This window comes from Nocardiopsis sp. NPDC055551, from assembly GCF_053619415.1.
Map to the genome: position 1 here is coordinate 498,284 of NZ_JBSHJJ010000001.1, position 115,343 is coordinate 613,626.

The 115,343-nt window shown below is 70.1% G+C and carries 91 protein-coding genes (2 of these 91 running past the window's edge); 60 read left to right on the plus strand and 31 right to left on the minus strand.

The window, feature by feature from the left end; all coding sequences use genetic code 11:
* On the plus strand, window positions 1-896 hold the 3' portion of the coding sequence (locus ACWGSK_RS02020; protein WP_452455008.1) for a fatty acyl-CoA synthetase. The gene continues 625 nt to the left of window position 1, outside the view; the window shows 896 of its 1,521 coding nt (coding positions 626-1,521); the start codon falls outside the window, past its left edge; its stop codon occupies window positions 894-896.
* Window positions 897-901: 5 nt separating this feature from the next.
* Here the strand turns inward: ACWGSK_RS02020 and ACWGSK_RS02025 are convergent, their stop codons facing one another.
* Window positions 902-2,761: a CPBP family glutamic-type intramembrane protease gene (locus tag ACWGSK_RS02025; RefSeq protein WP_452455009.1), complete on the minus strand. Its 1,860-nt coding sequence runs from the start codon at window positions 2,759-2,761 to the stop codon at window positions 902-904.
* Between the two features lie 77 nt (window positions 2,762-2,838).
* On the opposite strand from ACWGSK_RS02025, the gene ACWGSK_RS02030 reads away from it, so the two are divergent.
* The 5 genes from ACWGSK_RS02030 (at window position 2,839) to ACWGSK_RS02050 (ending at window position 7,939) form a co-directional block, all read left to right on the plus strand.
* The gene (locus ACWGSK_RS02030; RefSeq protein WP_358509693.1) at window positions 2,839-3,597 is read left to right on the plus strand and encodes a TetR/AcrR family transcriptional regulator; all 759 of its coding nucleotides are present in this window, start codon (window positions 2,839-2,841) and stop codon (window positions 3,595-3,597) included.
* Window positions 3,598-3,670: 73 nt separating this feature from the next.
* Entirely contained in the window at window positions 3,671-4,360 is a 690-nt protein-coding gene (locus ACWGSK_RS02035) for a FadR/GntR family transcriptional regulator (protein WP_358509696.1), read from the plus strand.
* Window positions 4,357-5,145, plus strand: coding sequence for a creatininase family protein (locus tag ACWGSK_RS02040; protein WP_452455010.1), 789 nt, complete (start codon window positions 4,357-4,359; stop codon window positions 5,143-5,145). The genes ACWGSK_RS02035 and ACWGSK_RS02040 overlap by 4 nt, the downstream gene beginning before the upstream one ends.
* 196 nt (window positions 5,146-5,341) lie before the next feature.
* Entirely contained in the window at window positions 5,342-6,319 is a 978-nt protein-coding gene (locus ACWGSK_RS02045; RefSeq protein ID WP_452455011.1) for an alpha/beta hydrolase family esterase, read from the plus strand.
* Between the two features lie 33 nt (window positions 6,320-6,352).
* Complete coding sequence (locus ACWGSK_RS02050) at window positions 6,353-7,939, plus strand: AbgT family transporter (RefSeq protein ID WP_452455012.1); 1,587 nt, start codon at window positions 6,353-6,355, stop codon at window positions 7,937-7,939.
* Window positions 7,940-7,998: 59 nt separating this feature from the next.
* Here the strand turns inward: ACWGSK_RS02050 and ACWGSK_RS02055 are convergent, their stop codons facing one another.
* Both ACWGSK_RS02055 and ACWGSK_RS02060 read right to left on the minus strand, forming a co-directional pair.
* Window positions 7,999-10,443 (minus strand): GH92 family glycosyl hydrolase, encoded by a 2,445-nt coding sequence (locus tag ACWGSK_RS02055; protein WP_452455013.1) that lies wholly within the window; start codon window positions 10,441-10,443, stop codon window positions 7,999-8,001.
* A 142-nt stretch (window positions 10,444-10,585) separates the two neighbouring features.
* Complete coding sequence (locus ACWGSK_RS02060; RefSeq protein ID WP_452455014.1) at window positions 10,586-11,233, minus strand: NAD(P)-dependent oxidoreductase; 648 nt, start codon at window positions 11,231-11,233, stop codon at window positions 10,586-10,588.
* Between the two features lie 253 nt (window positions 11,234-11,486).
* Here ACWGSK_RS02060 and ACWGSK_RS02065 point away from each other — a divergent pair, with 253 nt between their 5' ends.
* Window positions 11,487-12,056 carry a TetR/AcrR family transcriptional regulator gene (locus ACWGSK_RS02065; protein ID WP_358509711.1) on the plus strand — a complete coding sequence of 190 codons (570 nt, stop codon included), beginning with the start codon at window positions 11,487-11,489 and terminating at the stop codon, window positions 12,054-12,056.
* Window positions 12,057-13,227: 1,171 nt separating this feature from the next.
* Window positions 13,228-14,592 (plus strand): DUF222 domain-containing protein, encoded by a 1,365-nt coding sequence (locus tag ACWGSK_RS02070; RefSeq protein WP_452455015.1) that lies wholly within the window; start codon window positions 13,228-13,230, stop codon window positions 14,590-14,592.
* Window positions 14,593-15,593: 1,001 nt separating this feature from the next.
* Here ACWGSK_RS02070 and ACWGSK_RS02075 read toward each other — a convergent pair.
* Window positions 15,594-16,049, minus strand: a complete 456-nt coding sequence (locus ACWGSK_RS02075; protein ID WP_452455016.1) for a hypothetical protein — start codon at window positions 16,047-16,049, stop codon at window positions 15,594-15,596.
* 85 nt (window positions 16,050-16,134) lie between these two features.
* On the minus strand, window positions 16,135-16,875 hold the full coding sequence (locus tag ACWGSK_RS02080) for a GntR family transcriptional regulator (protein WP_452455017.1): 741 nt from the start codon (window positions 16,873-16,875) through the stop codon (window positions 16,135-16,137).
* Window positions 16,876-17,012: 137 nt separating this feature from the next.
* On the opposite strand from ACWGSK_RS02080, the gene ACWGSK_RS02085 reads away from it, so the two are divergent.
* The 24 genes from ACWGSK_RS02085 (at window position 17,013) to ACWGSK_RS02200 (ending at window position 42,234) form a co-directional block, all read left to right on the plus strand.
* Window positions 17,013-18,014 carry a Gfo/Idh/MocA family protein gene (locus ACWGSK_RS02085; protein WP_452455018.1) on the plus strand — a complete coding sequence of 334 codons (1,002 nt, stop codon included), beginning with the start codon at window positions 17,013-17,015 and terminating at the stop codon, window positions 18,012-18,014.
* Between the two features lie 41 nt (window positions 18,015-18,055).
* Window positions 18,056-18,997 carry a 5-dehydro-2-deoxygluconokinase gene (gene iolC / locus ACWGSK_RS02090; protein WP_452455183.1) on the plus strand — a complete coding sequence of 314 codons (942 nt, stop codon included), beginning with the start codon at window positions 18,056-18,058 and terminating at the stop codon, window positions 18,995-18,997.
* Window positions 18,987-19,907: a Cgl0159 family (beta/alpha)8-fold protein gene (locus tag ACWGSK_RS02095; RefSeq protein ID WP_452455019.1), complete on the plus strand. Its 921-nt coding sequence runs from the start codon at window positions 18,987-18,989 to the stop codon at window positions 19,905-19,907. Before iolC ends, ACWGSK_RS02095 begins: the two co-directional genes overlap by 11 nt.
* Window positions 19,904-20,791 carry a 5-deoxy-glucuronate isomerase gene (gene iolB / locus ACWGSK_RS02100; protein WP_452455020.1) on the plus strand — a complete coding sequence of 296 codons (888 nt, stop codon included), beginning with the start codon at window positions 19,904-19,906 and terminating at the stop codon, window positions 20,789-20,791. The genes ACWGSK_RS02095 and iolB overlap by 4 nt, the downstream gene beginning before the upstream one ends.
* Window positions 20,788-22,695: a 3D-(3,5/4)-trihydroxycyclohexane-1,2-dione acylhydrolase (decyclizing) gene (iolD, locus tag ACWGSK_RS02105; RefSeq protein ID WP_452455021.1), complete on the plus strand. Its 1,908-nt coding sequence runs from the start codon at window positions 20,788-20,790 to the stop codon at window positions 22,693-22,695. The genes iolB and iolD overlap by 4 nt, the downstream gene beginning before the upstream one ends.
* Before the next feature lie 19 nt (window positions 22,696-22,714).
* Window positions 22,715-23,665 (plus strand): TIM barrel protein, encoded by a 951-nt coding sequence (locus ACWGSK_RS02110; protein WP_452455022.1) that lies wholly within the window; start codon window positions 22,715-22,717, stop codon window positions 23,663-23,665.
* A 43-nt stretch (window positions 23,666-23,708) separates the two neighbouring features.
* Window positions 23,709-24,686: a substrate-binding domain-containing protein gene (locus ACWGSK_RS02115; RefSeq protein ID WP_452455023.1), complete on the plus strand. Its 978-nt coding sequence runs from the start codon at window positions 23,709-23,711 to the stop codon at window positions 24,684-24,686.
* A 2-nt stretch (window positions 24,687-24,688) separates the two neighbouring features.
* A complete protein-coding gene (locus ACWGSK_RS02120; protein WP_452455024.1) occupies window positions 24,689-25,753 on the plus strand; it encodes an ABC transporter permease in 1,065 nt (354 codons plus the stop codon).
* A 2-nt stretch (window positions 25,754-25,755) separates the two neighbouring features.
* On the plus strand, window positions 25,756-26,586 hold the full coding sequence (locus ACWGSK_RS02125) for an ATP-binding cassette domain-containing protein (protein WP_358509120.1): 831 nt from the start codon (window positions 25,756-25,758) through the stop codon (window positions 26,584-26,586).
* Window positions 26,587-26,652: 66 nt separating this feature from the next.
* Window positions 26,653-27,705, plus strand: a complete 1,053-nt coding sequence (locus ACWGSK_RS02130; RefSeq protein ID WP_452455025.1) for a LacI family DNA-binding transcriptional regulator — start codon at window positions 26,653-26,655, stop codon at window positions 27,703-27,705.
* A gap of 175 nt (window positions 27,706-27,880) precedes the next feature.
* Window positions 27,881-29,197 (plus strand): extracellular solute-binding protein, encoded by a 1,317-nt coding sequence (locus ACWGSK_RS02135; protein WP_358509114.1) that lies wholly within the window; start codon window positions 27,881-27,883, stop codon window positions 29,195-29,197.
* Between the two features lie 25 nt (window positions 29,198-29,222).
* On the plus strand, window positions 29,223-30,188 hold the full coding sequence (locus ACWGSK_RS02140) for a carbohydrate ABC transporter permease (RefSeq protein WP_358509111.1): 966 nt from the start codon (window positions 29,223-29,225) through the stop codon (window positions 30,186-30,188).
* A gap of 34 nt (window positions 30,189-30,222) precedes the next feature.
* Window positions 30,223-31,020, plus strand: coding sequence for a carbohydrate ABC transporter permease (locus ACWGSK_RS02145; RefSeq protein WP_358509108.1), 798 nt, complete (start codon window positions 30,223-30,225; stop codon window positions 31,018-31,020).
* Window positions 31,021-31,222: 202 nt separating this feature from the next.
* Window positions 31,223-32,221, plus strand: coding sequence for a substrate-binding domain-containing protein (locus tag ACWGSK_RS02150; RefSeq protein ID WP_358509105.1), 999 nt, complete (start codon window positions 31,223-31,225; stop codon window positions 32,219-32,221).
* Window positions 32,222-32,272: 51 nt separating this feature from the next.
* The gene (locus tag ACWGSK_RS02155; protein WP_358509102.1) at window positions 32,273-33,793 is read left to right on the plus strand and encodes a sugar ABC transporter ATP-binding protein; all 1,521 of its coding nucleotides are present in this window, start codon (window positions 32,273-32,275) and stop codon (window positions 33,791-33,793) included.
* A 14-nt stretch (window positions 33,794-33,807) separates the two neighbouring features.
* Entirely contained in the window at window positions 33,808-34,818 is a 1,011-nt protein-coding gene (locus ACWGSK_RS02160; protein WP_358509099.1) for an ABC transporter permease, read from the plus strand.
* A 21-nt stretch (window positions 34,819-34,839) separates the two neighbouring features.
* Window positions 34,840-35,928, plus strand: coding sequence for a zinc-dependent alcohol dehydrogenase family protein (locus tag ACWGSK_RS02165; protein ID WP_452455027.1), 1,089 nt, complete (start codon window positions 34,840-34,842; stop codon window positions 35,926-35,928).
* Window positions 35,925-37,127 (plus strand): hypothetical protein, encoded by a 1,203-nt coding sequence (locus tag ACWGSK_RS02170; protein ID WP_452455028.1) that lies wholly within the window; start codon window positions 35,925-35,927, stop codon window positions 37,125-37,127. Before ACWGSK_RS02165 ends, ACWGSK_RS02170 begins: the two co-directional genes overlap by 4 nt.
* A gap of 9 nt (window positions 37,128-37,136) precedes the next feature.
* On the plus strand, window positions 37,137-37,892 hold the full coding sequence (locus ACWGSK_RS02175; RefSeq protein ID WP_358509091.1) for an SDR family NAD(P)-dependent oxidoreductase: 756 nt from the start codon (window positions 37,137-37,139) through the stop codon (window positions 37,890-37,892).
* A gap of 25 nt (window positions 37,893-37,917) precedes the next feature.
* A complete protein-coding gene (locus tag ACWGSK_RS02180; RefSeq protein ID WP_358509089.1) occupies window positions 37,918-38,649 on the plus strand; it encodes a FadR/GntR family transcriptional regulator in 732 nt (243 codons plus the stop codon).
* The gene (dgoD, locus tag ACWGSK_RS02185; RefSeq protein ID WP_452455029.1) at window positions 38,646-39,791 is read left to right on the plus strand and encodes a galactonate dehydratase; all 1,146 of its coding nucleotides are present in this window, start codon (window positions 38,646-38,648) and stop codon (window positions 39,789-39,791) included. The genes ACWGSK_RS02180 and dgoD overlap by 4 nt, the downstream gene beginning before the upstream one ends.
* Before the next feature lie 16 nt (window positions 39,792-39,807).
* On the plus strand, window positions 39,808-40,668 hold the full coding sequence (locus ACWGSK_RS02190; RefSeq protein ID WP_452455030.1) for an SMP-30/gluconolactonase/LRE family protein: 861 nt from the start codon (window positions 39,808-39,810) through the stop codon (window positions 40,666-40,668).
* On the plus strand, window positions 40,665-41,645 hold the full coding sequence (locus ACWGSK_RS02195) for a sugar kinase (RefSeq protein WP_358509080.1): 981 nt from the start codon (window positions 40,665-40,667) through the stop codon (window positions 41,643-41,645). Before ACWGSK_RS02190 ends, ACWGSK_RS02195 begins: the two co-directional genes overlap by 4 nt.
* Window positions 41,638-42,234 carry a bifunctional 4-hydroxy-2-oxoglutarate aldolase/2-dehydro-3-deoxy-phosphogluconate aldolase gene (locus ACWGSK_RS02200; RefSeq protein WP_358509077.1) on the plus strand — a complete coding sequence of 199 codons (597 nt, stop codon included), beginning with the start codon at window positions 41,638-41,640 and terminating at the stop codon, window positions 42,232-42,234. The genes ACWGSK_RS02195 and ACWGSK_RS02200 overlap by 8 nt, the downstream gene beginning before the upstream one ends.
* Window positions 42,235-42,251: 17 nt before the next feature.
* Here ACWGSK_RS02200 and ACWGSK_RS02205 read toward each other — a convergent pair whose 3' ends face one another.
* The 5 genes from ACWGSK_RS02205 to ACWGSK_RS02225 all read right to left on the minus strand — a co-directional run bounded on the left by ACWGSK_RS02205 (window position 42,252) and on the right by ACWGSK_RS02225 (window position 46,246).
* The gene (locus ACWGSK_RS02205) at window positions 42,252-43,349 is read right to left on the minus strand and encodes a M20 family metallopeptidase (protein WP_358509074.1); all 1,098 of its coding nucleotides are present in this window, start codon (window positions 43,347-43,349) and stop codon (window positions 42,252-42,254) included.
* A 42-nt stretch (window positions 43,350-43,391) separates the two neighbouring features.
* Window positions 43,392-44,642 (minus strand): AI-2E family transporter, encoded by a 1,251-nt coding sequence (locus ACWGSK_RS02210; protein WP_452455031.1) that lies wholly within the window; start codon window positions 44,640-44,642, stop codon window positions 43,392-43,394.
* A 292-nt stretch (window positions 44,643-44,934) separates the two neighbouring features.
* Window positions 44,935-45,327, minus strand: a complete 393-nt coding sequence (locus ACWGSK_RS02215) for a VOC family protein (protein ID WP_067604217.1) — start codon at window positions 45,325-45,327, stop codon at window positions 44,935-44,937.
* Window positions 45,328-45,415: 88 nt separating this feature from the next.
* Window positions 45,416-45,625 (minus strand): hypothetical protein, encoded by a 210-nt coding sequence (locus ACWGSK_RS02220; protein WP_358509069.1) that lies wholly within the window; start codon window positions 45,623-45,625, stop codon window positions 45,416-45,418.
* A gap of 105 nt (window positions 45,626-45,730) precedes the next feature.
* Entirely contained in the window at window positions 45,731-46,246 is a 516-nt protein-coding gene (locus tag ACWGSK_RS02225) for a pyridoxamine 5'-phosphate oxidase family protein (protein ID WP_358509067.1), read from the minus strand.
* A 131-nt stretch (window positions 46,247-46,377) separates the two neighbouring features.
* Between ACWGSK_RS02225 and ACWGSK_RS02230 the strand changes: the two genes are divergently transcribed.
* The 5 genes from ACWGSK_RS02230 (at window position 46,378) to ACWGSK_RS02250 (ending at window position 53,580) form a co-directional block, all read left to right on the plus strand.
* Window positions 46,378-48,933: a M14 family zinc carboxypeptidase gene (locus ACWGSK_RS02230; RefSeq protein ID WP_452455032.1), complete on the plus strand. Its 2,556-nt coding sequence runs from the start codon at window positions 46,378-46,380 to the stop codon at window positions 48,931-48,933.
* Window positions 48,934-49,042: 109 nt separating this feature from the next.
* On the plus strand, window positions 49,043-49,504 hold the full coding sequence (locus ACWGSK_RS02235; protein ID WP_358509064.1) for a GNAT family N-acetyltransferase: 462 nt from the start codon (window positions 49,043-49,045) through the stop codon (window positions 49,502-49,504).
* A 369-nt stretch (window positions 49,505-49,873) separates the two neighbouring features.
* Window positions 49,874-50,596, plus strand: a complete 723-nt coding sequence (locus ACWGSK_RS02240; protein WP_358509062.1) for a DUF4352 domain-containing protein — start codon at window positions 49,874-49,876, stop codon at window positions 50,594-50,596.
* A 346-nt stretch (window positions 50,597-50,942) separates the two neighbouring features.
* Window positions 50,943-53,087: a fibronectin type III domain-containing protein gene (locus ACWGSK_RS02245; RefSeq protein ID WP_452455033.1), complete on the plus strand. Its 2,145-nt coding sequence runs from the start codon at window positions 50,943-50,945 to the stop codon at window positions 53,085-53,087.
* A 37-nt stretch (window positions 53,088-53,124) separates the two neighbouring features.
* On the plus strand, window positions 53,125-53,580 hold the full coding sequence (locus ACWGSK_RS02250; protein ID WP_452455034.1) for a hypothetical protein: 456 nt from the start codon (window positions 53,125-53,127) through the stop codon (window positions 53,578-53,580).
* Between the two features lie 51 nt (window positions 53,581-53,631).
* Here ACWGSK_RS02250 and eccCa read toward each other — a convergent pair whose 3' ends face one another.
* Window positions 53,632-57,528, minus strand: a complete 3,897-nt coding sequence (eccCa, locus tag ACWGSK_RS02255; RefSeq protein WP_452455184.1) for a type VII secretion protein EccCa — start codon at window positions 57,526-57,528, stop codon at window positions 53,632-53,634.
* Window positions 57,529-57,877: 349 nt separating this feature from the next.
* Between eccCa and eccD the strand changes: the two genes are divergently transcribed.
* A complete protein-coding gene (gene eccD, locus ACWGSK_RS02260) occupies window positions 57,878-59,224 on the plus strand; it encodes a type VII secretion integral membrane protein EccD (RefSeq protein WP_452455035.1) in 1,347 nt (448 codons plus the stop codon).
* An 81-nt stretch (window positions 59,225-59,305) separates the two neighbouring features.
* Here the strand turns inward: eccD and ACWGSK_RS02265 are convergent, their stop codons facing one another.
* Window positions 59,306-61,954: a TPR repeat region-containing protein gene (locus ACWGSK_RS02265; RefSeq protein WP_452455037.1), complete on the minus strand. Its 2,649-nt coding sequence runs from the start codon at window positions 61,952-61,954 to the stop codon at window positions 59,306-59,308.
* A 66-nt stretch (window positions 61,955-62,020) separates the two neighbouring features.
* The gene (locus tag ACWGSK_RS02270; RefSeq protein WP_358509052.1) at window positions 62,021-62,449 is read right to left on the minus strand and encodes a hypothetical protein; all 429 of its coding nucleotides are present in this window, start codon (window positions 62,447-62,449) and stop codon (window positions 62,021-62,023) included.
* A gap of 393 nt (window positions 62,450-62,842) precedes the next feature.
* On the opposite strand from ACWGSK_RS02270, the gene ACWGSK_RS02275 reads away from it, so the two are divergent.
* From ACWGSK_RS02275 to ACWGSK_RS02305, 7 genes are all read left to right on the plus strand, one after another.
* Window positions 62,843-63,175 (plus strand): hypothetical protein, encoded by a 333-nt coding sequence (locus ACWGSK_RS02275; protein WP_358509050.1) that lies wholly within the window; start codon window positions 62,843-62,845, stop codon window positions 63,173-63,175.
* Between the two features lie 67 nt (window positions 63,176-63,242).
* Window positions 63,243-63,539 (plus strand): WXG100 family type VII secretion target, encoded by a 297-nt coding sequence (locus tag ACWGSK_RS02280; RefSeq protein ID WP_358509048.1) that lies wholly within the window; start codon window positions 63,243-63,245, stop codon window positions 63,537-63,539.
* Window positions 63,540-63,562: 23 nt separating this feature from the next.
* Window positions 63,563-63,943, plus strand: a complete 381-nt coding sequence (locus tag ACWGSK_RS02285) for an ABC transporter permease (protein WP_452455038.1) — start codon at window positions 63,563-63,565, stop codon at window positions 63,941-63,943.
* A gap of 102 nt (window positions 63,944-64,045) precedes the next feature.
* Window positions 64,046-64,978 (plus strand): AAA family ATPase, encoded by a 933-nt coding sequence (locus ACWGSK_RS02290; protein ID WP_452455185.1) that lies wholly within the window; start codon window positions 64,046-64,048, stop codon window positions 64,976-64,978.
* A complete protein-coding gene (locus tag ACWGSK_RS02295) occupies window positions 64,978-66,108 on the plus strand; it encodes a DUF58 domain-containing protein (RefSeq protein WP_358509042.1) in 1,131 nt (376 codons plus the stop codon). The genes ACWGSK_RS02290 and ACWGSK_RS02295 overlap by 1 nt, the downstream gene beginning before the upstream one ends.
* On the plus strand, window positions 66,096-68,375 hold the full coding sequence (locus ACWGSK_RS02300) for a transglutaminase family protein (RefSeq protein WP_452455039.1): 2,280 nt from the start codon (window positions 66,096-66,098) through the stop codon (window positions 68,373-68,375). The genes ACWGSK_RS02295 and ACWGSK_RS02300 overlap by 13 nt, the downstream gene beginning before the upstream one ends.
* Window positions 68,372-69,925, plus strand: coding sequence for a serine/threonine protein kinase (locus ACWGSK_RS02305; protein WP_452455040.1), 1,554 nt, complete (start codon window positions 68,372-68,374; stop codon window positions 69,923-69,925). The genes ACWGSK_RS02300 and ACWGSK_RS02305 overlap by 4 nt, the downstream gene beginning before the upstream one ends.
* A gap of 87 nt (window positions 69,926-70,012) precedes the next feature.
* On the opposite strand, the gene ACWGSK_RS02310 is transcribed toward ACWGSK_RS02305, so the two are convergent.
* The 5 genes from ACWGSK_RS02310 to ACWGSK_RS02330 all read right to left on the minus strand — a co-directional run bounded on the left by ACWGSK_RS02310 (window position 70,013) and on the right by ACWGSK_RS02330 (window position 74,247).
* Window positions 70,013-70,645 carry an MBL fold metallo-hydrolase gene (locus ACWGSK_RS02310; protein WP_358509037.1) on the minus strand — a complete coding sequence of 211 codons (633 nt, stop codon included), beginning with the start codon at window positions 70,643-70,645 and terminating at the stop codon, window positions 70,013-70,015.
* The gene (locus ACWGSK_RS02315) at window positions 70,642-71,727 is read right to left on the minus strand and encodes an S-(hydroxymethyl)mycothiol dehydrogenase (protein ID WP_358509035.1); all 1,086 of its coding nucleotides are present in this window, start codon (window positions 71,725-71,727) and stop codon (window positions 70,642-70,644) included. Before ACWGSK_RS02315 ends, ACWGSK_RS02310 begins: the two co-directional genes overlap by 4 nt.
* A 110-nt stretch (window positions 71,728-71,837) precedes the next feature.
* Window positions 71,838-72,659, minus strand: coding sequence for an alpha/beta fold hydrolase (locus tag ACWGSK_RS02320; protein WP_358509033.1), 822 nt, complete (start codon window positions 72,657-72,659; stop codon window positions 71,838-71,840).
* A 159-nt stretch (window positions 72,660-72,818) separates the two neighbouring features.
* A complete protein-coding gene (locus ACWGSK_RS02325; protein WP_452455041.1) occupies window positions 72,819-73,622 on the minus strand; it encodes a peptidoglycan recognition protein family protein in 804 nt (267 codons plus the stop codon).
* 277 nt (window positions 73,623-73,899) lie between these two features.
* A complete protein-coding gene (locus ACWGSK_RS02330) occupies window positions 73,900-74,247 on the minus strand; it encodes a DUF3817 domain-containing protein (RefSeq protein WP_452455042.1) in 348 nt (115 codons plus the stop codon).
* Window positions 74,248-74,531: 284 nt separating this feature from the next.
* On the opposite strand from ACWGSK_RS02330, the gene ACWGSK_RS02335 reads away from it, so the two are divergent.
* Window positions 74,532-75,335 carry a siderophore-interacting protein gene (locus tag ACWGSK_RS02335; protein WP_358509027.1) on the plus strand — a complete coding sequence of 268 codons (804 nt, stop codon included), beginning with the start codon at window positions 74,532-74,534 and terminating at the stop codon, window positions 75,333-75,335.
* Window positions 75,336-75,341: 6 nt separating this feature from the next.
* Here the strand turns inward: ACWGSK_RS02335 and ACWGSK_RS02340 are convergent, their stop codons facing one another.
* Together ACWGSK_RS02340 and ACWGSK_RS02345 are read right to left on the minus strand one after the other, a co-directional pair.
* Window positions 75,342-76,046, minus strand: coding sequence for a VOC family protein (locus tag ACWGSK_RS02340; protein WP_452455043.1), 705 nt, complete (start codon window positions 76,044-76,046; stop codon window positions 75,342-75,344).
* Between the two features lie 295 nt (window positions 76,047-76,341).
* Window positions 76,342-81,810, minus strand: a complete 5,469-nt coding sequence (locus ACWGSK_RS02345; protein WP_452455044.1) for an ATP-binding protein — start codon at window positions 81,808-81,810, stop codon at window positions 76,342-76,344.
* 435 nt (window positions 81,811-82,245) lie between these two features.
* On the opposite strand from ACWGSK_RS02345, the gene ACWGSK_RS02350 reads away from it, so the two are divergent.
* The 5 genes from ACWGSK_RS02350 to ACWGSK_RS02370 all read left to right on the plus strand — a co-directional run bounded on the left by ACWGSK_RS02350 (window position 82,246) and on the right by ACWGSK_RS02370 (window position 88,008).
* A complete protein-coding gene (locus tag ACWGSK_RS02350) occupies window positions 82,246-83,076 on the plus strand; it encodes a siderophore-interacting protein (RefSeq protein ID WP_358509021.1) in 831 nt (276 codons plus the stop codon).
* 145 nt (window positions 83,077-83,221) lie between these two features.
* Window positions 83,222-83,692 carry a hypothetical protein gene (locus ACWGSK_RS02355; RefSeq protein ID WP_358509019.1) on the plus strand — a complete coding sequence of 157 codons (471 nt, stop codon included), beginning with the start codon at window positions 83,222-83,224 and terminating at the stop codon, window positions 83,690-83,692.
* 57 nt (window positions 83,693-83,749) lie between these two features.
* Entirely contained in the window at window positions 83,750-84,445 is a 696-nt protein-coding gene (locus ACWGSK_RS02360) for a TetR/AcrR family transcriptional regulator (protein WP_358509018.1), read from the plus strand.
* A 41-nt stretch (window positions 84,446-84,486) separates the two neighbouring features.
* Window positions 84,487-87,015: an MMPL family transporter gene (locus ACWGSK_RS02365; RefSeq protein WP_452455045.1), complete on the plus strand. Its 2,529-nt coding sequence runs from the start codon at window positions 84,487-84,489 to the stop codon at window positions 87,013-87,015.
* A gap of 96 nt (window positions 87,016-87,111) precedes the next feature.
* On the plus strand, window positions 87,112-88,008 hold the full coding sequence (locus ACWGSK_RS02370; protein ID WP_358509014.1) for a GAF domain-containing protein: 897 nt from the start codon (window positions 87,112-87,114) through the stop codon (window positions 88,006-88,008).
* Window positions 88,009-88,103: 95 nt separating this feature from the next.
* On the opposite strand, the gene ACWGSK_RS02375 is transcribed toward ACWGSK_RS02370, so the two are convergent.
* Complete coding sequence (locus ACWGSK_RS02375) at window positions 88,104-89,351, minus strand: metal-dependent hydrolase family protein (RefSeq protein ID WP_358509013.1); 1,248 nt, start codon at window positions 89,349-89,351, stop codon at window positions 88,104-88,106.
* Between the two features lie 164 nt (window positions 89,352-89,515).
* Between ACWGSK_RS02375 and ACWGSK_RS02380 the strand changes: the two genes are divergently transcribed.
* The 4 genes from ACWGSK_RS02380 (at window position 89,516) to ACWGSK_RS02395 (ending at window position 94,151) form a co-directional block, all read left to right on the plus strand.
* Window positions 89,516-90,349, plus strand: coding sequence for a MurR/RpiR family transcriptional regulator (locus tag ACWGSK_RS02380; RefSeq protein ID WP_358509011.1), 834 nt, complete (start codon window positions 89,516-89,518; stop codon window positions 90,347-90,349).
* 104 nt (window positions 90,350-90,453) lie between these two features.
* Window positions 90,454-91,863, plus strand: a complete 1,410-nt coding sequence (locus tag ACWGSK_RS02385; protein WP_358509009.1) for a sodium:solute symporter family protein — start codon at window positions 90,454-90,456, stop codon at window positions 91,861-91,863.
* A gap of 123 nt (window positions 91,864-91,986) precedes the next feature.
* Window positions 91,987-92,736, plus strand: coding sequence for a hypothetical protein (locus ACWGSK_RS02390; protein WP_452455046.1), 750 nt, complete (start codon window positions 91,987-91,989; stop codon window positions 92,734-92,736).
* 2 nt (window positions 92,737-92,738) lie between these two features.
* A complete protein-coding gene (locus tag ACWGSK_RS02395; RefSeq protein WP_452455047.1) occupies window positions 92,739-94,151 on the plus strand; it encodes a hypothetical protein in 1,413 nt (470 codons plus the stop codon).
* Here ACWGSK_RS02395 and ACWGSK_RS02400 read toward each other — a convergent pair.
* The 4 genes from ACWGSK_RS02400 to ACWGSK_RS02415 form a co-directional block, all read right to left on the minus strand.
* Window positions 94,142-95,836, minus strand: coding sequence for a translation initiation factor IF-2 (locus ACWGSK_RS02400; RefSeq protein ID WP_452455048.1), 1,695 nt, complete (start codon window positions 95,834-95,836; stop codon window positions 94,142-94,144). The two genes, ACWGSK_RS02395 and ACWGSK_RS02400, sit on opposite strands and share 10 nt — an antisense overlap.
* A 239-nt stretch (window positions 95,837-96,075) precedes the next feature.
* Window positions 96,076-98,004 (minus strand): calcineurin-like phosphoesterase C-terminal domain-containing protein, encoded by a 1,929-nt coding sequence (locus tag ACWGSK_RS02405; RefSeq protein WP_452455049.1) that lies wholly within the window; start codon window positions 98,002-98,004, stop codon window positions 96,076-96,078.
* Between the two features lie 1,044 nt (window positions 98,005-99,048).
* Window positions 99,049-100,416 (minus strand): DUF222 domain-containing protein, encoded by a 1,368-nt coding sequence (locus ACWGSK_RS02410; RefSeq protein ID WP_452455050.1) that lies wholly within the window; start codon window positions 100,414-100,416, stop codon window positions 99,049-99,051.
* Window positions 100,417-101,228: 812 nt separating this feature from the next.
* Window positions 101,229-101,942: a response regulator transcription factor gene (locus tag ACWGSK_RS02415; protein WP_358509346.1), complete on the minus strand. Its 714-nt coding sequence runs from the start codon at window positions 101,940-101,942 to the stop codon at window positions 101,229-101,231.
* 447 nt (window positions 101,943-102,389) lie between these two features.
* On the opposite strand from ACWGSK_RS02415, the gene helR reads away from it, so the two are divergent.
* Together helR and ACWGSK_RS02425 are read left to right on the plus strand one after the other, a co-directional pair.
* The gene (gene helR, locus ACWGSK_RS02420) at window positions 102,390-104,537 is read left to right on the plus strand and encodes an RNA polymerase recycling motor ATPase HelR (protein ID WP_358509357.1); all 2,148 of its coding nucleotides are present in this window, start codon (window positions 102,390-102,392) and stop codon (window positions 104,535-104,537) included.
* 245 nt (window positions 104,538-104,782) lie between these two features.
* Window positions 104,783-106,381 (plus strand): ATP-binding cassette domain-containing protein, encoded by a 1,599-nt coding sequence (locus ACWGSK_RS02425; RefSeq protein ID WP_358509343.1) that lies wholly within the window; start codon window positions 104,783-104,785, stop codon window positions 106,379-106,381.
* Window positions 106,382-106,445: 64 nt separating this feature from the next.
* Here ACWGSK_RS02425 and ACWGSK_RS02430 read toward each other — a convergent pair whose 3' ends face one another.
* The 3 genes from ACWGSK_RS02430 to ACWGSK_RS02440 all read right to left on the minus strand — a co-directional run bounded on the left by ACWGSK_RS02430 (window position 106,446) and on the right by ACWGSK_RS02440 (window position 109,814).
* The gene (locus tag ACWGSK_RS02430) at window positions 106,446-107,888 is read right to left on the minus strand and encodes an MDR family MFS transporter (RefSeq protein WP_358509340.1); all 1,443 of its coding nucleotides are present in this window, start codon (window positions 107,886-107,888) and stop codon (window positions 106,446-106,448) included.
* A gap of 212 nt (window positions 107,889-108,100) precedes the next feature.
* A complete protein-coding gene (locus ACWGSK_RS02435) occupies window positions 108,101-108,892 on the minus strand; it encodes an ABC transporter (protein WP_358509337.1) in 792 nt (263 codons plus the stop codon).
* A complete protein-coding gene (locus tag ACWGSK_RS02440) occupies window positions 108,885-109,814 on the minus strand; it encodes an ABC transporter ATP-binding protein (protein WP_452455051.1) in 930 nt (309 codons plus the stop codon). The genes ACWGSK_RS02435 and ACWGSK_RS02440 overlap by 8 nt, the downstream gene beginning before the upstream one ends.
* Before the next feature lie 107 nt (window positions 109,815-109,921).
* On the opposite strand from ACWGSK_RS02440, the gene ACWGSK_RS02445 reads away from it, so the two are divergent.
* Window positions 109,922-111,016: a sensor histidine kinase gene (locus tag ACWGSK_RS02445; RefSeq protein WP_358509332.1), complete on the plus strand. Its 1,095-nt coding sequence runs from the start codon at window positions 109,922-109,924 to the stop codon at window positions 111,014-111,016.
* On the plus strand, window positions 111,013-111,618 hold the full coding sequence (locus ACWGSK_RS02450; protein ID WP_358509329.1) for a response regulator transcription factor: 606 nt from the start codon (window positions 111,013-111,015) through the stop codon (window positions 111,616-111,618). The genes ACWGSK_RS02445 and ACWGSK_RS02450 overlap by 4 nt, the downstream gene beginning before the upstream one ends.
* A gap of 10 nt (window positions 111,619-111,628) precedes the next feature.
* On the opposite strand, the gene ACWGSK_RS02455 is transcribed toward ACWGSK_RS02450, so the two are convergent.
* Entirely contained in the window at window positions 111,629-112,849 is a 1,221-nt protein-coding gene (locus ACWGSK_RS02455) for a cytochrome P450 (RefSeq protein ID WP_452455052.1), read from the minus strand.
* Between the two features lie 122 nt (window positions 112,850-112,971).
* Between ACWGSK_RS02455 and ACWGSK_RS02460 the strand changes: the two genes are divergently transcribed.
* Window positions 112,972-113,685 carry a creatininase family protein gene (locus ACWGSK_RS02460; RefSeq protein WP_452455053.1) on the plus strand — a complete coding sequence of 238 codons (714 nt, stop codon included), beginning with the start codon at window positions 112,972-112,974 and terminating at the stop codon, window positions 113,683-113,685.
* Here ACWGSK_RS02460 and ACWGSK_RS02465 read toward each other — a convergent pair.
* Both ACWGSK_RS02465 and ACWGSK_RS02470 read right to left on the minus strand, forming a co-directional pair.
* A complete protein-coding gene (locus ACWGSK_RS02465) occupies window positions 113,590-114,588 on the minus strand; it encodes a lysylphosphatidylglycerol synthase transmembrane domain-containing protein (protein WP_452455054.1) in 999 nt (332 codons plus the stop codon). The genes ACWGSK_RS02460 and ACWGSK_RS02465 overlap by 96 nt on opposite strands.
* A 7-nt stretch (window positions 114,589-114,595) precedes the next feature.
* Window positions 114,596-115,343, minus strand: the 3' portion of a protein-coding gene (locus tag ACWGSK_RS02470) for an SAM-dependent methyltransferase (RefSeq protein ID WP_452455055.1). It continues 104 nt past the right edge of the window; 748 of the gene's 852 nt are visible here — the last part of the coding sequence; the start codon falls outside the window, past its right edge; it ends in the stop codon at window positions 114,596-114,598.

Below are 115,343 nucleotides of genomic sequence, written 5' to 3' on the forward strand. Positions count from 1 at the left end.
CGCTCTACCACAGCGCCCAGATGCACGTCTTCCTCATGCCCTGGCTGGCGGTGGGCGCCACCAACACCCTGGTGGAGGCACCCGACCCCACCGACCTGCTGTGTCGGATCGAGACCGACCGCCACGGCGCGTTCTTCGCCGCGCCCACCCTGTGGGTCGCCCTGGCCGGCCATCCCGAGTTCGCCGACCGCGACCTGTCCAGCCTGCGCAAGGCCTACTACGGGGCCTCGATCATGCCCGGACCGGTCCTGGAGAAACTCCGGACGACCCTTCCCGAACTCGGGTTCTACAACTGTTTCGGGCAGAGCGAGATCGGACCGCTGGCCACCGTGCTGCGCCCCGAGGAGCACGTCGACCGCCCCGCCTCCGCCGGACGATCCGTCCTGTTCGTGGAACTTCGGGTGGTCGACGAGCAGGACCGCGACGTCGCCCCGGGAGAGTTGGGCGAGCTGGTCTTCCGATCCCCACAGCTGTGCCAGGGGTACTGGGACAAGCCGGAGGAGACCGCCGAGGCGTTCCGAGGCGGCTGGTTCCACTCCGGTGACCTGGTGCGCGCCGACGCCGAGGGCTACATCGAGATCGTGGACCGGATCAAGGACGTCATCAACACCGGCGGCGTGATGGTGGCCTCCAGGGAGATCGAGGACGTGCTCTTCGCCCACGAGCAGGTGGCCGAGGCCGCGGTGGTGGGCGTGCCCGACGAGAAGTGGATCGAGGCGGTGACCGCCTTCGTGGTGCCCGCGCCCGGAGCCGACACCGACGGGCTTCCCGCCGCTCTCGTCGAACACGTTCGGGAGCGGCTGGCCCCGTTCAAGGTGCCCAAGGCGGTGCGGGTGGTGACGGAACTGCCCCGCAACGCCTCGGGCAAGATCCTCAAGCGCGAACTGCGCGACTGAAGGCCTCAGCCCCGGTCCGCCGTGGAAGGGACGTCGGCTCCGTAACGGCGGGCCAGGGCGTGGAAGCCCTCCTTGGGTTCCCAGTGTCCGTCGTCGGGGGACAGACCCGACTCCAGGGAGGGCGGGCGCACGATCCCGAAGCTCGCCATGTCGCAGTCACGGGTGGGGTCGGGGGAGTAGCGGCAGTCGCCCTCGACGAACATGCACAGGAACGCGCCGTGCACGTCCTCGGTCTCGTACACGTCGATGAGCCGCTCGATCATGTCGGCCTGGACGCCTTCGTCACGGACCGGGTTCCCCCGTACCTTCCGATCGTCCAGGTCGCGCCAGTCCAGGATGTCGGCGCCCGAGCCGCCCAGGGTCTCGGCGCCCCGGTAGGAGCAGCAGCCGAACTCGGTGACCACCACCGGTTTGCCCAGCCGGTTCAGGGCGTGCAGCCCCTGCCGGTAGGAGTCGCGGGTGAGCTCGTCGAGGTAGTAGTCCACTCCGATGATGTCGAAGGGCGTCCAGTCCACGGTCTCCCAGGTGCCCGAACCGTAGGTGAGCGGCCCTGGGAACTCCTCGCGGGCGGCGGCGACCAACCGGCGCAAGACCCTGTTCAGCCGGTGGTTGTAGTAGGAGGGCAGCATCCCGAACACGTACAGGGCCATCGTCCGGCGTCTCATGTCGCGGCCGGGGATGATGTCACGGTTGAGGATGGTGAGTTCGCAGCCCACGTTGAGCACCACCCGGGCGGGGTACTCCTCGATGAGCCGCCCGGCGAGTTCGGCGGCCCGGCCCACGTGTTCGACGAGTTCGTCGTGGCGGGCGTCCAGGGAACGGGGTTGCAGCCACACGTCCAGCCCCTGGGCCAGGGCGAAGCGGGCGGCCTGCTCCAGGCGGTCCAGGTCCTGACCGAACAGGGACACGGTGGTGCAGTGCAGGTCCTCGTGGATGACGCGCATCTCCTCGCGGACCACCTCGGGGTTCCAGCGCTCGCGTGAGTTCTGTCCGGGCACGTAGCCGGAACCGACGTCGTACATGACGCCGCGCACGGGGATCCGTCGACGTGGCAGGGCGTCCTGCTCCACCGGTACCCGAGTGAGTTCGGGGCGGGCCGCGAACAGGAACCGGATCGCCAGGTAGGCGGCGAAGGCGCCGCCCATGTTCACCCCCAGGTTCCAGGCCCCGGAGCCGGCGCCGAAGGAGAGATCGACGCCGTGCAGCACGATGGCGGTGGCGGTCAGGGCCAGACGCACACCCACCCCGGCCCAGACCCCGCCGGTGGTCATGCGCAACAGGCCGGTGAGGACACCGAGCAGGACGAGGTCGAGGAGTGCGTCGGCGGATCCCATGGCCAAGGACACCGCGCCCGCGAACAGCACGGTCTGGACGAGGATCACGGCTACCTGGGAAAGGTGGAACCCGAGCATGTGCTGGACGTAGCCGCGAAAGACCAGTTCCTCGGGCAGGATCTGCGCGAGCGTCATCAGCGGGGCGAGCAACAGGGCCCAGAGGAGGGCCGGGAGCAGGGCCGCGGCGTCGAGGGTGGCGTTGTCGGTGATCAGCGCGGCGCCCACGACGAGGGCGGACACGGACCAGGCGCTCAGGGCGGCGGTCACCAGTGGTGGCCAGGCCCGTCCCGGGGTGCTCAGGCCGATCGAGGACAGGGTGCGCCCGGCGGTGCGGCACAGCGCCCACACCATCGGCAGGATCACCAGGACGAACGCGGTCGAGCGGACCGCCGTCCCCAGGGGTGCGTCGGGCGTGGTGGAGAACAGGTCGATGAGCGCGTACGCGGCCACGCCGGTCAGGGCGAACACCACGACCAGTGACCCGATCCGGATCAGGTCCTCGCGTAGACGGGGGGTTCCCGGTGGGGACATGAGTGCTCCAATGAACTCCGTACACTGTTCGATTAATGTAGAACAGTGTACGGAGTTTTGGCAAAGGGGGATGTCGGGTGAGTACCGCACGAAAGAGCGTCGAGGCCACGCTGGACCTGTTGTGGACCGGTCTCGGTCGGCCCAAACGCGGGCCCCGCCACCGGCTCACCGTCCAGCGCGTGGTGGAGGCGGCCATGGTCGTCGCCGAGTCCGAGGGCGTCGAGGCGCTGTCGATGCGCAAGGTCGCCGCCCACTTGGACGTCGGCGCCGCCACCCTGTACACCTACGTGCCCGACAAGGCCGCCCTGTTGGCCCTGATGGTCGACGAGATGACCGGTCAGGCGCCGCTCCCGCACACCCGCCCGGGCACCTGGCGGGAGAAGGTCCAGGCCTGGGCCCGTGAGGACCTGGCCTCCTTCCGCGCGCACCCTTGGCTGGTCGAGATCACCTCCGGCCCGTTCATCGGCCCCCACGCCTTCGCGTGGACCGACTCGGCCATCCGCGTCTTCGACGGCACCGGGCTCGACGCCGAGGAGGCCCTCGCCGTGGTGGAGGCCGTCGACGGTCTCGTCCAGGGGCACGTCGCCAAGGTGATCGAGGCCGACCGCGCCCGAGGCTGGGTCGATCCCGAAGGGCGCTCCTTCGCCACGATCCAGGAGGGCTACCTGACCACGCATCGGATCGAGGCCGGCCGTTTCGAGGCCATCGAACGTCTCCGGGACCCCTACGAGCCCGTGCGGGTCTTCGAACGGGCCCTGGCATGGCTGTTGGACGGGGTCGAACGGCGCGTCGCCGAACGCGCCGCGCAGGGCCGAGCGGAGGACGGCACCCTCTGACGTGCGGATCGTTCCGGGGAAGGGGCACGGGTGTGACTTGACGCACCAACAGACTAAGTGATTTAGTCACTATATGAACAAGAACGCGCCCTCCCTGTCCGAGCGGCTCGCGGACGACATCGTGGAGATCATCCGCCAGGAGAGCCTGGCGCCCGGAGACCTCATGGCCTCCTCCCGCGAACTCGCCCAGCGATTCGACGTCACCACCCCGACCGTGCGCGAGGCGCTGCGCCGGCTGGAGGCCACCGGCGTCGTGGAGTTCAGGCACGGGTCGGGCACCTACGTGGGCGCCGGATTCAGTCGGACCCTCCTGGTCAACCCGCACCTGCCCAGGGAGAGCGGGGACTCGGTCCTGGAACTGGCCGAGGCCCGTCTGGTCCTGGAACCGCCGATCGCCGCCACGGCCGCCCGTGTGCGCGACGACGAGCAACTGGCCCAGATCGAACGCTCCACCGTCAACGCCCTGCACCCGCCCCGCTTCGACGCCGAGGCACCCGTGCACTTCCACGTCGCGCTCGCCGCCGCCACCGGCAACACCCTGCTGCGGGAGACCGTCGAGGCGCTGCTCTTCGTGCGTTCACGCGAACAGGTAGAGATCAGGCACCGATACCACGACCGCGAACGCGACCACGCCGAGCACCTGGAGATCCACACCGCGGTCAAGGACCGGGACGCCGAGGCCGCCGAACGCCTCACCCGAGAACACCTGACCGCGATCAGGGACGCCGTGGCGGCCGCTTCGCGTGAGGCGGCGAACCGATGAGCACTTCCAGACCCCACACGCCGCGCCCCCATCACCTCGCCGACATGACCACCGAGCAGGCGGCCGAGGCCGTCACCGAGAGCCCGGTCGTCATCCTGCCCGCCGGGGCCTTCGAGCAGCACGGTCCCGCCATGCCCTTGGCCACCGACCTGGTCAGGGCCGAGGCGGTGACCGATCGAGTGGCCGCACGCCTCTCCGGGCGGGCCGTGATCGGCCCGAGCCTGCCGGTGGGAGTCTCCCCCCACCACATCGCCTTCGCCGGCACCCTCACCTTGTCCGTCGCCACCTTCCGCACCGTGCTGCGCGAGTACCTGGACGGGCTGTACGCGCACGGATGGCGCAAGGTCCTGGTCGTCACCGGACACGGCGGCAACAACGCTGCCCTGACCACCCTGGCCCAGGACCTGCTGGCGGAGCTGCCCGACCTCGAATTCGCGTGGTCGCCCCTGACCTCCATCGCCGCCGACGTCGTGGCCCGCATGCCCAAGAGCGAGGTCCACGGCCACTGCGGTGAGGCCGAGACCTCGCAGATGCTCCACCTGGCACCCGACCTGGTCCACACCGACCGCTTCGCCCCCGGCACCAGGAACCTGTCCGAACTCGACGCGCTGTCCCGACTCGCCCGCCGTCCCGGGCACCCCACCCTCCAGGTGCGCTACGACCGACTCAGCGCCAACGGTGTCCTGGGCGACCCGGCCCGGGCCACCGCCGAGGACGGCGCGGCCATCGTCGACCGCGTCGTCGCCGAGATCACCGAGTTCGTCGAGGAATGGCTCAAGGCCTGACCCGGCCCTGAGCGGGTCGATCCGCCGCACCAAGGCGGACCGACCCCCTCGCCCAAGCCCACCGGGCCCGCCACCGCCGCGGGCCCGGTAACGACCGAATCCACAGGCCCCCGGTCGCGTTCGCGATGGCCGAGGGTCCGTCAGCCGTACCCGAAAACGCTCCCGATGCGTCCGCACACCGACGGAAGAGGACACCATGAGTCGCCCGCACCGACGACCCCTCGCCCGCCTGACGATCACACTCGCCCTAGCCGCCCTGCTCCTGTCGAGCACGTCCACGGCCGCGACCGCCGTCGCCCCGGCCCACGACACCACCGCCCCGCACCGCTCCCAAGGCTGCGCGAGCCCGCCGCCCCAAGAACCCGGGCAGAGCGTCCAACATCGCCTGAACAGCGCGGACATGGAACGCTCCTACAGGCTCCACCTGCCCGACGACTACGACGAGCACCGCGCCTGGCCCGTCGTCCTCGCCTTCCACGGACGGGGCAACACCGGTGCCGGAACCGAGGAGTTCTCCGGACTCTCCGAACTGCCCGCCGTCGTCGTCTACCCCGAAGGGGTGATCGGCCAGGGCGACGGCGACCGACAGGCCTGGCAGGGCGCCCCCTACTCCGCGCCCGGTGTGGACGACGTCGCCTTCACCCACGACCTCCTGGACACCGTCGAGTCCGATCTGTGCGTGGACCGCGCACGCGTCTACGCCACCGGAAAGTCCAACGGCGGCGGCTTCACCGCGCTCCTGGCCTGCGCCGCCGCCGAACGCGTCACCGCGATCGCCCCGGTCGCTCCGGCGCTCTACCCCCACGACCTGGACTGCGAGCCCGAGCGTCCGGTCCCCACGCTGTCCTTCCACGGCACCGAGGACGCCACGATCCCCTACACCGGAGACCCCGAGCGCGGCCTGCCCGACCTTTGGACCTGGAACGCCGAACGGGCCGAGGCCGGCGACTGCCGACCCGACCCGCGCACGCGCGGGGTCGACCCCGACGTCATCGAGTACCGCTGGACCGGCTGCGCGCCGGGAGCGGCGGTAGGACACGTCGCCATCGAGGGCGGCGGACACACCTGGCCCGGCGCCGACTCCTACAGCGGCGGCGGTCACACCACCCGGACCATCGAGGCCCATGAGGAGATGTGGCGGTTCATGAGCCGCTTCCGCCTGCCCCTCGTCTGACCCGCACCGCACAGCTCAGCTCAGGAGTACCCCATGTCCCGATCCACCTCCGGTGGCCCTGACGCCACCGGTTCCGACCACGCCGGCGACCCGACCACGGACAACGACGTCCCACTGCCGCGCATCATCCGTGCCATGGCGGTGATCGAGCGGGTCGGCAACGCGCTCCCGCACCCGTTCTGGCTGTTCTGGATCCTCGCCGCGATCCTGGGAGTGGCCAGCGCCATCATGGCGGGGCTCGACGTCTCCGTGGTCTCCCCGAGCGACGGGGAGACCGTGGTGGTCCGCAACCTGCTCAGCGGCGAGGGCATGGCGATGGCCCTGTCGACGATGATCGACAACTTCGCCGCGTTCCCGCCCATGGCGACCATCGTCGCGGTCATCATGGGCGTGGCGGTCGCCGAACGCAGCGGGTTCCTGTCCTCGCTCATGCGGGTCAGCGTCTCCCGTGTCCCCACCGGCTGGGTGGTGTTCGCGGTCGCCTTCGCCGGAACGATGTCGCACGTGGCCTCGGCCGCCGCCTACATCATCCTCGTCCCCCTCGGCGGGCTGGCCTTCCGCGCCGTCGGACGTTCACCGATCCTCGGTGTGGTCGTCGCCTACACCGCCATCGCCTCCGGCTACGACGCCAGCCCGATCCCCACCCCCAACGACGCCATCTTCGCGGGCATCACCACGGCCGCAGCCCAGGTCGTGGACCCGGGGGCCTTCGTCTCGCCGCTGAGCAACTGGTACTTCAACATCGCCTCCTCGGTGGTGCTGGCCACGGTCATCACCGTGATCACCAAGTTCGTCCTGGCCAAGCGGCCCGACCTGGACCCCGACCCGGACGCGGACCTGGAGAACATCGGTTCGCTGCACCTGAGCGACGCCGAGCGCTCCGGGCTGCGCCGCGCCCTGGTCGCGCTGATGCTCGCCCTGATCGTCCTGATCGCCATCGTCGTCCCGCAAGGCTCCCCGCTGCGCGGCGAGGACGGCGGCCTGGCCGAGTCGCCGCTGCTCACCGGGGTCGGCGCGCTGGTGGCGCTGCTGTTCGGTCTGGTCGGCATCGTCTACGGTCACCGCGTCGGCACCATCGAGAAGCCCGGCGACGTGCCCGCGCTGATGGTCCAGGGCATCAAGCAGATGGCGCCCGTCCTGGTCCTGTTCTTCGCGATCGCCCAGTTCCTGGCGTACTTCGACTGGACCCACATCGGTGACGTGATCGCGGTCCGCGCGGCCGAGGCCCTGCAGACCAGCGGCATCCCGGTGGTCGTGCTGTTCCTGTTCATCCTGGTGCTGCTGAGCCTGATCAACATCATCATCACCAGCGGTTCGGCCATGTGGGCGATCTGCGCACCCGTCCTGGTACCGATGCTCATGCTCATCGACGTGCCCGCCGAGACCACCCAGGCGCTGTTCCGGATCGCCGACTCCGGCTCGACCGCCATCACCCCGATGAGCCCCTACTTCGTGATGGCGCTCGGATTCCTGCAGCAGTACCGCAAGAGCGCCGGAATCGGCACCCTGGCCTCCTACACGTTGCCGTTGGCGATCGGCATGACGGCGGTCTGGACCCTGCTGTTCCTGGCCTGGTGGGCCCTGGGCATCCCGCTCGGCCCCGGCGCCCCGGTGCGCTGACCCAGGACACGCTCCGGCCCCGACGGTGGCACGAGGCCATCGGGGCCGGAGCCTGGCGTTCAATGGTCCACGGGCGGTTCCCCGGGCGCCGTCGCCCACGTGGTGTCGGCCTCGGTGCCCAGGTCGAACTCCAGGTGTCCGCCCTCCTCCAAGAACGACTCCGGCAGCCACGAGGCGCCGTGCTCGTCCCCGTCCAGACGTACCCCGTGCACGTACACCGAGTCCGGGCCGGCCCCGGGGGCGCTGATGGTGATCGGGCCGCGCCCCGGCGGGGTCAGGCGGACGTGGGTGAAGACCGGGCTCGACAGCAGCATCTCACCGCGCCCGGGCGCCTGCGGGAACAACCCCAACGACGCGAACACGTACCAGGCCGACATGGTCCCCAGGTCGTCGTTGCCCGGCAGGCCCGCCGGCCCCGTCCCGTACTGGGACGCGATGATCTCCCGCACCGTCTCCTGGGTCTTCCACGGCTGCGCCAACCCGTTGTACAGCCACGGCGCGTGCAACCCCGGCTGGTTGGTCGGATCGTAACGAAGCGGGTCACCGCCGCCCACCGACCACTCGCCGTCGGGGGTGCGGAAGAACCCGTCCAATCGCTCGGCGGCCACCTCGCGCCCGCCCATCGCCTCGGCCAGACCACCGACGTCGTGCGGTGCCATCCACGTGTACGTCGCCGCCGTGCCCTGCGCGAACCCGGTCCCCGACGCCGGATCGAAGGGCCCCACCCAGGAACCATCGCCGTTGCGAGCCCGCATGTACCCCGCGTCCTCGGTGGCCCGCGGGTCGAAGACGTTGCGCCAGTACCCGCCCCGATCGGCGAACATCTCGGCGTCCTCCGCAAGGCCCAGACGCCGCGCCCACTGACCCAGGGAATGATCGGCCACGGCGCCCTCCAAGGTCTCGGCCGCCCCGCCCCAACAATGGCAGTCGTCGTGCGGGGCGTACTCCAACTCCAGGTAGCGCTCCAGGTTCGGGCGCTGCCCCTCGCACTGACCCGGGCAACCCGCGTCGGACAACCCGTCCGGATGCGGTTCGGTGGCCTGGGCCCGCAACGACGCGTAGGCGGCCTCGGCGTCGAAGCCGTCCACCCCCATCGCGGCGAACGTGGCCAGGGTGATCGCGGACGGGTCGCCGGTCATCACGTGCGTGGGGCCGTTGACGTGCACCCACCGGTCCCACACGTGGCCGTTCTGCTCGGAGAAGTTCAGCAGCGACTGCGCGAAGTCCCCGGTCACCTCCGGCTCCAACAGCGCCGACAGTTGGATCTGGGCGCGGTACTGATCCCAGCCGGAGAAATTGGAGTACTGGGCGCCCTGACCGTCGACGATCCGCTGAGGTTCGCCGTCCATACCGGGGTAGCGTCCGTCCACGTCACTGACCAGGTTGGGCTGGAGCAGCGAGTGGTACAGGGACGTATAGAACTCGGTGTGGAGGTCCTCGTTCCCGCCGCCGACCGCGACCGCGCCCAACCGTTCGTTCCAGGCCTCGCTCGCCCGCTCGGCCACGGTGTCGACGGCGGCGTCGTCCTCGACCTCCGCCTCCAGATTCGCCCGGGCGCCCTCGGCGCTCACATAGGAGACCCCCACGCGCATCCGCACGTCCGACCCCTCGGGGAAGGACACGTAGCCGCCCGAACCAGTTCCCCGGCGGGCGTCGCGGTCGTACCCCTCGCCACCGGAGGCGGTGGTGGCCCCGGGCATGAGTTCGTCGTCCTCCCAGGTGCCCACCTCGCTGAAGTCGGTGTCGAAGCTCGCGGTGAAGTGCAACCGGTAGTAGGAACGGCGGTTGTTCTCTCCGCCGTTGGCGCGTTGGCCACAGAAGGAGCCGGTGAGCACCGACCCGGAGACCGTCCTGGTCTCCTCGTCGATGCCGACCTCGGCCTCCTCGCTGCCGTTGAGCGAGTTGGAGGCGCGCAGCAACAGGGTGGCCGGGTCCCCCTCGGGGAAGGAGAACTCGCCCACCCCGGCCCGATCGGTCACGGTCAGGTCGGTGTGCACCCCATTGGCCAGGGTCACCGTGTAGCGGCCGGGCTCGGCGGACTCGTCCTCGTGGTCGAAGTCGCTCGCGTAGATCTCGTCGGTGGTGTCGGCGCTGGGGGAGGAGTCCACCGGAACGGTCACCGGCATGATCGGCAGGTCCCCGGCCGCGCCCGGGTGGCAACCGGCCCCGTTGACGTGTGTGAGGGCGAAGCCGCGCACCCGGGTGGTGTCGTAGTGGTAGCCGTTGGCGGCGCCGGTGTCGGTCTGGTCGCCGGGGGTCGTCGTGGGGCTCCAGGAGACCATCCCGAACGGGCGTACCGCTCCGGGGTAGGTGTTGCCGCCCCCGGCGGTGCCGATGAACGGGTCCACGTACCCGACCGGGTCGGTGACCAGGTCGGGCTCGGATTCGGAGTTCGCGGTGGGGGAGGACGCGGTGGGGGAGGAGGGCGCGATCAGGCTGAGGGCGAGGAGCGGCGTGCACAGCGCGGCGAGCAGGGCACGGGGCGTACGGGAGGAAGGGGGCATCGGAATCCTCTGCGGGGTGGCGGGTCAGGGAAGTGTCCCCCATCCCGTGGCCCGCGCCCAGACCCCCGGACGCGACGGAACGGGATTTCCCCGAGGCTTCCCCCCTCGGTCACCCTCCCGTGGGAGTTCGCCACCGGACCGCTCAGGCGGCGACGGTGAACATCCGCCTCGGGTGGGCGCCGGCCTCCACCTCATCCACCATCGCGACCGCGTAGTCGGCCTTGCTGATCCGACTGCGGCCCTGCTCGTCGGTGAGAAGGACGTCGCCGCCGGCCCGGTAGTGGCCGGTGCGTTCACCGTCGCCGACCAGCTCGATCGGCGGCGCCAGGTAGGTCCAGAGCACGTCGCGGTTGATCTTGTAGAGGAAGAAGACCCGCTCCATGGTGCGGCCGGCCTTACGTCGGGGGCCGCGGGCAACGCTCTGCTGCCAGTGAATGGAGGTGCGAGAGGCGTCAGCGAACAGGGGGCCGGGATCGCCGACGGTGATGAGGCGGATCGGGGAACGGGCCAGTAACAGCAGCAGGTGGCGGTTGACCGAGAGGTGGTCGCGTTCGCGGCCGGTGGGCACCTGGTAAGCGTTGATCAGGACGTCGAACTCCGCGAGGTCGGGGCGGGTGAGGTCCCGGGGGTCGCGTCGGACGGCGGTAACGGGCGCGGACCATCGTTCGGGATCGTCCACGAACGCGGTCACTTCGTGGCCGCGCGCGGCGGCCTCGGTCGCTATGTGTTCGGCGAGCCCACCGGCGACGCCGATGATGCCGATCGTGCTGGTCACGGAAGTTTCGTGCATGGGAGCCCCCTGCGAATAGATGTGCGCTCCAGTCGTGTCATTCGGGGCCGGTACGGGTGGGGGTCGAGGCCGACCTCGTGGCGGAGATGTCTCCGCCACGTATTACAACTTATCCGGAGAACCCTCCGCCAAACAAGACCTCCTCGGTGTGACGAGGATTCCCACCCACCGAAAACCCCGCTCTGAACAGGGGACACATCGGATACGCTGAGGCGGAGAAGTCTCCGTGGCACCGGCCGTAGGAAGGTCCTACATGTCGACGAAGCGTGTCGAACAACTCCACGCACAGGGGCTTCGAACGCGTGCCAGCCTGCTGGAGGTCGCGCGCGAGGCCTTCGAGGAGTCCAGGGACGTCTCCCTGAACTCCATCGCCAAGAGGGCCGGGGTGGGCATCGGCACCCTGTACCGGCACTTCCCCACCCGCGAGGACCTGGTCTTCGAGCTCTACCGCGACCAGGTGCAACGGCTCACCCGGGCCTCCGGTGAACTCCTCGACGAGCACTCGCCGCAGGAGGCGTTCCGGTTGTGGCTGGAACGCTTCGCCCGCTACGCCATGACCAAGGCCGGGCTCCTGGAGGTGCTGCGCACCGCCACCGCCCACGGCCGATTCGCCCAGGTCGGGCGGGGGCCCGTGGCCGACGCCGTCGAACACCTGCTCGTCGCCAATCAACAGGCCGGCACCCTGCGCGCCGATCTGACCGCCGACGACGTCCTGCTGGCCGTGGCAGGCCTCTATCAGCTCGACCCCTCCGCCGAGGACTGGGAACGACGCGCTCACCGCCTCCTCGACCTGGCCCTGTGCGGTCTACGCCCCCGCGACTGAGCCCGGGGCGGAATGCCGCCCCCACATGGTCGGTGGTCGGTTCGTGAGGGAATGGGCCTTCCGAGAATGGGCCTTCCGGAATGGGTCTTCCGAGAACGGCCCTTCCGGGGGCTGATCTTCTGGGAATGAGCCTTCCGGGAGCTAGTCACGCACGGGATGCGTGGGGCCACCCCGGGGACTGGTCCAGTACGCCAGGCCACAGTATGTCGGGCCCCAGTACGCCGGGCCGGCGCGCCCAAGCCCGTTCGGGACGGGCGGCTGCTGCCTGTGGTGGGTTATCCACAGGTGGGAGATTTTGGGCTGGCGAACTGTTCCGCCTACATGATCCCATCGATCTTGGGGGAGCCGCTGGTTTCGCCGGTTTCGTGCTGCCCGGGGGGTGGGTGTGGTGGGGCGTGGGGTGTGGGGCGTGGGGTGCCTCAGGTTTTTGGTTCTTGGGGTTGTTGGGGGTTGCTCGGGTGGTTGGTGGGGCGCCTCGGGTCGGGAACCCACCGGTTTACGGGGCGTCACTCAGGTGTGTGGGTGGGGCGCCTGAGGTCTCTGCTCTTGGGGTGGTTGGGCGGGGTGGGGGTGGGTTCTCCCTCCTTCCCCGCCGCGTGATTGTTGCCGCCCGCACCGCACGCGTCAAGGCAATGTTGAGTGCTGTGACGCTGTGGTGGGTGGCCTTGACCCGTACGGTGCGGGCGGCGGTTTGGCGGCTATCGGGGAAGGGGGGAGAATGGTTGAGGTCCCTACGGCCCTGTGGGCCTGCGGCCCACTCCGGCCGCAAGCGGCCGGATCCCTTCCCTTCCCTCTGGTGTCCTCGTTGAGCGCGTCGCCACTACGTGACGGGTCCGGTCACGAAGTACCCGCTACAGGTGGGGCACGGGGTGGGGCGCGTCCCTGCGGTAGCCGGCACCGGTGAGGCTCTTTCCCCGATGATCTTGCTCGTAGCGCCCAGTTGGGCGCCCAACATGGCGCTACGGACAAGATCGTTTCCATTCAGAGCCCCTCCAACGAAGTCGCTAGGAGCATATCCGTGATAGGTGGATCCGGTCATAGGGGAAGGGGTTGTGGATAACCCAGAATGGCCACCCCATCTATGGTAGGCACATTCACCGACATGGAAATAGGTAGAATATACCCGCCGGTAAGCCTGCCATTTCCTGGGGTGTTCGCATATAATCAGAGTATGAGCCTTCCTCCCCACGCACCGCGCCCGACCGGGAACACCCCGGTCGATAAGGCGATAGCGGGTGCGCGGGAGATGGCGGTGGAATTCTCCGGACGGGATATCCCGTTCGGGTGTGAAGCCGATGTGCTCGCCCAGTTCGGCCGGCTCAACCAGGAAACAGACCGGGTCCGCTATGGGATGTTGCCCGCCCTGGCCCGGATGGAGGCCACCGGCGCCTTGTTGGAAGAGGGTGGCCAGCGCAGTATCCAGGCGTGGATCACTCATCAGTGGGGGACCTCTCCGGCCGAGGCCAAGAGCCTTGCCACCCTCGCCCGCGCCCTACACCGGCAGCAGCTGCCTTTGGTGGAAGAAGCCTTCCAGGCCAGCGCCCTGTCGTTGGGTGAGGCGTGCGCCATCGCGACCTCCACCGAAAAAGCCACTGCCGAGTGGGCGAAGGTCCTGGAAACGGCGGATGAGGAATTCCGTGCCCAGCGTCCTTCGGTGGAGGGGTTTCGGGCCCGGTTGGAATTCGGGTTGATCGGTTTCAAGGCCGAGTGCCCGCAGGCTTCGGTGCGCCAGTTGCGAGACGCGGCGAAATGGTTCGTCGCCCGCCTGGACCCGGATAAGGCCGACCGGGACTACGATGAAACGTTCGAGAACCGGGGCGCCCAGTTCTCGCCCACGTTCGAGGGTGGGTTCCTGCTGCGGATGTGGGGTCCGGGGGCCGATAACGAACTCATCCACGCCGCTCTGCAGGCTTACACCGAGCCGTACGGGCCGGATAACGCGGCGACGCCGAAACATCAGCGCACTTATGACGCGATGATGCGCATCTTCGAGACCGCTCTGAGCCACCGGGGTTGCTCCAGCCTGAGCCGCCAACCTCTGGCGACCCTCAACATCACCGTCCCCCTGAAGCGCTTCCTCGGAGACGGCACCGCAGAGCCCGCCACCACCGAGGATGGTGTGGTCATCCCCGACCAGATGGTGGCCCGTCTGACCCCCCACAGTTGGTTGCGCCGGTTCCTCACCGACGAACAAGGCCGCACCCTGCTGGACGTGGGGCGCAAGCAGCGGTGCGCCCCGGACCCGGTGCGCCAGGCGGCCGGGTTCAAGAAGCCCTACTGCGAGTGGCACGAAGGCTGCGACATGCCGCGTAGCTGGTCGCAGTACGACCACATCGTCCCCTTCTCCCACGGCGGAGCCACCAGCGCCGACAACATGCAGGTGCTCTGCTCGACCCATAACCGGCTCAAACACCGGTTGCAGGCCAAGGTGAACCGGCAGATCTGGGAACACCACCACGCCCAGAACCGACAGGACACCGAGACCAGCGGGGACAGGGACGGGGAAGGCGAGCCAGCCCCAGCCACCGCCCCCTAACCACCACCATCCGCTTCCACGACCATGCGTTCCCGCCAGGTGGAACACCACCACCCCGCGACCACCCCCGAGTGGGTGTCAGACCCCAAGGGCCCGTGCCCTGTGGGGATATCAGCATGCCCAGGGGCAGAAACTCCGCGAACCCCCCGCCCGGAGTCATATCCCGGGCACGGAGTGGCTCCCATCGGGGGTGTCGGCGCCACTGCCACCACAGGTACCGGCCCACCGACATCATCAACCCCGTGCAACCCTGTGCTGTCTCTCCACCATGATGATCTTGTCCGTAGCGCCATGTTGGGCGCCCAACATGGCGCTACGAGCAAGATCATCGCTGTGAAGACCAGAGCCGGCCACCGCGGGGACGCGGCTCGCCACCCGTCCCACCTGTAGCGGGCCCTTCGTGACCGGACCCGTCACGTAGTGGCGACGCGGCCAACGAGGACACCAGAGGGAGGGGAAGGGATCCGGCCGCCTGCGGCCGGAGTGGGCCGAAGGCCCACAGGGCCGTTGGGACCCCAACCACTCTCCCCCCTTCCCCGATAGCCGCCAAACCGCCGCCCGCGCCGTACGGGTCAAGGCCACCAGCACCGCTGCCACAGGACACAACATTGCCTTGACGCGTGCGGTGCGGGCGGCAACAATCACGCGGCGGGGAAGGAGGGAGAACCCACCCCCACCCCGCCCAACAACCCCAAGGAACTCGACCCCAGGCGCCCCACCAACCACCCGAGCAACGCCCAACAACCTCAAGGGCCCCGGCCTAAGGCGCCCTACGCACCCACCCGAGCAACGCCCAACAACCCCAAGGCATGAGATCTGAGGCGCCCCGCACCCCTGATACGCCCCCGCCTATGCAACCCCCTTGACACCCCCCTTGTGCACCCACCCCCTTGCGCACCCCCGTGCCCCGCACCCCCGCACCCCCGCACCCCGCACCCCGCACCCCGTACGCCCGGAGTGCCCGTACATCCATCGAGCCACGCGGTTTCCCCGGCCTGGCCTCAGAACCCGGCTTTGTCGAGGGCGGTGGTGACGACCGCGACGTCGATGGGGACCACCGCCATCTCCCAGGGGTGGCCGCCGGCGAGGAAGTCGATGATGCGCGTGTCCCCGAGTCGGCGTTCCCGCCAGGACGACGGTTCACGCACGCCGAGTACCTCGGTCGGGGTGGGGAGCAACAAGGGCTGTGCGTAGGTCCGGAAGGGTCTCCACTGGCGCCACTTCAGCCGTTCCCGTTCGGGGGCGGCGAAGTGCATGACGAGTAGGCCTTGGTAGAAGGCGTGCCCGTGGCGGAGGTGGGCGACCGAGTGCAGCGGAAGGCCCTGCCGGAGGTCGTCCAGGTCCTGCGCGGCGGCCCGGGGGTCCCCGCCCTGGATCCCCCACCACCACTGGCGGGGATCACGGAGGACATCCGAGAGCGATCTGGTGCCCGCGGTGTTACGAGGAGAGAGAGCCATGGGGTACGTCCTTGCGCTATGGGGGATCGCAGGAGCCTATCCGGGCATGAGGAAGCGCTGCGAGGCCTGTCCGGTTCAGGGCGTCTCAGCCGGTGAGGGTGAGCTCGAAGGAGTAGCGCGAGGCGCGGTAGACGTGGGATCCCACCTCCACCACTCGCCCGGTGTCGTCGTAGACCACCCGCTCCATGGTGAGCAACGGCGCGCCCGGTGGCTCGTCCAGGGCCTCGGCCTCGGCGGGGGTGGCGTTGCGGGCGCCGATGCTCTGTGAGGCCATCTTCAACGTGACGCCGGCGGCGCGCAGCAGCTGGTAGAGCCCCTGTTCGCGAAGTTCGCCCTCACGCAGTTCCACCAGGCTCACGGGCAGGTGGTTGCGCATCAGGGCCAGGGGTTCGCCCCTGGCCAGGCGCAGCCGTTCGAGCACGTACGCCTCGGTCCCGGGCGGCAGCTCCATCTGTGCCGCGATCGGGTCGGGCGGCACCTCCACGGCCAGGCGCAGCACCCGGGTGCCGGGTTCCTCGCCCACACGGGCCAGGTCGTCGTAGAGGCTGGACAGCTCCACTGGACGACGCACGCGCGGGCGGATCACCTGCGTTCCCACGCCGCGTTTGCGCACCAGCATGCCGCGGTCCACCAGGTACTCGATGGCCTGACGCAGGGTCGGCCGGGACAGACCCAGCCGTTCGGCCAGCATGAGTTCGTTCTCCAAACGGGTGCCCGCGGGCATCTCGCCCGCCATGATCCGCCGTTCCAGTTCCTGGGCGACCTGGAAGTAGAGCGGCACGGGGCTGCTGCGATCCAGGTCGATGGACAAAGGACTGTGGGTCACCGGTGCTACCTCGTGTACGGGAGAACGGAACACGAGGTTACTACATCAGTATGTCCGGACAAAGTATTGACAGCGGGAAGAGCGGCGGGTGAGCATGAGGCCCCGGATGTGATACGCGCTACACCCCAGGGAGTCACATGCGCATAGGCCTGGTCGGAACCGGACGCATCGGACGATCACACGCCGCCGCCCTTCGGGCTCGCCCCGAGGTGGCCGAACTCCTGCTCGCCGACGTCGACACCGACAGCGCCCACGCCGTGGCCGACCGGATCGGCGCCCGACCGGTCGAGGTCGACGCGCTCCTCGGTCCCGGCGCCGTCGACGCGTTGGTCATCGCCGCCGCCACCCCCGCCCACCCCGAGTTGATCCGGGCGGGGATCGCCGCCAAGGTCCCCGTCTTCTGCGAGAAACCGGTCGCCCCCACGGTCGCCGAGACCGTCCGGTTGCTGGAGGAGGTGCGGCGCGCCGAGGCCGCCGTGCACATCGGGTTCATGCGCCGCTTCGACCCCGGATACCTGCGCGCCCACAGCGCCGTCCGCGCGGGCGAACTCGGCGACCTGCACCGCGTCCACGCCCTGACCTGTGACATGGCGCCGCCGCCCGCCGGCTACGTCGCGGCCTCCGGTGGGCTCTTCCGGGACTGCCACGTGCACGACTTCGACATCCTGCGCTGGGTCACCGGACGCGAGGTCGAGGAGGTCTTCGCCTACGGCGCCAACCGGGGCGATTCCTACTTCACCGACCATGGCGACGTCGACACCTCCGCCGCGGTGCTGCGCCTGGACGACGGCACCCTGGCCACGCTCCAAGGGTCGCGGTACAACGGGGCCGGGTACGACGTCCGCATGGAACTCGCCGGCTCCCGTTCCACCCTGGTCGTCGGACTGGACGACCGGGTGCCGCTGCGCTCGGCCGAACCCGGGATCGACTTCCCCTCGGGCGAGCCCTGGGAGGTGTTCTGGCCTCGCTTCACCGCCGCCTACGAGGCCGAGATCGGCGCGTTCGTCGCCATGGTCGTCGACGGCGCCCCCAGCCCCTGCACGGTCGCCGACGCGTTGGAGGCGGTGCTGATCGCCGAGGCCGCGGACCTGTCGCGCAGGGAACACCGTCCGGTCCGGATCACGGAGGTGCGGCCGTGAGCGAACCGGACCCGTCGACCACCCCGCCCGAGGTGATCACCATGGGCAGGGTCGGTGTCGACATCTACCCGCACCAGGTGGGGGTCGGCCTGGACGAGGTGGAGTCCTTCGGCAAGTTCCTCGGCGGCAGCCCCACCAACGTCGCGGTGGCCGCGGCCCGCCACGGGCGCGCCGCCGCCGTCATCACCCGCGTCGGCGACGACCCCTTGGGCCGGTTCGTGCACCGGGCCCTGCGCGGCTACGGGGTGGACGACCGCTTCGTCGACGCCGTGCCGGGCACCGCCACTCCCGTCACCCTGTGCGAACTCTTCCCACCGGACGACTTCCCGCTGTACTTCTACGGCCGAGACCCCGCGCCGGACCTGCTCATCGAGGCCGACGAACTCGACACCGGGGCCATCGCCCGAGCCGATCTGTTCTGGGCCACCGGCACCGGGCTGTGCCGCGAACCCGGCCGCACCGCCACCCTGACCGCGCTGCGCGCACGCGAGCGCCGCCACCCCACCGTCCTGGACCTGGACCACCGCCCCATGTTCTGGGACTCCCGGGAACAGGCCCGGCGTCACGTCGCCGAGGCGTTACCCCTGGCCACCGTGGCCTGTGGAAACCTCGACGAGTGGGAGGCGGCCGTCGGCACCCGCGACCCCGTCGAGGCCGCCCGCCGTGGCCGCGCACTGGGCCTGACCCTGGCCGTGGTCAAACAGGGGCCGGAGGGAGTGTCGGCCGTCGACGACACCGGTCCGCACAGCGCGCCTCCGGTACCGGTGGAGGTGGTCAACGGGCTCGGCGCCGGGGACGCCTTCGGAGGTGCCCTCTGCCACGGCCTGCTCTCTCGATGGCCCACCGAACGCATCCTGCGCTTCGCCAACGTCGCCGGCGCCATCGTCGCCTCCCGGTTGGCGTGCTCGGACGCCATGCCCACGACCGCCGAGGTGCGGGCCGCCCTGGAGACCGGTGGAGCGGGGGCACCCCATGCCCGATGACGCGGTCCACCGAACCGCTACCGCCATCACCCGCGAACAGGTCCGGGAACTCACCCGCGCCCGTCTGTTCCATCCCGCCGTCATCACCGACGCCGCCGCTCGACGAAGACGCCCCACCACCCCCGTGGGCCCCTCGGGGCGGGCGCTCATCATCGCCGCCGACCATCCCGCCCGCGGCGCCCTGCGCGCCGGGGCGCACCCCCTGGCCATGGCGGACCGCACCGACCTGCTCTCCCGCCTGTGCGCCGCCCTGGCCCGCCCCGGGGTGACCGGGGTCCTGGGCACCGCCGACGTCCTGGAGGACCTGCTCCTGTTGGGCGCCCTGGACGGCAAGGCGGTGTTCGGTTCGATGAACCGGGGAGGTCTGGCCGGCGCCGACTGGGAGGTCGACGACCGGTTCACCGGCTACACAGCGCACGGCCTGGCACGCTCCGGCTTCGAGGGCGGCAAGATGCTGCTGCGCCTGGACTACGCCGACGACCGCACCGCCCGCACCCTGGAACACTGCGCCCGGGCCGTGGCCGACCTGGCCGAGACCGGACTGGTCGCGATGGTCGAACCCTTCGTGTCCCGCCGGCCGGACGGACCCGGCCAGGGGCTGCGCAACGACCTGTCCATCGAGTCCGTCACCCGCGCCGCCACGATCGCCGCCGGTCTCGGCTCCTCCTCGGCGCGCACCTGGCTCAAACTCCCCGCGGTCGAGGACATGGAGCGTGTCGCCGCCGCCACGACACTGCCCACGGTCATCCTTGGCGGTGAGGTCGCCGCCGACCCCGAGGCCGCCTACGCCCGCTGGGCCAAGGCGCTGGAGCCACCGACCGTCATCGGGCTGGCCGTCGGCCGGTCCCTGCTGTATCCGGCCGACGACGACGTCGAGGCCGCCGTCGACACCGCTGTGGGGTTGCTGTGAACACCGAACACCACCTGTCCGCGCTGAGCACCGCCCAACCGCCGTTCCGCACCGTGGTCACCCCCGACACCGCGGGGTGGGGCTATTCGGGCCTGCGGGTTTTGGAACTGGCACCCGGGCATTCGGCTCGGATCACCACCGGGGACTCCGAGGCCCTCGTCCTACCGCTGGAGGGCGGCTGCACCGTCGCCCTGGACTCGATGGTCTTCGAGGTCGAGGGCCGCGACGACGTGTTCTCACGGGTGAGCGACTTCGTGTACCTGCCACGAGACGCCCGCGCCACCATCACCAGCCGGGACGGAGGCCGGTTCGCCCTGCCCGCCTCGCGCTGCGACCGGGCCCTGCCCGCCCGCTACGGACCCGCCGAGGACGTCCCCGTCGAACTGCGCGGGGCCGGACAGAGCAGCCGCCAGGTCAACAACCTGTGCCTGCCGGGCACCTTCGCCGCCGACCGTCTCCTGGTGTGCGAGGTCCTGACCCCCTCGGCGAACTGGTCGTCCTACCCGCCGCACAAACACGACGAGGTCACCGCCACCGAGTCCGAGCTGGAGGAGATCTACTACTTCGAGATCTCCGATGGGCCGCACGGACACGGGGTGGGCTACCACCGGGTGCACGGCACGGAGAGACGACCCATCGAGGTCATGGCCGAGGTGCGCAGCGAGGACGTGGTCCTGGTCCCGCACGGCTGGCACGGGCCGTCCATGGCCGCGCCCGGCTACGACATGTACTACCTCAACGTCATGGCCGGCCCCGGGACCGAACGCGCCTGGCGGATCAGCGACCACCCCTCCCACGCCTGGGTCCGGGACACCTGGGCCCGACAGCCGATGGATTCCCGGCTGCCGTTCAGCTCGCACCGAGGCAGAGGAGGTCGGACGTGAACCGGCCCGGGTCGACCGATTCCACCGATACCGTCCGGCTCACCACGGCCCAGGCCCTGGTGCGCTTCCTGGCCGCCCAGTACACCGAACGCGACGGCGAACGCCACCGTCTCATCGCCGGCGTGTGGGGCATATTCGGCCACGGCAACGTCGCCGGAATCGGCCAGGCCCTGCTCCAGGCCGCGGTCACCGCGCAGGTGGACCTGCCCTACCGTCTGGCCCGCAACGAACAGGCCATGGTGCACACCGCCGCCGCGTACGCCAAGGCCACCGACCGGCTCTCCACCTACGCCTGCACCGCCTCCACCGGCCCCGGTTCCACCAACATGGTCACCGGCGCCGCCCTGGCCACCACCAACCGGGTCCCCGTCCTACTGCTGCCCTCGGACATGTTCGCGAGCCGCGCCGTCGATCCGGCCCTGCAACAGTTGGAGGATCCGCGCGCCGGCGACGTCTCCGTCAACGACACCCTGCGCCCCGTCTCCCGCTACTGGGACCGCCTCAGCCGACCCGAACAGCTCCTCGCCGCCGCACCGGCCGCGATGCGGGTGCTCACCGACCCGGTGGAGACCGGCGCCGTCACCCTGTGCCTGCCCCAGGACGTCCAGGCACAGGCGCACGACTGGCCCCTGGAGTTCTTCCGCGAACGTCTTTGGCACGTGGGCCGCCCCGTACCCGAACCCGCCGCCCTGGCCCGTGCCGTGGCGGCGATCCGCGCCTCCCGCCGTCCCCTGCTGGTGGCCGGGGGAGGGGTGGTGTACTCGCGCGCCACCGCCGAACTGCGCGCCTTCGTCGAGGCCACAGGTATCCCCGTCGCCGACACCCACGCCGGCAAGGGCGCCCTGCCCTGGGACCACCCGCGGGCCGTGGGCGGACTCGGTTCCACCGGCGCGCGTTCGGCCAACGAACTCGCCCGTGAGGCCGACCTGGTGATCGGCGTCGGTACCCGCTACGGCGACTTCACCACCGCCAGCCGCACGCTCTTCCAGCACCCGCACGTGCGCCTGGTCAACGTCAACGTCGCCCGCTTCGACGCCGCCAAACTCGCCGCGACCGAGGTCGTCGCCGACGCCCGCACCACCCTCACCGCGTTGCGCGAGGCGCTGGCCGGTTGGCGGGTGGATTCCGACCACGAACACCGCTCCCGCGCGCTGGCCGACGACTGGGTCGCCGAGAGCGATCACCTCCGTCGCGCCGGACCCCACGGCGGCTTGCCCGCGCAGAGCGCCGTCATCGGCACCCTCAACGACGTCCTCGACGACCGTGACGTGGTCGTCAACGCCGCCGGGAGCATGCCTGGCGACCTGCAAAAACTCTGGCGGGCCCGGGATCCCAAGGGCTACCACGTCGAGTACGCCTACTCGTGCATGGGCTACGAGATCGCCGCCGGACTCGGCGTGAAACTGGCCGCCCCCGACCGGGCCGTGTTCGTACTGGTGGGCGACGGCTCCTACCTCATGCTCGCCCAGGAGATCGCCACCCTGGTCGCCGAACGCGTCGCCATCGTCATCGTCGTGGTCGACAACCAGGGATTCGCCTCCATCGGCGCCCTGTCCGAGAGCGTGGGATCCCAACGCTTCGGCACCGGCTACCGCTACCGCGACCCCATCACCGGACTACTGGACGGGGCCCCGCTGCCCGTGGACCTGGCCGCGAACGCGGCCAGTCTCGGCGCGCACGTCATTCGGGTCGAGGAGCCGGGCGACCTGGCCGGCGCCCTGCGCGAGGCCCGCGCCGCCCGCACGACCACCGTCGTCCACCTGCGCACCGACCCCCATGCGCCCGGGCCGCCCACCACCGCCTGGTGGGACGTGCCCGTGGCCGAGGTGTCCACCCTCGACACCACCAGGAACGCCCACGACGAATACCGGCGGCACCGGCGCACCCGTCGCCACCACCTGTGAGCCCCCGCGAGGAGCAGCCATGACCGACACAGCGGCACCCACCGGACCCCGGACCCTCCACGACCACCTCGTCCTGGGCTCGGCCCCCGACTCCTGGGGCGTGTGGTTCCCCGACGACACCCTCCAGATCCCCTGGCCCCGGTTCCTCGACGAACTCGCCGACTCCGGCTACGGGTGGCTCGAACTGGGCCCCTACGGCTACCTGCCCACCGACCCCGCCCGGCTCGCCGACGAGGTCGGCCGCCGGGGCCTGCGCGTCAGCGGCGGCACCGTCTTCGGAGACCTGCACAACGCGCACAACCGCGAGGAGACCTTCGCCACCGCGCGCACGGTCGCCGCGCTCACCGCGGCCGTGGGCGCCCACCACCTGGTGTTCATCCCGCCCATGTACCGAGACCAGCGCACCGGCGAGTACACCGAGTCGCCCACCCTGGACGCCGACCAGTGGCGGCACCTGACCCGCACCGCCGACGAACTCGGCCGGATCCTCATCGACGAGTACGACGTGCGCCTATGCCTGCACTCGCACGCCGACACCCACGTGCGCACCCAGGACGAGATCGAACGGTTCCTGGACGCCACCGATCCCGACCTGGTGTCCCTGTGCCTGGACACCGGCCACGTCGCCTACGGGGGCGGTGACGCCGTCGACCTCATCCGGCGTTACCGGGAGCGGGTGGGCTACGTCCACATCAAGCAGATGGACCCCGAGGTCCTGCGGCAGGTGGATACTGAGGGACTGAGTTTCGGCGAGGCGGTCCGACGTGGGGTGTGCGTGGAACCCCCGGCCGGGGTGCCCTCGCCCGCATCGGTGGTCGACGCCCTCGCCGAGGTGGACGCCCGGGTGTTCGTCATCGTCGAGCAGGACCTGTACCCCTGCGGTTTCGACGTGCCCAGGCCGATCGCCGAACGCACTCGCCGCTACCTGAACGGGTGCGGTCTGGGCGCACGCCACCAACGGCTGCCCTGAACCACCCCCACATCCATTCGACATGATCCCCCGGAGGCCAACGATGCGACGTACACCCACCACTCGGGCCATGGCCCTGGGAGCCGCGGGCGCGCTCCTGTTCGCCACCGCCTGTAGTTCCGAGGGCGGTAGGGAACAGTCCGCGCAGGACACCGAGAACGTCGACCTGACCATCGCCATGATCACCCACCAGGTGCAGGGCGACACCTTCTGGGACATCGTGCGCAACGGCGCCGAGGCCTCCGCCGAGAAGAGCGGCGTCGAACTGGAGTACGCCTCCGACCCCGAGGCCGGTGAACAGGCGAGCCTGGTGCAGAACGCCGTCGACCGCGGCGTCGACGGTATCGCCGTCACCCTGCCCAGCCCCGAGGCGATGGAGGGGGCGCTGGCCGCCGCGGAGGCCGCCGACATCCCGGTCGTGGCCCTCAATTCCGGTATCGAACAATGGCAGGACCTGGGCGTGCAGCAGTACTTCGGCACCGACGAGTATCTGGCCGGTGAGGCGTTCGGCGAACGCCTCGACGAGGAGGGCCTGGAGAACGTCGTCTGCGTCATCCACGAACAGGGCAACGTGGGCCTGGAGTCGCGCTGTGAGGGTCTGACCGAGGAGTTCGACGGCGACTCCGAGACGCTCTACGTCGACAGCGCCAACATGCCCGAGGCGCGTTCGGCCATCTCCGCCCGTCTGGAGGAGTCCACCGACATCGACCTGGTCGCCGCCCTGGGCGCCCCGATCGCCATCACCGCGCTGGACGCCGTCGACGACGCCGGCAGCGAGGCGGCCATCGCCACCTTCGACACCAACGCCGAACTCGTCGCCGCCCTGCAGGACGGCGACGTGCTGTGGGCAGTGGACCAACAGCCCTACCTACAGGGATACATGGCGGTGGAGTCGCTATGGCTGTACCGCACCAACGGCAACACCCTGGGCGGCGGAGAACCCGTCCTGACCGGACCGGCGTTCATCGACGAGACCAACATCGACGAGGTCGCCGAGTACGCGGAGAGAGGAACGCGCTGACCATGGGCAGCACAGTGGTACCTAAGGTGCCGCCCGCCGCCGAGGGCGGGGAGAAGACACTGCGCGTGGGACGACGGGGTCCGTTGCGCCGCTTCCTGACCCGCCCCGAGGTCGGGTCGCTGCTGGGCGCCGTCGTCGTGTTCGCGGTGTTCTTCGCCATCGCGGAACCCTTCCGCACCGGTTCGGCCATGGCCACCGTGCTCTACGCGGGCTCCACCATCGGCATCATGGCGGTGGGCGTGGCCCTGCTGATGATCGGCGGCGAGTTCGACCTGTCCGCGGGGGTCGCCGTCATCACCTCCGCGCTGAGCGCGTCCATGTTCGCCTGGTGGTTCTCGCTGAACGTGTGGGTCGGCGCCCTGTTCGCGCTCGCGGTGGCCCTGGCGGTGGGGTTCCTCAACGGTTGGATCCTCACCCGCACCAAACTGCCCAGCTTCCTGGTGACCCTGTCGATGTTCCTCATGCTGCAGGGCGTCAACATCGCGGTCACCCGCCTGGTCACCGGGGGAGTGTCCACCCGCGACATCTCCGACATGGACGGCTTCGAGTCGGCCCGGACGGTGTTCGCCTCCACCATCTCCGTGGGCGGGGTGTCGGTGCGGATCACCGTCCTGTGGTGGCTGCTGTTCGTGGCCCTGGCCACCTGGGTACTGGTGCGCACCCGCGTGGGCAACTGGATCTACGCGGTGGGCGGCGACGCCGAAAGCGCACGCGCCGTCGGTGTTCCCGTCGCCGGGGTCAAGATCGGCCTGTTCATGACGGTGGGCTTCTTCGCCTGGTTCTCCGGCATGCACCTGCTCTTCGCGTTCAACACCGTCCAGTCCGGCGAGGGCGTGGGCAACGAGCTGCTGTACATCATGGCCGCCGTCGTGGGCGGATGCCTGCTCACCGGCGGCTATGGAACGGTGATCGGCGCCGCCATCGGCGCGTTCATCTACGGGATGACCCGACAGGGCATCGTCTACGCGGGTTGGGACAACAACCTGGTCATGTTCTTCGTCGGCGCGATGCTGCTCGCCGCCGTCGTGATCAACGGCTGGGTGCGCACCCAGGCCGATCGGAGGTGAGCATGGGCGACGACACACCCCTGCTGGAGCTGCGCGGCGTGCATCGCCACTTCGGCAACATCCGTGCCCTGACCGGTGTGGACCTGCGCGTTCACGCCCGACGGGTCACCTGCGTGCTCGGCGACAACGGCGCCGGCAAGTCCACGCTGATCAAGATCCTGTCCGGCCTGTACGGGCCCACGACGGGGGAGTACCTGGTGGACGGCGAACCGGTGACGTTCACCTCGCCGCGCCAGGCCCTGGACCGGGGCATCGCCACCGTCTACCAGGACCTGGCGTTGGTGCCGCTGATGCCGGTGTGGCGCAACTTCTTCCTCGGTTCGGAACTCCGTCGAGGGCGGGGCCCTCTGTCGATGCTGGACGTGGCGCGCATGCGTTCCATCGCCGACACCGAACTGCGCAAGATCGGCATCGACCTGCCCGACATCGACGCGCCCGTGGGTCACCTGTCCGGTGGACAGCGCCAGGTGGTGGCGATCGCCCGTGCCATCTACTTCGGGGCGCGGGTGCTCATCCTGGACGAGCCCACCGCCGCGCTCGGGGTCAAACAGTCCGGGGTGGTGCTCAAGTACGTCAACGCCGCACGCGAGGCCGGGCTGGGCGTCGTGTTCATCACCCACAACCCCCACCACGCCCACCTGGTCGGTGACCACTTCACCGTGCTCAAACTGGGCGCGGTGGAACTGGACGAGCCCCGCGAGAACCTGTCGCCGCAGGAACTCGCCCACCACATGGCCGGGGGCGCCGAACTCGACGCCCTGGAGCACGAACTCCAGGGCGGCACCGCCCCGCCCGTGGAACCGTTGCACGACGAACCCCGTGCCCAGGGGTGAGTCGGGGATCCGCGCCCGGATATGGCCGATCGGGGCGTGGACCCCGGTCCCACTATCATCCCACCTATGACGAGTGGGAACCCGGGACGAAAGCGTCCCACGATCAGTGACGTCGCCAGACGAGCGGGCGTGTCCAAGGGCGCGGTGTCGCGGGCTTTGAACAGCGGCACCGGGGCCAGCTCCGAAACCCGTGAGCGCATTCGTCAGGCGGCGGTGGAGCTGGGCTGGAGCCCGAGCTACGCCGCACGCGCGCTCAACGGCAAGCCGCTGGGCACCATCGGTCTGGTGGTGCGTCGTTCCCCCGAGATACTCGACTTCGACGCGTTCTTCCCCTCGGTCCTGTCGGGTATCGAGTCGGTGCTCTCCGGTGAGGAGCACGCCACCGTCATCCGCTTCGTGCCCGACACGCGGACCGAGACCGCGACCTATGAGCGGTTGTTCAATGACCGCTTCGTCGACGGTTTCCTCGTCACCGACCTGCGGGTGGACGATGGTCGTCCCGAGTTGTTGCGCCGGGTGGGCGCGCCCGCCGTCGTGGTCGGTGTGCCCGAGGGTTCCACGGACCTTCCCTCCGTCACCATCGACTCCGAGGAGGCGATCCGCGGTCTCGTGCGGCGCTTCGTGGAGGCGGGCCATCGTCGTATCGCCCATGTCCAGGGTGCCCCCGACATGCTGCACGCCTTCCAGCGCAGGCGTCACTGGGAGCGGGCGGTCCGCGAGTTCGGGCTGGAACCGGGCCCGGTCGAGGAACAGGGGGGTTACACCATCGAGGGTGGGGCCCGGGCCACACAGCGCCTCATCGACCTGCACGTCGACGAACGCCCCACGGCCATCTTCTACGGCAGCGACATCATGGCCGTAGGGGGCTACTCGGTATTGGGGAAGGCCGGACTGGCCGTCCCCGACGACGTGGCGGTGGCCGGATTCGATGACATCCCCCTGGCCTCGTTCGTCTCGCCGCCGCTGTCGACCGTCCGTAGCAGGCATCGAGCGCTGGGCAGCGCCGGGGCGCGCATTCTGTTGGACATGCTCAAGGGACAGGAACCGCCGCTGTCGACCGTGATGACCGGTGAGCTTTGTCTGAGGGAGTCCTCCGGGCGGCCGGACCCGCCCGAGTAACGGTTTCACAACCACCTCTGCTATGTCCGCGAGATCTCACTTACACTTGCGCGGTAAACCGGTTTACCTGATTGGTCGGAGGCCGATCGGAGAACACGTGGCCGGTCGATTCCATTGCGCTCCGAACCGTCGGTGATGGGCGGGTGCGCATGACCAATGGGAAACGGAGACGGTCGTGAAGATTTCCGCCAGAGCGGTGTTGTCCGCTTCGACCGCGCTCGGACTCGTCGCCGCACTGACCGCCTGCGGTCCCGACGAAGGTTCCGAGGGCGAGACCCTGACCTATTGGGCCAGTAATCAGGGCGCGAGTGTGGAGGAGGACCTGGAGGTCCTTCAGCCCGCGCTCGACCGCTTCACGGAGGAGACCGGAATCGAGGTCGAACTGGAGGTCGTCCCCTGGAGTGAGTTGTACAACCGCATCCTCACCGCGGTCAGTAGCGGCAATTCGCCCGATGTGCTCAACATCGGCAACACCTGGGCGGCCAGCCTTCAAGAGACGGGTGCCTTCGTGCCTTTCGAGGGCGCGGAACTGGAGGCGGTGGGCGGAGAGGAACGCTTCGTCACCACCAGCTTCGCCACCGGTGGCGCCGAGGGACAACCCCCGACGTCGGTGCCGCTCTACGGCCTGTCCTACGCGTTGTTCTACAACCCCACCATGTTCGAGGAGGCGGGCATCGAGGAGCCGCCCGCGACGTGGGAGGAGTTCGTCGACACCGCGAACGAGTTGACCCGTGACACCGATGACGACGGTGAGATCGACCAGTACGGATTCGGGCTGGAGGGCGGCAACGAGCGCCAGAACTCCCACATGGCCTTCATCCTCGGTCGACAGCAGGGCGGACACCTGTGGGCGGAGCAGGGGCCCACGTTCTCCTCCGACGAGCAGGTCGCCGCGGTCAAGCAGTGGGTGGACCTGATGGCCGTGGAGGACGTCGTCGACCCCAGTAGCGCCGAGTTCAGCGACGGCACCCAGGCCATCAGCGACTTCGTCGACGGGCGCTCGGCCATGATCATCGTGCAGGGCAGCGCCCGCACCACCATGGCCGCCCGCGATTTCGACGACTACGAGATCGCCGAGGTGCCCATGCTCGACCCGCTTCCGGGGGATCCGATTCAGAGCCTCGCGGCCGGCATCAACATCAGTGTCTTCAACGACACCGACGACCAAGAGGGCGCGTTGCGGTTGGTCGAGCACCTGACCAGCCCGCAGGAGCAGGTCTACCTCTCGCAGGAGTTCCAGACGCTGCCGGTGGCCACCGAGTCCTACGACAACGAAGACCTCCAGGACGAGTCGATGGACACCTTCCAACGGATCCTCACCGAACACTCCGAACCGATGCCGTTGATCCCCGAAGAGGGACAGATGGAGACGGTGCTCGGTGCGGCGATCGGTGGGATCTTCGCCGACATAGCGACCGGAAGCGAGATCACCGAGGCCGACGTCCGTCAGGCCATGGAGGACGCCGAGGCCGAGATGGACGCCGCGAACTGAGCGGCGTACCCCTGGAGGGCACCAGATGTCGTTCACCGAAGAACCGCGGTCCGGTGCCGCGCCCGGGTCCGACCGGCGACGGTCGCGCCGACCCGGGTGGTTCCTGCCGTACGGCATGATCCTGCCGGCGGCGGTGCTGGAGTTGCTGGTCCACATCATCCCCATGCTTCTGGGGATCTACATCGCGTTCACCTCGCTGACGCAGCTGACCATCCGGCGATGGACGACGGCGCCGTTCGTCTGGTTCGACAACTTCGTACGCGGCCTCGACCCCGGGAGCGCCCTGGGCAACGCCCTGTTCGAAAGCCTCATCCGCACCATCGTCTACACCGTGCTGGTGGTGGGGTTGTCGTGGGCGCTGGGCATGGCGGCGGCCGTCGCGCTGAACACGAGGTTCCGGGGGCGCGGCGTGCTTCGCACGCTGTTCCTGGTGCCCTACGCGCTGCCGGTCTACGTCGCCGCCATTCTCTGGGCGTTCATGTTCAACCAGCGCGACGGCATGGTCAACCGCGTGCTGGTGCAGGACATGGGCCTGTTGGACGAACGTCCCTTCTGGCTCATCGGTGAGAACGCGTTCTGGGTGCTGGTGATCGTGTCGGTGTGGCGCCTGTGGCCGTTCGCGTTCCTGATGTTGTTGGCGGCGCTACAGAGCATCCCCGCGGACGTCTACGAGGCCGCCGCCATCGACGGCGCCTCGACATGGAAACGGTTCACCGACATCACGCTGCCCATGGTCCGATCGGCGAACCTGGTCGTCCTGCTCGTCATGGGGTTGTGGACGTTCAATGAGTTCAACATCCCCTATCTGCTCTTCGGCGATACCTCGCCCGAGAGCGCACGATTGATATCGCCACTCATCTATGAGCATTCCTTCGTCAACTGGAACTTCGGGTTGGGCGCCGCGATGAGCGTGATGTTGCTGGTCGTGTTGATCGTCGCGTCGGCGATGTACGTCCGAATGGTGCTGCCCAAGGGGAGTGGCAATGATTGAGACCAGGGGGTTCCGTTGGTTTCGAAGGGTCGTCTTGACCTTTCTCACCGTGTTCACCGTGCTGCCGCTGTATGTGTTGGTGGTGACCTCGGTGAAGCCATTGGAAAACGTCAGGGGGACGTTCACGTGGTTCCCCGACCGGATCACCTTCCAACCGTTCGTGGACATGTGGACGACGATCCCCTTGGCGAGCTATCTCGTCAATAGCCTCATCGTCACGACCACGGCCACGGTCCTGGCGCTGCTGGTGGCGGTACTCGCGGCCTACCCGCTGTCGCGACTGCGTTTTCGCGGCAAGCGATTGTTCAGCATGACGGTGCTCTCGACACAGATGTTCCCGGGCATCCTGTTCCTGCTACCGCTCTTCCTGATCTTCGTGCGGGTGGAGGACCTCATCGGTATCGAGCTCACCGGTTCCTACCTCGGGCTGATCATCACCTATCTGACCTTCGCCCTGCCGTTCTCGATCTGGATGCTGGCCGGGTACTTCAGCGCCATCCCCGAGGGGTTGGAGGAGGCGGCGATGATCGACGGCACCACCAGGGTCGGCGCCTTGGTCCGTGTCATCCTTCCGGTGGCCAGGCCCGGCATCATCGCGGTCGGTGTGTTCGCGTTCATCACGGCTTGGGGCGAGGTGCTGTTCGCGTCGGTGCTGACCGACACCGAGACCCGCACGCTCTCCATCGGGCTCAAGCTCTACACCAGCCAGACCGACACGCTGTGGAACCAGCTCCTGGCGGCATCGCTGACCATCTCCCTGCCGGTGGTCATCGCGTTCATGCTGATCCAGCGCTACCTCGTGTCCGGACTGTCGGCGGGGGCGGTGAAGTAGCGCGAGGCGGTGCTCCGGGGAGGCTCCCGTTCGGGGAGCCTCCCCGACGTGCGTTCGGGGTCAGGGGCCGGCACCGCCATCCGTAAAATAATTAATTAGTATTTATTCTTGACGTTACATAGGTCACTCTGCGATGCTCGGGCGCAGTCGATAAAGGCGTCCGCGCAGGTGAGCGGTACGCCCTACGTCAAGGAGGACCCCCATGGGCAGACGACCGCCACGCCCCCCGGGCCGCGCGCTCGCCACGCTCGCCGCCATCCTGTGCGTGCTGACACTCGCCGGATGCGGCGCCCGGCTCGGAGAGGACGGCCGGATCGGCGTGGTCTACATGGACGCGCAGGGTTTCTACGCGGGTGTCCGCCAGGGCATGCAGGACTACGCCGAGAACTCCGGACGCGAACTCCAACTCCTGGAGCTCAACGCCCGCGGCGACGCCTCGGAGGAGAGCACCTTCGTCGACGTCGCCTCATCGGCCGACGTCGACGCCCTGGTCCTGTCACCGGTCTCGGCCACCGCCTCGGTCCCGGCCCTGCGCCTGGCCCACGAGAGCGGCGTGCCGGTGATCTGTTACAACACCTGCATCGAGGACGAGGCCGCCCAGGAGTACGTGACCTCCTACATCCTCGGTGATCCCCACGAGTTCGGACGTCTGCTCGGCGACTCCGCCGCGGACCACTTCGAGGGCGAAGGGGTGGAGGATCCGCAGATCGCCGTCCTCAACTGCGAGTTCGTCGAGGTCTGCGTACAGCGCCGCGAGGGGTTCGAGGAAGCGCTCTTCGATCGCCTGCCCGAGGCGCGGATCGTGGCCAACCAGGAGGGCGCCACCATCGACGAGGCCGTCGACGTGGGCGAGCGCCTCCTCACCGCCCACCCCGACCTGGACGCCTTCTACGGCGAGGCCGGCGGAGCCACCATGGGCGCGGTCCGCGCCGTGGGCAACCGCGGTGCGGAGGGCGAGGTAGTGGTCTTCGGCAGCGACATGTCCACCGACGCCGCCCGCGCGCTGTCGGACCACACGATCCTCAAGGCCAACGTCGACATCTCCGGCATCGAGGTGGGACTCCTGGCCGGTGAGACGGTCGAGCGCGTCATCGCGGGTGAGGAGTCCGACGAGTTCGTCACCCCGGCCCCCATCGACCTCTACACCACACCCGAGGACGGCGAGGAGTGGCTCCAGACCCATCCGGAGGGCATCCCCTGACGGTTCTTCCCCGACCACCCGTCCATCCTTCGTCCCATCCATGGAGCACCCATGAGCGACAACCCCGTCGAGGCGGCACCCGCCACGAAGGTCGTGGCCCGCGTGCGCGGCGCGACCAAGAGTTACCCCGGAGTCACCGCCCTGGACCACGCGGACTTCGAGATCCACGCCGGAGAGGTCCGCGCCCTGCTCGGCCGCAACGGAGCCGGCAAGTCCACCCTGATCCGGCTGCTGGCGGGGGTGGAGACCCCCGACGAGGGCGAGATCGAGATCGGTGACCTCCCCCTCGGAGAGGGTGGGATCCGCCGTTCCGCCGAGCTCGGCGTGGGCACCGTCTACCAGGAACTCAGCCTGGTCCCGGAGCTCTCGGCGGCGGAGAACCTCTACCTCGGGTCCTGGCCCAAGGGACGTGGACGCATCGACTACGCCGCCATGACGTCCGGGGCCGAGGAGATCTTCACCGAACTCGGAGTGCGCATCTCTCCCGGCACCCGCGTCGGAGAGCTGCCCCTGGCCCAACAACAGCTCGTCGAGATCGCACGCGCCTTCCGGTCCAGGCCCCGACTCCTCATCCTGGACGAACCCACCAGCGCCCTGGCCGCGGCCGAGGCGGAGGCCGTCCTGGAGGCCGTCACCCGCGTGGCCGCACGCGGAGTGGGCGTCATCTACGTCAGTCACCGCCTGGACGAGATCCGCCGCGTCGCCGACACCGTCACCGTCATGCGCGACGGCGCCATCGTGGAGACGGTGCCGATCCAAGGCGCCACCACCGAGCGCATCGTCTCCCTCATGCTCGGCGAACGCGCCGAGGAGGCGGAGACCGTGCCACGGCGTCGGAGTCCCCTCTCGGACACGCCCTTGCTGTCGGTCCGCGACCTGGCGGTCCCGCCCAAGGTCGAGAGCGTCTCCTTCGACCTCCACCCCGGTGAGGTCCTGGGCCTGGGCGGCCTCATGGGGTCCGGGCGCACCGAACTCCTGCGCGCGCTGGCCGGGTTCACCCCGTCCCAGGGCACCGTAGAGGTGGACGGCGGGCCGGTGGCCCGCCCCACCCCGCGCACGATGCGGCGCCTGGGCGTGGGCATCACCCCCGAGGACCGCAAGGGAGAAGGCGTGGTCCCCCTTCTCGGAGTCTCCGAGAACATGGTCATGACCTGGTACGGAGGGGCGTCCCGGGCCGGGACCGTGCTTCCCTCACGGGTCTCCTCCATCGGACGCGACCTCATCGATCGGCTGTCCATCAAGGCGGCCACACCCGAGACCCCCATCGTCAACCTCAGCGGCGGCAACCAGCAAAAGGCCGTCATCGGCCGTTGGCTGCACGCCGGAAGCCGCATCCTGCTCCTGGACGAGCCCACCCGCGGCGTGGACGTGGAGGCCAAGGCCCAGATCTACGCGATCGTCCGCGAACTCGCGGAGCAGGGCGCCGCGGTCCTCTTCGTCTCCAGCGAACTGGAGGAACTCCCGCTCGTGTGCGACCGCGTGCTGGCCCTGCGCGGTGGCCGCCTGGAGGGCGAGTTCACCGGCGAAGACATCACCCTGGACAACATCATGGCCGCCGCGATGGCGGCGTGAAGGGCGAGGTAACAATGACCACCACGACCAAGGTCACCGGCGAAGCGGTCTCCGCCCGTGGCGACCTCATCGGCCGCTACGGCCACCGCCTCAACGAGATCGGCCTCCTGGCCGCCATCCTCATCCTCTACATCGTCCTCGGGCTCTCCGCCTCCGGGTTCCTGAGCATGGACAACCAACTCGGCCTGCTGCGCAACGCCGCGACGATCGGCATCGCGGCCTGGGGCGTCACCCTGGTGATCATCGCCGGGGAGATCGACATCAGCATCGGCCCGGCCGTGGCCTTCGCCTCGGTCATCGTCGCCAAGGGCGCCACGGAGTGGAACCTGGGAGTCCTCGGCGCCATCCTGCTCACCCTGGCCATGGGTCTGCTGTGGGGCGCGCTCGCCGGGTGGCTCAGAGCCCGGTTCAACGTGCCCTCCTTCATCACCACGCTGGGCCTGTGGAGCGTGCTGGGCGGGCTGGCGTTGTACATGACCGACGCGCTACCCGTGCCGCTGCCCGAGAGCGCCCTGTTCGACGTGCTCGGCGGGTCCGTCCTGGGTGTGCCCACGGCCGCGCTGGTCATGCTCGTGCTGTTCGCGGTCTTCGCCTACGTGGCCAAGTACACCGCCTATGGTCGGTCCGTGTACGCCACCGGCGGCAACGCGGCCGCCGCCCAACTGGCCGGGCTCAACGTGGCCCGGGTCCGCATCCTGCTGTTCGCCACCACCGGGCTGCTCGCCGCCATCACCGGTGTGCTGCTCGCCGCACGTCTGGGCTCGGGCAACGGCGGTGCCGCGGCGGGCCTGGAGTTCGACGTCATCGCCGCCGTCGTCATCGGGGGCACCGCGCTCGCCGGTGGACGCGGCTCGCTCGGGGGCACCTTCCTCGGCGTCGTCTTCATCACCGTCATCGCCAACGGTCTGGTGCTGCTCGGAGTCAACTCGTTCTTCCAGGACGTGGTGCGCGGCCTCATCATCGTCGGGGCCGTCCTGATCAACGTCGTCATCAGCCGGCGCAGCGCCGCCAACCGACTCGCCTGACCCGAACGGGGGAACATCGACATGAACGTGACGGACCCGAACACCCCGCCCCCGACCATGCGCGGGGTACGCCTGCCCGGCGACTCCACCGCGGTCGTGGAGACCCTGCCCGTGCCCGAGCCCGGACCCGGCCAGGTCCTGTTGAGGGTCGGGGCCTCGGGCATCTGCGGCAGCGACATCGGCTACATCTACCACGAGCACAAGACCCACCGCGGCGTCGACGGGCCCGCCTACCGCGGCGTCGTCGCGGGCCACGAACCCTCCGGGACCATCGTCCAGGCCGGTCCGGGATGCCGAAGGTTCGGCCCGGGAGACCGGGTCATCGTCTACCACATCGCCGGATGCGGGCTGTGCGACAACTGCCGGCGCGGCTACATGATCAGCTGCACGGCACCCGACCGGGCCTCCTACGGCTGGCAGCGCGACGGCGGCCACGCCGAGTACCTGCTGGCCGAGGAATCGACCTGCGTCCCCCTGCCCGACGAACTCTCCTTCGTGGACGGGGCGCTCATCGCCTGCGGGTTCGGCACCGCCTACGAAGGGCTGCGGCGCATCGGGGTCGACGGCGACGGGGACCTGCTCGTCGTCGGCCTGGGACCGGTCGGCCTGGCCGCCGGCATGATCGGCCGGGGCATGGGAGCCACCCGGGTCATCGGGGTGGAACCCAACGAGCGGCGCCGCGCGTGGGCCGCCGACCTGGACGTCTTCGACACCCTCGCCGCACCGGCGGAGGCGGCCGAGACGATCGGCCGGGCCACCGCCGGCCGGGGCGCGGCGACGGTCATCGACTGCTCGGGCTCGCGCCCGGGCCGCTCCCTGGCCCTGGAGAACGCGGCCGAGTGGGGACGGGTCTCGCTGGTAGGCGAGGGCGGCACGCTGGAGACCGAGGTGTCCGACACCCTCCTGCACAAGCAGCTCACCCTGTACGCCTCCTGGGTGACCTCGCTACCGGCCATGGCCGAGTTGTCGGTGAACCTGGTCCGGTGGGGGCTGTCCCCGGAACGCGTGGTCTCCGACCGTTTCGATCTCACCGAGGCCGACACCGCCTACCGGCTCGCCGCGGGCGAGAGCCGGGGCAAGGTGTGCCTGGTGAATCGGGAGGAAGGATGAGTCCCGTCGAGGTCCGCCATGAGGGTTCGGGCGCGCGCGAGCTGATCGTGCTCGACAACGGGCCGGTCCGGCTGGTCGCGGCGCCCGGACTGGGCGGCCGCGTCCTGTCGGTCCGCCATCGCGGACACGAACACCTGTACCGCAACTCCCGTCTGCTGGACGAGGACCTGCGCCCCGTGGAAGGCGTGGTGCTCGGCCCGGTGGACGGGCCGATGAGCGCCTGGAACAACGTCGGCGGCGACAAGACCTGGCCCGCGCCCCAGGGGTGGGACGGCCCCCACGAGTGGGCCGGTCCGCCCGATTCCGTCCTGGACTCGGGCCACTACGCCGTCGAGATCGTCTCCGCGCCGGACGGCTCCGTCACGCTCACCCTCACCAGTGGGGACGACCCTAGGTCGGGCCTGCGCCTACGCCGTCGCCTGACCCTGGAACCGGGCGTCGCCGGCTACCGGCTGGAGCTGGAGGCGGTCAACGTCTCCGACACGGTGCGCCGGTGGGCGCTGTGGAACGTGACCCAGATCGACGGCGCGCCCGCCACGAGGGAGGACGCCGGTGGCGTCTTCGTGGGCGTACGAGGGGACGGGCCCCACGTCGTCGCGCTCGTCGCCGGCAACGGCCACCCGCGCGTGGTGGAACACACGCCCCGGGTGATGCGGGTGCCCTCGCAGGAGGTCGTCGGCAAGGTCGGCTTCCCCACGGCGTCCGGATGGCTGGCCCACGTGGGCGCCTCGGGCACGCTCACCCAGCGCTTCGACGTGAACGAGGGGGCCGACTACCCCGATTCCGGGTCCCGGGCAGAGGTCTGGTTGGAAGCGCCGGTTGAGCGACCGTTGGAGCACCTGGGCGGGCTGTACCCGGTGGACCGGGTGACCGAGGTCGAGGCACTGGGGCCGCGCACCGAGCTCGCACCGGGGGGACGAACGACCCTGGGCATCGAGTTCGGCTTCGGTGCGGGGGCCGAACCGGTCTCCGAGGTGGTCCCCGACGGCTTCTGGAGCGAGCCACCGCACTGGACCGGGTTCGACGCCAGGGGAGGGCGGCTGGCCGGGACCTTCACCGCCCTGCGTTCCGGCGACCTCCTCCACCGGGCATCCGGACACGTCGTGGCCCGGACCCGGCCGGGAGAGCCGACACACTGGGCCGCCCCGATCCCCGGAGCCGACGAGCACACCGCGACCGACGTCGAGTTCGTACCGTAAGGGAGAGACATGACCAAGACCAGGCACGACGGAGTGACCGCCGTGGTCACCGGAGCGGCACGGGGCATCGGCGAGGCCACCGCCCGCCGCCTCGCCGCCGAGGGGGCCGCGGTGGTGATGACCGACCTGTCCCCGAGCCTGGAGGGGGCCGCCGAACGCATCCGTGCGCGGGGCGGACGCGCGCTGGCCGTGCGGGCGGACGTGAGCGACGAAGCCTCCTGGGATCGGGTCGTGGCCCAGGCCCGAAGCGCCTTCGGTCCGGTGGACGTCCTCGTCTCCAACGCCTACACGTTCGAGGAGGCGCCCGCCCACGAGACCACACTCGCCTCCTGGGAGCGCCAACTGGCCGTCAACCTCACCGGGGCCTTCCTCGGGGTTCGCGCCTGCCTGGACGACCTGATCGCCCGTGAGGGAAGCGTGGTCGTCACCTCCTCGGTCCACGCCTGGTTCGGACTGCCCGGCCGACCGGCCTACGCCACCGGCAAGGGCGGCCTCACCGCCCTGACCCGCCAACTCGCCGTCGAATACGGTCCGCGGGTGCGCGTCAACTGCGTACTGCCCGGGCCCGTCCTCACCGCCGCCTGGGAGGGGGTGGGGGAGGAGGAACGTCGCGCCAGCGTCGCCCAGACCGCCGCGGGCCGCTTCGGGGACCCCGACGAGGTCGCCTCCGTCATCTCCTTCCTGGCCTCCGCCGAGGCCTCCTACGTCACCGGGGCGAGTGTCCCGGTCGACGGAGGGTGGAGTATCTACAAGGCGTCCTCGTGACCGGACGCCTGGAGCGGAGGAAGTGATGGCGGCCTATTCGGGACGCGGTGTGCACGGCCAGACGGTGCGGTTGTTGGGTGAGCGCCTGCTCTCCGGCGGGTTCGGTGAGGGGGAGACGATCGACCTGGTCGCGCTCAGCGAGGAACTCGACCTGAGCCTGACCGCGCTCCGCGAGGCGATCAAGGTTCTGGCGGCCAAGGGCCTGGTGGGCTCGCGGCAGAAGAAGGGGACGTTCGTGCGTCCGCGAGGGGACTGGAACCTGCTCGACCCGGACGTGGTCCGGTGGCGGATCGCCGCCGGGGCGGGCGACGTCTTCTTCCAGGAGCTGGCCGAACTGCGTGACGCCCTGGAACCGGCCGCCGCCCGGCTGGCGGCCGGACGCCGTGAGGACGCCGACGTCGTCGAGCTGCGCGCCGCGCTCGCCGACATCGCGGCCTCGGTCCAGGGACCGGCCGAAGCCGCCGTGCGGGCCGACCTGCGCTGGCACAGGGCCCTGCTGGACGCCACGCACAACGAGCTGTTCACCCGCACGGACGTCTTCTTCGCCGCGGGGCTGTCCGAACGCGACCGCCTGGTCCACGGGGGCGACCATGGCGATCCGGTGCCCAGCCACGGCGCGGTCACCGAGGCGGTCGTCGCCGGTGATCCCCTCGCGGCCGAGGCCGCCATGCGTTCCCTGCTGGCCCAGGCCAGGGCGGACCAGCTTCGCGTCACCGAGTACGACGCGACCGAAGATCGACTGGAGAGACCACAGTGAGAATCACCCGTATCGAGACCTTCCTGGTGCCGCCCCGGTGGCTGATGTGCCGGGTGGAGACCGACGCCGGGATCGTCGGCTGGGGCGAGCCCGTGGTGGAGGGCCGGGCCGAGACCGTGCGGGCCGCGGTGGAGGAGCTGTCCGAACTCCTCCTGGGCCAGGACCCCGCCCCCATCGAGTACCACTGGCAGCGACTCACCAAGGCCGCCTTCTACCGGGGCGGGCCGGTGCTGTCCAGCGCGGTCGCGGGGCTCGACCAGGCGTTGTGGGACATCGCGGGCAAGACCCTGGGCGTTCCCGTGCACCGACTCCTCGGCGGCCCCGTCCGAGACAAGGTGCGCGTGTACGGCTGGGTCGGCGGTGACGACCCGGCGGAACTGGCGGACTCGGTCGCCGCGCGCGTGGAGTCCGGTCTGACCGCCGTGAAGATGAACGCCTCGGGGGTGATGGGCCGCTCGGCCACCGTCCGCGAGCTCGACGGCGTCGTGGAGCGGCTGGCCGGGGTACGCGAGGTACTGGGCCCGGACCGGGACGTGGCCGTGGACTTCCACGGCCGCTTCAACGCGGCCACCGCACGCCGGGTCCTGCCCCTGCTGGAACCCCTGCGCCCCATGTTCGTGGAGGAACCCGTGCTGCCCGAGTACGGGCACCTGCTGGGCGACGTCGTACGGTGCAGCCCGGTGCCCATCGCCACGGGAGAGCGCCTGTTCGGCCGCGGCGACTTCCTCCCCGCCCTCCAGGCCGGCATCGCGGTCGCCCAACCCGACCTGTCCCACGCGGGAGGGATCTCCGAGGTGCGCAGGATCGCCTCCCTGGCCGAGACCTACGACGTCCTTCTGGCACCGCACTGCCCGCTCGGCCCCCTGGCCTTGGCGGCGAGCCTCCAGGTCGCCTTCGCCACCCCCAACTTCCTCATCCAGGAACAGAGCATCGGCATCCACTACAACCGGGACGCCGAACTGCTCGACTACGTCCTGGACGCCGACGTCTTCGCCTTCCCCGACGGGCACATCCACAGGACCGACGCCCCGGGGCTGGGCGTGGACGTGGACGAGGACGCGGTGCGAAGGGCGGACCGGAAGGGCCACCGCTGGCGGCCCCCGCTGTGGACCCACGACGACGGCTCCTTCGCGGAGTGGTGAGGAGGAGGTGACACGGATGCGACACGAACCTTGGAGTACGGACCGCTTCGAACTCGGGGAGGGCCTGCGCCTTCATGGCCCGGACCTGCTGATGGTGGACATCCTCACCGGCAGGCTCCTGCGGCTCGACCCCGGCCTGCCCGGACCGGCCCAGGTGCTCGTCGACCTGGACGTGCCCTTGGGCGCGGTCGCCCCCGTACGGGACCGGCCGGGAACCTACGTCGCGGCCGCGGGCACCGGGGTGGCGCTGCTCGCCGAGGGCGCCCGACCCCGATGGCTGGCCAGGCCCGAGGACGAGGCGGCCACACCGATGAGGATGAACGACGGCTGCTGCGACCCCCAGGGGAGGTTCTGGGCCGGGTCGATGGCCTATGACGGCACACCCGGCGCCGGTGCGCTCTACCGCGCCGACCCCGACGGCGGGGTCACCCGGGTCCTGGACGGCTACACGGTTCCCAACGGACCGGCCTTCACCGCCGACGGCTCCCGCATGTACCTCGCAGACAGCGCCGCGGGCAGAATCGACGCCTACGAGGTCTCCGCGACCGGGGAGCCCACGAACCCGTCCGTCTTCGCCCGCGTCGACGAGGGTGGCCCCGACGGGATGCAGGTCGACTCGGAAGGACACCTGTGGGTCGCCGTCTGGGGAGCCGGTCGGGTGCACCGCTACGACCCGGACGGAACCCTGGAACGCGTGGTCACCCTGCCCGCCGCCCAACCCACGAGCGTGTGCGTCGTGGACGGGCCGCGACCCCGGATGTTCGTCACCTCCGCCACGGTGGGCCTGAGCCACCCCGGCCCCTTCGACGGCGCGCTCTTCGGGGTCCCCGTGGACGTCGGCGCCCCGCCGGTCCGGTACTTCGGAGGGAACCCGTGACGCACCGAGTGACCTGTGTCGGTGAGACCATGCTGCTGCTCACCGCGACCGAACCGGTCCCCCTGGACCGGGCACCGCACCTGGCGATGGGCGTCGCCGGCGCCGAGTCCAACGTCGCCTGCGGACTGGCGGAACTGGGCCACCGGTCCGCCTGGCTGAGCGCCGTGGGCGACGACCCCTTCGGGCGGGTGGTCACGCGGAGCGTGGGACATCGGGGCGTGGACGTGTCCGGTGTCCGAGTCGACCCCGAACGGCCCACGGGCCTGATCGCCAAGGACCCCTCGCCCTCGGGGAGCACGGTCCACTACTACCGGGCGGGATCGGCGGCCTCGGCGCTCGGGCCCGAAATCGCCGATCACCCCCATGTCCGCTCGGCCGGGACGGTGCACCTGTCGGGCGTCACCCCGGCCCTTTCACCCGAGTGCGACGCCCTCGCCGAGCGCCTGCTCACCGACCCCGACGTGAGGGTGAGCTTCGACGTCAACCACCGGCCCCGGCTGTGGAGCCCCGGGCGGGCGGCCACCCGTCTGCTGGAACTGGCCCGGCTCGCCGACCTCGTCTTCGTCGGCAGGGACGAGGCGGAGGAACTGTGGGGTACCACCACGGCCCGCGAGGTGCGCTCACTCCTGCCCGACGTGGACCGTCTGGTGGTCAAGGACGCCGAACACGGGGCCACCGCGTTCGACGGTGACACGGAACTCCACGTACCCGCACCGGTGGTGCAGGTCGTCGAACCGGTGGGTGCCGGAGACGCGTTCGCCGCCGGGTACCTGGCCGGTGAACTGCGCGACCTGGACACCACGGGCCGCCTACGACTGGGGCACCTGTGCGCGGGGCGTGTCCTACGGGTGACCGGCGACCTCGCCGCCCCACCCCCTCCGGAACAGGTGGATGAACTGTTGTCGGTCCCCGACGAGCGGTGGATCGACCGAGCCTCCGCGGCGATGGCCGCGATGAGAGGAGACGACCATGAGTGACGAAGGTCTGGACGGCCTGTTCACCGGACACAGCGTGCTGGCGATCCTGCGCGGCATGCCCGTGGACACCACCGTCGCGTTGGCCGAACGCGCCTGGGAGCTGGGTGTCACCGCGATCGAGGTACCCGCCCGGGACGAAGCGGGTCTGGAGGCGTTGCGAGCGACCGTCCGGGCCGGGGCCGAACGCGGCCACCCCGTCGGCGCGGGCACCGTGATCTCCACCGAGCAGGTCCGAGCCGTGGCCCTGGCCGGCGCCGCCTTCACCGTCGCCCCGGGCTTCGACGCCCAGGTGATGGCCGCCTCGGAGGCCGCGGGCCTGCCACACCTGCCCGGGGTGGCCACCCCGAGCGACGTCCAGGGCGTGCTGAAGGCGGGCGGGCACTGGGTGAAGGCCTTCCCCGCCACGGCCCTGGGCACGGAGTGGTTCCGTGCCATGCGCGGGCCCTTCCCCGACGTGCGGATCGTCGCCACCGGCGGCATGGACGCCCGCAACGCGCGGGAGTACCTCGACGCGGGGGCGCGGATGGTGGCGGTCGGCTCGGCACTGGCCGACCCCGACCAGATCCCCCTCCTCGCCGAACTCCTCTGATCCGGTGACTCCGTGGGTCAGGTGCGGATCGCCCTCACCAGGTCGGCGGCCAGCCGCGCGCGCTCGACCATGGAGTCCACCACCAGGTACTCGTGGTCGGCGTGCGCGCCGCCTCCGACCGCGCCCAACCCGTCCAACGTGGGCACGCCCGACGCCGCGGTGAAGTTGCCGTCGCTGCCACCGCCCACCGCTACACCCTCGATTCCCGGCAGCGACCACCGGGCCTTCGCCAGCAGCTCCGCCGCCCCCTCCGGCGGCATCGGCGGCCGGTTCACCGAACCCGTCACCGTGAGCTCCGCGCCCGCCAGGACCGGGCTCAGATTCGCGAACGCCGTCTCCACCCGGTCCTTCTCCGCCGCGGAGGGCACACGCACGTCCACCACGATCGTGGCCTCCGCCGGCACCACGTTGTCGGTGGTCCCCGCCGCGGCCACGGTCGGCGTCACCGTCGTGCCCACCTCTGGGCGATCCAACGCGGCGATCGCCAGGACCTGGTGGGCGGCTTCCACCAGCGCGTTCACGCCCGCCTCGGGTTCCAACCCGGCGTGTGAGGCCACGCCGCGCACCGCCACCTCGAACGTCCCGCAGCCCTTACGGGCGACCTTCAGGTGCCCGTCCGCGGTGGCGCCCTCGAACACCAGCACCGCGTCGCACGCCCGCGCCCGCTCCTCGATGAGCGCCCGCGAGTAATGCGAGCCGACCTCCTCGTCGGCGGTCACCAACAGCTCCACCCCGGAGGGATTCTCCAACGTGGCCAGACCGTGGATCGCCTGCACCAGGCCGCCCAACATGTCGTAGACACCGGGGCCCGTGGCGTGACCGCCCTCCACCCGGAACGGGCGGTGCTCCAGGGTGCCCAAGGGGAAGACCGTGTCGTGGTGGCCGAGCACCAGGACCCGGGGCGTACCCCCGCCCGACCAGCGCACGTGCGTCCCGGCCGGCCCGTCCACGAGGGTGGCGCGCCCGCCCAGGCGGTGCTCGACCAGCGCGGCCACCGCCTCGGCCGACCTTCGCAGAGCGGCGAGGTCCCGGGAAGGGGACTCGACCTCCACGAGCGTCCGCAGGTCTTGGAGCATGGCGTCGACGTCGAGGTCGGTATCTTCGCGCTTGATCATGGAGTCAGGTTACGGGCCCGGCACCGGAGCCACCTCGGTGTACTAGGGCGTAGGTGTACCGTCCGGCTCGGAGAGGGGCGCGGTGTCCGGCCCGCTCCCCGGGCGTTCGCGCAGCAGCGCCGCCAGCACCGCGGCGATCGGGGTGGCCAGGAACAACCCCGCGACGCCGCCGAGGAAACCACCGACGGTGAGCGCGATCAACACCACGGCGGAGGGCAGGTCGAGGGATCGGCCGTAGACGCGCGGCGCGAAGACGTTGCTCTCCAACTGCTGCACCAGCAGCACGACGCCGAGGATGATCAGTGCCACGATCCAGCCCTCGGTCACCAGGGCCACCAGAACGGCCAGAAGACCGCTCACGAACGCGCCGACGACCGGCAGGAACGCCCCGACGAAGGTGAGGACGATCAGAGGGACCGCCAGGCCGGTGTCGATCAACAGGAGCAGCGCGATACCGACGCCCACCGCGTCGAACAGGCCCACCAGCGCCACGCCCCGAACGTAGTGACCCATGACGTCCCAGGTCACTCGGGAGGAGCGGTGCAGGACCGGGCGAGAACGGGGCGGAAACAGCCGCGCGATCCACTCCATGAGCTTGTCGCCCGAGTGCAGGAAGTAGATCGTCAGGACGAGGATCAGCACGATTCCGAGCACGATCCGGGACACGGCGGTGGTCGCCGTCCACGCGCCACTGAGGATCTGGTCGGAGTTGTCCGAGATCAGGGACCTGGCTTGGGCCCAGGCGTTGTCGATGGCCTCGGTGAGCAGGGCCGGATCGAGCCCGAACGGCAGCTGAATCGACCCGATCCGGGCGATGGCCTGGTTGACGCTGTCCACCAGGCCACCGAAGCCGGCGACCGCGGGCGTCACGATCAGGGTGACGGCCACGCTGTAGACGATCAACGCCACGAGCAGGGTGATGGTCGTGGACGCGCCCCGGCCGAACCCCGCGCGTCGGATCATGTTGGGCCGACGCAGCCGGTTGGCCAGCGGCATCAGCAACGCGGTCAGGAACACCGCGATGATCACCGGAAGCGTGACCACGGACAGGTGGATCAGTCCGTAGACCAACAGGCCGGCGAACACGCCGATGATCAACAGCCGCCAGCACGTGTCGCTGACCACGCGCAGGAGGTCACCGGCGCCGGTGTCGTCCCGCGTCTCGGTGCCCTCGTCGACGGGGAGGCTCTCCGCCCGCTCGGCCTCCCGCCGCCGGTCCTGTTCGGCACGGGCCCGGCGGGTCGCGTTCCACCTGTTGGCAAGTGCCCCTACTCCCGGCCACTCGGATCGCACATGGACTCCGTTCTCTCGGTGGTGTCGTCTTCTATGGGGGATACGGGGGAGAGGGGAGGTGGCCCGGGCCGTTGGGGCGGCACGGGATGGTCAAGAGTCTGCCCGTGCCGCACGGGAGGGTGCCGGATCGTGGCGCGGCGTGTCGTCGTGAAGTGGTGCCCCTCACCACATGGGGGCCGGCGCTGTTGAGGAGACGACGCGAACGAGGAAGACCCCGCCGTGGGAGTCGGCGGGGTCGTCGGGCGCGTGATGGCGACGGGTCGGGCGGGCGAGCGTCAGGCTCGTTCGGTGGTCAGAACTCGCGCTGGTCCCGGCGCAACGGGTGGTCGTCCGGAACCTGCACCAGGACGATGCGCACCCCGTCCGGGTCGGCGACCCACGCCTCGACCAACCCCCAGAACTCCTTCTGCGGGGGACGCAGCCCCCGGGCGCCCAGGGCGGTCACCCGGGCGTACTCGGCGCGCACGTCGCGCACCTGCAACCACAGCGACATCGACGGCACCCCGGAGGATTCTGCGTGCCCGGACACCTCCAACAGGCCGTTGCCGAGGAAGAACACGGTTCCTGGCGCGTCGGGCGGCCCGAACTCGCGGTGCACGCCGAGTTCGAGCACGTCACGGTAGAAGGAACGGCTACGCGTCGGATCGGTGGGGTGGATCATCACGCGGCTGCTGAGAACATCCATACCCGACATCCTGCCCGTTACGGAAGCGCGGGCCCAAACGGCACTCCGTTTCGTGCCCCCGGTCGCGAAACCGCCCCGGAGCCGCCGCTCACTCCGAGGGCTGGGGGAGCGTCGGGCACTCGATGGTCGGGTTGACCCCGAGGTAGTTGAGCGGGCCGACGAAGACGGTCACCACGGTGCTGCCCAGCGTCGAACAGTTGGTGTCCGCTGGACTGAAGTAGCCGCGTTGGAAGGCCGCTACCAGACCGATCACCAACCACAGCACGACGAGGACGGAGAGAACGATACTGATGCGCACTAATGCCTCCCGGGGGTGGAGCCGTTGCGATCGTCGGGGTCTCGAATTTCTTGGGAAGACCTACCCCGCGATCCCCGATCCTCACCTACGAGCGCGTCCCCGTGGTCATGGGCGCTCGAACCGCCAGCGGGTGGGGCCGTGGTCGGTGGTGTCGGTGGGAAAGGCGTACACGGTGCTCGGCCGTACCGCGTACACCGCGTAAGGCGGGGGACCGGCGGTGGGGGCTCCGTCCGGGCCGACCAGCAGATCTCCCTCGGATAGCGGGGCCCACCCATAGACCACCGGGTAGGTCTCGGCGACCACGCGCACCTTCTCGGGGTCGCGTACCCGTTCCGCGGGGCCCTCCACCACCACGTCCCAACGGCCGGTGGACACGGCCAGACTCACCGGTGCCCCCTCGGTCAGCGATCGCGCCTTCGCGCTGTCCGGCCCGCACGCGAAGTGGGGCAGTCCGCGCGACCACACCGCGAGCAACGGCCGCGTGTGCGGGGCCGAGCCGGTGCGAGTGACGGTCAGCCAGTAGGTGCCGGTCGTCTCCGACAGCTCCCGCGACATCGCGGTCCAGGCCGCCGCCGGAGCGTCGATCAGTGCTTCGGTACCGGTGGGGAGGTGCTCGTCCATGGTGCGCACCCTAAACGGGGGCACCGACATTCCGGCAGAGGTCCCGGGTGGACACGGAAAAGTCGACCCTGGCCGTCTTGTGGCAGCCCCACCGGACAGGTAGGAACGTCGAAGACCACAGGAGGAGCCTCGTGCACAATCCCCCCGATAGCCGCACCGCCCGTCCCGTAGCACTCGCCGGAGCCACGGCCGCGTTCGCGGCCCTGTGCCTGATGGCCGCGCCCACGCCCGCCCTCGCCGAACCCCGCGACGACGCCAACGGCCCCGAACGCGACGAGGTCGCCGCCGGTGCGGAGGCCCTGACCGCCGAACCGTTGGCCGAGCCCCCGTCCGCGCCCGGGGTCGAGGCGGACGCCGCCTACCCGCGTCAGAACGAGCTTCCCGTCCCGCCCGAGGATCCCGACGACCACTCCGTCAAACTCGGACTGGTCCCCTTCCACGACATCGCGCCGACGCTCAACGACCTACAGGAGACCTCCGACCGGGTCAGCGCCGAGATCATCGGTGAGTCCGTGCAGGGACGCGACCTGTACCTGGTCACCCTCACCGAACCCGAGACGCGCGCCGAGGCCCGCCATCAGCGGCGCATGCGCGAGCTGATCTCCGAGAACCCCGATCGGGCCGCCCGCGACCACACCCTGATCGACCGGTACAAGACACCGGTGCACGTCAACGCCAACATCCACGGCAATGAATGGGAGGGCACCGACGCCTCGCTGCGCGTCATCGAGGAGCTGGCCACCGCCGAGGACGAACGGACCGAGGAACTGCTGGAGTCCTCACGTCTGTACTTCACCGTCACCGCCAACCCGGACGGTCGGGTGGCGGGCACCCGCGCCAACAGCGCCGGGTTCGACCTCAACCGTGACTTCGTCACCGTCTCCCAACCGGAGTCGGCCGCGATCCGTCAGGTCATGATCGACACCCGGCCGGTGGTGATGATCGACCAGCACGGGTACGTCAACGGCACCCTCATCGAACCCACCACGCCGCCGCACGGCCAGAACTACGAGTACGACCTGTTCATCAAGAACACCTACGCGAACGCCATAGAGATGGAGCAGGCCGTCCTCGACCTGGGGTACACCCCCGAGGAGGACGGGGTGGAACCGCCACAGATCCCCTTCCGGGACCAGGAGGACGGCTGGGACGACTGGCCGCCCATCTTCACCCCCATGTACGCCCCCTACCAGGGCGCGGTCGCCGCGGCCACCATCGAGTTTCCGATGCGGGTCAACAACGCCGACTACGACCTGCCGGAGGAGGAACTGCGGCGGCGCAGCGCCATCAACACCGACATCTCAGCCGCCACGATCGAGGCCACCCTGGACTACGCCCAGGACAACCACGAAGAGTTGGTCGGTGACCAGATCGAGGTGTTCCGTCGCGGGGCCAACGGTGAGGAACAGGTCGTCCCGCCCCGGGATTGGGTGCCGGGCTTCGGCCCCGAGGACGTGTACACCACCGACTTCCCACGTGGTTACGTGATCCCCGCCGGGGAGGGACAGAGATCCGTGCCGGCCGCCGCACGCCTGGTCGACTTCCTCGTCGCCAACGACGTGCGTGTCCAACGCGCCGACGAGGGGTTCGAGCTGGACGGCGCCGTCTACCCGGCCGGGTCCTACGTCGTGGACATGCATCAGCCCAAACGCGGCATGGCCAACGTCCTGCTGGAGGACGGACGCGACATCAGCGACGACGTGGAGGCGATGTACGACATCTCCGGGTGGAGCCACGGGCGCCTGTGGGGCGCCACCGTGACCGCCGTCGAGTCCGAGCCGCCCACCGGCACCGCGGTGGCGGTCGCCGATCCCACCGGGAGGGTCGAGGGTGAGGGCGACTGGAACCTGCGACTGGACGACGCCGCGGACGTCGCGGCGCTCAACGACCTGGTCGAGGCCGGAGTGGAGCCGGTCCAGGCAGGTCAGGGAACGGTGTGGGTGCCGGCCGAGGCCGCCGACACGGTGGCCGAGGTCGCCGAACGCCACGGAGCGGTGTTCACCGCCGCCGACACCGCACCGGAGGGTCCCGTCCTGGGGCCTGCCCGGGTGGCCGTGGCCGGGGCCGCCGACGAGGTCTTCACCCTGGGCGAGTTGGGATTCGACGTGACCACGGTGTCCACCGCCGTGCTCAACGACGGGTTCGACTGGTCCGACATCGACGTGCTGTACGTGGCCGGTGGCCTGGTCCACGGTGACCTGAACGAGGACGCGAGGGCGGCCCTGGACACGTTCCTGGAACGGGGTGGGGTCGTGGCGCGCGGCGCGACCGGGGCCCGGTTCAACGAGGCGGCCGGCCTGTTGGACGCCACCCGTGACTCGGGCCGTTCCGACGCCAACGGTGTGGTGCGTGTGGACGACGGCGACGGGGTCCTGGGTGGGACCGGCGGGTACGGGTTCGTGTACTCGCCCGGGTGGTTCACCGACCTGGGCGACGGCGTCACGGTCGAACAGTCCTACGCGGCCGAGAACCCCTTGGTCGCCGGGCACTGGCGGCCCGGGGCCGATGGCACGGGAGGTCGGCAGGACGCGGCCGGACAGGCGTCCGTGGTCAGCGGGGTCGCCGAACCCGGCGCCGCGGTGGTGCTGTTCGGTACCGAACCGCTGTTCCGCAACCACCCCAAGGGCCTGTTCGGTCAGGTCGGGCAGGCCCTGCACTGGTCGGCCGCCGTCGACGGCGCCGCCTGATCCTCGGCACGAAGAGGTGCGCCCCGAGACCACCCGGTCCCGGGGCGCACCCGTGTCCGGGCGTGAAAAACGGGTGGGAACCGTGGAAGCGGACCTCTACGGTGTTCGGATGCGCACCCCCTCTCTCCACGCCGTGGAGATCACCCCCGACAACGTCGTCACCGCCATCAAGGTGAAGGTCCGTGAGGACCAGAACACCTTCGTCGCCCCCGTCGTCACCTCCTTGGCCGAGGCCTACGCCTCCCGCGAGACCGTGTGGACCCGCCTGATCCTGGACGGCGACCGCCCCGTCGCCTTCGTCATGGCCGACTTCGTCTCCGATGAGGACGACCCCGATTTCCGCTGTGGCCTGTGGCGGCTCAACGTCGCCGAGGGGGAGCAGGGCAAGGGCTACGGGCGCTTCGCCGTGCGGTCCTTCCTCGCGGAGGCGCGCGGTCGTGGAAACGAGCGGGTCACCGTGATGTGGGTGCCGGGGGAAGGTGGCCCGGCGGAGTTCTATCGCAAACTCGGCTTCCGCGAGACCGGCCGGGTCTTCGACGGTGAAGTCGTCGCGGAGCTGTTCCTGGACTGACCCACCGCCCCCGACAAGCCGAGCCGTCCCGGGATCACCGAAAATTCGGCCTTGATCATGAACGTCGCGTCGAAGCCAAGGAAGGGTATCGCGTGCCACCTCCACCATCTAGAGCGCGTGAAAACCCGGAATGGGAGGGGGTGTGTGAGGCCGGTTCAGGGAGAAATCCCTGGTTTCTTCGGGTAACCCTATCCGGAGGTTGCCTCGGCTAATTGAATTTTCCGGGGAATTGGGAATTCCCGGCCGCATTCCAAGTGAACATTTTTGAGGAATTTGTGCTACTTACCCGGGCGTAACACTCAATCTTGTGAGTGAGGTTGAACCCGCCCGACCTGGGTTTGGTTCCTTCTCTCCCGGAGGTGGAGCGCCATGGGTGGCATGCAGCACGGCCAAGATCCGGAACAGCCCGAGCCGTATGGGCCCGGCCCGAACCAGGGCTACGTACCCCCGCACGGAGCGGCCCCGCCCCAGGGATACACGCCGCCCCAGGGGTTCCCTCCACCACAGGGTTACGGGCCTCCGCAGGGTTACGGGCCACCGCCGATGGCGCCGGTCGCGAAGAAGAAGCGGCGCAAGTGGCCCTGGATCCTGCTCGGGATCTTCCTCTTCTGCGTGCTGGTGTACGCCTGCACCGCGGGAGGTGGCGGGGAGGATACCGAGAGCACCGCAGGCGGAGGAGGAACGGCCCCGGAGGAAGAGTCCGTCGAAACGGTCGGTGTCGGAGAACCCGGGGAGGTCGGCAGCTGGCTCGTCACCGTGAACGGAACCGAGACGGCAGGCGCCGTCGGCGACGGTTACTCCCAGGAACAGGCTCAGGGCGAGTTCGTCATCGTCGACGTGACCGTGGAGAACAGCGGTACGGAAGCCACCTACTTCGACGAGACCGCGCTGTCCTTGATCGATGCCGACGGTAACGAGCACTCCGCCGGATACGTCCCCGGTGAGGAAGACTTCTTCCTCGAACAGATCAACCCGGGTAACGAGTCCTCCGGACGTGCGGTCTTCGACGTTCCCGAGGGAACCGAACCGGTCACCCTGCAGGTCGAGGACACGCTCTCCTTCGAGGACCCGCTGGAGATTCGGCTGGGCTGAGTGAAGAACGCAGGAGCCCCGCACACGGATGAACCGGTGCGGGGCTCCGGGCATGATCGGGCGCCAGGGCCTCGGCACTGAGGGCGGTGGAGTCACCGTGACCGGTGTTGACCAGGATCTCTTCTTGTAGAGGCGGTGAACGCTCCCGGATGGCGGCCACGATGGTCGGGAAACCCGAGGGGGACCGACCTGTCATCCCCGGCGGTGTCGCGGGGGATTCGCGTTGACGTCTTCCGGGGCGTCTGGTTTTGTACAGATGCCCGTATCGCCCCCCGATGCGGTCGATTCCACCTCCCTTGCCGCCTGGAGGGCGGAAGGCGTTCGGCGTGGACAGTCGAAGGAGAGCGTGGAGATCGTGAGCCATCAGTCGGCGCGTGCTGGATTCGGGCGATCGAAACGGTTACTCGGCACACTCGCCAGGCGTACCCGGGCGGGCTCCTCCGGGCTGGTGTTGACGATCATGGCCACGGCCCTGGTCGGTACCGCCTTCGGGGTCGGTGCCCTCGGCCAGGAGGACGACGTCTCCGACGGCGCCGCCTGGTTGTGGAACGCGTCCGTCGGTGAGGCCATCCGCGTCAACGGCAACAACGCCGAGATCGACCTGGTGGCGTCCCTGCCCGAATCCGAGGGCGGCCGCGTCGAGGTCGAGCAGAATGACGACTACCTGTTGCTCACCGATCCCGAGACGGGTCGGGTCACCTCGGTCGACCTCGATGACCTGGGCTTCTCCGGCAGACTTGACCTCGGGGGAGGGGACTTCGCCGTGATCCTGGGGAAGGCGGCGGCGGTGGTGGTCGATCGCGCGGCCGGGGAGGTCAGGGCGGTCGACCCGGCCACGCTCCAGGCCACCGGAGCCTCCCTCACCCTGGAGGGTCCCCTGGTGGGAGGGGGCTTCGACGACTCCGACACCCTGTGGTTGGGCGTGCCCGCCCAGGGCAACGCCGTCGGTATCCAGGTCACCGAGGGCGAGGCCGCCATCACACAGACCGTGGCCGTCTCCTCACCCGGATCCGACATCGGGGTCACGGTGTTCGACGACGGGGCCATGGTGCTCGACCGCGGTGGTGACCGGGCGGTCGCCATGCGAGAGGGCGACGAACCGGTCATGGTCACCATGCCCGTGACGCTGGAGGGCTCACAGATGCCCGCTCGCACCCATGGGGACATGGCCGCGGTGACCAAGACCGAGGACGGGGAGATCGTCACCCTCCTGCACCCCTACGGCGCCGCGCAGACCTCGAAGTTCCCTCTGGGCCATCCCGGGGGCGGCCTCGGCGTTCCCTTCGAGGGGCGTGTGTACGTGCCCTACGACGACGAGGGCGTCGTGCGGTCCTACACGCCCAACGGTCGTGAACTCGACACGGTCACCCTGCCCGACGCCGAGGGACCCCTCGAACTGGAGGCCCGGGAGGGCAGCCTGTTCGTCAGCGCCCCCGACACCGGTGCGGCCGCGGTCATCGACCCCTCCGGACAGGCCACCCTGGTCGACCTCGCTGAGCCCCCGCCCGGGCCGGGCGAACTGCGAGGAGAGAGCCCCACGTCCTCCGACGCCCCCGGGACGGGACGACCGGAGAACCTGCCCGAGGCGGGCGGTGATCCGGGGCAGGACGGCGGTGGCTCCAACGCGGCGGGAGGGGCCGGGGAACCGACCGAGGAGACCGGTGGCCCACCCGGCGCTCCGACCCCGGTGACCGCCGAGGCCGGGAACGGCGACGTACGACTGAGCTGGACCGAGGCCTACTCACCGGACGCCCCCGTCACCTCCTACGAGATCACGTGGGACGGTGGGGAGACCACGGTGGCCGGCGACGAACTGGACACCGAGGTGAGCGGCTTGGAGAACGGGACCGTCTACCGGTTCCGGGTCCGAGCGGTCAACGAACACGGCACCGGACCGGCCGCGCAGTCATCCCAAGTCACTCCGGACTCCGAGGCCCCGGGTGTTCCCGGGGCGGTCTCGGTGGAGGTGATCGACGCGCGGACCGCCACCGTCTCCTGGGGAGCGGCCGACGGCGCCACCGACTACCTGGTGTCCACCACGGAGACCGGAGGGGGATCGGCCCCCGCCGACCGCACCGGCACGCAGACCTCCCTGGACGTCACCGGGCTGACGGAGGGCGGTACCTACACCTTCACCGTGACCTCGCGGGGAACGGGCGGGGTGACCGGGGAGTCGGTCACCAGCGACCCGGTCACCATGCCCGAGGTCGAGGTGGGCGACCCCGGCGAGGTCTCCCACGGCGTCTCGGGTACCGACGTCACCGTCACTTGGACGGCGGCGGAGAACGCCGAGGGGTACCGGATCACCCCCATGGGGGACGCGGTCGACTTCGCCACGGAGACGACGGTGGAACAGACCACCTCCCAGACCTTCACCCGAACCGTGGGAGCCCACCGGTGCTTCTCCTTCACCGTCACCGCGCTGGGCCCCGGTGACACCGAGGGGGGTTCGGTGCGCAGCGCTTCGAGCTGCCTGAACCCCTTCGAGTGACCACCGAATCCAGCCCTTCGAGGAGGGAACCGAACCGATGAGCACGCAGAGGAAGTGGCGCCGCCGGGCACTGTGGTCGGCGGCCTGTGCCTTGGCGGTGGGCGGTCTGCTCCTGAGCGGGGCGACCGCCGTGCAGAGCGCCGAACCCGCGGACCTGTGCAGTGACGCCCACCCCGACGTGGGCCGGGTGCCCAGGTACACCCAGGTCGCCGATGGCTGGCCCGATGGCGTTCCGGGAGATCCAGGGGGACAGGTGCACCTCTTCTACGAGAGCACCGGTGGGTACAACTGCGCGGTGGTGGTCTCCAACGGCGGTCCCGCCCGCATGGACATCGGTATCCGCGCCGATGGCGTGGCCCCGGACACCTCCGTCGTCGAGAGCGGCACGGTCGCGGGACCGGTCCTGGTCCATGCCCCCGGTGTGTGCGTCCAGGTCACCGCCGCGGTGGGGGAGCGGTCGACACTGTTCCCGAGCGGCAACTGCAACGAGTGAGGTAGGACCCGTGAGCCAAGGGGTGGGCCCGGCACCGGGCCCACCCGGCGCCTAGTCGGTCGGGTCGCTCCACGCCACCTGTACCTGTTCGGCCGGGACGCCCCTGCGGGCCGACAGGGCGCGCCCCTGCGGCAGGCGACGGGACGCCACACCGTTGGCGAGCCGACCCTCCATCCGGTCCCCGGAGAACAACAGCCCCGGCGTGGCCATGTCCACGATCGTCTGCGTGACCGGGTCGAACATCGACCGTGAGGCACCACCGGTACGTCGCGCGGTGATCAGGTGCAGCCCCAGGTCGGCGCCCTGCGTGAGGAACTCCGCCAGCGGCTCCATCGGGTTGTTCCGGCCGGCCACCAGGTCCAGGTCGTCGACGAACACGAACACCTCCAGTCCCTCCCACCAACTGCGCTCCCGCAGTTGCCGGGGGGTGATCTCCGGTCCGGGCAGCCGTTGACGGATCATCCCGGCCAGCTCTTTGGCCATCCCCTGGGTGTGCTGCGGGCTGGTGCTGTAGGCGAGCAGGTACTCCTCCGGGATCAGACCCAGGTGGGCCCGCCGATAGTCGACCATGACGATGCCGACCTCCCCGGCCGGGCGTCGCATCACCTGACGCACCAGGGAGCGGATCAGGGTGCTCTTGCCGGTCTGCGGATCGCCGTAGACCACCAGGTGCGGATCCTCCTCCGGCCGGTACAGGGCGGGGGCCAGGTCGCTCTCGCCCAACCCCAGGATCAGCTCGGGCCCCTGGTGGCGGGGGAGGAGTTCGTCCAGGGTGACCTGGGTCGGTAGCACCCGGACCCGGGGCACCGGAGCGTGGGGCCAGCGGTCCGCCAGCACCCGCACCGCCTCGCGCACGGCCTCGCCCAGGTCGGCGTCCTCACCGACCCCGTCCAAACGGGGCAGGGCGACCTGAACGAACGACTCGTCCGAACGCAGACCCCTGCCGGGGACGTCCTTGGGCATCCGCTCGGCGACCTTGCGTCCCGCCTGGGAGTCGTAGGGGTCGGTCAGGCGCAGTTCGAACCTGCCGCCGAAGAGGGACTGCGTCTTGGACCTGACCTGGTTGCCGGCCGAAGCGGTCAGCACCGTGTGCACGCCCAGGGCGGGGCCGCGCGAGACGATGTCGTTGAGGACGTCGTCCACGTCCTGCAGGGCCTCGCGAACCCCGGCCCAGCCGTCGATGAGCAAGAACACGTCGCCGTGGATCCCCTCGGGCACCCGGCCGTCGACCCGGGCCTGACGCAGGTCGGCGGGGGAGTCCAACCGGGCGCGTCGGAACACGCGCTCGCGCTGGTCGAGAAGGAGGCGTACGTCGGCCAGGACCCGTTGGACCCGTTCCAGGTCCGAACGCCCGGCCACACCCGCCACGTGCGGTAGATCGTCGAACGGCGTCAACGAGCCGCCACCGAAGTCGATCGCGTAGACCGCGACCCGTCCGGGGGGATAACGCCAGGCCAGCGTGGTGATGAGGGTGCGCAGCAGGGTCGACTTGCCGGACTGGGGGCCGCCCATCACCACGACGTTGCTCTCACCACCGGTGAAGTCGAGGTCGGCCGCGCTCTGCGCCTGTTCCCGGGGCAGGTCCGCCAGGCCGATGATCGCCCGCACTTCCGCCGGGTCGGGTTCCACGGGGGAGCCGTCGGGCCCGGTCAGGTCCTCACCCAGCCGCTCCAACAACTCGTCCATGGTCATACGTGCGGGTAGTGGCGGCAGCCAGACCGGCCGCACGGGATCGGCGCCCGAGGCCACCAGGCGGTCCACCGTCACCTGCAGGGTGGTGGGGACCTCGTCCCGCGGGTCCTCCTCGTCCAGGCCCTCCTCCCGTGTCGGTTCGGCGGCCCGGGTCAGCGCCGCCAACCCGTTGAAGGAGATCACCGGCAGCACCCGGGGAACCTCCTCCTCGTGGTCCCGACCCGGCGGCACGTACGGCTGGGAGACCATGGCGGCCTTGAACCGCTCGAAGACGGTCGTGTCCACCTTCAGGTATCCGGACCCCGGCTCGGGTGGCAGGTGGTAGGCGTCGCCGACCCCGATGGCCTCGCGGCTCTCGGCCTCGGAGAAGGTGCGCAGACCGATCCGGTAGGACAGGTGCGACTCCAGGCCCCTGATCTTGCCCGAGTCCAGCCGTTGGGTGGCCAGCAACAGGTGCACGCCGATGGAACGACCGATCCGGCCGATGGCCACGAACAGTTCGGCGAAGTCCGGGTGCGCGGTGAGCAACTCGGAGAACTCGTCGATGATCACCATCAGGTGGGGGAGGGGTTCCAACTCGGGGCGTCTGCTCCGCGCGGTCTCGTAGGCGTGCAGGTTGGGCAGATTCCCCGCGTCCTTGAGCGCCTGCTGTCGTCGGTTGAGTTCACCGAACATCGCCTCACGGAAACGCTCCACCAGGGAGTCGTCGTCGGCGAGGTTGGTGATGAGCCCGGCGCTGTGCGGCAGACGGTCGGTGTCGGCGAAGGTCGCGCCGCCCTTGAAGTCCACCAGGAGCAACGCCAACCGGTCGGGGGCGTGGTTGATCACCAGCGAGGCCACCAGGGTGCGCAGCATCTCCGACTTGCCCGAACCCGTGGCACCCACCACCAACCCGTGCGGGCCCATCCCGCCCATGGCCGACTCCTTCAGGTCGAGCAGGACGGCGTTCCCCTCCGGGCCCACCCCGACGGGCACCCGCAGGAAGTCACCGGTACCGCGCGGGGCCCAGGTCCGCGTCGTGTCCAGCCGGGCCACGTCGGGCACCCCGAGGATCTCCGGCAGACCGATCGTGCTGTGCATGGCGTCGCCGCCGTCGGTGGCCGCCAACCGCAGGGGTGAGAGGGTTCGGGCCAAGGCGGTGAGTAGCTCCGGGTCGGCCTGGTCCGCCCGGCCCGACAACGGGGGATGCTCCTCCACGGGCGCGGCCTGACCGGGGGAGCGCCCCGGGCCCGCGCGATCCTCATGGAGTGAGCCGTCGGCGCCCACGTACAGGCGGGTGTCGACGTGTTCGGGTTCCTCCTTGCGATCGGTCACCAGGAACACCAGGTGGATGCCGATGTCCGCCAGGGACCGCACCGGTGGTTCGGCGGCCAGACCCGACAAGGTGGCCTGGAACTCGCCGTCGACGATCAGGACCAGCCGCTGCGTCCCCGGTCCGGGTGGGGCTCCGCGTCGACGCTGCATGTCGACGGTGCGTCGTTCGATCTCCGCCGACAGCAGTTCGGTCATCTCCACGGTGTTGCCCGCGACCAGACGCGCGGGCAGCGGGCCGTCCCGGACCCCGTCGAAGTCGTTGTGCGGCAGCCACTTCACCGAGTCCCACTCGGTGATGAGCCGCTGGTGGCGCACCAGGCCCAGGCGTACGTCCTCCGGGGCGGAGAAGGTGGCCACCTGGGCGACCAGGGCCCTCGCCACGTTCCGGGTCATCGCCCGCTCTCCCACGATGGACACGACCCCGCACTCGCGCAGGGGCAAGACCAGGGGTTGCTCCGACACGTTCGCGTACAGGTCGACCAGTTGCTCGGCGATGCCCTGACACACGGGGTCGTAGACGACCAACGGATTGGCCCTGTCGACGCTCAGGCTCAGTCCTCGGGTCAGTGGTCGTACGCCCTCGCCGATGCGAACGTGTAGGAAGTCGGGGTCGCCCACCCGCCGCTCCCAACGCCGGGAGGGCAACCGTGCGGCCTCGAAGAGCAGGTGCGGGGCCGGGTGCCGGAACAGGCCCGCGGCCCGCTGTAGACCGGCGACCTCGCGCACCGTCTCCCTCAGGTGGTCGAGATAGTCCAGATACCGTTCGCGCTGCTCGCGGATACGCCGACGGGGGCCGTTGCGTTGGGACACGAACATGACGATGCCCACGGCGACACTGGCCAGCATGACCAGCGCGCCGATCACCGCGAAGAGTGGCCGGTTGCCCAGGGTGATGGTCATCAGCAGCGAACCCGAGCCGGTGATGATCGGCATCATGATCATCGCCGAGGAGCTCGTCGCGGGAGGGCTCTCCGGCAACTGCGGTGGTGTGGCGATCACCAGCGGTGAGGTTCCGGGGTCGGGAACCGCGTGGCGCGCCGGCCGATGGACCAACGTTGTCGACAAGGGGGGCCTTTCCGCTCGTGTGCGCCGGACGCACCGGAACACATCGATTGCTAACGTGATACTTCCGCTTCGCCCGACGACGGACAACTCCGCCCGTGCGGACCTGTGGAGAACCGGTCGCGATCTTGTGGGATCCCATCCAACGGCCTCCGGTTCCGCGGAATCGGGCGTTCCTCACCCCTTGAATCACCTACCCCCTGAACACCTGCGGAACGGAGTGCGTGTCGTGAGCGGATACTGCAGGGTCACGGTCACCGGGCCGGATAAATGGGCGGATCTCGCCCTTCCCGGAACCGTTTCCGTCGCGACCCTGATGCCCCAGGTCGTGCGGATGTGCTCACCCGACCCCGAGGGGCTGCAGGCCGCGGCGTGGAGCCTGGCCCGTGTCGACGGCACCCCCTTGGCCTCCGGAGGTTCCCTGCGCGACGCCGGGGTCCTCGACGGTGACGTCCTCCTCCTGCGCAAGGAGGCCGCTCCGGAACGGCCGACCTTCGTCGACGACGTACGCGGCGCCGTCGAGGACCGGGTGGACGAGACCGCGTGGTTGTGGCGACCCTCCACCACCCTCGGGTTCGGACTGGCCCTGGCCACCCTCGGACCCCTGCTGCTCGCCGTGGTGATGGCCATGGTCCGCACGGCACCGGTCGATCTCGCGGTGGCACCGATGGGACTCCTGATCTCCCTGGGAGCGCTGTGGGTGGCCGAGCGCCGTTCCCTGCCCGGAACCGCGCACGCGCTCCAGGTCGCCGCCTGCGGCTGGGGCGCCCTGACCGCCTCCCTGGCGGTGTCGGCCATGGGTTCGGCGCCACCCGCCCCCGTGGCCCTGGGCCTGTTCGCCTGTGTCGGGGCGCTCACCCCCGCCGCCGTGGGTTGGGCACTGGACAACGCGATGCTGCCCTACCTGGCGGGGCTGAGCGTGGTCACCGGGGCCGCGGGCGGGCTCGTGGCCGTGGGCCTGTTCGTGGACGGTCCCATGGCGCTACGGCTGCTCGCGGTCCTGCTGGTGCTGGGTATCGGGGTCCTGCCGCGAGCCGCCCTGGCCCTGGGCGGGCTGTCCGGACTGGACTACGAGGTGCGTCAGGTGGGCCGGACCGACACCGAACGGTTCGAGACGAGTCTGGCCGCCGGCGACCGGTTGTTGCTGGGTTCCCTGCTGGGGTTGGTGGTGGCCACGGTCGCCGCCGTCGTGCTGTTGGCGTTCACCGGGTCGGGTGCGCGCGACTGGCTGCTGGCGGTCCTGGTGTCGACGGTCCTGCTGTCGCGTTCCCGGCTCTTCGACCGGGTCGCCCACGTGCTCGCGGTCCGCCTGGGCGGGGTGCTCGGCCTGGTCGTGACGGCCGCGGTCGCCTCGACCGGTTCGGGAGGGGGGTCGGCCCTGCTCCCCGCGCTGGGTCTCCTCGCGGGCGCCGCCGTCGGAGCCCTGAGCATGGTGCGCCTGACCGACGTGCCCCGCGCCTCCGTCCGGCGCCTGTTCAACGGTGTGGAGGTCGTCGCCGTCATCGCCCTGTGCGTGGCCGCCGTGTGGGCGCTGGGCGTGTACGAGGCCGTGACCTCGATCCGCCTGCCCTTCTGACACGAGGAACCGCTCGCACTTCCGGCCGAGGTGCGGGCGGTTCTCCACGGCCCGTGGGGCTGGAGGAGGGTTAGCGAAAGACTACTGCTCGTCCTTGACCATGTAGGGCGACGCCTTGTAGTACCTCTCGACCGCGCTTTGGTATTTCTCGACCCAGTCCTCGTGGCCGCCGTTCACCTCCGACTTCTCCCCGGCGTCTTCGAGGGCTTCGTCCAAAATGGGGAAGGTTCCCGCGTCGTCGTCCTCGAGGATTTTCACGACCGCGGGGTAGACCGGGTCCTTGGCCGCGTCGTGGCCTTCGGGGAGCAGCCCCCTGTCCTGCAGTGCCTCGGGGGTGATCGCTCCCCGGTCCAGATAGACCTGGAGGAGCTGCAGTTGGGCGTGCTGATAAGCCTTCTCCCCCGTGTCGACGACGTCCGCGATCGACTTCTTGTCGTCCTCGTCGCCCGAGTTGGCCGCGTCCCAGCGCTCCAGATACGCCTCCTTCTGCGGGCTTTCGAGGAGGCGGAGGATGGTTTCGCCACCGAAGGCGAGGGCGCTGCCCGGCCCCGGGACCGAACCGAGGACTCCGTTGTTGAGTGCGACCCCGATGTTGAACGCCGTCTGCCAGTTGTCGGCCGCCTGCTGCTTCGCCTCCTCCTTGTCGTCGTAACGGTCCTCGTACTCCGTGATCATCGCCTCGTGCAGAAGGGTGCGTAGACGCCCCACCCTCGCCCCCGCGACACCGGCCGCGGTGTCGGCGGGGTCGCCGACCGCGGCGTTGATGACCCGTCTTTCCATCTCCTCGGCCGACGCGGTGATGATCGGCGCGTTGGAGTCGTCCGCGATCAGGAGCTGGAGGAATCCCTGCTTCGTTTCGTCCTTGAGGAGGACGGCGGAGTCCCCGAGGTCGTGCAGCAGGTGGCTCCCCTCCGCGCCGGTGACGGCACCGTACTCGTCCGACTTGCCGCCCACCACGAAATCGTCCTGGTAGGCGAGGTAGATCCGGGTCAGGCCCTTGGTGAGTTCGGGGTTGATCTCGGTGACCGCCTCCTGGTACGCGGAGTCACTCTTGGCGTCCGTGTCGTGGAAGGGCCGGTCGTCCTCGGATCCTGCCAGGGTCGTGATCAACCCGACGGTCGCCTCACCGGCCATCCGGGCCTCGGCGGTGGTTCCCTCCTTGAAATCGGGAATCCAGTCGGTGAGCCCGGCGACGGCCTCGCCCTCGTCATGCCAGTTGTACGAGTACAGGCCCAGGAGCGCGTCGGCGTTGTTCTCGAAGTCCGGCATCCCCGGGATCCGGGCCGCCCTCTCATGGGCCGATCGGGTCATGGGGTGGTCGTGCGCGTCGGTGAGGATGCGGTGGTCGGCCTCCTCATTGCGGGTCGTGACGTCCAAGACCGCCGAAAGGCCCTTGTCATACGACTCGTGCAGGTCGAGGTCCTTGTTGGCCAGGTGGTGGCCCATGCTCAGGGTCGTGTTGGCGGAGAACTCGGTTCCGCCTCGCATGTCCGGATCCGACGCGGCCATCAGTAGACCGAAGTCACGGGCGTCGGCCAGCCAGTTCCCCGAAGGGTCGTTCATGTGGCGGCCGGTGCGCACGTCGTCGTTCGGGCTCGGGATGCCGTTGGCGAGGTTCTGCACGCTCTCGGGGAGCAGGTACTGGCCGCCGCCGACCTTCTCGTCGGAGAGCACCAGGAGACCGTCGGCCATCGCCCCGGTGAACGTCTTGCGTTCGGCGTCACTCCAGTCGGGGCCGTCGTGCCCCTCCAACCAGGGCACGAGCCGGACGACGCCGTTCGGGGTCTGGTCCTCCATCTCCCCGTAGAAGGTTTCGAGGAAGTCGAGCTCCTCCTCGCCCAGGGTCGGCCGGTGCATCGTGGCCCGGTAGGGCTGCCCCAGGGTGGACCGACCGGCCTCTTGGAGTTTCTTCGCCTTCGCCGACACGGCGCCGAGCGCCGCGATGATCTCGTGGAAGCGCGCGTCCGGCTCCTTGTCCCCGTCCAGGTAGGACTTCATCTCCCGGGCCATTTCCTTGGCCTCCTTCGAGGAGACCGGGAGTGGTACGTCCCGCTCCGCGCCGAGGATGTTGTACGCGCCCCAGCCCAGCACCCCGGCCTCCACGAGGACCTTCAGGTTGCTCGGTTCGGGGCCCTCCTTGAGCAGGGTGGCCCGTTCCGCCGCGGTCTCCTCCAAACCGTCCTTGAGCTTTCGCCCCTTGGCCATGTACTCGCGGTGCACCTCGTAGTAGGCGAGCTGGCGCGGACTGGGCACGTGGGGCCCGTACGTCGGTGGGCTCTGGAGCGGACCCGTTCCCCGGTACATCGGGTTCCCCTCGTTGGCGAGCCCCGCCATGACGATCGCGGTCGAGTACCGATCGATCAGCTTCTTGCGCTCACGCCTGAACTCCTCGACGTCCTCGCGCCACCTGTCGGCGATCGACGCGGCGTAGGTGAGGGCGAGGCAGGCCTTGCGCCACTCCTTCTCGTTGAAGGCCCCCGCGGAGCTGATGTCGCCGTCGATCAGGTCGCTGAACTCCTTGGCGGACCTGGTGATGGCCGCGCGCCCCGTTCCCGCGTCGCCCATGACCCGTCCGGTCAGTTTCCAGGCGTCGTCGCACCTCTCCTTGAGGGAGTCCGTCCGCACCTTGGTGTCCGGCGGATCGAACTCGGGGATCCTCTCGGCGGGTGGGGTCAGGGGCGAGGGGGCGGAGGGGAGTAGGGGAACCGAGGGTTCCGGGGTCGAGGTCATGCTCGGTGCCTTCCATGACACGGAGAGGTGGGCGTGGGGTGGTCGAGGGGGCGGGAACACCCGGACCTAGCGGTTCACGTCGAGCCGGAGGTGGGTGGGCGCGACGGGACCGACCGGGCCGTCGGACGCCGGGGCGGCGATGCCCGGGGGCGCCTGGTTCGGGGAGGTGAGCCGCGGGTTCAGGTACGGGATGGCGGCGCGTTGCTCCCCCTCGGCCTCTCCATCGGTCCGTTCGATGAGTCCGGCGGCGGAGACGATGTTCCTGGAGATGGTGATCCCGTTGCTCTCGACCTTCTCCACCGGGCCCTTGTGGTCGGCGAAGTAGGTGGCGAAGGCGCCGTTGATCTTCGCCTCGACCGACTCCTCGTCCAGGGCGTCCATCGCGGTCTCGAAGGCCTTGGAGACCCCGGCCAGGAGTTCGTGCGTCCGCTCGCTGTCGCGCCCGCCAGAGGCCCCCTCACCGGTGTTGCCCGCGATCATCGACGCTTCGCCCATGGCCGACCCTCCTCATTTCCGCTTCGCTGGATGTACCGGTACGGCCAGGGGACCCGGGAGCACGAGGGGCCGGCTGGTGCCACGGGGCACGAGCCCTATGAGACTAGGGAATTCCTCCGACACCTTCCAGTGCGTTCCTCCCGAGCGGTGGTGATGGCGGTCACGCCTTCGGGGATAACCCACGGTCATCCGGATGCCCTGGGGCGCAGGGCATCGGACGGTGTTCGGCGCGATTCCAATCGCGTTGACAGAGGACTCGAAGGTTCACTACCTTCCCTTTTCGAGTGGTTTCACAACCGAACCGGGCGACCTCCCGGAACTCCACGGAGTGGGAACGCCCCTGAACCGGCGATGAACGCAGTTCAGGGGGGTCGGTGAGGAAAGGACCGGTAGATGAGTCAGAGGATCGGAACAGAGGAGACCACCTCCCTTTCCCGAGGTGGGTCACGTCTCGACGAGGAGAGCCAGGGACTCAGGGAACGCCTGCAGTCGTTGCTGGGCGCGCTGGAACAGGACGGGCAGGCGCTCCAGGGCGGTGCTCTCAGGGCCTACCGGGAAGGCCAGAGCGAACTGGTGACCGGGTTCAACTCCCTGCTCGCCTGGTGCGACAAGTACGGCGTCAACCTCAACCTCGGTCAGGAACGCGTCAACTCGACCGACCTCGACAGCGAGGAAGACTTCGCCCGGGCTCAGAACGAGCTCTCCTTCATGAAGCCGATCAACTGAGCGGCCCCCTCGCGCCCGGCTCTTCGCAGCGGCCGGGCCTCAGTGCACCAGAGAGCGAGACCACCACATGAGCCTGAACCGATACGAGGTCGGTGGCGACATCGACCAGCTCACCGAGCTGAACATCGACCAACGCCAGTACCTGGGCTACTTCCGGTCGATCATGCAGGAGATCGACGGGCAGGCCAAGGACCTCGTCACCAAGTGGGAGGGCGGCGACGAGAAGTTCCAGGCCCGCGCCGCCGAGTTCAACAACGCCTTCGACATGACCAACCGCGGCTTCTCGAAGATGGTCGACGCGGTGGACGGCGCCGTGGACGGTTACCAGACCACCAAGCGCTACCTCGACGACCTGTTCGACTGACCGCGGCACGGTCCCGGACACACATGTCCCACCCACCCAAGGCGACGGAGGCGGAACCGGGGGCACCGGTTCCGCCGCCCCCCGCACGGCTCCCCGAGGCCTTCCAGAGCACGCCCGACAGCGAGCGCTACGTCCTCCAGGCCGACGCCCTGCGCCGTCGACAGTTGCGCGCGGCCATACTGTACGGGTCCAGCCGCTACTGGCGCACCCGACAACGCGTGTGGCCCTCGGTGATCGTCGGTCTGATCCTGGCCGCCCTGGTCGCCGCGGCACTCGTGGTGTTCGGCGCCTTCCAGACCCAACGCGACCTCAACGAGGAACGCCGTCAGGACCAGACCCAGAACCCCCTGACCCCCCTGACCCCACAGGAGAGGGATGCCCAGGGAACCGATCAGAACCCCTGATCGTCCACCCACGAACATCGAAAGACATCAGTGAACCTCCAAGGTCCCGCCGAGCCCCTCTCCGCGGACGAAGCGGCTCTCGAAGCGGACGCGTTCGACTCCATGGTCTCCTCCGTGGGGACCGCCCTGCTCGGCAAGACCGAGGTGGTCCGGCTCGCCCTGGTCGCGCTGCTCTGTGAGGGGCACATCCTGCTGGAGGACGTCCCCGGCACCGGCAAGACCACCCTGGCCCGGGCCCTGGCCGCCGGGATCGAGGGCCGGTGGCGTCGGATCCAGTTCACCCCGGACCTGCTGCCCTCCGACGTGACCGGCGTCACCGTCTTCAACCAGGCCACCCGGGAGTTCGAGTTCCACCAGGGACCGATCTTCGCCAACGTCGTCGTGGCGGACGAGATCAACCGGGCCTCACCCAAGACGCAGTCCGCGCTGTTGGAGGTCATGGAGGAGGGCGCGGTCACGGTCGACGGGCACCGACACCGCGTGGACGCGCCCTTCCTGGTGGTCGCCACCCAGAACCCGGTGGAGATGTCGGGCACCTACCGGTTGCCGGAGGCCCAGCTGGACCGCTTCCTGATGAGACTCACCGTCGGATACGCGGACCCCGCCGCCGAACTCGCCATCATCCGCGGCGACCGTCTCGTCGCACCGGAGTCCCTGACCGCGCACACCGACGCGGAGAGGATCGCCCGCTCGCGCGCCGCCGCCCGCAGGGCCCATGTGGACGACACGGTCTACGAGTACGTCCTGCGTCTGGCGCACGCCACGCGCGGCCACGACGCCTTGAGCGTGGGGTTGTCCACCCGGGCCACGGTCGCCATGGCCGACACGATGCGCATGCTCGCCCTCACCAGCGGTCGTCCCTACGTCACCCCGGAGGACGTCCAGACCCTGGCCCGCCCCGTCTGGGCGCATCGCCTGGTGCTCTCACCCGAGGCCTCGGTCGGCGGTCGCACCGGCGTCGACGTGCTCAACGAGATCCTCGACGCGACCCCGGCCCCACAGCCGGGCGGACCGGGGGCGACGGCGAACCGCTGATGCCGACCACAAGGGGGTGGTCGGTGGCGGCCGTGGGGGCGCTGCTACTGACCTTGGGCATCCTCTCCCAGTACCAGGAACTCGCCCTGCTCGGCGGGCTCGCCCTCATCACCGTGGTCGCGGCCGCACTGACCGTGGGCCGTGTGGCCGACGTGACGGTGCGCCGATCCCTGCCGACCGGAACCCGTACCATCCCCGGCCGGTCGGTGCGGGTAAGGATGGAGGCCCGCAACATCGGACGTCGATCCGTGCGGATCGCCGAACGGGTCCTGGGTCCCGACGGTGAACACGACGTCCCCCTGGCGCCCCTGTCCGGGGGCGGCACCGGTGGTTCGGACTACTGGGTCCAACCCCTCCGCCGCGGAATGATCGAACTCGGTCCGTTGTGGGCGGGACGTTCCGACCCCTTGGGCCTTGCCGCGAGCGGCCGATCCCAGGGCGCCGTGGACCGAGTGTGGGTGCATCCTCCGTGGCGGTACCTGCGGGCCATCCCGGTCGGCGACGTGGCCGACCCCGACGGTGAGGTCGACGGGGCCCGGTCCGGGACCCTCACCTTCCACACCCTGCGCGACTACGCACCCGGAGACGACCTGCGCCACGTCCACTGGCGCAGCTCGGCACGCCTGGACCGGCTCGTGGTCCGCGAATACGTCGACACCTCCCAGGCCCGACTGTGCCTTCTCGTCGACGACCGCCCCGCACCGGACGGCGTCGACCGAATGGACGAGGTCGCCGGAGCCGCGGCCTCCCTCCTGGCCACCGGGGTGCGCGCCGCCCTGCACTGCGAACTCCGGTTGGTCGGCGGGCGCGGCAGGGACAGCGGCGGTGGTCTGCCGCCCCTGCTCGACCTGTTGGCCGAGGCCGCACCCGACCCCGACGCGAACCTGGCCGACGCCCTCCACCTGGCCCGAACCCACGGCGAGGGCGACACCGCCATCCTGGTCAGTGGCCACCTGGACGCGGCCGACCTCGGCCTCTTCGCGCAGCTCGGGGACCGCTACCCCGGGTTGTACGCGGTGGCCCTGGGCGGGCGTGAACGCCCGGCCGCGCCGGCCTCCGTCACACTCATCACCGCCGGCGACGCCGTGTCGTTCGCCGACCGTTGGAACGAGGCACCATGGCCACGGTGACGACCCCCGCCCCCACCGCACCGGTGCGACGGTCGTGGTTCCCCTCGTCCTCGCCACGAACCCCGCTCGCCCACGTCGGACCGATCCTCGCCACGACCGCGGGCGGTGTCGCCCTGGCGCCCTCCTACGCCTCCCCTTGGCAGGTCGGCGCGATCCTGGTCGCCTGCGCGATCGTCTCCGTCGTGCTCACCCTGGTCCTGCGTTCCCGGTTCAGCGCGCTTCGGACGGTGCTCCTGGGCGTGCCGGTGCCCCTGCTCGCCGTGCCGGTGTGCGCGGTGTGGATTCCGGGTGAGGGGGAGGGGGCGTTTCGGGGCGCGGGTGAAGCGCTCCTGCACTCGGGGGCGCGCATCCTCACCAGCACCGCGCCCACACCGCTCAGCGTCGACACCCTCACCCTGCCGCTGCTGGCCACCTGGCTGACCGGTGCCGCCACCGCCCTGGCCTGGCGCGCCGGACGCCGAGGGATCGTCCTGATGCCGGGCCTGCTGCTCCTCGTCGGCGCCGTGATCATCAACGGGCCCGTGGCCCCACCGGGCTTCCCCGCGATCGCTCTGACCGGGGTGGCCGCGGTCCTGGTCATGTCCCTGCGTTCGGGACCCGGGACGGCCGGCCCCACGGGATCGGCCGCGCTGAGCATCCAGGTGGACGCGCGTCCCTCGGTCCCGTCAAGGCTTCGCCGGGCCGTGGTCGTCGGATCCATCTGCGTCCTCACCGCCACCATCGCGGTGGTCGGCGGGCCCCGCCTGCTCGCCGGGTGGGAGACCGAACCCGGCGACCCGCGCACCGTCCTCACCCCGCCCATGGACTCCTCGCGGGCCCTCAACCCCCTGGGATACCTGGCGGGTTGGGCCACAGAACCCGACGAGTACCTGCTCACCGTCGAGTCGGACCGGCCGGTGGAGCTGCGCTGGGTCGCCCTCGCCGACTTCACCGGGACCACCTGGTTGCCCGAGTCCGGGTACCGCAAGGCCGACAGCGTCCTTCCCGCGCCGGTGCCGCCTCCGCCCGGGGCCACCCCCGTCTCCGGGCACGTGCGGGTGGGAAAGGATCTGCCCGGTGCCTGGGCCCCGGTCATCGGAGTCCCCCGACGGGTCGGACTCGACGACCCCGGATACGACGCCCGTACGGGCACCGTCGCCACCATGGACGGACCCATCGCCGAGCAGGACTACGAGGTCGTCGGGGAGGTCGCGGACTGGGAATCGACGGACCTGACCCGGGCCTCCCCGCCCGCCGGTGACATCTACGACGTCTACCGGGAACTTCCACCGGGCGCCCCCGCCATCCTCAACGACGTGGTCGCCTCGGTGGCGGCCGAAGGCTCCTACTACCAACGCGCCACCGCCCTGGCCCGCTACCTGCGCGAGTCCCACTCCTTCGACCCCCACACCCCGGGTGGCCACAGCTACGCCCACATCGACGCACTCCTGGCCGCCCCCGGAGGGCAGGGCGGCGGGGGCACGTCGGAGCAGTTCTCCAGCGCCTTCGCCATGCTCGCCCGCGCCGCCGGACTGCCCAGCCGGGTCGCCGTCGGCTTCGCGCCCGGCACCGACCAGGGCGGCGGGGAGTACGAGGTCCGTACCGGTGACGCCGTGGCCTGGGGCGAGGTGTACTTCGACGGGGTCGGTTGGGTGCCCTTCGCCGTCACCCCCGGCGGGCAGGACGAACACGGCACCGAGGACACCGCGGAACAGGACGTCCAAGACTCCGAGGACACCGAGGCCGAGGACTACGAGGGTTCGGCCTCCGACGACCACGCCATCACCGCGCCGAGACGAGACGAACCCGACCGCCGCGGGTGGACCATCGGCCTGACCGTGAGCGGCTGCCTCCTCGCGCTGCTCCTGTCGATCCCACTCGGACGGATGGCGCGCGCCCGGCTCCGTCTGGCGTCCGGCCCACCGACCGCCCGCGTCCTGGGCGCCTGGCGCGAACTCCTCGACGGTCTGCGCCAGGCGTCGGTGCCGCTGTCGCCCGGAAGCACGGTCAGCGCGACCGTGGCCGCCGCCCGAGACCGGGTGCCCGTTTCGGCCCACGCCCCCGGGCTCGATCGGCTCGCCCAAGCCGTCAACAGCGTCGGTTTCGGCGTCGGACGGGACGTGGACGAGGCGGTCGCCCGTGGCGCCGCGACCACCGTGCGCACCCACCTGCGGAGCCTGCGGGCGACCCGTCCCCGCCTCAAGAGACTGACCTGGTGGTTCGACCCCCGGCCGCTGCTGTGGCGGAACCGGGGCCATGAGGCGAACACGCGGAGAGGACACCGATGAGCACGAGCGGATCCGACGACAGACTCGCTCCCGGGTACCACTCCCCACAGATCCTCTATCGCGGCGTGTCCTCCACCCTCTACCTGGCCGGACGCGATGGTGACGACACCACGGTGGTGCTCAAGGTCGTCCGTGACGAGCACGGCCGGGCCGAGGTCGAGCGGGCACGTGGGCTCTCGGACCTGCCGGGCATGATCCGGGTGACCGGGACCGGTGAGACCTCGTCCGGGCGCGCGTTCGCCGTGTTGGAGCACCACCCGGAGGGCGACTACGCCGCGGCCCTCGCCGACCGTGGTCCGCTGCCCCTGGCGGAGGTGCTGGCGGTGGCCCGTTCGGTCGCGGGCACCTTGCGGGCACTGCACGAACGCGGCCTGCTCCACCACGGGGTGGAGCCGGCCAACCTGCTGCGCACCCCGGGCGGGGCGACCCTCACCGACGCCGGAGGCGTCCTGCCCATCGGGGAACGACCCGAACCGGTGGCCCCCGATCCGATGACCATCGCCCACACCCCGCCGGAGATCCTGCGGGGAGAACCGGGCGGACCGGCCTCGGACGTCCATCGACTCGGGACCACGTTGTGGACGCTCCTGGCCGGACACCCGCCCTTCGCGCAGGGGCCCGACCCCGCCCTCGACCCCTTCGCCTACCGCGACAAGGTGTTGGCCTCCGATCCACCACGCCTGCCCCGTGCCGACCTGCCGGCCGGAGTGCGCTCCGTCCTGGAACGCGCCGTGGCCCGGGAACCGGACGAACGGTATCCCGACGCGTCCGCGTTCGCCGAGGCCTTGGCGGCACGGGACCACGATGACGAGGTGCCCGCCGACCCCGAGACCACCGACCCCGAGCCCGCCGGTTTCGATGAGTTCCTTCGGCAGGACCCCGACGTGGCCTGGGCCGCCCTCCCGGGCTGGAGTGGTGGAGCGAACCCGCCGGTCCCCGCGTCAGAGGAACGACGATCGGCCCCGGAGACACCCGAAGGCGGTGAAGAGCGCGCCGAGGCTCCGACACCACCGCGGCCCCCCGAACCACTCCGGTCGGGGTCACCGGGCACCCCATCGGTGGGACGCCCACTGGCCGTCATGATCACGGTCGCGGCGGTCGTGGTCCTCGCCCTCGGGCTGGGAGCCGTGGCCGTTCTGCGCCCAGACGCCGGCGACACGCTGGTCGAACGGGTGCGGGAGAGCCCGACCGAAACCCGGGCGACCCCCGAGAGCGGGGCGCCACCGTCCGAGGCCCAAGACCCACCGGCGCCGGCGGCCGGCCGGGTCGAGGAGGCCCGCCCCACGGACGTCGAATTGGCGGACCAGGGTCACACGGTGGTGGTCTCGTGGACCGACAACACCGGTGTGGAGGCGCCCCATCAGGTCATCGGTGGGGTGGCCGGACAGGACCCGGGCAACGTCGCCGACGCCGAACCGGGGGCCGCCTCCGTCCGGGTCAACGCCCTGGAACCGGCCCAGGAGTACTGCTTCATCGTCATCGCGGTGCTCGGCGTCGACGAGATCGCCGTGTCGGACGAGGTCTGTACCGAGCGCTCGTCCGGAACCTGAGGGCAAGGGGACCGAACGCAAGGGGAGCACGGGAGCCCCGCGCCCGGATGGAACGGGTGCGGGGCTCCGGGGACGCCGGACCGGGACTCAGTTCCCCCGGTCGATCCACTCCTGCAGGTGCGGGGCCTCGGCGCCGATCGTGGTGGAGTCACCATGACCGGTGTTGACCACGGTCTCCTCCGGCAGGGACAGCAAACGGTCCCGGATGGAGGCCACGATGGTCGGGAAGTCCGAGTAGGACCGACCCGTCGCCCCCGGTCCGCCCTGGAACAGGGTGTCCCCGCTGAACAGCACGCCCGCCTCCGGCGCGTACAGGCACACCGCGCCCGGCGCGTGCCCCGGGGTGTGGACGACCCGCAGTTCGGTGCCGGCCACCTTCACCACCTGGCCATCGGACAGTTCCCCGTCCGGGGCGCGGTCGGGGTGGGTCATGTCCCACAACACCCGGTCGTCGGGGTGCAGCAGGATGGGCGCGTCCACCATGTCGGCCAGCGCGGGCGCGGCGTTGACGTGGTCGTTGTGGCCGTGCGTGCACACCACCGCCACCACCCGGCGTCCGTTCACCGCCCCGACGATGGCGTCGGCGTCGTGCGGGGCGTCGATGACCACGACCTCCTCGTCGTCACCGATCAACCAGACGTTGTTGTCCACCTCCCAGGAGCCGCCGTCCAGGGTGAAGACCCCGGACGTGGTCAGGTGTTCCACTCGCGCGTCACTCACAGTCGCACCACCGATCGCAGTACGTCGCCGCGCTCCATGCGGGCGAAGGCCTCTTCGATGTCACCGATACCGATCTCCTCGGTGACGAATCCGTCCAGGTCCAGTCTGCCCTGGGTGTAGAGGTCGATGAGCATCGGGAAGTCACGGGAGGGCAGACAGTCCCCGTACCAGGACGACTTGAGCGCCCCGCCGCGACCGAACACGTCCAACAGCGGCAGTTCCAGTCTCATCTCCGGGGTGGGCACCCCCACCAACACCACGGTGCCCGCCAGGTCACGGGCGTAGAACGCCTGCTCGTAGGTCTTGGGGTTGCCGACGGCGTCGATCACCACGTCCGCACCGAACCCGCCGGTGAGTTCCCGGATCGCCTCGACCGGGTCGGTCCGGGAGGCGTTGACGGTGTGGGTGGCGCCGAAGCCGCGCGCCCAGTCCAGCTTTCGGTCCTCCAGGTCCACGGCGATGATCCGGTTCGCCCCGGCCAGGCGGGCCCCGGCCACGGCGGCACTGCCCACCCCACCGCAGCCGATGACCGCCACCGAGTCGCCGCGGGTGACCCCGCCGGTGTTGACGGCCGCGCCGATCCCGGCCATGACCCCGCAGCCGAGCAGACCCGCCGCGGCCGCCGAAGCGGCCGGGTCGACCTTGGTGCACTGGCCCGCGGCCACCAGGGTCTTCTCCGCGAACGCGCCGATGCCCAACGCGGGGGAGAGCTCGGTACCGTCCTCCAGGGTCATCTTCTGCGTGGCGTTGTGGGTGTCGAAGCAGTACTGGTGGCGGCCCCGGGCGCACGCCCGACACTTCCCGCACACCGCCCGCCAGTTCAGGATCACGTAGTCGCCCGGTTCGAGGCCGGTGACGTCCTCGCCCACCGACTCCACCGTTCCGGCGGCCTCGTGGCCGAGCAGGAAGGGGAACTCGTCGTTGATTCCGCCCTCCCGGTAGTGCAGGTCGGTGTGGCAGACCCCACAGGCCTGGATCCGCACCACCGCTTCGCCCGGTCCGGGGTCCGGGACGACGATGGTGGTGAGTTCCACCGGCGCCCCCTTGGCGCGTGAGATGACACCTTGCACTCGTTGGGACATGTGAGCTCCTGTCGTCCGTGGTGGCCGGTTCGCGGCGCGTGGCGCGCCGCTCACCGCACACCATTGCACACCCGCCCCACCGGTATCCGGCTCCGGCGGACGTGGGTCGGTCACTCCCGGAGGAAGTCGAGCAGGGCGGCGGTGAGTCGGGCGGGAGCGTCCAATTGGACCAGGTGGCCGGCGCCGTCGATGGGGTGGGTGACCACGCCCGGGATCAGCCGTGCGAGTTCGCGGTCGCGCTCCGGTGGGATCCAGGTGTCCTGCTCACCCCAGGCCAGCAGCACCGGCAGGTCCAGTTCGGGGTAGGAGCCCTGGATCTCGTCGGTGTGCGCCTGGTCGGCCTGCTGGATCTGTCTGTAGAACGCGGGCTGGCCCTCGGCGCCCGTCCAGGGGTCCACCAGGGCTCGAAGCACGTCCGGTCGCAGCCCGACGGCGCTCGCCGAACTCACGTACTCGGTGACCAGGGCCCGGTGCAGGGCCGGCGGCAGCTGCTCGAACACCTCGGTGTTCTCGCCCACCAGGCGGAAGAACGGCGATCCCCATGGGGCCAGCGCCACCGGGGAGACCAGGGCCAGCCGGGAGTAGGAGGCGTGGTGCAACAGGTGGGCGCGCAGGGCCACCGCCCCGCCGAAGTCGTGCGCCACCACACGGGGCCGCTCCAGCCCCCAGTGGGCGAGCAGTTCGGTGAACACCCGTCCCTGCGCGGCCAGGGAGACCCGCTGGCCGGCGCGTTTCTCCGAGGCGCCGTACCCGGGCATGTCCCAGGTGTGGACCCGGTACCGGTCGGACAGGGCACCGGCGACCTCCCTCCACACGTAGGACGAGAACGGGGTGCCGTGCAGCAGCACCACGGGTTCTCCCGACCCGGTCGCCCGCCAACGCACCGTTCCCTCGGTGGACGCGAACTCCTCCATCGGTTCCGTCAACGCCATCCCCGGTTCCCCCTCCAAGTTCGTCGAGCGCTCCGAGACTAACGGCGCCCTCCGACGAAAACGAGGTGCCGGATTCGGGCACGAGGAAGGGGCGGCGCCTCTCCGGTGGCGCCGCCCCCTGTCGGTCGACGACGAGCGGGGAGTCGTCGTATCGGGTGGTCAGCGGGTGAAGTCGTCTGCTCCGCGACCGGGGCCGTGGAAGAACTCGCGCCGGGGCTCGTCCTCGGGGACCGGCGGGTAGGTGGGACGGTCCTCGGCCGCCACGTCGGTGGTACCGAACTCCATGCCCTGGGCGGCCATCAGACCGCTCACCGCGTCGCGCAGCTCGGGCAGCATCGCGTAGAGCCGGTCGCCCGGGCAGGCGGTGGAGTTGAAGTCGCGGTGCCCCACGATGGCCTGCTGCGGGTCGAGACCGTAGGCGCCGCACAGCCAGGCGAGGGTCTCGATGAGCCTGTCGGTGAGCTCCTGGGTGGGGCCCTCCTCCATGTAGGTGCCCTCGTTCTCGATGCCCACGGTGGTGCCGTTGTGGTCGGCGACGTGGGTGCCGACGCAGTGGGTGCCCTCGCGGACGGCCACGACGGCGAGGTTGCGACCCTCCATCAGGTGACCGCCACGGCTGATGGTGAACTGCTGGCCCGCGTCGATCCAGCCCTGGGAGTCCATGTGGTAGTTCTGGATCGACCTGGACAGCGCCAGGGCGTGGGCCTCGGAGTAGTCGGTGCTGTTGGGGGTCGCGGTGTGGTGGACGACCACGTGGGTGGGAGGGGCCGCCAGGACCTGGACGGGGCTCGACGGGGGTCGGGCGTTCCAGTCGGCGCGGAAGTACATCGCCGGTTCGGCCGCGGCGGCCCGGGTGTCGGCGTTCGCGGTGGCCACGCCGGCACCTGCGACGAGGGCGGCGCCGGAGGCGACGGCCGCTCCCTGCAGGACCGTGCGACGTGCGGGTCCATCTTGCTGACACATAGCGGGGGAGCCCTTCTCGGATCGGGGAGGTTACTTGCCGGTCACAACTGAACACGGATCCCCGTCCGCACGCAAAGGGGTCAATGAAAGTTTTTGTTGTCCGTTACCGGTCAGTTGGTAAACCTTTTACACCCCTTCTCGGGAAGATCATTCTGCGGTAGGGGAGTGGTCTCCTGTGGCTGGAGTGACCGATGAGATCCCTGTGTTCGGCGCGAACGACAAGAACGGGTCACGAAGGGAATCGTGACCCGTTCGGGGTTCGTTTCGAGCGGTGGGGTCAGGCCACCGGTTCGGGCGTTCGGTCGTCCTTGGCGGGCTCGGGGTTCAGACGCCCGGTCCGGTGCAGCCACCAGTCCGCGAGGAGCGTGCCCAACGGAGGGACCGACGCGGCCAGTGCCACCAGGGTCGGCCGGATGCCCCACCGGAGTCGGTAGGCGGCCACCAGGGCGACCAGTCCGTACGCCACGAAGGCCCCGCCGTGCAGCGGGCCGAAGATCTGTACGCCGAGCTCGCTGCCGTTGCCCAGGTACTTGAAGTACATGCCGATCAGGAGTCCGACCCAGGTGAAGGCCTCGAATACGGCCACCACGCGGAAGGTCAGGGCGGACAGGGAATTGAAGTTCAAGGTGGTTCCTCGGGTTCGTGGCAAGGCGCGACGTGCTGTGGGGGCGGCCTCCACCAGGTTAGGACACCCTTGCCGACCGGTCGGACCCGGGTTCGGGCGGCCGGAGGGCGAACCTCGCGCACACGCCTACGTTAAGGTAAGGCTAACCTCAGAAATGTTTCAGGGTTCTGGCAGGCCTCGGACGGAACACGACCCACACCGGGAAGGCCCCCGCCTTCGTGGTGGCCGCGTGCGCCGCCCCACCCCCACGACCTCGACGAAGTCCCGAACCACGAGGAGAGCAAGTGACCCACGAACGCCGTATCGACATGTACCCGCTCAAGCCACGCGTCCTGGAGGTGGCCGAGGTCGAACGCGTCACCCCGCGCATGATCCGGATCCATCTGGAGGGCTCCGACATCGAGGGCCTGCGCAGCGACCACTTCGCCGACCACGTCAAGCTGTGGTTCCCCAACGAGGAGGGCGAGCACGTGCTGCCCATCGTCGAGGACGACCGCTGCCTCAACTTCCGTGCCGACGGGGTGATCTTCCGCGACTACACCGTCCGTTACCTGGACACCGAGGCCGGACGCCTGAGCGTCGACTTCGTCGCCCACGACCACGGTCCGGCCGGGCGGTGGGCGATCAACGCCGAACCCGGCCACAAGCTCGGTGTGCTCGGCCCGCGCGGCACCGCCTACATCACCGGCGAGTTCGACTACCACGTGCTCCTGGTCGACGAGACCGCTTTGCCGGCCGCCGCCCGATACGTGGAGGACCTGCCCGCCGACGCCAAGGTGTTCGCGTTCTTCGAGGTCGTCGACGCAGCCGAGGAACAGAAGCTGCAGGCCCCCGACGATGCCCGCATCACCTGGCTGCACCGGGGCGAGGCCGAGCCCGGCACCACCGAGCTGCTGTTCGAGGCGTTCAGGGCATTGGAGCTGCCCGAGGGCGACGGGTTCGTCTACGCAGCGGGTGAGGCCACCACCCTCAAGCCCATCCGCCGGCTGCTCAAGGAGCGCGGCTTCGTGCGCAACGAGACCAGCGAGGTGGACGGCTACTGGCGTCGGGGCATCACCAACCTCGACCATCACGAGGAGGACGACTGATCGAGGTCAGCGCACCGGCAGCCGGAACTCGTTGCCGGAGGGGTCGGCCCACACCCGCCAGGGCGAACCCGGGTCCGATTCCACCGGGCGCGCTCCCAGGTCGGTGAGCCGGGTGTGGGCATAGGCCTCGTCCGGGTCAGGGCGCAGGATCGGGGTCACCGTGTTGCGCACGCCCGGTGGTTTGGGCGCGAGTTCGTCGCAGTACTGCAGCACGAACCCGCCGCCGTCCGGGTGGCGCAGTCCCGGCCCCTGTTCGTCGACCGGGGACCAACCGACGAGATCGGCCCAAAAGGCCCGGTCGACCTCGGGCCGGGCGCTGTCCACCGGCAGCGAACCCAGGACCGGGCCCACGTTCTCGTACCGGCGGCCGGGCATGACACAGAACAGGTTGCCCTCCACGTCGGCGAGCACCTCCCAGGGGACGTCGCCCTGCCCGACGTCCCTGCGCTCCGCACCCAGCGACACCAGCCGTTCGGCGTGGGCGTGGTGGTCGGGGCCACCGTCGAGGTCGAAGTGGATTCGGGTGATCCGATCCCCGTCGCGGTCGGAGGGGGAGGGCCCGGTCGGAACCAGGAGCAGGGGCACCACGGGTGTGGCGATCTCGACACCGAGCGGCCCGCGATCGAGCGCCGGGGCCGCCAAAGCACGGGACCAGAATCGGGCCAGGGTCGATGGGTCTTCGGCTTCGAAGGCGATGGCGTCCAGATACATGCCCCGACCCTAGGGCGCTGGTACGACATTCTCGCCGAATCCTCGACACCTCGGACCTGGATCGGACATCGATGAGGCCGAGGGTGGAATAGGGGAGGGGGTGGGCTCGTTACAGCTGGTGGGTCGGCGCGGTATCAAGTGTCCCCCGGGCTCTACACACAGCCTTCAGGGAATACCGCACCGTCAGGTGGCAGGAACCCTGTTGTGCCATCCGCCGTGAGGCGACCGCCGTGCCGGCCCACTTCAGCGCGAAGGGGCCCACCGAGAACTCTCGGTGGGCCCCTTTCACTTGCCGCTACGCGCCCTTGTCCCGGTGCGCCTCGATGGCCTCGATGATGCGCGGACGCATCTCGGCGGCGCGGATCACCGCGTCCACCGAACCCACCTCGACGGCCCGCTGGATGCTGTGCACCCGGTCGAACTCCGCGGCCACCTCGCCCAGTTTCTCCGAACGCACCGAGGCGCGCGCCTCGTCCAGTTCGGCGGCCAGGGTCGCCCGACCCGTTCCCGAGGACTCGGCCAAACGTCCCTCCAGGTCCCTCACCCGCGGGTCGGCCGCGGTGCGGGCGTTGACCTCACCGGAGAAGACCACCGCGGCGGCCGGGGCGCCACCCAGCACCGACGCGAACGAACCCTCCAGGGCCAGCACCGTCATGTTCGGGTTGAGCGCCTTGGAGAAGACCACGAACGCGCCACCGTGGTACCGGGAGATCACGCAGAACACGATCGGGCCCTCGAAGTTCACGATCGCCCGGCCGATCTCCGCGCCGTACTCCAACTGGAGCCTGCGCATGGACTCCGGCGACCCGTCGAAACCCGACAGGTTGGCCAGCACCACCAGCGGACGGTTGCCGCTGGCGGTGTTGATCGCCCGCGCCGCCTTCTTCGACGACTGCGGGAACAGGGTGCCCGCGGTGTAGGTGTCGGGGCCGTCCGCCGGCGGGAAACCGCGGCGCGGCACCGACCGCGACTCGATGCCCAGCAGGCACACCGGGACCCCGCCCAAGTGCACGTCCTGCACCGCCGCGGTGTCGGCGTCGGCCATGCCGGCCCAACGCTCCAGCACCGGATGGTCCTGGTCCGACAGCGCCCGCATCACGGTCCGGATGTCGAACGGCTTCTTACGGTCGGGGTTGGCCGCACTGGAGAAGATCTCCCCGACGGTGGTGAAGTCGCTGCCCTCCACCACGTGCGGGAAGTCCGAGACGTCCCGGTCGGCGGGGTCGGAGGTCGCGGCCCGTCGCGGAGCCTGCTCACCCGGCGCGATGTAGGTGTGGTCGTAGTGCGCCATGAGGGTGTCGCGGGCGGCGATGAGGTTGGGCGCCCAGTACTGGGCCTGACCGTTGGGGCCCATGACCCGGTCGTAACCGCCGATGCCGTGGTTGTCCTCGGCCGACACACCACCGGAGAAGTCCAGCGACTGCTTTCCGGTGAGCACCATCGCCGAGTCCGGGGTCATCACCAGGATGCCCTTGGTGTGCATGAGCATCGTCGCCTCGGCGTTCCAGTACGGCTGCGCGCCGACGTTGATGCCCGCCACGACGATGTTGATCTCACGGCCGTCCTGGGTGAACTCCACGATGCGCTTGAGCGCCGCGGCCACCCAGTCCATGTTCTCGGTGCCCGAGTCCATGGAGATCCGGGCGCCCGCGGACAGCGCGTACCACTCCAGCGGCACGTCCATCCGCTCGGCCAGGTCCAGGGCCGCGATGACCCGGCGGCACTCGGCCTCCGACAGCGCGCCCAGCGACTTGGTGGGGTCGCCCAGCAGCACCACCCGGCTCATGCCCTCGGGGTGGCGTCGGGTGCGGGTGGTGATCACACCGGCGACGATCGCCGCGGAGTTGCGCCCCTTGGGGCGGTCCACCGGAACCAGCGTGTGGTGCTCGTCCAGGTCGTGCTCGACGAAGTCGCCGAGCAGGTCGGTGAGCTCGTAGGGGTAGACGGTGTTGCGGCTGCCTGCGCGCAGCACCTTCTGGCGGTAGTCGTCGATCGGTTCGACCGGCTCGGTGGACAGACCGCCGATGGCCAGGCCCGGTTCGCCGGTGGCGTCGAAGGGCACCCGTACCGCCGTCTTGACCAGCTCACCGGTCTCGGCGTCGCGCCGGCGCGCGATGAAGAGGATCTCCTCCAGACCGGCCCCGGCGACGGTGGGCAGGACCCGCCGCCCGATCGCCTGGATCTCCTCGTCGGTGATGCCGACCGGAGGCCACACGTACATGACGATCCGGTTGGTGTTGAACCGCTTTTTCTTCGGTCGTCCGGCCTGGGCGCGACGGATCGAGTCCAGGCAGGTGGCGATGGTGTTCTCGGCGGTGGGCAGGGAGATGAGCCGACCCTCGTGGTCGCGCAGCTCGGTCAGGTCGCGGATCTGGGTGAAGGCGACCAGTCGGTCGTCGGAGGGGTTCTCCCGCGCCACGGCCCGGAACAGGTACACCTCCTCGTCCGCGGACGGCAGACGGGTCAGGTCGAACCGGTTCCAGCGCTCCATCTGCATGCGCTCGGCGATGTGCGGGTGCAGCCCGCGGATGAGCCGATCCTCCTCCAACCCGGCGGCGGAGGGACGGAACGTGAAGTGGTGGTGCATGACCGAGCCGTCACGACCGGCGACGGTGGTGGTCAGGCGGCGCACGCCCGCGGGCATCGGGTGCAGGTTGACGGCCTGGTGCAGGGCGGCGGCCGTCGCCTCGAAGTCCTCGGGCTGCTTCTCCCACGCCAGGTACAGGTCGGCGTCCACCGGAAGGTCGCCCTCGGTGTGCTCGGCCAGGCCCCGGACCGCGTCGCCCAGGTTCTCGAACCCGACGGCGGCCGACACCAGGCGCACCCCGGCGCGTTCGGCCACCACGTACGTGCACCCCGAACCACGCGTGGTGCGCACGTCGGCCAGACCCTTGTTGCCGTAGTAACGACGGGTCAGCACCTCCAGCAGCACCGAGTTGTCCAGGTCGGCGCGGACCAGTCGCTGACCGAGCAGCCGCACCAGCGGTTCGGTGGTGCGCACCATGGCGGCCACGCGCTCGGAGCGCTCGGGAGAGTCCGGGTTCTGGTCCAGGTGGCGCAGGTGACGGCGCACCTCGGCGTAGACCTCGGCGCGGTGTCGGCGCAGCGTGGGCTGGCCGAACCACGAGAACACCACGCCTCGGGCCAGGTCGGCCACGGCCGGGAAGCGCACCTGGGTGGCGGCCACGAGCCGTTCCAGGGCCAGACCGGTGGGCTCGTGCAGTTCGGACTCGGGCGGGGAGTCCTGCAGCCAGGCGCGCAGCAGGCCGGTGATCAGACGCGCGTCGGTGGAGGAACGCTGCTGGGCGAGGAAGACGCGGAAGACCGCGGCCTCCAGCTCGGAGGTGCGCTCCAGGTCGGTGACCCCGTAGTGCGCCAGGGCGCGGGACAGCCTGGTCTGGAACGACTCGGGCAGACCGGCCCGCTCCACGTCCAGGCTCTGCAGGTAGGTGTGCAGGTACTCGCGCGGGCTGTGCACGTGGGTGTCGCCGACGTCGTCCGCTCCGGCGGGCCGGTTACGGCTCAGCTCGGCCAGGTCGGCGAACACGTCCAGCAGGTCCAGCTCGGCCGCCAGGGGACGGTGCCCGGCGGAGACCGCCTCGTGCCGGGCCGCCAGGTACTCGTCGAACACCCGACGCTCGTCCAACGGGTCGACGTCGAAGCCCAACAGCAGACCGAGCAGGTCCTCGCGGCCACGCGCGAGGCGCTCGACCACGGGGACGTCCCCGGAAGGGGAGGGAAGATCGAGCTCGACCGGTGTGGTGTCGGCCTCCTCGACCTCCTCGGTGTCGGCCAGCGGCTCAAGACGCAGCAGTGGGGCGCCGGTCTCCACCTGGGCGCCCACGATCACCGTGCACTCCTTCAGGCGTGCGCGGAACGGCGCGCGCAGCACCGTCTCCATCTTCATGCTCTCCAGCACCAACACCGGAGCGCCGGCCTCGACCTCGGCGCCGACCCCCACCGGGGTGGCCACCACCAGGGCGGGCGTGGGCGAACGCAGCACGCCGCCCTCGTCCAGGCTCACACGGTGCGCCACACCGTCGACCTCCACCAGGTGGACCGGGCCGTGGGCGCCGATGAGCAGGTGGTGGCGGGAGCCGTTGACGGTGATGCGACCGCTGTGCCGGTCGAAGCGCTCCAGCTCCACGTCGGCGGTGCGCGTGTCCTCACCGGAGGTCACGACCACCCGGAACCGGTCGGCGCCCAGACGCGCCACCCGCACCCGGTAGCCGACCCCGCGCAGCTTCAGGTCGAGCGGGCGACCGCTCTCGTGCTGTACCTGGGGGCGCCCGCCGAAGGCGGTGGACAGCAGCCGCTGCCGCTCGACCCGCTCCTCCTCCTCGTAGGCCTCGATGGCGGCGGCCGACAGGGCCACCGCGGAGTGCCGGTGTGAGACCAGGTCGCCCTCGGCGCGCACCCGGTCGATCCACCCGGTGTCGACGGAGGCGTCGATCACCTCGGGTCGGTCCAGCAGGTCCAGCACGAAGCTCTTGTTGGTGGCACCACCCTCGATGATCACGGTGGTCTCGCGCATCGCCCGACGCAGACGCGCCATCGCCTGTTCGCGGTCGCTCCCGTAGGCGATGATCTTGGCGATCATGGAGTCGAAGTCGGCGGGGATGGTGTCGCCCTCGGCCACACCGGTGTCCACGCGGATGCCGGGGCCCGCGGGCAGGTCCAGACGGGCGATGCGCCCGGGGGAGGGGGCGAAGTCGCGGTCGGGGTCCTCGGCGTTGAGCCGGGCCTCCACCGCGTGCCCGCGCTCGGTCGGGGCCTCGCCCTCCAGCCTCCCGCCGCCGGCCACGTGCAGCTGGCCGCGCACCAGGTCGAACCCGGTGGTGGACTCGGTGATGGGGTGCTCGACCTGGAGGCGGGTGTTGACCTCCAAGAACGCGAACAGCTTCTGACCGGGGTGGTAGAGGAACTCCACGGTGGCGGCGCCGCGGTAGTCCACCGCCACGGCCAACCGCTCGGCGGACTCCTTGAGTTCCCGGGTCTGCTCCGGGCTCAGCAGCGGGGAGGCGGACTCCTCGATGACCTTCTGGTTGCGACGCTGCACCGAGCAGTCGCGCACGCCCAGTGCCCAGGCGGTGCCCTGACCGTCGGCGATGACCTGGACCTCGACGTGGCGGGCGCCGGTGACCAGGCGCTCCAGGAACACGATGCCGCTGCCGAAGGCCCGGGCGGCCTCCTGACTGGTGCGCTCGTAGGCTTCGGCGAGCTCCGCTCCGTCGTTGATGACGCGGATGCCGCGCCCACCACCACCGGCGGTGGCCTTGAGCATCAACGGGTAACCGATCCGCTCACCCGCGGCCAGGGCCTCTTCGAGGCTCTCGACGGCGCCACGGCTCCACGGGGCGACCGGGACCCCGACCTCCTCGGCGATGAGCTTGGCGCCGATCTTGTCGCCCAGCCTGCGCATGGCCTCCGGGGAGGGGCCGACGAAGGTGACCCCGACGCGTTCGCACAGTTCGGCGAAGGCCGGGTCCTCGGCGACGAAACCCCACCCGACCCAGGCGGCGTCGGCGCCCGACTCCACCAGGGCGCGCTCCAACACCTCCATGTCCAGGTAGGGACGGGAGGCGGCGGGACCGAGGTCGTAGGCCAGGTCGGCCTCGCGCACGAACGCGGCCGTGCGGTCGACGTCGGTGTGCAGGGCGACGGTCTCGATCGGTGTTCCGCTCTCCGCGGCGATGTCACGGACGGCGTGGATGAGCCGCATGGCGGCCTCACCACGGTTCACGATGGCGACACGACTGAACACCCGAATGAGCCCTTCTGTAAGACCAATGATGTGCGCGCGGCGACATGAGAGACGGCCCCGGCGTTCTCCACCTTCTCGTCTGGGGGCCTCCGAGCGCCATGACGCACCCAACGCATCTTGAGGGGGTGGAGTTGTGGAGATCGACCAAAAACGGCCCTTGATCCGACGCCGCGGACCACTCGGACCTCCGGGGGGCGTGTTCCCGCCCACACCGTGACACGGAGCGCTCTGTGGGGTTCCCACAACCCCGACCCGGCCGGCTTGGAAATTCGATGCCGACCCGGCCTCGATAATTTAGTTAGGTTAGTCTAACCTGGCCAAGGTGAGGTCCTTCGGGTTCCCGTCCGGAATCGTGGCCGCACCCACCCCGAACAGCCCGAACCGCGGATCGAGGACGCCCCCTCCCGATCACCCGCACCTTGAGGAGGCACCCCCATGGCCGAGAAGCTCGCCGACTTTCGCCCCGTCCACCCCCGCGCCGCCTCGGTCCGTTCCTTGGCCGTGCACGCCACCTCCCGCCCCTTCCCCGGCTTCGCCCGCGTCACCCTGCGCAGCACCGGCGACGGGTTCGAGGACGACTTCGAGTACCTGGGCTTCGACCACTGGTTCCGACTGTTCCTGACCGCCCCGGACGGCACCCTCGACCTGCCCCTGGGCGGAGCGGAGGGGTGGTACTCCCGCCTGCTGGACATCGAGGAGTCGCACCGTCCGCTGGTGCGCAACTACACCATCCGTGACGCCCGCCGGGTGGGCGATGTCTGGGAGCTGGACCTGGACTTCGTCATCCACCGCTGCGTCACCACCGGCGACGTCGAGGGTGTGGCCGCCCGCTGGGCCCTGGAGGCCCGCCCCGGTGACCGCATCGGCATGCTGGACCAGGGGCGCATCTTCAACGTCGAGGACCACACGGGCCCGGTCCTGGTGGTGGCCGACGAGAGCGGACTGCCGGGCGTGGAGGGGATCGCCCGTTCCCTGAACGGCGCGCCCTGCGACTACGTCCTGGAGATCCCCGACGCCGCTGACCGTCGTGAACTGGTCGGCGCCGACCCGGTCTGGAACGTGCGCACCTACGGTGAGTCCGCCGGCGACCGGGCCCTGGAACACCTGCGCTCACGCGGCATCGCCGCCGACACCCGCGTGTACGTGGTGGGCGAGGCGTCCTTCGTCCTGGCCGTTCGCTCCCTGGCCCGGACCTGCGGGGTGCCCAAGGACGAGATCCAGTTCTGCGCCTACTGGCGTGTGGGCCGCCGCGCCAAGCGCAAGTGACATCGGGGCCCGCTCGCGCGCCACGACTCCCCCCACCGTGGGACACCGCTCCCTCCAACGGGGGAGGCCCCACCCGACCTCACGGGACTATTCTGGGTGTGAGGGCCCGGCGACCGGCCGGCCCGCGCCTGACAGGGGAACGTTCGTGAACGACCGCCGCCCACGATGGTTCGCCGCGCCACTGGTGGTGGCCTTCCTCGGCTACGCCCTCGGTAAGGCCTACTACGCCTCCCAGGGCCGTCTGGGTTTTCCCGGCGGCCCGGACGTGCCGCCCCAGGCCTATGAACGCCCCGTAAGCGCGGTGTTGAGTGTGGCCGCCGAACAGTGGCTCGCGGCCGCCACAGGGCTCGCCGGAGCCCTGCTGATCCTGGCCGCGGTGACCGAGGCCGGCCGCCGAGTGCCACGGTTGCTGATGCTGTTCCTCCTGGCCGGTGCGCTGATCGGGGTGGGCGCCGCCGCCGTGGCGATGGTGGGTGGAGCCTTCCTCGGATCGGGCCCGGAATGGGAGTGGTACCACGGCCTGCTCGGCGTCGCGGCGCTGGTGCTCATGGTCGCCACGACCGCGTCCTATGTCCGTTCGGTGGGCCCATGGGTGGACACGTCCGAAGCGATGTGATCCGGTGCACTCAGTGCGTCGTTGCACTGAGTGCACCGAGTTCCGTAGTCTTGCACCATGGCAGAACAGCGGCGCTCGCCCGCCCTCGATCGACGTGAGGCTCTCAAGGCACGGCACCGGCGCTCCATCGTCGACGCCGCGGCCGAGCTGATGTCCGAGATCGGCGGCACCGACTTCACCGTCGACCGTCTCGCCGCGCGCGCCGACGTCTCCCGACGCACCGTCTTCAACCACTTCAAGACGGTGGACGACATCACCCTCGAAGTGTTCCGCGAGATGCTCGCGGTCATCCTCGACGGCGTCGACGCCAACCTCGCCGCGACCGACGAGGGCACATCGATGTTCGACCGGGTCGCGGGCGCCCTGCGCGCCACCGACCTGGTCACCCCGATCAACGAACTCACGCGCATCTTCCAGACCGATGACCGCGGCGCCGGCCACGTCCTCGCCACCGGTGACCGGGCCCTGAACCCGCGCCAGGCCGTGCTCTTCGAGCGCGCCCTCACCGACCTGGGAACCCGGATCGCGGCCACCACCCTGCGTCACCACCCCTCGGCCGACCCCATGGAGGTCGAACTGATGTGCGGCGCCCTCATCGGGGGCGCCCTGGTCGTGGTCCGTCGTTGGGAGAGGGCCACCCAAGGGGCCGACACCGCCGAATCCCGCCGTGTCTGGAACGAACTGCTCGACCGCATGATCGGCACCTACCGCGACGGCCTCGGCACCCTGGACACCGGCACCGCGGCCACCTGAGCGGATCCGCTCACCACACCCACCACTCCTGCGGAAGAACCATGGCTGAACTTCTCTACCGACTAGGGCGTGCCTCGGCACGGCACGCCCGCATCGTCATCGCGCTCTGGCTGGCCCTGCTGGTCGCCGCCGGCGGTGCCTTCTTCCTCTTCTCGGGAGAGCTGGAGGACGGTTTCTCCATCCCCGGCACCGCCACCGACCAGGTGAACCAGCGCCTCAAGACCGAGTTCGAGGGCATGGGCGGCGGCGCCGGCACCATCATCTACGAGACCGATGACGGCGAGCCCTTCGGCGACGAACAGAAGGAGGCCATCGGTGAGCGGGTCGACCTCGCCACCGAGGTCGACGGGGTCGAGGGTGTCGTAGACCCGTTCGCCACAGAGGACGAGCGCGCCGAGCAGGTCGAACTCCTCCAGGACGGGCGCGAACAGATCGACGACGCCCGCGCCGAGATCGAGGCCGGCCAGGAGGAACTGGACGAGAACCGCGCCCAGGCCGAGGCCGCCGGGATGCTCGACCAGATGGAGGAGGCCCTCGACGGCGGACAGGACGAGATCGACCAGGGCCTGGAGACCCTGGAGACCGAGGAGGAGCAGCTCGAACAGGGCGAGGCCCTGATGGAGATGGCCGACGGCATCGGCACCGTCTCCGAGGACGGCAACGCCGCCATGGTGATGGTCTCCTTCACCGACGCGCAGGAGGAGGTTTCCCAGGAGACCCGCGACGCCGTCATCTCCGTCTTCGAGTCGGAACCGGTCGACGGGGCCACCGTCGAGTTCGCCGACGACATCGCCATGGAACTGCCCAGCCTGGTCAGCAAGGCCGAGATCATCGGCGTGGTCGTCGCCGGCGTCGTCCTGGTGGTCATGCTCGGCACCCTCATCGGAGCCGGCCTGCCGATCCTCACCGCCCTCGTCGGCGTGGGCATCGCCACCCTGATCACCATGGCGCTGTCCGGTGTCCTGGCCATCGCCGACATCACCCCGATCCTGGGTCTCATGCTCGGCCTGGCGGTGGGCATCGACTACGCCCTGTTCATCGTCAACCGGCACCGACGCCAACTCAAGCAGGGACTGGAACTCCAGGAGTCCGTGGGTCTGGCCAACGGCACCGCGGGCAACGCCGTGGTGTTCGCCGGCGCCACCGTGCTCATCGCCCTGCTGGGCCTGAACCTGACCGGCATCGGCTTCCTCGGCCTCATGGGCAGTGTCGGCGCCATCGCCATCGCCATCGCGGTGATCGTCGCCATCACCCTCATCCCGGCACTGCTGGGACTGGTGGGCAAGCGCATCCTGTCCAAGCGTGAGCACGCCCGCCTGGGCGCCGCCTCAGTCAACGGCCAGGCGCCCGAGAGGCCCGGCCACGTCAAGCCGATGTCCAACGTTCGGGCACTCGGCCGGGCCGCCATCGCGATCATCGTCCTGGGCGTCATCGCCCTGCCCGTCCTGGACCTGCGTCAGGGCCTGCCGGACGGTTCCTCGCAGTCGGTCGACTCCACCCAGTTCAAGGCCTACACCGCCATCGAGGAGAACTTCGGCGAGGGCCAGAACGGCCCGCTCCTGGTCACCGCCGATCTGCCCGGCGGTCCCGACGACGACGAGGCCGAGGCCAACGCCGAGCAATACCAGTACGAGGTCGCCGACGCGATCTACGCGCTGGAGGACGTCGAGGCGGTGGCGCCCATCGGTGTCTCCGACGACCAGACCCTGGCCATCTTCCAGGTCGAACCGGTGGAGGGTCCCTCCAGCGAGTCCACCGAGGACCTCGTCCACACGCTGCGCGGCATGGAACCCATCCACGGCGAGGCGCCGCTCGGCGTCGCCGGTATGGCCAGCGGCAACATCGACATCTCCGAGCAGATCGCCGGTGCCCTGCCCACCTACCTGACCGTGGTCGTGGGCCTGTCCCTGGTCATCCTGCTGCTGGTGTTCCGGTCGATCTTCGTGCCGGTGGTGGCCACGCTCGGGTTCATCCTGTCCTACTTCGCCGCCTTGGGCGGTGTGGTCGCCGTCTACCAGTGGGGTTGGCTCGGCGGTCTGCTCGGGATGGAGAACCCGGGGCCGGTGCTGAGCTTCCTGCCCACGATCATGGTGGGCATCCTGTTCGGCCTGGCCATGGACTACATGCTCTTCATCGGTACCGGCATGCGCGAGGCCTACGTGCACGGCGCCCCGGCCCGCCTCGCGGTGGTGCAGGGCTTCCGGGCCGGCCGTTCGGTGGTCACCGCCGCCGCGATCATCATGATCTCGGTGTTCGGCGGGTTCATCTTCTCCGAGATGATGATGATCAGCTCCGTGGGCTTCGGGCTCGCGTTCGGTGTGCTCCTGGACGCGTTCCTGGTCCGGATGCTGCTCATCCCCGCGGTGATGCACCTGGCCGGTGACGCCGCCTGGTGGCTGCCCAAGTGGCTGGAGCGTGTGCTGCCCGACGTGGACGTGGAGGGATCGGCCCTGGAGCGCGCCCACCTGCACCAGGACGAGACCGTCGAGGAGACCGGCGAGACCGACGAGGACCGGAAACCGACCGAGGAGATCGAACCCGGATCGGATGTCACCTCCGGTCGTCACTGATCCGTACTCGGGCCCGGTGGAGCGCCCGGCATCACGCCGGTGCCGCCCACCGGGCCTTCGTCACGCAAGGGCGCCGACCCCGCTACAGTGAGCCGCGTGAAAAAGCCCGTGAACCCCCTCCTGGGCACGCTTTCGTGGCTGGGTTACATCGCGCACCGTCACAAACCCCTGGCCCTGACATTGTCCGGGCTCCTGGTCGCCTTCGGCGGTATCGTCTCCGGAATCGTGATCTGGTGGGGAGTGCCGCCCATCGTCGTCGGCGTGGTCATCCCCGCCCTCGACCTGTGGTGGGAACGGCGCAGCAAGAACAACAACGAACTCACCACCGCCCGGGAGAAGGTCCTGGAGGAGGCGCTCGCGCCGCTGTTGGAACTGGCCGCGACCGTCACCTTCCGCCCCCGTGACAAGAGGGTGGAGACCGCAGAGGCCGCGGCGATGCGGGTGGCCGGCGACCTGCGGGCCGCCTTCATCTCGGTACCGGGGGTACGAGCCGTGGTGTTCGTGGTCTCCAACGACGGGCGACGGATGGAACCCCGCTTCCCCGCGGGGCGCCCCGACCGCCCCCGCGACTTCGTCCGCGGTACTGAACGCGGTGACCAGGCCTTCCGTATCCTCGACGAACTACCCGGCCGTTTCGTCATCGTCGAGGACCTGCGCTCCGAGGGCGCCGACACCCCCTATTGGGCGGGCACCGGCGCCCACTACAGCACCTTCATCGCCGCGCCGATCCGTTCCACCGAACACGCCTTCGGAATGGTCACCATCGACGCCCCGGACCCGGGCAGCCTGGACCACCAGCACGGATCCACGATCGCTTTGTTCGCCGCCGCACTGGGTATATTGTTCGCGGAGGCGGCCCGAGGCGCGACCGGAGGGCCCGACCCCGAGAAGAGGAATGGTCGTGATGGGAAAGTTCAAACTGACCAGCCCCCGCGAGAACTACCTGGCCGAGAAAACGGAAACGCCCGAGGAAAAGCTCAAGAGGGCTCTTGAGGAAGTGCGCTGCGAACGCCGCAAGCGCGACCGGGCGCTGCTGCGCTCGACCGGCGTGGTCCGCCCCGCCTGATCCCTCGGGCGCACCCGTGCCCTCAAAGACCCCCGCGGCGTAGAACACCGCCGCGCAGCACCGCCCGCACGCCACGCTCGGGTTCGGCCAGCACCGACAGGTCCGTCAGCGGGTCACCGTCCACGACGACCAGGTCGGCGCGCGCCCCCGTGCGCAGCGTGCCGACCTCGCCCTCCAGATCCAGCAGGGCCGCCGCCTCACTGGTGGCCGCGCGCACCACGTCGGCCGCGGGCTGGACCTCGCCGCGAATGGCGAACTCCGCGCTCTGGTGGACCTGCATGCCACCGAGCAGGTCCGTGCCGAACACCAGGCGCACCCCGCCCTCGTGCGCCATCCGCAGGGCCTCCAGACCCCGGTGCAGCACCGTGTCCACCTTCGCCTGACTCTCGGCGGGAAGCCCGTTGCGAGCTCCCTGTCGGGACAGTTCGCGGTAGGTGACCAGCGTCGGGACCAGGAACGCGCCGTGCTCCACGAACAGCTCCACGCTGCTCTCGTCGATGAGGTTGCCGTGCTCCACGCAGCGCACCCCCAGACGCAACCCGCGGTTGACCGCCCGGGCAGTGTAGGCGTGCCCGGTGACGTAGCGGTTGGCGGCCTCGGCCTCCTCCACGACCGCGCGCAGTTCGTCCTCGGCGGACTGGGTGGAGTCGATCCGGTCGGTGGGCGACGCCACCCCGCCCGAGAGCATCACCTTGACGTGGTGGGCGCCGGTGCGCAGCTGTTCACGGGCGGCGCGGCGGAACTCGATCGGTCCGTCACAGATCAGACCCGCCCCCGGGCAGCATCCGTGCTGGTCGGTGCCGTGCCTGCCGCGTGGACGGAAGTCTCCGTGCCCGCCGGTCTGGGACAGGGCCTTGCCGCCGAAGATCAGGCGGGGCCCGTCGATGAGTCCGTCGTCCACGGCCTCGGCGAGCCCCCAGTCGGCGCCGCCGACGTCGCGAACGGTGGTGAACCCCCGGCCGAGCATGTCGGACAGTGAGTTCGCGGCGTAGGCGGCCACGTAGGAGGGGGAGTGGTCGCCTACGGCGCCCAGGTCGGCGCTCAACGCGGTGGCGTGCACGTGGGCGTCGATGAGGCCGGGCATGAGCGTGGCCCCGGCGAGGTCGACCGTCTCGGACCGGTCGGTGACGCTCGACGGGACCTCACCCGCACCACGGGCCGCGATGACGCCGTCCTCGACGAGCAGCCAGCTCCCGGGCGCGCGGGTTCCGGTCTCGGGATCGAGCAGCGCGGTGTTCGTGTACACGATGGGGCGCGGGTGGTCGGTCACGGGGAACCTCCAAGGTGTGGGTGCACGGTCGGTCGTAGGCTGGGCCACGACGATGAAATGCAATATACGTTGCATCTGGGTGTCGTTGTCCAGCGGGGGTGATATCGCTGGGTTCGGCGCGAACCGGGCGGTCCGGATCGCTCGAACGAAGAACGGACGGGGCGATGGCGGACTGGATCGAGGAGACACTGGAGCGCGGGCGCGCGGGCAGGGCCACCGAGAGGGTGCTGCGGGTGCTGCGGGACGAGCCCAGGTTCGCCTCCTACGCGACCGCCGCCGAAGTGGCCGAACGGGCCGAGGTCAACGTCGCGACGGTGGTGCGGGCCGGCCAACAGTTGGGTTACTCCGGCTGGCCGGCGCTGCGCGTGGAGTTGCGTTCGCGCTACCTGGCCTCGCTCAGCGCGGGGGAGGTGCTGGCCGAACACGCCGGCTCCGACGCCGATCCGGTACGGGCGGCGGTGCGTTCGGACCGGGAGAACCTGCGTCTGTTGGAGCGAACCCTCGAACCCGATCGGGTCCGCGCGGTGGCCGCCGCCCTGCACCGGGCGCGCAGGTCCCTGGTCCTGGGCTCGGGCACCTTCGCCGCGCCGGGGGTCCAGCTCTCCCACGCCGCCCAGATCATGGGCTACGACGTGCGACTCCATGACTCCGGCGGCACCTCACTGGTCAACGCCCTGGCACGGATGGACGAGCGCGACCTGTTGGTGGTCTGTGATCTGTGGATGCTCCCCGTCGCGCTGGGTCGGGCGGCGCGTATGGCCGCCGACGAATCGGTGCCGGTCGCGCTGATCACGGACCGTCGGGACTCGCCCTTGGTCGCCGTGGCCGACCACGTCGTCGTCGTGCCCAGCGAGGGAGTGGGCATGTTCCCCTCGCTGACCGCGGCGATGGTGATCGTGCACGCGATCTTGGCCGATCTGGCCAGGGTCGGGGGCGAGACGGCCCTGGCCGCGGTGCGTCGCACCGAGCGGCTGTGGGAGCAGGCGGAACTCTTCTAGGTGATCCAAGTCACATAAGATGCAATATCTATTGCATTCCTGTCGTCGTTGCTGGTTACATCGGGCCTCAGCCAAACCCCTCCGTCTCCCTCTAGAGGCCATCCATGCAAACGACGCACCTGATCCTCATCACCCTCTACCTCGTGGTGATGGTCGGGATCGGCCTGTACTACACCCGATCCTCCAAGGTCCGCACGGGTGAGGACTTCCTCTTCGCCGGGCGGAGTCTGTCCACCCCCGTCATGATCGCGACCCTCGTCGTCACCTGGGTCGGATCGGGCACCATCATCGGCGGCGCGAACTTCGCCTACAACCACGGCCCCATGGCGGGCATGGTCTTCTTCGCCGGCACACCCCTGGGCATCCTCGTCCTTTTGCTGGCCGCACGCCGCATCCGCAGGGCGGCTCGCCACACCGTCCCCGAACTACTCGAAGCCCGCTTCGGCACCGGGGTCCGTACGGTCGCCGCGGTGGTCACCACCATCGCCTACATCGGTCTGGTCGCCTCCCAGTTCGTCGGCGGAGGCTACGTCCTCGCGCTCATCACACCGCTCAGCCCCACCCAGGGCGCGCTGGTCGTCGCGGCGGTCGTCACCATCCTCACCGTCACCGGAGGTCTGTTCTCGGTCGCCTACACCGACTTCGTCTCCGCCATCCTCGTCTTCGGCGCGCTGATCGTGGCGGTACCGCTCATCCTGGTCGCCGTCGGCGGACTACCCGCCTACTGGGAAGGGCTGCCCGAGGTCGCGCGCACCCCCACCGGCGGACTCGGCCCGCTGCAGCTGCTCGGCTACTTCCTGCCGCTGTTCCTGCTCCTGCTCGCCGACCAGAACCTCTACCAGCGACTGGCCGCGGCCAAGGACGAACGCGCCGCCCGCAACTCCACCCTGGGCATGCTCATCGCCAGCTTCTTCGTGTTCGTCCCCGTGATCATGCTGGCCACCTCCGCCGCCGTGCTCATGCCCGGCATCAACGGCGACGAGTCCGTGCTGCGGTTGGCATCCGACGGCCACCTGCCCACCATCATCGGCGGCCTGCTGCTGGCCGGCGCGGTCGCGTTCGTCGTCACCACCGGATCGTCCTTCATGCTGTCGGGCGCCTCCAACGTCGCCTACGACCTGTTCGCCAGGTTCGCCGGCGACAAGATCGGAGAACGGGGCACCCTGGTGGTGCAGCGCACCTCGGTCGTGGCCATCGCCCTGGTCGCCATCGCCCTGGGCCTGTACTTCCCCACCGTGTTGGACCTGCAGATGTACTCCTACACGGTCTACGGCGCGGCCATCACCCCGGCAGTCCTGGCGGTCCTGTTCTGGAAACGCGCCACCACCGCCGGTGCCGTGGCGGCCCTGATCACCGGGTCCGCCGTCACCATCGGCTGGGAGGTCGCGGGGGCGCCCGGCGGCTTCAACGGCGTGATCGTGGCGCTGCCCGCGGCCGTGTTGGCACTGGTGATCGCCAGCCTGCTCAGCAAGGCCCCGGACGCGAGCACCCTTGAGGCCGCCGGCGTGGACTGAACCCGAGACCGGAAACGGACAGATGGGGGCGTCCTAGGCCCCGGGCCCGGCCCGGGGCCTAGGATCGGCGGTGGCCGTGACCACTCGGCGCACGCGTGCGAACACACCCTTAGGAGGCCGAAGGTGTCCGACCCCCGACACCACTACCAGCTGCGGGACAACCACGGCACGTCCATCCAAGGAGACCGGGTCTCCGTCACCTTCATGGAGCCGAGGCCGCCCGCGCCGCCGCACCAGGCGCCCAACGCCGATCGCAAGTACACCAACCGCGTCGATGAACTCGCCCGGCTGGAGAGTGTGGCCGCGCAGGTCCTACGGGAACGACGTGGCGCGCTCGCCCTGCTCACCGGGGAACGAGGGGTCGGCAAGAGCGTCACCCTCGCGGAGGTGGCCCACCGTGTGGGACGCGGGTTCGAGGCCGGCGACCTCTACTTCGACCTGCGCGACTGGCGCGACGGGGAAGGTGTGCTCGACGTGGCGGCGGTGCTGCGCAGGATGCTCGCCGAACTCCAGGTGGGGGACGTGGGCGAGGAGACCGACGCGTCGGTCCTGCACGGCCGGCTGCGCAGGACCACCACGGGAAAGCCGCTCCTGCTGCTCCTGGACGGGGTCGCCGACGAGAGGGATCTTCGCGCCCTGTCCCTGGGCACCGGACCGCACCTGGTCGTGGCCGCCTGCGCCTTCGGGTTCACCTCGACCGCGGAGCTGGTGGCCGGTGGCGCCGAAGCCGTCACCCTCACGGCGTTGGGCGGGGACGACTCGCTCGCGCTCCTACGCTCCTTCCACGGTGTCGACCGACGTCTGAGGGGCCGTGCGAATGGGCCGCCGCCGAACGGCTCGTCGAACTCTGTGGGGGCCTGCCCGCGGCACTGAGGATGGCCGCCGGGCACATCGAGGCCCAGGAACTGGGCGTGGCCGAACTGGTGAGCGCGATCCGGGAACGGCAACGCTCCACTTTTCCGCCAAGGAGCGGCGCCGAGGTCGTGGTCGACCTCGCGGTCTCCGGTCTGGCACCCGATCGGCGCCGAGTCCTCGACGTCCTCGCCACGGACCCGGGCCGCGGCTTCGACCGGGAACTGGCCCATCTCGTGCTGGGGGAGCGGGCCGACGAAGTGCTGAACGGACTGGCCGAGGCCGGGATGCTGCATCGCGGCGAGGGCGGCGGTCGCGGGATGGTGGAACTGGTCCGCGAACGGGTCCGGGAGGAGGCGGGTGAGAACTGGGCCTCCGACGCGTTCGCCGTGCTGCGCTACCACACCGTCACCCACCACCTGGCCGATCGCGCGGCGCTCGGGGAACGACACCGGCTCACCGACGACCTGCCCACCGCCGAACTCACCGTTCCGCCCGGAGACCACCTGGTCCCCTTCGACGGCCGGCGGGAGGCCGCGGAGTGGCAGGACCGTCAGATCGAGCGTGTCCCCGAACTGATGTCCCTGGCCCTGGAACTCGACCGCCCCCTGGCGGTGCCGGTACTGGCCGACGCGGTCTGGCCGACCTGTTACGGCCGTCGTCGTCTCAAGACCGGCGTTCGTATCTATCAACGTGCCCTGGAAGTGGCACGGCGGTCGGAACACCACGGTGCCGTCGCCCGCTGCGCCAACTACCTCGCCCGTCTGTACATCGAGCTCGACATGACGGAGCAGGCGCTTCCCCTTGTCGCCGAGGCGGAACGCGAGGCCGACCGTACCGACCACGAGCTCGACCGCGCGGTGGTTTTGGAGACACAGGCGCTGCTCAAGGAACGCGACCCCGACCTGCCCGGGTCGCCCCAGGACTCTCCGAGCGAACTGCTCACCCGCTGCCGTCGGATCCACCGCGAGGCGGGACGTCCGCGCGGTGAGGCGATGCAGACCTACCAGCTGGGTGGTCAGGCCCTGCGCCGAGGCGATCTCACCGAGGCGCTCCACGAGCTCACCCACGCGGAGGACATCGCCGACCGGCGTATCGCCGAGCTCGACAGGGAGAGCCCGGACCGGTGGGCACGGTGGGTCGTGGACGACTGGAAACAGCTTCGGGCCCGGATCCGACTGCTCCTGGCGCGGGGCCTGGCCGGGATCGACCGCACCCACGAGGCCGCGCGCAAGGCCGAGGCGGCCCTGGAGGTCTTCGTCCAGGTGGCCGACCCCGTCAAACAGGTGCGGGGCGCGCGGTTCCTGGCCGAACTGGACCGCACACGGGGCGAACACGACCTGTCACGCAAGCGGTTGGAGTGGGCCGGGAAGGTGGCCGGACATTACCACCTGGAAACCGAATCGGCGCAGATCCGGCGCGAACTCTACCGATAGCCCCGGACCTCCTCGACATCCCCCAGAAAAGCGAATTCCGGCGGGGGGGGGGTGCCTTTCAGACGCAGGGTTCGTTCACCCACGCGAAGGGGCAACCCATGGTGCCAGGCCCGCCACGGGTGGGCACGGCGTGACCAGGCCACGGCGGCGGCCGCCACCATGGAGGCGTCCAGGGGGTGGTCGCCGTGTACGTCGTGCACCCGCATCGCCGCACCGGAACGGTCCAACAACAGTGTGGAGTTCCGGTCCAGGGCGGCGACCGCCGACCGGGCACGCGGATAGGAGGCGATCCGCTCCTTCACCCAGGAGACCGAGTCCGCCTCACTCCGTACCCGCCGACGCGACCAGGCGTCGGCGGCGTCCCGGCGAGGGAGGGCGGTGTCCTCGGCGTCCACCACCAACGGGCGGGTGGCGGCCTCCTCCGGCGACCCGATGGGCACGGCCGAAGGGTGGCGTCGCAGAGACAGCTCTGTCCCATCCGGCCCCTTAACGGCCTCCGAGTCGATCCGCCAGGCGGTGACGTCGTCGACCTGAGGTTCCAGGTCGGGCAAGGGCGGGAAGTAGGCGGGGCGTTCGGGTTCGGTCAGATCCAGCAGTGAATACAGCACCGTACGGAGCCGGGACGCCGAGTCGCCGTGGTGTTCGATGAGTAGATCGGCCACCGGCACCACGGGGGACCGTGTGGCCAGGTCCACCTGTTCGACCAGGCGCCCCGAACCCAGACGCGGCAACAGGGAACCGAACTCCAACAGGGGCGAGGCCGGATCGATGTCGGCGATGTCGAAGGCCGCGAGCAGCACCGGCCGGCCCAGGGCGGCCGCGTAGTAGGTCACCGAACCCACGTCGCCCACCACCACGTCCGAGGCGATCAGGGCGGCGCGCCATCCTTCCTCCGGCGGGATCAGGGCCAGACCCGCCTCGATCTCGTCGGCCAACCACAGCTCCAACTGGGCCCGCCCGCGCGATCGCCACACGTTGGGGTGGGCGATGAGCGCTACCCGGTACTCGTCGTGGGGCAGCTCGGCGAGCAAGGCCCGCACCAGGTCGCGGCGCGCGCCCAACAACGACCCCCGATTCCAGGTGGAGGAGACCACCACCAGTCGACGATCGTCCACGTTCAGGGCTTCCCGGTACCGGTCGCGGCGCCCGCCGGCGGCGAGCATCCGATCAAAGGCCGGGTCGCCCACCACCACACCACGGCCCCGGGCCGCCGGGAGCACTCGATGGAGACGTTCGAGCTGCTCACGATGCGAGTACAGGAATCGCGTCGCGATGGGTTCGCCCTCGTGGAGGAGTTCGCTCGGATCCAGCCCGGAGGCCCTTGCCAACGAACCCGGGGCGGCGCCCACCCGTCGGTTGTGTCCGACCCCGTGCGGCATGAGTACCAGTGGGGCCGGCACCCGGTGAGGGGCGCCCTTGGCGCTGGCGGCCAACGCCAGGTCGTGCGGGCTGCGCAGGGCTTCTTCCCAGGGCAGGACCTCGTCGACACCGGCGGTGTGCAGTAGGGATTCGATCCCGGACTCGGAGGCCGAACCGGGGGTGATGGTGAAGGTGACCCCGACCCGCTCGTCGGCCAGCAGCGAGGTGACGTCCAGCAGCCGCCCGGCGGCGGGGACGCTGCGCACGACGGCGAGGACCTCGCGCCTGGGGGAGAGGGTCGCCCATTCGGGCGCTCGACGCTTCACGTTGCGGTTCTCGGAGCTCTCTGGATCGCCGGTCCGGTTCGTCCCGGTTCGGCAGGTCAGCTTACGGGAGCTCCGGTCAGGGCGCGCGATCGACCCGGGGTCCGACCCCAGGTGCGACAGAGGCCATACGCGAGACCACGGACGACGACCGTGCTGCGCGCAGTGATGCTTCCCGGCCACGACGAAGGGCCGTCGCCGGTGATCGAACACCGGCGACGACCCTTGTCGTGGGGGCAGGTCTACCCCTCCTCGACGACCTCGAATTCGAGGACGTCGGTGAACTCGCGGCCGTAGGAGTCGGTCGCGGTCACCTCGGCGGTGTGGGCGCCGGCTTCGAGGTCGCCGGGCAGGTCGAACCGCCACAGGTGCATGCTCCGGTCGGCGAGGCTGCCGCCGTGCACCAACTGCTGGGCGATCGCGTACGGGTCGGAGTACTCGACACCGACGTTGACGTCCTCACCCTCCATCTGCTGGGTGCGGGTGGCCTCCTGCGCGGGGGCTCCGTCGACGGCGACCTCGACGGTCGAACCTGTGGAACCCATGAAGAAGTTGGTCGTCAGCCAGGTGCCGTCGGCCAGGTCGGCCCGGTCGAGCACCAGCGGCTCGTCCAGCTCGGGGGCCTCTCCGGCGGGGTCGTCGTTCCACTCCTGGCGCTCGTCGAACCACTCGCGGAAGGTGGGGCTGTTCAGGCTCAGCTGCGTCTGCACCTCGTCGGACTCGCCCGTGACGGTGTAACGCTCCTGGAACTCGTTGCCCTCCACGTCCAACGTCACCACGCCGGGGCGGCCACCGTCACGGCCGATCGCGGTGGGGTAGCCGTCCTCGCCGACCTCGCCGGAGTACCAGTCACCGGAGATCGCGCCCGCGGTGATGTGCGGGAACGGGATTCCCTCGATGCCGAAGAGGTCACGCCAGCCCTCGACGTCGTCGCCGGTCTTGAGGTTCTCGATGCTGTGGCTGTGCCCGGCCACCGTGACGGCCTCACGGCCCTCCAACAGCTCGTGCACCCGGACGACCTGGTCGACCTGGTGCACCGGAGAGCTCTCGTCGGCGTAGTTGAGCAGACCGATGTGCCCGGCGACCACGATCAACTTGTCGTCGGACACGTTCTCCAGGTCGCTCTCCAACCAGGCCAGCTGCTCGTCGCTGATCCGGCCGTTGTACGACGGGCTGCCCTCCGGGTCGGCGCAGTGCTCCTCGATGCCCTCCGGGCTGTCCTCGGCCGCCGTGCACGGGTAGTCGACGGTGTTCAGCGCGACCACGTGCATGTCGCCCACGTCGTAGGAGTAGTAGGCGGGGGCGAGCTGCTCGCGGAAGGTGTCGAAGGAGTGCGCGGCGCTCGGGGCATCGAAGTCGAGGTCGTGGTTGCCGGGCAGGAAACGGGCGGGACCGTTGGTCTCGGCGGTCAGTTCCTTGATGTCGGGGTAGAGCGACAGGTCGTCACCCACGACGTCGCCGACGAACAGAGTGCCGCAACCCGCGTAGTCGTCACGCTCGGACAGGTCCTTGATGGCGCCGGCCCGGGCGTACTCGACCTCCTGCTTGTCATAGGTCTGCAGGTCACCGGCGATGACGCAGCTCTGCGCCGCCTCGGCGGTCAGCTCGCTCTCCACCAGGGGGAAGTTGATCGCGCCGGGCAGTGGACCGGTCGGCTCGATGCCCCCGTAACGCAGCTCGGGGGAGCCCTCGGGCAGGTGGTTGTAGTGGAACTGCGGAACGTTGTACTCGTCCACCGGCACCTGGTAGCCGGACGGCTGGGTGATCGACACCGTCATGTTGTCGAAGACGGGCAGTTCGTACCGACCCTCGTCATCGGTCCGCACCACGTCGCGGCCGTTGGTCACCGTGACCCCGGCCAGCCCGGCCTCGTCGTCACTGGCGCTGTCCCGGTCCTGGTCGATGAACACCTTGCCGGTCAGCACCGAGTCGTCCTCGGGAGTGTCCTCGGCCTGAACGACCTCGATCGCGCCACGGTAGGCGATGTCGTCCCAGTCCTGGTGCTGGGCCTGGGGCTGGTCCTGGGGCTGGGTCGGCGCGGCCGTGGCGGGCACCAAGGTGAGGGCACCGACGACGACCGCCGCCGTCGACACGGCGATAAGGGCACGAGAACAGCGGCGTGCCTGCGGAGGGAAGGGGTTTCGAGCATGTTGGGAACGTTTCGTGAGCATGCGGATTGCTCTCCGTCGCCTCGGGGGTGAAGCCGGTCGGGGGACCGACGGAAAGCAACCTTCGTCGATGGGGCTGAACACGGACCTAGTTGCCGACCAACAGCCGATTATCGGTCGGTGACGTGTTGTTCACTCATCGTTAGATGTTGGAGGCTTGGGGTCTTGGGGTCTGGGGGTTTGGAGTCTTGGAGAGGGGCGTCTGGTTTCGTGCTGCCGGTGGTGGGGGTGGGGGTTGTTGGGCGTTGCTCGGGCGGGTACGTGGGGCGCCTGGGGTCGAGTTCCTTGGGGTGGTTGGGCGGGGTGGGGGTGGGTTGGTGGGGCGCCTGAGATGGAGAACCTTGGGGTGGTTGGGCGGGGTGGGGGTGGGTTCTCCCTCCTTCCCCGCCGCGTGATTGTTGCCGCCCGCACCGTACGCGTCAAGGCAATGTTGAGTTGCTCATCAGCGGGGTTGGTGGCCTTGACCCGTACGGCACGGGCGGCGGTTTGGCGGCTATCGGGGAAGGGGGGAGAGTGGTTGGGGTCCTAACGGCCCAGGGCCCTTCGGGCCCCGGGGGCCCGGTCCGGCCGTGGCCGGCCGGATCCCTTCCCTTCCCTCTGGTGTCCTCGTGGGGCGCGTCGCCACTACGTGACGGGTCCGGTCACGAAGGGCCCGCTACAGGCCGGACACAGGGCGGGCCGCGTCCCTGCGGTGGCCGGCTCTGGTCTTCTCAGCGATGATCTTGTCCGTAGCGCCATGTTGGGCGCCCAACATGGCGCTACGGACAAGATCATCATGGTGGAGAGACAGCACGGGGTTGGTGGTGCGGGTGGGCCGGTACCTGGGGCGGGAGCCGGTACCGGGGGTGGGAGTCGTGCCGACACCCCCAACGGGAGCCGCTCCGGCCCCGGGATATGGCTCCGGGCGGGGGTTCGCGGTGTTTCTGGCTCTGGGCATGCTGATATCCCCACAGGGCACGGGCCCTTGGGATCTGACACCCAACCGGGGGTGTTCTCGCGGTGGTGTTCCACCTGGCGGAAACGCATGGTCGTGGAAGCGGGTGGTGGTCAGGGGGCGGTGGCTGGGGCTGGCTCCCCCTCACCATCCCCGGACCCGGCTTCCTTTCCCGCTTCCTGGCGGTTCTGGGCGTGGTGGTGTTCCCAGATCTGCCGGTTCACCTTGGCCTGCAACCGGTGCTTGAGCCGGTTGTGGGTCGAGCAGAGCACCTGCATGTTGTCGGCGCTGGTGGCCCCGCCGTGGGAGAACGGAACGATGTGGTCGTACTGCGACCAACTACGCGGCACATCACAACCCTCGTGCCACTCGCAGTAGGGCTTCTTGAACCCCGCCGCTTGACGGACCGGATCGGGGGCGCACCGCTGCTTACGCCCCACATCCAACAGAGTCCGACCCTGGGCGTCGGTCACGAACCGGCGCAACCAACTCTCGGGGGTCAAACGGGCCACCATCTGATCAGGCAACACCACACCATCCTCGGTAGTGGCGGGCTCAGTCGACCCATCACCGAGGAAGCGCTTCAGCGGGACGGTGATGTTCAACGTGGCCAACGGTTGGCGGCTCAGGCTGGAGCAACCCCGGTGGCCCAGAGCGGTCTCGAAGATCCGCATCATCGCGTCATAAGTGCGCTGATGCTTCGGCATCGCCGCGTTCTCCGGCCCATACGGCTCGGTGTAAGCCTCCAAGGCGGCCTGGATCAGCTCGTTATCGGCCCCCGGCCCCCACATCCGCAACAAAAACCCGGACTCGAACGTGGGCGAGAACTGCGCACCCCGGTTCTCGAACGTTTCTTCATAGTCCCGGTCGGCCTTATCCGGATCCAAGCGGGCCACGAACCATTTCGTCGCGTCCCGCAACTGGCGCACCGAAGCCTGCGGGCACTCGGCCTTGAAACCGATCAGCCCGAATTCCAACCGGGCTCGAAACCCCTCCACCGAAGGACGCTGGGCACGGAATTCCTCATCCGCCGTTTCCAGGACCTTCGCCCACTCACCCACAGCCTTTTCGGTGGAGGTCGCGATGGCGCACGCTTCACCCAAGGACAGGGCGCTGGTCTGGAAGGCTTCTTCCACCAGGGGCAGCTGCTGCTTGTACAAAGCGCGGGCGAGGGTGGCAAGGCTCTTGGCCTCGGCCGGGGAGGTCCCCCACTGGTGGGTGATCCACGCCTGGATACTGCGCTGGCCACCCTCTTCCAGCAGGGCGCCGGTGGTCTCCATCCGGGCCAGGGCGGGCAGCATCCCATAACGGATACGATCTGTTTCCTGGTTGAGCCGGCCGAACTGTGCGAGCACATCGCCCTCGCACCCGAACGGGATATCCCGGCCGGAGAATTCCACCGCCATCTCCCGCGCACCCGCCATCGCCTTATCGACCGGGGTATTCCCGGTCGGGCGCGGTGCGTGGGGAGGAAAGCTCATACTCTGATTATATGCGAACACCCCAGGAAATGGCAGGCCTACCCGACAGTTTATTCAACCTATTTTCAGGCCTGTGAATGTGTCTACCATAGATGGGGTGGCCATTCTGGGTTATCCACAACCTCTTCCCCTATGACCGGATCCACCTATCACGGAGATGCTCCTAGCGACTTCGTTGGAGGGGCTCTGAATGGAAACGATCTTGCTCGTAGCGCCATGTTGGGCGCCCAAATGGGCGCTAGGAGCAAGATCATCGCTGTGAAGACCAGGGCCGGCCACCGCGAGGACGCGCCCGGCCCCGTGCCTGGCCTGTAGCGGGTCCTTCGTGACCGGACCCGTCACGTAGTGGCGACGCGCTCAACGAGGACACCAGGCGGAAGGGAAGGGATCCGGCCGCCTGCGGCCGGACCGGGCGAAGCCCGGGGCCGTTGGGGACCCCAACCACTCTCCCCCCTTCCCCGATAGCCGCCAAACCGCCGCCCGTGCCGTGCGGGTCAAGGCCACCAGCACCGCTGTCAGAGCACTCAACATTGCCTTGACGCGTGCGGTGCGGGCGGCAACAATCACGCGGCGGGGAAGGAGGGAGAACCCACCCCCACCCCGCCAGACCACCGGCAGGCTCTCGACCCGGGGCGCCCCACCAACCACCCGAGCAACCCCCAACAACCCCAAGAGCAGAGACCTCAGGCGCCCCACCCACACCCCACCCACCAACCCCAAGACTCCCGACCCCAGGTGCCCCACCGGCCTCGACGTGAATGCGGGTGTCCTTCGCCTTGTGTGTCAGATGTGTCGACCCAAGTGTTCGGTGGTCAGCCCACGTACTCGGCGCGGACCGCGTAGATGGCGGCCTCGGTGCGCGAGTGCACCTGGAGCTTCTCCAGGATGTTGCGGACGTGGTTCTTCACGGTGTTCTCGGTGATGAACAGGCGCCCACCGATCTCGCGATTGTTCATGGACCTGGCCAGGAGCTTGAGCACCTCGGTCTCGCGGGGGGTGAGCTGGGGGAGCGTCTCCTTGGGCCGATGGGAGGTCTCCTGTTTGGCCAGCTCGGCGAACTCGGCGATCAGCTTGGTCGCCATGGAGGAGTCCAGGCACGAGCGGCCGGTGGCGATGGTCCGCACCACGCGGGGCAGGTCGGTCACGGCCATCTCCTTGAGAAGGTAGCCGGTCGCGCCGGCCTTGAGGGCCTCGAACAGGTCGGATTCGGACTCGCTCATGGTGAGCATCACGAACTTGGCGTCCGGCGCGATGGCGCGGATGCGGGGGCCCGCCTCGATGCCGGTGGTGTGCGGCATCATCACGTCCATGATGATGACGTCCGGTTGCAGCTCGCCGGCCTTCTGGACGGCCACGTCACCGTCGCCGGCCTCGCCGACCACGTCGATGTCGTCCTCGTCGTCCAGGACCGACACCAGGCCACGGCGGAAGAGGGCGTGGTCGTCGACGACCATGATGCGCAGCGGGCGGGTGGGGGTGGGGCCGTCGACCGGTCGTATCTCGGCGGGGGCGGATTGAGGGGTCACCGGAACAGCTCCTGATTTTCGTTCGGACCGGAAGGAGAATGGACGTCGGGCCTTTGTCCGCCTGCGCGGGAACCGCTGTGGCGCGGGGCGAGAGGTGGTCGAGGGAGAGCGGCCATACCCATGGGAACTCCTGATGCCGAGGGTCGGTCCCATGTTCTCACGGGCGGTCGGCTCGTGGCTGTCGATTCCGATTTCCCGCCTGATCGACAGGACCGGCCCGAGCGACGTGACCCGTCCGAGGGGCATGAAAAAAGCCGCGCGCTGAAGGCGGCGGCGTGAATGCACTACGAGTCTGTGCGGGGGCGAGATGGGTCGAGATCGGGCGAGGGCGATTCCAGAGACCTCTCGCCACTTCTAATTTATAGCGCACCCCCGGGCTTGCGGCAAGACCCCGGTGGTGGTTCACAATCGACCATCGTGAGCACAACCCACGATCGGGGAAACGACGTGAACACCCAGGCCACCAGCGCCTTCGACCTTTCCGAACACCTCGCTCCCAAGGCCGACCCGAAGCTGATCGCCGACGACGAGCGACACTTCTCCGCCATCGCGCGCAGCCTCGAAAACGGCATCGCCGACCTGAGTGAACGCCTCGACGTCCAGCGCCGGTCCTCGGGCGGCAACATCCGAGAGACGGTCGAGCGAGACATGGAGATCCACCGCCTGTCCTCCCGGTTGCGCGCCCTGCGTCGCTTCGGCCTGGACCTGTGTCTGGGGCGATTCGTCCGTGAGGGCGAGGACGAGCCCGTGTACATCGGCAGGCTCGGCCTCTCCGATCCGGAGGGCGACCGCCTGCTCATCGATTGGCGCTCGCCCGCCGCCGAACCGTTCTTCGCCGCCACCCACGCCGACCCGATGGGTCTGGTCAGCCGCCGCCGTTACCGATGGAAGCTCGGCCGGATCGGCGACTACTGGGACGAGGTGTTCACCGAGGACGGCTTCGAGGGCCACGCCGCCCTCGACGACCAGTCCGCCTTCATCGCGAGTCTGGGCGCCAACCGCTCCGACCGGATGCGCGACGTGCTCGGCACCATCCAGGCCGACCAGAACGCCATCATCCGGGCGGGTGCCTCCGGCGCCCTGGTCGTCGACGGGGGACCGGGCACCGGTAAGACCGTGGTCGCCCTGCACCGCACCGCCCACCTGCTCTACGCCGACTCCCGACTGGGCCACCGGCGCGGTGGGGTGCTGTTCATCGGCCCCCACCAGCCCTACCTGGCCTACGTCGCCAACGTCCTGCCGAGCCTGGGCGAGGAGGGCGTACAGACCCGCACGCTGCGCGACCTGGTCCCCGAGGGCGCCATGGCCGGCGAGGAGACCGATCCCGAGGTCGCCCGGCTGAAGGAGTCCGCGCGCCTGGTGGAGGCGATCGAACCGGCCGTGCGGTTCTACGAGCGACCGCCCACCGAGGCCATGACCGTGTCGACCCCGTGGTTCGACCTGTGGTTGAGCGCCGCCGACTGGAAGGAGGCGTTCGACGCGGTCGACCCGGGCACCCCGCACAACGAGGCGCGCGAACGCATCCTGGAGGAACTGGTCGCGATCCTGGACGACCGGCACGAGGAGGAGGACGTCACCACGAAGATGTTGCACTCCTGGCTACTGCGCGACCGGGAGCTGATCGGTGCCCTGTACCGGTCCTGGCCGCTGCTGGAACCCACGGACCTTGTGGGCGACCTGTGGTCGGTCCCGGCTTACCTGCGCCTGTGCGCGCCCTGGTTGGAACCCGACGAGGTCCGCGCCCTGCAACGCGAGGACGCCCAGGCCTGGACGGTGTCGGACCTGCCGCTATTGGACGCGGCCCGGCGGCGACTCGGCGACCCGAAGGCCTCCGAGCGCAAGCGCCGCCACGAGACCGCCGCCGAGACCGAACGCGAGCGCGTGTCCTACGTCATCGACGATCTGATGGCCGCGGACGACGACGGGGAGGGGCTGGTGACGATGCTGCACCACGCCGACCTGCGCGAGAACCTGGTCGACGAGGCGGCCCTGCCGACGGGTGACGCGGACCTGCTCGCCGGCCCGTTCGCGCACATCGTCGTGGACGAGGCCCAGGAACTGACCGACGCGGAGTGGCAGATGCTGCTACAGCGTTGCCCCTCTCGAAGCTTCACCATCGTGGGCGACCGCGCCCAGGCCCGGCACGGTTTCACCGAGTCCTGGTGGGAGCGGCTGGAGCGGGTCGGCTTCGACCGGGTGGAGTCGGCGTCGCTGAGCATCAACTATCGGACCCCGACCCAGGTGATGGAGGCCGCCGAACCGGTCATCCGGGCCGTGTTGCCGGACGCCAACGTGCCGACCTCCGTCCGTGAGGGCGTCCCGGTGGAGTACGGCCGTGTCGAGGAACTGGAGTCGGTCGTGGCGGCCTGGGCGGCGGAGAACGACGAGGGCATCGCCTGCGTCATCGGGGCGCCCGACTTTCGCTCCGGTCCGCGAGTGCGGTCACTGACCCCGACCCTGGCCAAGGGGCTGGAGTTCGACCTGGTCGTACTCGTCGACCCACAGGACTTCGGGGAGGGCACCGAGGGCGCGGTCGACCGCTATGTCGCCATGACCAGGGCCACCGACCGGCTCGTCGTTCTCACGAGCGCCTGACACGAATGTGTGCGGGACCTCCGGTAAAGGAACTTTCGTTCGCCGTGGGTCCCGCGTTAGTCTTGAGCCATGATCCAGTCGGTTCTCTACCTTTAACGGCGTCGTCCGCCGCCCACGCTCGTCGAGCATCTCCGAGCGTCGCGTCGCGGCCATGACGACCTGACCCCATCGAGGGTCGCCGTTTTCGGCATGCCCACCAACCCGGTCACCGGGTGACTTCGGCGTGCCCGTTGTAGAGGACACACATGCCCACCGCCCTTCCTGCGCGTTCGCGCGCGCAACTCGTCGTGTCCGGGGTCTCCGTCGCCCTGGGCGCCCACCGAGTGCTCTTCGACACCGACCTCACCGTCACCCCCACCTCCCGGATCGCGATCGTGGGGGAGAACGGACGGGGCAAGACCACGCTCCTGCACGTACTCGCGGGCACGCTCGTCCCCGACGAGGGCACCGTGAACCTGGTCGGCACGCTGGGCCTGGCCGAACAGGAGATGTCCACCGCCGACCGACGCACCGTGGGAGAGGTGATCGCGGACGCCTTGGCCGACTCCCTGGCCGCGCTCGCCGAACTCGACACCGCCGGGCTCGCCTTGGGCGAGAACGCCGCCGGGGCCGAGGAACGGTACGCGCGGGCCCTGGAACGCGCCGAGGCGCTGGACGCCTGGGACGCCGAACGCCGGATCGACATCGCCCTGGACGCGCTGGGCGCCGAAACGGATCGCTCCCGTCGACTCACCGAACTGTCGGTCGGCCGGCGCTATCGGGTCCGCCTGGCCTGTCTGCTCGGCGCCGAGGACGACTTCCTCCTGCTCGACGAACCCACCAACCACCTGGACCGTGCCGGTCTGGACTTCCTCACCGAACGCCTGCGTCGGCGCTCGGGAGGCGTGGTGGTGATCAGCCACGACCGCGCGTTGCTGTCCGACGTGGCCCACACCGTGGTGGACCTGGACCCCACCGACGACGGCCGTCCCCGAGTCCACGGCGGCGGGTACGAAGGCTACCGCCGGGGTCGCCGGGCCGAACGGGAACGCTGGGAGCAGGAGTACGCGCAACAACAGGAGGAGAGGTCGCGCCTGCGGGACCTGCTGAGTTCGGCACAGAACCGGCTCGTGTCGGGGTGGCGCCCGGACAAGGGCACCGGCAAGCACCAGCGCGCCACCCGCGCGGGCGGACTGGTCAAGAACGTGCACCGTCGTCAGGCCGACCTGGACACACACGAGGTCACCATGCCCGAACCACCGCAGCGGTTCCGGTTCCCCGACCTGCCCACACGGTCCGGTACGACGCTGTTGGCGGCCGAGGGGATCACCGTGGCGGAGCGACTCACCACCCCCGCCTCGCTGACCCTGCGGGGCGGGTCGAGGCTGGTGGTCACCGGCCCCAACGGAGCCGGGAAGTCCACGCTGCTCTCGGTACTCGCCGGTGAGCTGGAACCCACCACCGGCCGGGTGCACGGCTCGGGTGAGGCCCGCGTCGTGCTGTTGCGGCAGGAGTCCGAGCCGCCGTTGGATCGCCGGGCCGCCGACGTGTACGCCGACGCGAACGGCTCCGTCGGCCTGTCCTCGCTCGGGTTGTTGCGCCCACGGGAGATGGGAAAGCGGGTCGGTGAACTGTCCATGGGTCAGCGCCGCCGCCTGGACCTGGCACTGGCCCTGACCCACCGGCCGCACGTGCTGCTGTTGGACGAGCCCACCAACCACCTGTCGATCGCGCTGGTGGACGAGCTCACCGCGGCCCTCGAAGCCACCGAGGCCGCAGTGGTGCTGTCCACCCACGACCGGCGATTGCTGCGCGACGTCGGAACCTGGCCGCGCCTGGACCTGTCCGCCTACGCCCGGGGCTGATCCCGAACACGAGGAAGGGGCGGTGGCCGTCTCATCGGCCACCGCCCCTTTCAAGGGTGTGCGATCACTCCGCGGGCGCGGAACGACGGACCAGGAAGGTCGCGAAGAACGCCAGGGTGGTGATGGCGGCACCGAGCATGAACGCGACGTGGATACCGCCGGCCTCGGCCGCGACGGTGCCCATACCGCCCTCGACATGGCTCGCGGCCACCGCGGTCATCACCGCGATGAACGCGGCCGTGCCCGCGGCGCCGGCGACCTGCTGCACGGTACCGACCACGGCGCTGCCGTAGGAGTAGAGCCGCTTGGGCAGGGAACCCAACGCACCGGTCAGCAACGGGGTGAACATGAAGCCCAGTCCGATGCTCAAGAACACGTGCGCGGTCACGATGGAGGCGATCGTGGTCTCGGTGTCGAAGGTGGTCATGGACCACATCACCAGGGTGACCACGGCCGCGCCCGGCGTGACCAGCGGACGGGGTCCGAACCGGTCGTAGAGGCGGCCGACGATCGGGGCCAGCAGACCCATCACCAGACCACCGGGCAGCATCGCCATACCGGTGGCGAGGGTGTCGTGGCCCAGCACGTTCTGCATGTAGACCGGCAGCAGGATGATGACGCCGAACAGCGCCATGAAGCTGGCCAGCACCAGGCTGATCGAGATGGTGAACTGGCGGGATTCGAAGACCCGCAGGTCCAGCAGGGCCCGGTCCTCACGCTGCAATCGCAGCTGACGCCACACGAACAGCGCCAAGGACACGACGCCCACGCCGATGGCCAGGACCGGAGACACGCCGGACCCGGCGTCGGAGGCCTCTCCCAGGCTGGAGAAGCCGTAGACCAGACCACCGAACGCGAAGGCCGACAGCACGATCGACAGCACGTCGACGCGGGCGGTGGTCGGCTCGGTGATGTTGCGGATGAAGACCGCGCCCAGGGCCAGGCCCACCAAAGCGATCGGCAGGACCAGGCCGAACATCCAACGCCAGTCCAGCACGTTGAGGATGAGCCCGGACAGGGTCGGTCCCACGGCCGGCGCCACCGCCATGACGATGGAGATGTTGCCCATCACACGGCCGCGACGGTCGTTGGGGACCATGTTGAGCACGGTCGTCATGAGCAGCGGCATCATGATCGCGGTTCCGGAGGCCTGCACGATCCGGCCGAGCAGCAGGACCGTGAAGTTCGGCGCCAGGAAACAGATCAGGGTGCCCAGACTGAACAGGGTCATCGCCGTGATGAAGACCTGTCTGAGGTGGAACCGCTGCAACAGGAAACCGGTGATGGGAATGACCACGGCCATCACGAGCATGAAGGCGGAGGTCAGCCATTGTCCGGTGGAGACGGTGATCCCCAGGTCGCGGCTGAGGGCGGGCAGGGCCACACCCATGATCGTCTCGTTCAGGATGACGACGAACGCCGAGACCAGGAGGAGCGGGATGACGAGCCGGGTGGCGCGTTGGTCGACGCCCTCGTCGATGGTGGTGGATGGGGTGTGCCTGGTCACGTATTTCCTTGGGCGCTCATGGATGGGCTGGACGTCCGGGGGATCGCGGGGGAGGAGCGGGCCCGCTTCGATGACCGTTTCGTCCCCGACGCAGAGTGAACCCCGCCGAACAGGGCAGTATTCCGCGTCGGGGCGAGTGCGCAAAGTGGTTTTTCGAAGCGAAGCGTCCGCTTTGTCCAGTCTAGAGGACGGGACGTCCCGTCTCGCCGGATTTACCAGCTGCGGCGCCGCGTCCACAGGTGGGCCACACCGACGAACGCCACCGCCCACGCAGTCAGTACCGCCAGGGCCATCACCGGGTGGAGGGTGTCCGTGCCGGCGCCGAAACCGGCGACCGCGTGCACCGCCTCACCCGGCAGGTAACGCAGGACACCGTCCAGGGAGTCACCCGGGACCCAGGCCAGGAGCGTCGGTAGGACGAACAACACCAACGTCCCCACCACACCGCCGGGCAACGAACGGGCCACCGTGGTGCAGGCCAACGTCACCGTGCCGTAGAAGGGGACCATCACCACACTTCCGAGCACGACGCGCGCCACCCCCTCCGCGGTGAACGCGACGGTCGTCCCGTCGGAGAGCACGCTCACCAACTGCCCGGCCGCGAAAGCGCTCAGTCCGGCCGCCAGTCCGCACAACAGCCCGCCCCCGGCCACCACCAGGGCCGAAGCCGCCAATCGTCGCCCGCGCCGGGGCACGGCCAACAGAGCGATCCGGTTCAGGCCGGTGGACTGTTCGGCGGCGACCAGTGAGGCGACCAGGACCACCACCACGAACGTCGCCGCGTCCACCCCCAACATGGAGGTGGTCACCACGTCCAACGCCGACATCCCCGACACCGAACCTCCGGTCGTGGTCTCGGCGGTGAACAGGAACATCGCGGCCACCGCGGCACCCACCACCGCGCACACCACCGGGGCCAGGCGTGTCTGGACCAGCGTGGTCGAACGGGACCACTCGGCGGCCAGCACCGCCCCGAACCCGGGCTTCCTTCGACTGTCAAGCATGGTCGACCCTTCCCCTCTCGTCCTCTTCCTCGCTGTTCAGAGTGAGGAAGGCCTCCTCCAACCCGGTGCGCAACGGGGTGAGTTCGTGCAGTTCCAGGCCCTCCCGCGCGGCCAGCGCACCCAACGCCGGGGCGTCCAGCCCCACCACCTCCACCGCGTCGTCGTCGCCCGGGCGCACCGTGGCGCGCCCCGCCACCAAGCGGGTCAATCTGTCCACCTGGGGGGAGACCACCCGCACCCGAGCGGCGCCGGTACCGCGAGAGAGTTCCTCGGCGGGAAGGTCGGCGATCAACCTGCCCCGCCTCAGCACCAGCACGTGGTCGGCGGTGGCCTCCATCTCGCCCATCAGGTGGCTGGAGACGAACACGGTGCGCCCTTGGGCGGCCAGGTCGCGCAACAGGGCGCGGACCCAGGCGATGCCCTCCGGGTCCAGCCCGTTGAGCGGCTCGTCCAGGACCAGCACCGCCGGATCGCCCAGCAACATCGCGGCGATCCCCAAGCGCTGGCGCATCCCCAACGAGAAGGAACCCACCCGCCGGGTGGCCGCCTCGGCCAGACCCACCTGGTCGAGTAGGTGGTCGGCGCGGGAGAGGGGGATCCGTCCGGCCCGGCACAGCCACCGCAGGTGGTCGCGGGCGGTGCGACCGGGGTGCGGGGCCTGCGGGTCGAGCAGGGCGCCCACCGTGCCCAGCGGGTCGGGCAGGTCTCGGTAGGCCAGACCACCGATCCGGGCGTGACCCGAGGTGGGTTCCTCTAGGCCCAGGAGCATGCGCATCGTCGTGGTCTTACCCGCCCCGTTGGCCCCCAGGAAGCCGGTGACCCGTCCGGGATGGACGGTGAAGTCGAGATGGTCGACGACGGTGGTGTCGCCGAAGGTTCTGGTGAGCGAGTCGACCTCGATCACCGGTGTCGTCGTTGTCATACCTCCACGTTGCCTCTGAGGGAGGGATCCGACCTCGTTCCTTTGTCAGTGGGACACCGTGACGGTTGTCAGGGGTGCGTCGGTCCTCACCGCCATAGAGTCGCCCCATGGCCAGAACAGAGGAGCGATACCCGCTCGTCCGGATCGGCGGCGCCCTGTTGGGGCTGCTCGCCCTGCCGGGGTGGCCGCCGGCCGCCCCGGACCGACCGGTCGCCCTGGTGTTGCTGGTCGGCGCGCTGTACACCGTCTCCTGTCTGGCGTCCATCCCCCTGGTGATGGAGCGTCGGCCCGCCCTTCGACTTCCGGTCTGTGCGGGATTGCTCGCCGCCGGATGGGCGATCCTGGTCTGGCTCGGCCCGCACAATCACTGGGTGTTGCTCTACGCCCTCGTGGTCATCGCCGCGATGTTGCCCCTGTTCTGGACCCTGGCCCTGACCGGGGCCACCATGGTGGGCCTCCTGGTCTGGGGCGCGGCCACCGGAGACGCGTTCGCCCGGGTCCCCGACCTGATCATGATCGCCTCCGTGACCGCCGTGGTCGGGCTCTTGGCCTCCCTCGTGGAGGCCAACACCGAATTGCGCCGGGCCCGCGAGCAGGTCGCCGAACTGGCCACCGCCCGCGAACGCGAACGCGTGGCCCGTGACCTGCACGACATCCTCGGCCACAGCCTCACCACCGTCGCGGTCAAGGCCGGACTGGCCCGCCGGGTCCTGGACAAGGGAGGTCCCCCGGAAACGGCGTCCGCGCAGATCGGCGAGGTCGAGGAACTGGCCCGGCGCGCCCTGGGCGACGTGCGGGCCACCGTCGACGACTACCGCGAGGTACGCCTGCCCGTGGAGCTGTCCAACGCCGCCGAGGCACTGCGCTCCATCGGGGTGGACGCCGACCTGCCCCGTGCCATCGACGACCTCGACCCCGCCCTGCGCTCGGCCTTCGGATACGTGCTGCGTGAGACCGTCACCAACGTGGTCCGGCACGCCCACGCCGACCGGGTACGGGTGCGTCTGGGGAGGGACCACATCGAGATCACCGACGACGGAGACGGCCACCCCGAGGGCCGGTTCGGCAACGGACTGTCCGGTCTGAGTGAGAGGATGCGTGCGGTGGACGGACGGCTGAGCACCGGCCCGGGACTGCTCGATGGCGACCGAGAGGGGTTCACCGTGTACGCGTACGGCGGACGGACGGGGGAGTCACGATGATCCGGGTGCTCGTCGCCGACGACCAGGCCCTGGTGCGCGGTGCCCTGGCCGCCATGCTCGACCTGGAGTCGGACTTGGAGGTCGTCGCCCAGGCCGCGTCCGGGCAGGAGGCGCTGGACGAGGGACTGCGCACCAGACCCGACGTCGCTCTGCTGGACGTGCAGATGCCGGGCCTTGACGGGTTGGGCGCCGCCGAACGCCTGCGCGAACGGTTGCCCTCGTGTCGGGTGGTCATGTGCACCACCTTCGGGCGTCCCGGTTACCTCACCCGCGCGCTGGCCGCGGGCGCGAGCGGGTTCGTGGTCAAGGACGCACCGCCCGAACACCTGGTCGACGCCGTCCGCCGCGTCCACCGGGGCCTGCGCGTCATCGACCCGCAGTTGGCCACCGAGTCGTTGGCCGGTGGTCCCAGCCCGCTCACCGATCGCGAGCGCGACGTGCTGCGCGCCGTGGCCGATGGCGCCACCGCAGCGGCGGTCGCGGTCCGTCTGCACCTGAGCCCGGGTACGGTGCGCAACCACCTGTCGGCGGCCATGGGCAAACTCGACGCCCGAACCCGAGTGGAGGCGGCCCGCGCGGCCGAGGACCGCGGCTGGCTCTGAATCGGGGTGCTCACCCCGGGGTGCCGTTCGGGAGGACCCACAGCTCCCGGGGGTGGCGCATCATCCAACTCTCCACCGGTGCGGTGCCCTCTGGTCGCGGGTCCAGGGCCAGGCGCGGGAAGCGCTCGAACAGGGCCCGCAACGCCACATCGAGCTCCAGTCGGGCCAGCGGGGCGCCCAGGCACAGGTGGGGGCCGTGACCGAAGGCGAGGTGACCGCGGGTGTCCCGGCCCACGTCGAAGGCGTCCGGATCCGTCCAGGCCCGCGCGTCGACGTTGGCCGCGGCGAAGCCCAGCAGCAACATCTCGCCCTCCGGCACGGTGACCCCGGCCAGTTCGGTCTCGCGGGTGCTGAAGGCCGCCGGTAGCAGGCTCACCGAGGAGTAGCGGCGCAGGATCTCCTCGACGGCCGCGTCCCACTCCACCTCGCCACCGGTGACGCGCTCCAACTGGTCGGGGTGGTCCAGCAGTGCCCGGATTCCGTTGGTCAGCGTGCCCATGGTGGTTTCGAAACCGGCCATGACCAGGAGGAACACGTTGGCGACGATCTGGTAGTCGCCCAGACGGTCCTCGGGGCGGGCCTCGGCGTCGGTGACGATCAGGGCGCTGACGAGGTCGTCGCCGAGGTTCTCGCGGCGTTCGGCGACCAGCTTCCGCAAGAAGGCCCAGGAGTCGGGGAAGACGCTCGCGTCGGTGAGTTCGAACAGTCGGCGGGCCAGGTCTCCAAGGACCGGGGCGTCGTGGGCGCCGATCCCCAGCAGTTCGACCAGGACCCCCACGGTCAGCGGCCAGGCCAGCCGTTCCTTGACGTCGATGGCGTCGGTCCCGTCGAGGTCGGACAGCAGCCGGTCCGTGATCTCCTCGACCCGGGGGCGCAGGGTCTCCACGCGTCGCCGGGTGAAGTGCGTCTGCAGGGGTCTGCGCAGCCGGGCGTGTTCGGCGCCGTGTGTGGTGAGCAGGCTGCCGATGGCGCCGCCCACCAGCCGGGCGAGCGGGCTTCGGGGGTCGACCTCGCCTTCGCGCAGGGCCCGCCAGTTGCGTCCGGCGTCACCGCGCACGAAGGTTCCGTCGCGGTCGGCCAGGACGGTGCGCAGCGGCTCGTAGTGGGTGACGGCCAGGGCGTTCACCCCGCCCAGGTCCACTTCGACCACCGGTCCGGCCGCGTGCAGGGTGCGGGCGAGGGCGTCACGGTCCAGGTCCTGGGGGTCGATGCTGATGCGTCGCGGTGCCACGGAGCTCCTTCGGGGTGGGGGCTTTGTGGGTCTACCAGCGGATCGGGCCGGAGAAACCCGTAACCCGAAAATCTACGACGTAAAGCCAGCTGTTCTCCTCACTCCACGCGACAATGATCGACATGGACTTCTCCGATCCCCTGCCCGGGACCACCAGCGAGGAAGAGCGTCGAAGCGGTGCGAGGGTGGCGTTGCTGCCCGTGGGCAGCTTCGAACAGCACGGCCCCCACCTGCCGCTGACCACGGACACCGTCATCGCCTCGGCTCTGGCACAGGTCGTGGCCGACGCGAACCCCTCATTGAGGCTCCTGCCGCCGCTCGCCTTCGGTTGCTCGCACGAGCACGCTTCCTGGCCGGGCACGGTCAGCGTCTCGGCGCCCACCCTGCACGCCATGGCCGCCGACATCGCCGCTTCGCTGCGCGCCTCGGGCACCCCCAAGCTGGTGGTGGTCAACGGGCACGGCGGCAACCACGTCCTGGCCAACCTGGTGCAGGCCTCCGGCGGTGACATGGCGCTGTTCCCCGGCCCACACGATTGGGAGGCCGCTCGCAAGGCTTCGGGGATGGGCACCACCAACGACCGGGACATGCACGCCGGGGAGTTGGAGACCTCGGTGCTGTTGCACATCCGTCCCGACCTGGTCCGTGTCGGCTATGAGGAGTCCGATCACTTGGCCGACCGGCGCGACCACATGCTCACCACCGGGCTGAGCCGTTATACGCGGTCGGGGGTGGTGGGTCTACCGTCGCGCGCCACGGCGAACAAGGGGCGTGACCTGTTGGCGTTCCTGGCCAAATCCTTCACCGGGTACCTGAACGCGCTCGACGGGGCGTAGCCGCCACAGCAGCACCACCACGCCGGGCAGGGCGGCGATCAGGGCGAGCAGCCCGTAGAGCACCGACACGGTCAGGCCGGTCGCCGCACCCAACCCCGCGGCGCCGAAGGTCAGCGTGGTCACCGCCTCGCGTGGCCCCCAACCACCGATGCCGGCCGGCACGCTCATGGCGACCAGGGCCGCGATCGCCAGTGGTACCAGGACGGGCACGGGGGCGGTGACCCCCGCGGCGTGCGCCGCGACCAGGAACAGGGTCACGTGCCCGGCCAGGGCCGCCACCGACACCAGCAGGACCCCGGGGCCGGTGGAGGCGGTGAACAGGCCCGAGCGGGCGTCGGCGAGGGTGGCCGTCAAGGCGTGCCGGCGGCGGGTGCCGTGCCGCCTTGAGAACAGCAGGCCGACGCCCACCACGGTGGCGACCAGGACCGGTGGCGCCAGGGCCGCCGCCAGGGTGAGCAGCCCGGGGCCGAGCAGGGCGGCGGGCAGTGTGAACAGCAGGGTGGCGCCGGTGGCGGCCAGGACCACCTGCCCGGCCGCGCGTTCGAGTACCACCGCGCGTACGCCCCGGGGTAGGTCACCGGCGTAGCGGCCGTGGCCCAGGGCCCGGTGTACGTCGCCCAGGATCCCCGAGGGCAGGACGGCGTTGAGCAGGATGGCGCGGTAGTAGTCGCCGATGGCGCGACCCCAGGGCAGTCGTAGACCCACTCCGCGGGCCACCAGGATCCAGCGGGCCGCGCAGAGCACGGTCGTGACCAGGCCGATGGCCAGGGCGGCGCAGACGGTGCGGCCGTCGAGGGAGGTGAAGGCGTCGGTGAAGGCCTCCACCGGGTACCACCAGACCAGGGCGGCGAGCAGGGCCGCGCCGATGAGTGGTCGGGCCCGGCGTCGCAGGTTCTCGCTCATGGGAACCTCACGGGTGTCCCGGATAGCCGTTGGGGAGGGCGAGCAGGTCGGTGTGGTGTACGAGCGCCACGAGTTCGTGCCGTTCGCACTGGTCCATGCGGTGCCGTAGGTGGTCGGCGGGGATCTGCGCGTGCTGTTCGCCTGCGGCCCGGAGCCTGCCGCGCAGCCAGGCGAGGGTCAGGTCGCGGTGTTCGGGGAGCAGCCGCCAGGGGCTGGGATAGGTCAGGACCCGTCGCCCCAGGGAGCGGAAGGTCCGGGTGGTGAACGCGGTGGCGTCGGGCCCCAGGCGGCCGGCGCGGCGTTGGTGGTCGTTGAAGGCGTCGGTGATGGAGGCGTCGGCCGGGTGCGCGGGGTACAGGTCCACGCGGCCGGTGACGGTCAGGGTGAACAGGACGGCGCAGCCCGCTTCGTCCGCGGCCCGGGCGATGGACAGGACCTGGTCGCGGGTGAGCAGGTCGAGCAGGGCCGAACCGGTGACCAGGTCGGTGTGGGCCAGGTCGGCGGCGGTGACCTGGTTCAGGTCGCGCAGGCACATGCGGGCCTGGACGGTGGATCCGTCGGCGGAGACGCGGGGCATGCGGGCGCCGGCCAGGTTCAGCAGGTGGGGATCCAGGTCGTGGAGCATCCAGGTCTGGGGGCCGGCCAGGCGTGGGGCGAGCCAGCGGCCTTGGGAGCCGGTGCCACAGCCCAGGTCGGTGATGCGGATGGGGCGCCTGCCGGGGCCCGCGCCGCGTTGGGCGAGGTGGGTGCGCAGG

Excerpts from the sequence above, each read along its gene's own strand:
- ACWGSK_RS02025 (WP_452455009.1), bottom strand. The coding sequence starts at position 2,761 with ATGTCCCCACCGGGAACCCCCCGTCTACGCGAGGACCTGATCCGGATC.
- ACWGSK_RS02035 (WP_358509696.1), top strand. The coding sequence starts at position 3,671 with ATGAACAAGAACGCGCCCTCCCTGTCCGAGCGGCTCGCGGACGACATC.
- ACWGSK_RS02040 (WP_452455010.1), top strand. The coding sequence starts at position 4,357 with ATGAGCACTTCCAGACCCCACACGCCGCGCCCCCATCACCTCGCCGAC.
- ACWGSK_RS02045 (WP_452455011.1), top strand. The coding sequence starts at position 5,342 with ATGAGTCGCCCGCACCGACGACCCCTCGCCCGCCTGACGATCACACTC.
- ACWGSK_RS02050 (WP_452455012.1), top strand. The coding sequence starts at position 6,353 with ATGTCCCGATCCACCTCCGGTGGCCCTGACGCCACCGGTTCCGACCAC.
- ACWGSK_RS02055 (WP_452455013.1), bottom strand. The coding sequence starts at position 10,443 with ATGCCCCCTTCCTCCCGTACGCCCCGTGCCCTGCTCGCCGCGCTGTGC.
- ACWGSK_RS02060 (WP_452455014.1), bottom strand. The coding sequence starts at position 11,233 with ATGCACGAAACTTCCGTGACCAGCACGATCGGCATCATCGGCGTCGCC.
- ACWGSK_RS02065 (WP_358509711.1), top strand. The coding sequence starts at position 11,487 with ATGTCGACGAAGCGTGTCGAACAACTCCACGCACAGGGGCTTCGAACG.
- ACWGSK_RS02070 (WP_452455015.1), top strand. The coding sequence starts at position 13,228 with ATGAGCCTTCCTCCCCACGCACCGCGCCCGACCGGGAACACCCCGGTC.
- ACWGSK_RS02075 (WP_452455016.1), bottom strand. The coding sequence starts at position 16,049 with ATGGCTCTCTCTCCTCGTAACACCGCGGGCACCAGATCGCTCTCGGAT.
- ACWGSK_RS02085 (WP_452455018.1), top strand. The coding sequence starts at position 17,013 with ATGCGCATAGGCCTGGTCGGAACCGGACGCATCGGACGATCACACGCC.
- iolC (WP_452455183.1), top strand. The coding sequence starts at position 18,056 with ATGGGCAGGGTCGGTGTCGACATCTACCCGCACCAGGTGGGGGTCGGC.
- ACWGSK_RS02095 (WP_452455019.1), top strand. The coding sequence starts at position 18,987 with ATGCCCGATGACGCGGTCCACCGAACCGCTACCGCCATCACCCGCGAA.
- ACWGSK_RS02110 (WP_452455022.1), top strand. The coding sequence starts at position 22,715 with ATGACCGACACAGCGGCACCCACCGGACCCCGGACCCTCCACGACCAC.
- ACWGSK_RS02115 (WP_452455023.1), top strand. The coding sequence starts at position 23,709 with ATGCGACGTACACCCACCACTCGGGCCATGGCCCTGGGAGCCGCGGGC.
- ACWGSK_RS02120 (WP_452455024.1), top strand. The coding sequence starts at position 24,689 with ATGGGCAGCACAGTGGTACCTAAGGTGCCGCCCGCCGCCGAGGGCGGG.
- ACWGSK_RS02125 (WP_358509120.1), top strand. The coding sequence starts at position 25,756 with ATGGGCGACGACACACCCCTGCTGGAGCTGCGCGGCGTGCATCGCCAC.
- ACWGSK_RS02130 (WP_452455025.1), top strand. The coding sequence starts at position 26,653 with ATGACGAGTGGGAACCCGGGACGAAAGCGTCCCACGATCAGTGACGTC.
- ACWGSK_RS02140 (WP_358509111.1), top strand. The coding sequence starts at position 29,223 with ATGTCGTTCACCGAAGAACCGCGGTCCGGTGCCGCGCCCGGGTCCGAC.
- ACWGSK_RS02150 (WP_358509105.1), top strand. The coding sequence starts at position 31,223 with ATGGGCAGACGACCGCCACGCCCCCCGGGCCGCGCGCTCGCCACGCTC.
- ACWGSK_RS02155 (WP_358509102.1), top strand. The coding sequence starts at position 32,273 with ATGAGCGACAACCCCGTCGAGGCGGCACCCGCCACGAAGGTCGTGGCC.
- ACWGSK_RS02160 (WP_358509099.1), top strand. The coding sequence starts at position 33,808 with ATGACCACCACGACCAAGGTCACCGGCGAAGCGGTCTCCGCCCGTGGC.
- ACWGSK_RS02165 (WP_452455027.1), top strand. The coding sequence starts at position 34,840 with ATGAACGTGACGGACCCGAACACCCCGCCCCCGACCATGCGCGGGGTA.
- ACWGSK_RS02170 (WP_452455028.1), top strand. The coding sequence starts at position 35,925 with ATGAGTCCCGTCGAGGTCCGCCATGAGGGTTCGGGCGCGCGCGAGCTG.
- ACWGSK_RS02175 (WP_358509091.1), top strand. The coding sequence starts at position 37,137 with ATGACCAAGACCAGGCACGACGGAGTGACCGCCGTGGTCACCGGAGCG.
- ACWGSK_RS02180 (WP_358509089.1), top strand. The coding sequence starts at position 37,918 with ATGGCGGCCTATTCGGGACGCGGTGTGCACGGCCAGACGGTGCGGTTG.
- ACWGSK_RS02190 (WP_452455030.1), top strand. The coding sequence starts at position 39,808 with ATGCGACACGAACCTTGGAGTACGGACCGCTTCGAACTCGGGGAGGGC.
- ACWGSK_RS02200 (WP_358509077.1), top strand. The coding sequence starts at position 41,638 with ATGAGTGACGAAGGTCTGGACGGCCTGTTCACCGGACACAGCGTGCTG.
- ACWGSK_RS02205 (WP_358509074.1), bottom strand. The coding sequence starts at position 43,349 with ATGATCAAGCGCGAAGATACCGACCTCGACGTCGACGCCATGCTCCAA.
- ACWGSK_RS02215 (WP_067604217.1), bottom strand. The coding sequence starts at position 45,327 with ATGGATGTTCTCAGCAGCCGCGTGATGATCCACCCCACCGATCCGACG.
- ACWGSK_RS02225 (WP_358509067.1), bottom strand. The coding sequence starts at position 46,246 with ATGGACGAGCACCTCCCCACCGGTACCGAAGCACTGATCGACGCTCCG.
- ACWGSK_RS02235 (WP_358509064.1), top strand. The coding sequence starts at position 49,043 with ATGCGCACCCCCTCTCTCCACGCCGTGGAGATCACCCCCGACAACGTC.
- ACWGSK_RS02240 (WP_358509062.1), top strand. The coding sequence starts at position 49,874 with ATGGGTGGCATGCAGCACGGCCAAGATCCGGAACAGCCCGAGCCGTAT.
- ACWGSK_RS02250 (WP_452455034.1), top strand. The coding sequence starts at position 53,125 with ATGAGCACGCAGAGGAAGTGGCGCCGCCGGGCACTGTGGTCGGCGGCC.
- eccCa (WP_452455184.1), bottom strand. The coding sequence starts at position 57,528 with ATGATCATGATGCCGATCATCACCGGCTCGGGTTCGCTGCTGATGACC.
- ACWGSK_RS02265 (WP_452455037.1), bottom strand. The coding sequence starts at position 61,954 with ATGACCTCGACCCCGGAACCCTCGGTTCCCCTACTCCCCTCCGCCCCC.
- ACWGSK_RS02270 (WP_358509052.1), bottom strand. The coding sequence starts at position 62,449 with ATGGGCGAAGCGTCGATGATCGCGGGCAACACCGGTGAGGGGGCCTCT.
- ACWGSK_RS02275 (WP_358509050.1), top strand. The coding sequence starts at position 62,843 with ATGAGTCAGAGGATCGGAACAGAGGAGACCACCTCCCTTTCCCGAGGT.
- ACWGSK_RS02280 (WP_358509048.1), top strand. The coding sequence starts at position 63,243 with ATGAGCCTGAACCGATACGAGGTCGGTGGCGACATCGACCAGCTCACC.
- ACWGSK_RS02285 (WP_452455038.1), top strand. The coding sequence starts at position 63,563 with ATGTCCCACCCACCCAAGGCGACGGAGGCGGAACCGGGGGCACCGGTT.
- ACWGSK_RS02290 (WP_452455185.1), top strand. The coding sequence starts at position 64,046 with ATGGTCTCCTCCGTGGGGACCGCCCTGCTCGGCAAGACCGAGGTGGTC.
- ACWGSK_RS02295 (WP_358509042.1), top strand. The coding sequence starts at position 64,978 with ATGCCGACCACAAGGGGGTGGTCGGTGGCGGCCGTGGGGGCGCTGCTA.
- ACWGSK_RS02300 (WP_452455039.1), top strand. The coding sequence starts at position 66,096 with ATGGCCACGGTGACGACCCCCGCCCCCACCGCACCGGTGCGACGGTCG.
- ACWGSK_RS02305 (WP_452455040.1), top strand. The coding sequence starts at position 68,372 with ATGAGCACGAGCGGATCCGACGACAGACTCGCTCCCGGGTACCACTCC.
- ACWGSK_RS02315 (WP_358509035.1), bottom strand. The coding sequence starts at position 71,727 with ATGTCCCAACGAGTGCAAGGTGTCATCTCACGCGCCAAGGGGGCGCCG.
- ACWGSK_RS02320 (WP_358509033.1), bottom strand. The coding sequence starts at position 72,659 with ATGGCGTTGACGGAACCGATGGAGGAGTTCGCGTCCACCGAGGGAACG.
- ACWGSK_RS02325 (WP_452455041.1), bottom strand. The coding sequence starts at position 73,622 with ATGTGTCAGCAAGATGGACCCGCACGTCGCACGGTCCTGCAGGGAGCG.
- ACWGSK_RS02340 (WP_452455043.1), bottom strand. The coding sequence starts at position 76,046 with ATGTATCTGGACGCCATCGCCTTCGAAGCCGAAGACCCATCGACCCTG.
- ACWGSK_RS02350 (WP_358509021.1), top strand. The coding sequence starts at position 82,246 with ATGGCCGAGAAGCTCGCCGACTTTCGCCCCGTCCACCCCCGCGCCGCC.
- ACWGSK_RS02360 (WP_358509018.1), top strand. The coding sequence starts at position 83,750 with ATGGCAGAACAGCGGCGCTCGCCCGCCCTCGATCGACGTGAGGCTCTC.
- ACWGSK_RS02365 (WP_452455045.1), top strand. The coding sequence starts at position 84,487 with ATGGCTGAACTTCTCTACCGACTAGGGCGTGCCTCGGCACGGCACGCC.
- ACWGSK_RS02380 (WP_358509011.1), top strand. The coding sequence starts at position 89,516 with ATGGCGGACTGGATCGAGGAGACACTGGAGCGCGGGCGCGCGGGCAGG.
- ACWGSK_RS02385 (WP_358509009.1), top strand. The coding sequence starts at position 90,454 with ATGCAAACGACGCACCTGATCCTCATCACCCTCTACCTCGTGGTGATG.
- ACWGSK_RS02395 (WP_452455047.1), top strand. The coding sequence starts at position 92,739 with ATGGCCGCCGGGCACATCGAGGCCCAGGAACTGGGCGTGGCCGAACTG.
- ACWGSK_RS02405 (WP_452455049.1), bottom strand. The coding sequence starts at position 98,004 with ATGCTCACGAAACGTTCCCAACATGCTCGAAACCCCTTCCCTCCGCAG.
- ACWGSK_RS02410 (WP_452455050.1), bottom strand. The coding sequence starts at position 100,416 with ATGAGCTTTCCTCCCCACGCACCGCGCCCGACCGGGAATACCCCGGTC.
- ACWGSK_RS02425 (WP_358509343.1), top strand. The coding sequence starts at position 104,783 with ATGCCCACCGCCCTTCCTGCGCGTTCGCGCGCGCAACTCGTCGTGTCC.
- ACWGSK_RS02435 (WP_358509337.1), bottom strand. The coding sequence starts at position 108,892 with ATGCTTGACAGTCGAAGGAAGCCCGGGTTCGGGGCGGTGCTGGCCGCC.
- ACWGSK_RS02440 (WP_452455051.1), bottom strand. The coding sequence starts at position 109,814 with ATGACAACGACGACACCGGTGATCGAGGTCGACTCGCTCACCAGAACC.
- ACWGSK_RS02445 (WP_358509332.1), top strand. The coding sequence starts at position 109,922 with ATGGCCAGAACAGAGGAGCGATACCCGCTCGTCCGGATCGGCGGCGCC.
- ACWGSK_RS02450 (WP_358509329.1), top strand. The coding sequence starts at position 111,013 with ATGATCCGGGTGCTCGTCGCCGACGACCAGGCCCTGGTGCGCGGTGCC.
- ACWGSK_RS02460 (WP_452455053.1), top strand. The coding sequence starts at position 112,972 with ATGGACTTCTCCGATCCCCTGCCCGGGACCACCAGCGAGGAAGAGCGT.
- ACWGSK_RS02465 (WP_452455054.1), bottom strand. The coding sequence starts at position 114,588 with ATGAGCGAGAACCTGCGACGCCGGGCCCGACCACTCATCGGCGCGGCC.